96 protein-coding genes, 2 tRNA genes and 1 riboswitch (1 of these 99 running past the window's edge) are annotated in these 106,385 nt (G+C 73.9%); of the genes, 42 read left to right on the forward strand and 56 right to left on the reverse strand.

Annotated elements, in window-relative coordinates; genetic code table 11:
• Positions 1-1,997, forward strand: partial view of a DUF6541 family protein gene (locus ABEA53_RS14475; protein ID WP_345481986.1) — the 3' portion only. 97 nt of this gene lie to the left of the window's left edge; the window shows 1,997 of its 2,094 coding nt (coding positions 98-2,094); the start codon falls outside the window, past its left edge; its stop codon occupies positions 1,995-1,997.
• A gap of 190 nt (positions 1,998-2,187) precedes the next feature.
• On the opposite strand, the gene ABEA53_RS14480 is transcribed toward ABEA53_RS14475, so the two are convergent.
• From ABEA53_RS14480 to ABEA53_RS14495, 4 genes are all read right to left on the reverse strand, one after another.
• On the reverse strand, positions 2,188-3,327 hold the full coding sequence (locus ABEA53_RS14480; protein WP_345481987.1) for a hypothetical protein: 1,140 nt from the start codon (positions 3,325-3,327) through the stop codon (positions 2,188-2,190).
• A 53-nt stretch (positions 3,328-3,380) separates the two neighbouring features.
• Positions 3,381-4,754 (reverse strand): LCP family protein, encoded by a 1,374-nt coding sequence (locus tag ABEA53_RS14485; RefSeq protein WP_345481988.1) that lies wholly within the window; start codon positions 4,752-4,754, stop codon positions 3,381-3,383.
• Positions 4,755-4,837: 83 nt separating this feature from the next.
• Positions 4,838-5,356 (reverse strand): 5-(carboxyamino)imidazole ribonucleotide mutase, encoded by a 519-nt coding sequence (gene purE / locus ABEA53_RS14490; protein WP_345481989.1) that lies wholly within the window; start codon positions 5,354-5,356, stop codon positions 4,838-4,840.
• A 34-nt stretch (positions 5,357-5,390) separates the two neighbouring features.
• Entirely contained in the window at positions 5,391-6,458 is a 1,068-nt protein-coding gene (locus ABEA53_RS14495) for a 5-(carboxyamino)imidazole ribonucleotide synthase (RefSeq protein WP_425550636.1), read from the reverse strand.
• A 183-nt stretch (positions 6,459-6,641) separates the two neighbouring features.
• Between ABEA53_RS14495 and ABEA53_RS14500 the strand changes: the two genes are divergently transcribed.
• Positions 6,642-7,115 (forward strand): GtrA family protein, encoded by a 474-nt coding sequence (locus ABEA53_RS14500; protein ID WP_345481991.1) that lies wholly within the window; start codon positions 6,642-6,644, stop codon positions 7,113-7,115.
• An 89-nt stretch (positions 7,116-7,204) separates the two neighbouring features.
• Here ABEA53_RS14500 and ABEA53_RS14505 read toward each other — a convergent pair whose 3' ends face one another.
• Both ABEA53_RS14505 and ABEA53_RS14510 read right to left on the reverse strand, forming a co-directional pair.
• Complete coding sequence (locus ABEA53_RS14505; protein ID WP_345481992.1) at positions 7,205-7,708, reverse strand: PH domain-containing protein; 504 nt, start codon at positions 7,706-7,708, stop codon at positions 7,205-7,207.
• A 33-nt stretch (positions 7,709-7,741) separates the two neighbouring features.
• The gene (locus tag ABEA53_RS14510; RefSeq protein WP_345481994.1) at positions 7,742-8,512 is read right to left on the reverse strand and encodes a biotin--[acetyl-CoA-carboxylase] ligase; all 771 of its coding nucleotides are present in this window, start codon (positions 8,510-8,512) and stop codon (positions 7,742-7,744) included.
• 70 nt (positions 8,513-8,582) lie between these two features.
• Between ABEA53_RS14510 and ABEA53_RS14515 the strand changes: the two genes are divergently transcribed.
• Together ABEA53_RS14515 and ABEA53_RS14520 are read left to right on the forward strand one after the other, a co-directional pair.
• Positions 8,583-10,184 (forward strand): acyl-CoA carboxylase subunit beta, encoded by a 1,602-nt coding sequence (locus ABEA53_RS14515; protein ID WP_345481995.1) that lies wholly within the window; start codon positions 8,583-8,585, stop codon positions 10,182-10,184.
• Complete coding sequence (locus ABEA53_RS14520) at positions 10,181-10,387, forward strand: acyl-CoA carboxylase subunit epsilon (protein WP_345481996.1); 207 nt, start codon at positions 10,181-10,183, stop codon at positions 10,385-10,387. The genes ABEA53_RS14515 and ABEA53_RS14520 overlap by 4 nt, the downstream gene beginning before the upstream one ends.
• Before the next feature lie 479 nt (positions 10,388-10,866).
• Here ABEA53_RS14520 and ABEA53_RS14525 read toward each other — a convergent pair whose 3' ends face one another.
• The 7 genes from ABEA53_RS14525 to ABEA53_RS14555 form a co-directional block, all read right to left on the reverse strand.
• On the reverse strand, positions 10,867-11,901 hold the full coding sequence (locus ABEA53_RS14525) for a hypothetical protein (protein ID WP_345481997.1): 1,035 nt from the start codon (positions 11,899-11,901) through the stop codon (positions 10,867-10,869).
• On the reverse strand, positions 11,898-13,157 hold the full coding sequence (locus tag ABEA53_RS14530) for a sensor histidine kinase (protein ID WP_345481998.1): 1,260 nt from the start codon (positions 13,155-13,157) through the stop codon (positions 11,898-11,900). The genes ABEA53_RS14525 and ABEA53_RS14530 overlap by 4 nt, the downstream gene beginning before the upstream one ends.
• Positions 13,147-13,842: a response regulator transcription factor gene (locus ABEA53_RS14535; RefSeq protein WP_345482000.1), complete on the reverse strand. Its 696-nt coding sequence runs from the start codon at positions 13,840-13,842 to the stop codon at positions 13,147-13,149. The genes ABEA53_RS14530 and ABEA53_RS14535 overlap by 11 nt, the downstream gene beginning before the upstream one ends.
• Before the next feature lie 109 nt (positions 13,843-13,951).
• On the reverse strand, positions 13,952-14,977 hold the full coding sequence (locus ABEA53_RS14540) for a hypothetical protein (protein ID WP_345482001.1): 1,026 nt from the start codon (positions 14,975-14,977) through the stop codon (positions 13,952-13,954).
• A complete protein-coding gene (locus ABEA53_RS14545; RefSeq protein ID WP_345482003.1) occupies positions 14,974-16,203 on the reverse strand; it encodes a sensor histidine kinase in 1,230 nt (409 codons plus the stop codon). The genes ABEA53_RS14540 and ABEA53_RS14545 overlap by 4 nt, the downstream gene beginning before the upstream one ends.
• Positions 16,193-16,882, reverse strand: a complete 690-nt coding sequence (locus tag ABEA53_RS14550) for a response regulator (RefSeq protein ID WP_345482098.1) — start codon at positions 16,880-16,882, stop codon at positions 16,193-16,195. Before ABEA53_RS14550 ends, ABEA53_RS14545 begins: the two co-directional genes overlap by 11 nt.
• Positions 16,883-16,999: 117 nt before the next feature.
• Positions 17,000-18,199 carry a class I SAM-dependent RNA methyltransferase gene (locus ABEA53_RS14555; RefSeq protein ID WP_345482004.1) on the reverse strand — a complete coding sequence of 400 codons (1,200 nt, stop codon included), beginning with the start codon at positions 18,197-18,199 and terminating at the stop codon, positions 17,000-17,002.
• A gap of 53 nt (positions 18,200-18,252) precedes the next feature.
• Between ABEA53_RS14555 and ABEA53_RS14560 the strand changes: the two genes are divergently transcribed.
• The gene (locus tag ABEA53_RS14560) at positions 18,253-18,888 is read left to right on the forward strand and encodes a Maf family protein (RefSeq protein ID WP_345482005.1); all 636 of its coding nucleotides are present in this window, start codon (positions 18,253-18,255) and stop codon (positions 18,886-18,888) included.
• An 87-nt stretch (positions 18,889-18,975) separates the two neighbouring features.
• Positions 18,976-20,766: an acetyl/propionyl/methylcrotonyl-CoA carboxylase subunit alpha gene (locus ABEA53_RS14565; RefSeq protein WP_345482006.1), complete on the forward strand. Its 1,791-nt coding sequence runs from the start codon at positions 18,976-18,978 to the stop codon at positions 20,764-20,766.
• Between the two features lie 59 nt (positions 20,767-20,825).
• Here ABEA53_RS14565 and ABEA53_RS14570 read toward each other — a convergent pair whose 3' ends face one another.
• A complete protein-coding gene (locus ABEA53_RS14570; RefSeq protein WP_345482007.1) occupies positions 20,826-22,262 on the reverse strand; it encodes an NAD(P)H-quinone dehydrogenase in 1,437 nt (478 codons plus the stop codon).
• A 127-nt stretch (positions 22,263-22,389) separates the two neighbouring features.
• Here ABEA53_RS14570 and ABEA53_RS14575 point away from each other — a divergent pair, with 127 nt between their 5' ends.
• The gene (locus ABEA53_RS14575) at positions 22,390-23,235 is read left to right on the forward strand and encodes a purine-nucleoside phosphorylase (protein ID WP_345482008.1); all 846 of its coding nucleotides are present in this window, start codon (positions 22,390-22,392) and stop codon (positions 23,233-23,235) included.
• Complete coding sequence (locus ABEA53_RS14580) at positions 23,232-24,863, forward strand: phospho-sugar mutase (RefSeq protein WP_345482009.1); 1,632 nt, start codon at positions 23,232-23,234, stop codon at positions 24,861-24,863. The genes ABEA53_RS14575 and ABEA53_RS14580 overlap by 4 nt, the downstream gene beginning before the upstream one ends.
• A 90-nt stretch (positions 24,864-24,953) precedes the next feature.
• Here ABEA53_RS14580 and ABEA53_RS14585 read toward each other — a convergent pair whose 3' ends face one another.
• From ABEA53_RS14585 to ABEA53_RS14630, 10 genes are all read right to left on the reverse strand, one after another.
• A complete protein-coding gene (locus tag ABEA53_RS14585; RefSeq protein WP_345482010.1) occupies positions 24,954-25,232 on the reverse strand; it encodes a PTS sugar transporter subunit IIB in 279 nt (92 codons plus the stop codon).
• Positions 25,233-25,241: 9 nt separating this feature from the next.
• Positions 25,242-26,345: an adenosine deaminase gene (locus ABEA53_RS14590; protein WP_345482011.1), complete on the reverse strand. Its 1,104-nt coding sequence runs from the start codon at positions 26,343-26,345 to the stop codon at positions 25,242-25,244.
• A gap of 78 nt (positions 26,346-26,423) precedes the next feature.
• On the reverse strand, positions 26,424-27,713 hold the full coding sequence (locus tag ABEA53_RS14595; RefSeq protein WP_345482012.1) for a thymidine phosphorylase: 1,290 nt from the start codon (positions 27,711-27,713) through the stop codon (positions 26,424-26,426).
• 26 nt (positions 27,714-27,739) lie between these two features.
• Positions 27,740-28,411 (reverse strand): DUF4232 domain-containing protein, encoded by a 672-nt coding sequence (locus ABEA53_RS14600; RefSeq protein ID WP_345482013.1) that lies wholly within the window; start codon positions 28,409-28,411, stop codon positions 27,740-27,742.
• A 70-nt stretch (positions 28,412-28,481) separates the two neighbouring features.
• Complete coding sequence (locus ABEA53_RS14605; RefSeq protein ID WP_345482014.1) at positions 28,482-29,756, reverse strand: ABC transporter permease; 1,275 nt, start codon at positions 29,754-29,756, stop codon at positions 28,482-28,484.
• Positions 29,753-31,054: an ABC transporter permease gene (locus ABEA53_RS14610; protein ID WP_345482015.1), complete on the reverse strand. Its 1,302-nt coding sequence runs from the start codon at positions 31,052-31,054 to the stop codon at positions 29,753-29,755. Before ABEA53_RS14610 ends, ABEA53_RS14605 begins: the two co-directional genes overlap by 4 nt.
• Positions 31,051-32,565 carry an ABC transporter ATP-binding protein gene (locus ABEA53_RS14615; protein ID WP_345482016.1) on the reverse strand — a complete coding sequence of 505 codons (1,515 nt, stop codon included), beginning with the start codon at positions 32,563-32,565 and terminating at the stop codon, positions 31,051-31,053. Before ABEA53_RS14615 ends, ABEA53_RS14610 begins: the two co-directional genes overlap by 4 nt.
• A 103-nt stretch (positions 32,566-32,668) precedes the next feature.
• Positions 32,669-33,760 carry a BMP family lipoprotein gene (locus ABEA53_RS14620; RefSeq protein ID WP_345482017.1) on the reverse strand — a complete coding sequence of 364 codons (1,092 nt, stop codon included), beginning with the start codon at positions 33,758-33,760 and terminating at the stop codon, positions 32,669-32,671.
• Positions 33,761-33,916: 156 nt separating this feature from the next.
• Positions 33,917-34,333 (reverse strand): cytidine deaminase, encoded by a 417-nt coding sequence (locus ABEA53_RS14625; protein ID WP_345482019.1) that lies wholly within the window; start codon positions 34,331-34,333, stop codon positions 33,917-33,919.
• A gap of 55 nt (positions 34,334-34,388) precedes the next feature.
• On the reverse strand, positions 34,389-35,540 hold the full coding sequence (locus tag ABEA53_RS14630) for a mannose-1-phosphate guanylyltransferase (protein ID WP_345482020.1): 1,152 nt from the start codon (positions 35,538-35,540) through the stop codon (positions 34,389-34,391).
• A 158-nt stretch (positions 35,541-35,698) separates the two neighbouring features.
• On the opposite strand from ABEA53_RS14630, the gene sdhC reads away from it, so the two are divergent.
• The 5 genes from sdhC to ABEA53_RS14655 all read left to right on the forward strand — a co-directional run bounded on the left by sdhC (position 35,699) and on the right by ABEA53_RS14655 (position 41,428).
• A complete protein-coding gene (gene sdhC / locus ABEA53_RS14635; protein ID WP_345482099.1) occupies positions 35,699-36,127 on the forward strand; it encodes a succinate dehydrogenase, cytochrome b556 subunit in 429 nt (142 codons plus the stop codon).
• Positions 36,127-36,567 carry a succinate dehydrogenase hydrophobic membrane anchor subunit gene (locus ABEA53_RS14640; protein WP_345482022.1) on the forward strand — a complete coding sequence of 147 codons (441 nt, stop codon included), beginning with the start codon at positions 36,127-36,129 and terminating at the stop codon, positions 36,565-36,567. Before sdhC ends, ABEA53_RS14640 begins: the two co-directional genes overlap by 1 nt.
• 137 nt (positions 36,568-36,704) lie before the next feature.
• Entirely contained in the window at positions 36,705-38,525 is a 1,821-nt protein-coding gene (sdhA, locus tag ABEA53_RS14645; protein WP_345482100.1) for a succinate dehydrogenase flavoprotein subunit, read from the forward strand.
• Positions 38,526-38,571: 46 nt separating this feature from the next.
• A complete protein-coding gene (locus ABEA53_RS14650; protein WP_345482101.1) occupies positions 38,572-39,333 on the forward strand; it encodes a succinate dehydrogenase iron-sulfur subunit in 762 nt (253 codons plus the stop codon).
• A gap of 121 nt (positions 39,334-39,454) precedes the next feature.
• Positions 39,455-41,428 carry a hypothetical protein gene (locus ABEA53_RS14655; protein WP_345482023.1) on the forward strand — a complete coding sequence of 658 codons (1,974 nt, stop codon included), beginning with the start codon at positions 39,455-39,457 and terminating at the stop codon, positions 41,426-41,428.
• A 71-nt stretch (positions 41,429-41,499) separates the two neighbouring features.
• On the opposite strand, the gene ptsP is transcribed toward ABEA53_RS14655, so the two are convergent.
• A complete protein-coding gene (gene ptsP / locus ABEA53_RS14660; protein ID WP_345482024.1) occupies positions 41,500-43,143 on the reverse strand; it encodes a phosphoenolpyruvate--protein phosphotransferase in 1,644 nt (547 codons plus the stop codon).
• 163 nt (positions 43,144-43,306) lie between these two features.
• On the opposite strand from ptsP, the gene ABEA53_RS14665 reads away from it, so the two are divergent.
• The 9 genes from ABEA53_RS14665 to ribH all read left to right on the forward strand — a co-directional run bounded on the left by ABEA53_RS14665 (position 43,307) and on the right by ribH (position 52,307).
• Positions 43,307-44,560 carry a YihY/virulence factor BrkB family protein gene (locus tag ABEA53_RS14665; RefSeq protein ID WP_345482025.1) on the forward strand — a complete coding sequence of 418 codons (1,254 nt, stop codon included), beginning with the start codon at positions 43,307-43,309 and terminating at the stop codon, positions 44,558-44,560.
• A 22-nt stretch (positions 44,561-44,582) separates the two neighbouring features.
• On the forward strand, positions 44,583-45,425 hold the full coding sequence (locus ABEA53_RS14670) for an exodeoxyribonuclease III (protein WP_345482026.1): 843 nt from the start codon (positions 44,583-44,585) through the stop codon (positions 45,423-45,425).
• 47 nt (positions 45,426-45,472) lie between these two features.
• Complete coding sequence (gene trpS, locus ABEA53_RS14675; protein ID WP_345482027.1) at positions 45,473-46,480, forward strand: tryptophan--tRNA ligase; 1,008 nt, start codon at positions 45,473-45,475, stop codon at positions 46,478-46,480.
• Positions 46,481-46,561: 81 nt separating this feature from the next.
• On the forward strand, positions 46,562-47,665 hold the full coding sequence (locus ABEA53_RS14680; protein ID WP_345482028.1) for an NAD(P)/FAD-dependent oxidoreductase: 1,104 nt from the start codon (positions 46,562-46,564) through the stop codon (positions 47,663-47,665).
• Positions 47,666-47,706: 41 nt separating this feature from the next.
• Entirely contained in the window at positions 47,707-48,600 is an 894-nt protein-coding gene (locus ABEA53_RS14685) for an alpha/beta fold hydrolase (protein ID WP_345482029.1), read from the forward strand.
• Positions 48,601-48,680: 80 nt separating this feature from the next.
• Positions 48,681-48,815: riboswitch (FMN riboswitch) on the forward strand.
• Between the two features lie 123 nt (positions 48,816-48,938).
• Positions 48,939-49,934 (forward strand): bifunctional diaminohydroxyphosphoribosylaminopyrimidine deaminase/5-amino-6-(5-phosphoribosylamino)uracil reductase RibD, encoded by a 996-nt coding sequence (ribD, locus tag ABEA53_RS14690; protein ID WP_345482102.1) that lies wholly within the window; start codon positions 48,939-48,941, stop codon positions 49,932-49,934.
• The gene (locus tag ABEA53_RS14695; protein WP_345482030.1) at positions 49,934-50,560 is read left to right on the forward strand and encodes a riboflavin synthase; all 627 of its coding nucleotides are present in this window, start codon (positions 49,934-49,936) and stop codon (positions 50,558-50,560) included. The genes ribD and ABEA53_RS14695 overlap by 1 nt, the downstream gene beginning before the upstream one ends.
• Positions 50,560-51,834 carry a GTP cyclohydrolase II gene (gene ribA / locus ABEA53_RS14700; RefSeq protein WP_345482032.1) on the forward strand — a complete coding sequence of 425 codons (1,275 nt, stop codon included), beginning with the start codon at positions 50,560-50,562 and terminating at the stop codon, positions 51,832-51,834. Before ABEA53_RS14695 ends, ribA begins: the two co-directional genes overlap by 1 nt.
• Entirely contained in the window at positions 51,831-52,307 is a 477-nt protein-coding gene (gene ribH, locus ABEA53_RS14705; RefSeq protein ID WP_345482033.1) for a 6,7-dimethyl-8-ribityllumazine synthase, read from the forward strand. The genes ribA and ribH overlap by 4 nt, the downstream gene beginning before the upstream one ends.
• A gap of 117 nt (positions 52,308-52,424) precedes the next feature.
• On the opposite strand, the gene ABEA53_RS14710 is transcribed toward ribH, so the two are convergent.
• Complete coding sequence (locus ABEA53_RS14710; RefSeq protein ID WP_345482034.1) at positions 52,425-53,243, reverse strand: PfkB family carbohydrate kinase; 819 nt, start codon at positions 53,241-53,243, stop codon at positions 52,425-52,427.
• A gap of 95 nt (positions 53,244-53,338) precedes the next feature.
• Between ABEA53_RS14710 and ABEA53_RS14715 the strand changes: the two genes are divergently transcribed.
• The 10 genes from ABEA53_RS14715 to ABEA53_RS14760 all read left to right on the forward strand — a co-directional run bounded on the left by ABEA53_RS14715 (position 53,339) and on the right by ABEA53_RS14760 (position 65,597).
• Positions 53,339-54,895 (forward strand): Na+/H+ antiporter, encoded by a 1,557-nt coding sequence (locus ABEA53_RS14715; protein ID WP_345482035.1) that lies wholly within the window; start codon positions 53,339-53,341, stop codon positions 54,893-54,895.
• A gap of 60 nt (positions 54,896-54,955) precedes the next feature.
• Positions 54,956-56,194 carry an alpha-hydroxy acid oxidase gene (locus tag ABEA53_RS14720; RefSeq protein WP_345482036.1) on the forward strand — a complete coding sequence of 413 codons (1,239 nt, stop codon included), beginning with the start codon at positions 54,956-54,958 and terminating at the stop codon, positions 56,192-56,194.
• A gap of 104 nt (positions 56,195-56,298) precedes the next feature.
• Positions 56,299-58,035: an ABC1 kinase family protein gene (locus tag ABEA53_RS14725; RefSeq protein WP_345482037.1), complete on the forward strand. Its 1,737-nt coding sequence runs from the start codon at positions 56,299-56,301 to the stop codon at positions 58,033-58,035.
• Between the two features lie 71 nt (positions 58,036-58,106).
• Positions 58,107-58,964 (forward strand): HpcH/HpaI aldolase/citrate lyase family protein, encoded by an 858-nt coding sequence (locus ABEA53_RS14730; protein WP_345482038.1) that lies wholly within the window; start codon positions 58,107-58,109, stop codon positions 58,962-58,964.
• Between the two features lie 182 nt (positions 58,965-59,146).
• Positions 59,147-59,878 (forward strand): IclR family transcriptional regulator, encoded by a 732-nt coding sequence (locus ABEA53_RS14735; protein ID WP_345482039.1) that lies wholly within the window; start codon positions 59,147-59,149, stop codon positions 59,876-59,878.
• A gap of 56 nt (positions 59,879-59,934) precedes the next feature.
• The gene (locus ABEA53_RS14740; RefSeq protein ID WP_345482041.1) at positions 59,935-61,344 is read left to right on the forward strand and encodes an MFS transporter; all 1,410 of its coding nucleotides are present in this window, start codon (positions 59,935-59,937) and stop codon (positions 61,342-61,344) included.
• Between the two features lie 103 nt (positions 61,345-61,447).
• Positions 61,448-62,677 carry a MinD/ParA family ATP-binding protein gene (locus ABEA53_RS14745; RefSeq protein ID WP_345482042.1) on the forward strand — a complete coding sequence of 410 codons (1,230 nt, stop codon included), beginning with the start codon at positions 61,448-61,450 and terminating at the stop codon, positions 62,675-62,677.
• 67 nt (positions 62,678-62,744) lie between these two features.
• Positions 62,745-64,544, forward strand: coding sequence for an ABC transporter ATP-binding protein (locus ABEA53_RS14750; protein ID WP_345482044.1), 1,800 nt, complete (start codon positions 62,745-62,747; stop codon positions 64,542-64,544).
• Positions 64,545-64,698: 154 nt separating this feature from the next.
• Positions 64,699-64,839 carry a hypothetical protein gene (locus tag ABEA53_RS14755; protein ID WP_345482045.1) on the forward strand — a complete coding sequence of 47 codons (141 nt, stop codon included), beginning with the start codon at positions 64,699-64,701 and terminating at the stop codon, positions 64,837-64,839.
• Positions 64,836-65,597, forward strand: a complete 762-nt coding sequence (locus tag ABEA53_RS14760; protein ID WP_345482046.1) for an endonuclease domain-containing protein — start codon at positions 64,836-64,838, stop codon at positions 65,595-65,597. The genes ABEA53_RS14755 and ABEA53_RS14760 overlap by 4 nt, the downstream gene beginning before the upstream one ends.
• A gap of 68 nt (positions 65,598-65,665) precedes the next feature.
• Here the strand turns inward: ABEA53_RS14760 and ABEA53_RS14765 are convergent, their stop codons facing one another.
• Genes ABEA53_RS14765 through ABEA53_RS14780 form a run of 4 tightly spaced genes read right to left on the reverse strand, consistent with a single transcriptional unit; the run spans position 65,666 to position 70,229 of the window.
• Positions 65,666-67,132, reverse strand: coding sequence for an NAD-dependent succinate-semialdehyde dehydrogenase (locus tag ABEA53_RS14765; protein ID WP_345482048.1), 1,467 nt, complete (start codon positions 67,130-67,132; stop codon positions 65,666-65,668).
• A gap of 47 nt (positions 67,133-67,179) precedes the next feature.
• On the reverse strand, positions 67,180-67,752 hold the full coding sequence (locus tag ABEA53_RS14770; protein ID WP_345482049.1) for a nicotinamidase: 573 nt from the start codon (positions 67,750-67,752) through the stop codon (positions 67,180-67,182).
• A 34-nt stretch (positions 67,753-67,786) separates the two neighbouring features.
• Positions 67,787-69,196 (reverse strand): D-alanyl-D-alanine carboxypeptidase/D-alanyl-D-alanine-endopeptidase, encoded by a 1,410-nt coding sequence (locus ABEA53_RS14775; RefSeq protein WP_345482050.1) that lies wholly within the window; start codon positions 69,194-69,196, stop codon positions 67,787-67,789.
• Between the two features lie 37 nt (positions 69,197-69,233).
• Positions 69,234-70,229, reverse strand: coding sequence for a Gfo/Idh/MocA family protein (locus tag ABEA53_RS14780; protein ID WP_345482051.1), 996 nt, complete (start codon positions 70,227-70,229; stop codon positions 69,234-69,236).
• A 66-nt stretch (positions 70,230-70,295) separates the two neighbouring features.
• Between ABEA53_RS14780 and ABEA53_RS14785 the strand changes: the two genes are divergently transcribed.
• Positions 70,296-70,368, forward strand: a tRNA-Thr gene (locus ABEA53_RS14785).
• A gap of 61 nt (positions 70,369-70,429) precedes the next feature.
• On the opposite strand, the gene ABEA53_RS14790 is transcribed toward ABEA53_RS14785, so the two are convergent.
• The 8 genes from ABEA53_RS14790 to ABEA53_RS14825 all read right to left on the reverse strand — a co-directional run bounded on the left by ABEA53_RS14790 (position 70,430) and on the right by ABEA53_RS14825 (position 78,129).
• Positions 70,430-71,065 carry a TetR/AcrR family transcriptional regulator gene (locus tag ABEA53_RS14790; RefSeq protein ID WP_345482052.1) on the reverse strand — a complete coding sequence of 212 codons (636 nt, stop codon included), beginning with the start codon at positions 71,063-71,065 and terminating at the stop codon, positions 70,430-70,432.
• Positions 71,066-71,101: 36 nt separating this feature from the next.
• Positions 71,102-72,619, reverse strand: a complete 1,518-nt coding sequence (locus ABEA53_RS14795; RefSeq protein ID WP_345482054.1) for an alpha/beta fold hydrolase — start codon at positions 72,617-72,619, stop codon at positions 71,102-71,104.
• A complete protein-coding gene (locus ABEA53_RS14800) occupies positions 72,616-73,800 on the reverse strand; it encodes a DNA polymerase III subunit delta' (protein ID WP_345482055.1) in 1,185 nt (394 codons plus the stop codon). The genes ABEA53_RS14795 and ABEA53_RS14800 overlap by 4 nt, the downstream gene beginning before the upstream one ends.
• Positions 73,797-74,405, reverse strand: a complete 609-nt coding sequence (tmk, locus tag ABEA53_RS14805) for a dTMP kinase (RefSeq protein ID WP_345482056.1) — start codon at positions 74,403-74,405, stop codon at positions 73,797-73,799. The genes ABEA53_RS14800 and tmk overlap by 4 nt, the downstream gene beginning before the upstream one ends.
• Positions 74,406-77,147: a type I DNA topoisomerase gene (topA, locus tag ABEA53_RS14810; RefSeq protein ID WP_345482057.1), complete on the reverse strand. Its 2,742-nt coding sequence runs from the start codon at positions 77,145-77,147 to the stop codon at positions 74,406-74,408.
• A 136-nt stretch (positions 77,148-77,283) separates the two neighbouring features.
• Positions 77,284-77,622: a hypothetical protein gene (locus ABEA53_RS14815; protein ID WP_345482059.1), complete on the reverse strand. Its 339-nt coding sequence runs from the start codon at positions 77,620-77,622 to the stop codon at positions 77,284-77,286.
• On the reverse strand, positions 77,619-77,918 hold the full coding sequence (locus ABEA53_RS14820; RefSeq protein ID WP_345482060.1) for a TadE family type IV pilus minor pilin: 300 nt from the start codon (positions 77,916-77,918) through the stop codon (positions 77,619-77,621). The genes ABEA53_RS14815 and ABEA53_RS14820 overlap by 4 nt, the downstream gene beginning before the upstream one ends.
• Positions 77,919-77,940: 22 nt before the next feature.
• The gene (locus tag ABEA53_RS14825; RefSeq protein ID WP_345482062.1) at positions 77,941-78,129 is read right to left on the reverse strand and encodes a DUF4244 domain-containing protein; all 189 of its coding nucleotides are present in this window, start codon (positions 78,127-78,129) and stop codon (positions 77,941-77,943) included.
• Positions 78,130-78,342: 213 nt separating this feature from the next.
• On the opposite strand from ABEA53_RS14825, the gene ABEA53_RS14830 reads away from it, so the two are divergent.
• Positions 78,343-79,884, forward strand: a complete 1,542-nt coding sequence (locus ABEA53_RS14830; protein WP_345482063.1) for an MSCRAMM family protein — start codon at positions 78,343-78,345, stop codon at positions 79,882-79,884.
• A gap of 52 nt (positions 79,885-79,936) precedes the next feature.
• On the opposite strand, the gene ABEA53_RS14835 is transcribed toward ABEA53_RS14830, so the two are convergent.
• The 4 genes from ABEA53_RS14835 to sp36 form a co-directional block, all read right to left on the reverse strand.
• Positions 79,937-80,848 (reverse strand): type II secretion system F family protein, encoded by a 912-nt coding sequence (locus tag ABEA53_RS14835; RefSeq protein ID WP_345482065.1) that lies wholly within the window; start codon positions 80,846-80,848, stop codon positions 79,937-79,939.
• Complete coding sequence (locus ABEA53_RS14840) at positions 80,848-81,834, reverse strand: TadA family conjugal transfer-associated ATPase (RefSeq protein ID WP_345482066.1); 987 nt, start codon at positions 81,832-81,834, stop codon at positions 80,848-80,850. The genes ABEA53_RS14835 and ABEA53_RS14840 overlap by 1 nt, the downstream gene beginning before the upstream one ends.
• Before the next feature lie 393 nt (positions 81,835-82,227).
• Positions 82,228-82,686 carry a RidA family protein gene (locus ABEA53_RS14845; protein WP_345482067.1) on the reverse strand — a complete coding sequence of 153 codons (459 nt, stop codon included), beginning with the start codon at positions 82,684-82,686 and terminating at the stop codon, positions 82,228-82,230.
• Positions 82,686-82,844, reverse strand: coding sequence for a Sp36 family protein (gene sp36 / locus ABEA53_RS14850; protein WP_345482068.1), 159 nt, complete (start codon positions 82,842-82,844; stop codon positions 82,686-82,688). The genes ABEA53_RS14845 and sp36 overlap by 1 nt, the downstream gene beginning before the upstream one ends.
• A gap of 69 nt (positions 82,845-82,913) precedes the next feature.
• Between sp36 and ABEA53_RS14855 the strand changes: the two genes are divergently transcribed.
• The 4 genes from ABEA53_RS14855 to ABEA53_RS14870 all read left to right on the forward strand — a co-directional run bounded on the left by ABEA53_RS14855 (position 82,914) and on the right by ABEA53_RS14870 (position 87,220).
• Positions 82,914-85,469: a transglycosylase domain-containing protein gene (locus tag ABEA53_RS14855; RefSeq protein WP_345482069.1), complete on the forward strand. Its 2,556-nt coding sequence runs from the start codon at positions 82,914-82,916 to the stop codon at positions 85,467-85,469.
• Entirely contained in the window at positions 85,460-86,389 is a 930-nt protein-coding gene (locus tag ABEA53_RS14860; protein ID WP_425550635.1) for a metallophosphoesterase, read from the forward strand. The genes ABEA53_RS14855 and ABEA53_RS14860 overlap by 10 nt, the downstream gene beginning before the upstream one ends.
• Before the next feature lie 71 nt (positions 86,390-86,460).
• Positions 86,461-86,537 (forward strand) — tRNA-Pro (locus ABEA53_RS14865).
• Positions 86,538-86,617: 80 nt separating this feature from the next.
• Complete coding sequence (locus tag ABEA53_RS14870) at positions 86,618-87,220, forward strand: YdeI/OmpD-associated family protein (protein WP_345482071.1); 603 nt, start codon at positions 86,618-86,620, stop codon at positions 87,218-87,220.
• Here the strand turns inward: ABEA53_RS14870 and ABEA53_RS14875 are convergent.
• The 9 genes from ABEA53_RS14875 to ABEA53_RS14915 form a co-directional block, all read right to left on the reverse strand.
• Positions 87,213-87,872: a thymidine kinase gene (locus ABEA53_RS14875; RefSeq protein ID WP_345482073.1), complete on the reverse strand. Its 660-nt coding sequence runs from the start codon at positions 87,870-87,872 to the stop codon at positions 87,213-87,215. The two genes, ABEA53_RS14870 and ABEA53_RS14875, sit on opposite strands and share 8 nt — an antisense overlap.
• 3 nt (positions 87,873-87,875) lie before the next feature.
• Positions 87,876-88,613: a DNA-binding response regulator gene (locus tag ABEA53_RS14880; protein ID WP_345482074.1), complete on the reverse strand. Its 738-nt coding sequence runs from the start codon at positions 88,611-88,613 to the stop codon at positions 87,876-87,878.
• A 116-nt stretch (positions 88,614-88,729) separates the two neighbouring features.
• Positions 88,730-89,773, reverse strand: coding sequence for an Rv2578c family radical SAM protein (locus tag ABEA53_RS14885; protein WP_345482075.1), 1,044 nt, complete (start codon positions 89,771-89,773; stop codon positions 88,730-88,732).
• Positions 89,774-89,888: 115 nt separating this feature from the next.
• Positions 89,889-91,367: a malate:quinone oxidoreductase gene (locus tag ABEA53_RS14890; RefSeq protein ID WP_345482076.1), complete on the reverse strand. Its 1,479-nt coding sequence runs from the start codon at positions 91,365-91,367 to the stop codon at positions 89,889-89,891.
• Positions 91,368-91,416: 49 nt separating this feature from the next.
• Entirely contained in the window at positions 91,417-92,790 is a 1,374-nt protein-coding gene (locus ABEA53_RS14895; RefSeq protein ID WP_345482077.1) for a GntP family permease, read from the reverse strand.
• 69 nt (positions 92,791-92,859) lie between these two features.
• A complete protein-coding gene (locus tag ABEA53_RS14900; protein WP_345482078.1) occupies positions 92,860-93,114 on the reverse strand; it encodes a hypothetical protein in 255 nt (84 codons plus the stop codon).
• A 66-nt stretch (positions 93,115-93,180) separates the two neighbouring features.
• Positions 93,181-94,233: an aspartate-semialdehyde dehydrogenase gene (locus tag ABEA53_RS14905; RefSeq protein ID WP_345482079.1), complete on the reverse strand. Its 1,053-nt coding sequence runs from the start codon at positions 94,231-94,233 to the stop codon at positions 93,181-93,183.
• The gene (locus ABEA53_RS14910; RefSeq protein WP_345482080.1) at positions 94,230-95,513 is read right to left on the reverse strand and encodes an aspartate kinase; all 1,284 of its coding nucleotides are present in this window, start codon (positions 95,511-95,513) and stop codon (positions 94,230-94,232) included. Before ABEA53_RS14910 ends, ABEA53_RS14905 begins: the two co-directional genes overlap by 4 nt.
• A 70-nt stretch (positions 95,514-95,583) precedes the next feature.
• A complete protein-coding gene (locus ABEA53_RS14915; protein WP_345482081.1) occupies positions 95,584-96,954 on the reverse strand; it encodes a polysialyltransferase family glycosyltransferase in 1,371 nt (456 codons plus the stop codon).
• Between the two features lie 102 nt (positions 96,955-97,056).
• Here ABEA53_RS14915 and ABEA53_RS14920 point away from each other — a divergent pair, with 102 nt between their 5' ends.
• On the forward strand, positions 97,057-98,118 hold the full coding sequence (locus ABEA53_RS14920) for a glycosyltransferase family 2 protein (RefSeq protein ID WP_345482082.1): 1,062 nt from the start codon (positions 97,057-97,059) through the stop codon (positions 98,116-98,118).
• An 18-nt stretch (positions 98,119-98,136) separates the two neighbouring features.
• On the opposite strand, the gene ABEA53_RS14925 is transcribed toward ABEA53_RS14920, so the two are convergent.
• The 4 genes from ABEA53_RS14925 to ABEA53_RS14940 form a co-directional block, all read right to left on the reverse strand.
• Positions 98,137-98,967, reverse strand: a complete 831-nt coding sequence (locus tag ABEA53_RS14925; RefSeq protein ID WP_345482084.1) for an alpha/beta fold hydrolase — start codon at positions 98,965-98,967, stop codon at positions 98,137-98,139.
• Positions 98,968-99,201: 234 nt separating this feature from the next.
• Positions 99,202-99,801, reverse strand: coding sequence for a recombination mediator RecR (gene recR, locus ABEA53_RS14930; RefSeq protein WP_345482085.1), 600 nt, complete (start codon positions 99,799-99,801; stop codon positions 99,202-99,204).
• A gap of 1 nt (position 99,802) precedes the next feature.
• Complete coding sequence (locus tag ABEA53_RS14935; protein ID WP_345482086.1) at positions 99,803-101,944, reverse strand: DNA polymerase III subunit gamma and tau; 2,142 nt, start codon at positions 101,942-101,944, stop codon at positions 99,803-99,805.
• 79 nt (positions 101,945-102,023) lie between these two features.
• A complete protein-coding gene (locus tag ABEA53_RS14940; protein WP_345482087.1) occupies positions 102,024-102,467 on the reverse strand; it encodes a MarR family winged helix-turn-helix transcriptional regulator in 444 nt (147 codons plus the stop codon).
• 60 nt (positions 102,468-102,527) lie between these two features.
• On the opposite strand from ABEA53_RS14940, the gene ABEA53_RS14945 reads away from it, so the two are divergent.
• The 3 genes from ABEA53_RS14945 (at position 102,528) to ABEA53_RS14955 (ending at position 105,188) form a co-directional block, all read left to right on the forward strand.
• Positions 102,528-102,893: a VOC family protein gene (locus tag ABEA53_RS14945; RefSeq protein WP_345482089.1), complete on the forward strand. Its 366-nt coding sequence runs from the start codon at positions 102,528-102,530 to the stop codon at positions 102,891-102,893.
• 79 nt (positions 102,894-102,972) lie between these two features.
• The gene (locus tag ABEA53_RS14950) at positions 102,973-104,157 is read left to right on the forward strand and encodes a lycopene cyclase family protein (RefSeq protein WP_345482091.1); all 1,185 of its coding nucleotides are present in this window, start codon (positions 102,973-102,975) and stop codon (positions 104,155-104,157) included.
• A gap of 8 nt (positions 104,158-104,165) precedes the next feature.
• On the forward strand, positions 104,166-105,188 hold the full coding sequence (locus ABEA53_RS14955; protein WP_345482092.1) for a Brp/Blh family beta-carotene 15,15'-dioxygenase: 1,023 nt from the start codon (positions 104,166-104,168) through the stop codon (positions 105,186-105,188).
• Positions 105,189-105,259: 71 nt separating this feature from the next.
• Here the strand turns inward: ABEA53_RS14955 and aqpZ are convergent, their stop codons facing one another.
• The gene (gene aqpZ / locus ABEA53_RS14960) at positions 105,260-106,060 is read right to left on the reverse strand and encodes an aquaporin Z (protein WP_345482093.1); all 801 of its coding nucleotides are present in this window, start codon (positions 106,058-106,060) and stop codon (positions 105,260-105,262) included.
• Between the last annotated feature and the right edge of the window lie 325 nt (positions 106,061-106,385).

Genomic DNA, 106,385 nt, shown 5'->3' on the forward strand with positions numbered 1-106,385 from the left:
TCGTCGCCCTCGGGCTGGCCGGGCCGCTCGGCTACGCGATCATCGGCATCACCGGGGTGGCCGCGAACGCCGTCGGGGTGCCGTTCGGCTGGCCGCCCATCGCCGTCGTCACCCTCGTGCTCGTCGTGCTGGCGGTCGCCGTGCGCGCGGCGCTGCGTGCAGCCGGCGCCGCTCCTGAGGCGTGGGACTCGTGGCGTCCGGTCGGCTGGCTGCCGGTGCTCGTCGGCGCGGCCGTCGCGACCGCCGCCATCACCGTCGTGGCCTTCGCGCACGTCGCCGGCCCCGACCGGATCACGCAGACCTACGACACCGTCTTCCACCTGAACGCCGCGGCGTCCATCCTCGAGACGGGCGACGCCTCCAGCCTCCACCTGTACCGCCTGACGCATCCGGGCAAGCAGCTCGCGTTCTACCCGGCGGTCTGGCACAGCCTCACCGCGCTGGGCGCGCAGACGACGGGCGTCGACATCGCCGTCGCCGCGAACGCCACGTGGATCGGCACGGCCGGTCCCGTCTTCTCGCTCGGCAGCGCGTTCGCGGCCGCGGTGCTGTTCGGCAAGGCGGGGCTGAGGCGCGACGACGCCCGGCCGATGCAGCGCACGCTCGTCGCCGCGGTCGCGGCGGTGCTCGCCTCGGCGTTCGTGGCCTTCCCGTACCTGCTGCTCGACTTCGGCACGCTCTACCCCAACGGCCTCGCCTACACGATCCTGCCCGCGGGCCTCGGGCTGATCGCGGCCGCGCTACCCTTCCCCGCCACCGCGCACTGGCGACCGGAGGCGGCGCCCGCGCGCTGGCGCACCGGCCTGCTGCTGCTCGGATGGGCTGCCGCGGCCGCGTTCGCGCACCCGCGGTCCGCGGTCGCGCTGCTCGTGCTCGGCGCCCCGCTCGTCGTCGCGTGGTTCGCCGCGCGCATGGTCGCGCTCGCGGCGACGGGTGAGCGGGGACGACGCCGGGCGCGCAGGTCCTGGTTCGCCGTGGTCGCCGGCGCGGTGCTCGTCGTGCTGCTCGCCGTCGTCTTCGTGCTGCACTACTACGACGTGGGCGCCCGCCCGATCTCGGACCACCTCAACGGCGGTCCGGCGCTCGCCCGCGAGACGTTCCCGCAGGCGCTGCTGCAGGGCCTGCTCGCCACCTCGCTCGTCTCCCCCTCCCAGGCCCCGCTGCCGCCCTCCGTGCTGCTCGCCGTCGTCGCCTTCGTGGGCCTGCTCGCCGCGCTGCTGCGGCCCGGCCTGCGCTGGGTCGTCGTGACCTACCTCGGCCTCGTGCTGCTCTACGGCTTCGCGGCCGGCAGCGACAGCGACCTCGCGAAGATCGCGACGGGGCTCTGGGACAAGGACAAGTTCCGGATCGTCGCGATCCTGCCCACGATCGGCGTGCCCCTGGCGGCGTGGACCGTGTGCGCCGGCGTCGCGGAGCTGGCCGGCACGCTCCGCAACCGGGCCGCCCGCCGCAGCGAGCCGCGCCTGCGCACGGTCGTGCTGGCCACCGCGGTCGTCACCGCGATCGTCGCGGGCACCGCGTGGACCGGGCCCGCCCTCGGCGGCGTCAGCTCGGCGATGGGCGAGGTGTTCGCGCTGCCGGCGACGCAGAAGCACGGCGCGCTGCTCGACGCCGATGAGATGGCGCTGCTCGAGCACGTCGGCGACTTCGTGCCGAAGGGCGAGGTCATCGTCGGCAACCCGTGGAACGGCTCGGCCCTGGCCTGGGCGCTCGGCGGCCGTCGGGTGCTGTTCCCGCACCTCGGCGGGTACTGGGACTACGACGGCCGCGTGATCGAGCGCCACCTGGACGACTGGCGCACCGATCGCCGCGTCTGCCCGGCCGTCCGGCGGCAGCACGTGAAGTGGGTCATCACCGAGAAGGGCGTGCTCAAGGGGGACCGCAAGGCGGTCAGCCGCTTCTCCTCCATCGGGCGGGTGGTGACCACGCCGGGCGGCGCGCAGCTGGTGGCGTCGTCGGGCTCGACGAAGCTCTGGCGCCTCACCGCCTGCTGGTAGCCGACGCAGCAGGAGGCGGGAACCATCTGCTCAGGGCAGCGGCGCTGAGACCGGTGGTGCCGCACTCCTGGCCCGCAGCGCCGACGGGACCGCCCCCGCTCGCTCGCCCGCCCGTGCGCGACGCGTACCGCGGCTCGGTCCACGAGCCGCGGAGCGTCACAGCTGCGCCGCAGCGGCGGCGGCGCAGCCATCAATATCTGAAGGCGCTGACCAGCGTGAAGAGGAGCTGGGTGGTCCGGGCCAGGATCAGCCCGGTCAGGTAGAGCACGGCGCACAGCGCCCAGAACCGGTTGACCGTCAGCAGCCATTTCGCGCCGCGGTAGGCCATGGCGGTGATGAGCGGGGTGGCAGCGGCCAGGCCGGGCAGGTTCGGCATGACCAGCGTCGTGGAGCCGGAGAGCCCCCACCAGGCGGAGCAGAAGACGATGAGCAGCCCCGCCGCCCAGAGTTCGGCGGGGAACCGCTGCAGCACCCGCAGCAGCGCGGGGCCGTGCTCGCCCTCGCGGGGCACGACGAAGTAGCGGACGACGCCGGTGCCGGCGGCGAGGAAGAGGAAGGACGCGAGGGTCACGGTCAGCAGCGCGTCGAAGTGCCAGGCCGCGAAGAGGACCCGCATCTGCTCGAGCCACGGGAGGACCGGGTGCGGCTGGAACTCGGCGGTGAACTCGCTCGCGCGTTCGGCCCAGCCGGCGGGGCCGAGGCGCGCGGACCAGAGCAGCTGCATCAGCGCGGCGGGCGCGGCCCAGGCACCCGCGAAGGCGGCGAGCGCGCGAAGGCGCATGGCGGGCTCCCCCGCGGGCCGCGGCGTCAGGGCGAGGGCGATCAGGAAGCCGGGCAGCGCCAGGGCGGCGACCGCGAAGAACCCGCTCGCGAAGCCGGCGAGCACCGCGGCGAGCAGCGGTCTGCGGCTCAGCACGGCGAATCCGGCCGCGAGCAGGGCGGCGGCGATCCAGCCGCCCTCGGCGGTGGGCGGGCCGTAGACCGGGTCGAGCGGGTCGGCGCGCAGGTCGAGCGCGAGCACGGCGAGCATCGCGCCGAAGCCGGCCCAGCGGCCCGCCGCCCGTCGCCCGAGCACGAACAGCGAGGCGAGGAGCAGGCCGTGGAAGGGCAGCACCAGGATCCGCGCGACCTCGACCGGCAGCTGCACGAGGGCGAGGCTCCGCGCCTCCGAGGCCGTGACGGGGGCCAGGGTCAGCACGGCCAGGAAGATCGTGAGGTGCACCGCGAGCAGCACGGACACGGCGGCGATGAAGACCACGTCCATCGGGCCGGAGGGCCGCCGAGGCGCCGCCGGCAGGGCGACGGCACGTGCCCGGGTGACGAGACTCACGTCCGCAGGCTAGCCGCGGCCACCCCGTTCGGGGCGCAGCGCCCGCGGCGATGTCAGCGCAGCGCCTCCTGCACGACCCGGTGGATGCGGGTCCAGTCCGGCTGCGCCGGGTCGTAGTCCGGCTTCACGAACTCGATGTTGTCCGCCTTCTGCGTGCGCGCCTTCACCGCGGCGCCGCCGATCGTGCCGAGCAGGCCCTGCGGCAGGTCGGTGGCGACGGCGTTCGATCCCGCCTTGGCGATCCTGTCGAACCGGGTGAGCAGCGTCAGCGGGTTCATCTGGTGCAGCATCGCCTCCTCCAGCTGGCGCTGGCGGGCCATCCGGTCGTAGTCGCCGCCGGCGGTGCCGTACCGCGACCGGGCGAACCACAGGGCCTTGTTGCCGTCGAGGTGGCGGCGGCCCTTCTCGATCCAGACCTTCACCCCGGTCAGCTTCCCGTTCACGATGTGGCCGCCGACCGGGAGGCGGTCGGGCACCGTCACGGTGACGCCGCCCATCGCGTCGATCAGGTCGTCGAACGACTCCATGTCGATGAGCACGTAGTACTGGATCGGGATGCCGAGCGCGCCCTCGACCGCCTCCCGCGTCGCCTCGATGCCGGCGCTCGAGTGGTCCTTCACGGCGTCCGGGTAGAGCTTCTGCTCCTTCAGCTGCGCCTCGGTGTAGACCGAGTTGAGCTGGCAGACGTCGACGTTGCAGCGGCCGCCCGTGCCGTAGCCGTCCGGGTACAGCTTCTTCATCGGCGACCCGTCCGCGAACGGGATGCGGTTCGTGTCGCGGGGCAGGCCGAAGGTGACCATGTCGCCGGTCAGCGCGTTCAGGCTGACCACCGAGATGCTGTCGGGCCGCAGGCCGGAGCGGCCGGGACCCGCGTCACCCCCGAGCAGCATGATGTTGTAGCGGCCGTCCGCCGGGGCCGCGTACCGGCCGCTGGCGAACACGTGGCCGACGGTCGAGCGGGCGACCCCGGCCGCCCAGGCGCCCCAGCCGGCGCCGCCGACGCCCACGACGAGCGCGAGCGCGAGCGCCCCCGCGAGCACGCCGCGACCGGTGGGGGCGAGGCGGGCGAGCCGGAGCAGGCGGAGGGTGTCGAGCGTGAGCAGCAGCCAGCCGATCGCCCAGGCGGCGAGCAGCAGCTGCACGACCGTGAGCCCCAGCGCGTTGGTCGGCAGGGTCAGCAGCACCTGGGGCAGGAGGAACCAGAGCACCAGCGCGACGAGCAGCGCGGCCCAGCCGAGCAGCCAGAGGCCGAGGGCGAAGCGTCCGAGCCGGCGGCTGCCGGCGAGCGCCTGCGCGCTGCCGGGGATCAGGACGTGCAGTCCGGCGAGCCAGGCCGCCCGCTTCGTCATCAGGCGCCGGTCGGCGGGATCCGGGTCGCGGAGGGGCGCACCACCTTCGGACGGCCTCGACAGCTCCCGCACCCGCACCAGGGCAGGGTAAGCGCGCTCTTGCGTCTTTCCGGAGTTCTGGCGCGGTTCCGCCGCCCAGAACTCCGGAAAGATGCAGGACGTCAGCGGGTGATGCGCTCCTGCAGTGCGGCGTCCTTCACGGCGACCTGCCGCTCCAGGTCCGCGGCGTACTCCGCCAGCGCCGCCGCCAAGCGCGGGTCGCCCGTCGCGAGGATGCGGACCGCGAGCAGCGCGGCGTTGGCCGCGTTGCCGATCGCCACCGTGGCGACGGGCACGCCGGTCGGCATCTGCACGATGGAGAGCAGGGAGTCGAGCCCGTCGAGCGTCTTCAGCACCACGGGCACGCCGATGACCGGGAGGGTCGTCGCGGCGGCGAGCATCCCCGGCAGGTGCGCCGCGCCACCGGCGCCGGCGATCACGACCTGGATCCCGCGGCCGGCGGCCGCCTGCCCCCAGTCGAGCATCGCGCGAGGCGTCCGGTGCGCGGACAGGACCCGGGCCTCGTGGGCCACGTCGAACCGGTCCAGTATTTCCGCGGCGGCCTGCATGGTCGGCCAGTCGGAGTCGCTGCCCATCGCGATGCCGACGATCGGGTTGCCCGTGCTGCTCACGCGGCACATCGTATCGACGGGGCGCGCGAGCGCCGGGGCCGCCTCAGGCGAAGAAGGCGGCCGCCGCGCGCGCCTGGAACACGGCCTCGTCCAGGTCCGCGCCCGTGGCCGTGACGTGCCCGATCTTCCGCCCGGGCCGCGGCGCCTTGCCGTACAGGTGGACCTTCGCCGCCGGCTGGTCCGCCATCAGCAGGGGCATGGGGCGGTCGAGGTCGCCGTCGGCGGGGCCGCCGAGCACGTTCACCATCGCACTCCAGGGCGCGATCGCGTCGGTGCTGCCGAGCGGCAGGTCGAGCACCGCGCGCAGGTGCTGCTCGAACTGACTGGTCACCGCGCCGTCGATGGTCCAGTGCCCGGAGTTGTGGGGCCGCATCGCCAGCTCGTTCACGAGCACGCGGTCGTCGGCCGTCTCGAACAGCTCGACCGCGAGCACGCCGGTGACGCCGAGGGCCTGCGCCAGCGAGTGCGCGATCTCCCGCGACACGCGCTCGGTCCGGGCCGTCGCGCGCGGAGCCGGCGCGAACACCTCCCGGCACACGCCCCCGCCCTGCACGGTCTCGACGAGCGGCCACACGGCCACGTCGCCGGAGGGGCGGCGCGCGACGAGCTGCGCGAGCTCACGGCGGAACGCGACGAGCTCCTCCGCGAGCAGCGGGCCGTCGGCGAGCCAGTCGTCCGCCTCGCGGGCCGAGGAGACGACGCGGACGCCGTGCCCGTCGTACCCGCCGCGCGGCGTCTTCACGACCGCGCGGCCGCCGACGCGCTCGAGGAACGCGGCCAGCTCGTCCGCGTCGGCCACGCGGGCCCACTCGGGCTGCGGCACGCCGAGCTGCTGCAGCCGCTCGCGCAGCACGAGCTTGTCCTGCGCGTGCAGCAGCGCCTCCGGGCCGGGCCGCACCGCGACGCCCGCGTCGACGAGGGCGCGCAGCACCGGCTGCGGCACGTGCTCGTGGTCGAAGGTGATGACGTCGACGTCGCGCGCGAAGGCGAGCACGACCTCGGGGTCGCGGTGGTCGCCGATCGCGGTCACCGCGATGCGGGCGGACGAGTCCTGCGACTCCCCCAGCACGGCGATCTCGATCCCGAGCTCGATCGCAGCAGGCACCATCATGCGGGCGAGCTGCCCGCCCCCGATCACCCCGACGCGCACAGCACGCTCCCCTCCGTTGCGATTCGATGCAGGACCTCGTGCGGTCCGCCCAGCCGGGCGCGCCACCGGATCCTCGTGTCGTGACCTATTCTGCGGCGATGCCCGCTCGCCGGGCGACCGGTCGGGAGGAGTCGGAAGCCGCACATGCGCGCCCTCATGGACCACGCCCTCACCCGGCAGCTGACGAAGTTCGCGCTGGTGGGCGGCGTGGGATTCGTCGTCGACACCGCGTCCTTCACGCTGCTGCGGCTCACGCCCGCGTTCCACACGAGCCCCCTGAAGGCCGGCATCATCTCGACGATCGTGGCGATCGCCGCGAACTGGGTCGGCAACCGGTACTGGACCTTCGGCCCGCACCGCAGCACCCGCGGCGCCGCGGAGGCCGTCGAGTTCGCCGCGGTCAGCGTGCTCGGCATGCTCGTCGCCCTGGGCTGCCTGGCGTTCTCGCACTACGTGCTCGACCTGCGCACCCTGCTCGCCGACAACGTCTCGAAGAACGTGGTCGGGCTGGTGCTCGGCTCCGCGATCCGCTTCCTGCTCTACCGGCACTGGGTCTACCACCCCGCGCGTCGCAACCGCGTGGCGGCCCGGGTCCCCGAGACGGTCGACGCGGAGTAGCGCGCCCGGCTCGCCGGAAGGATGCGGCTCGGCCGCCTCGCGGTCGACCGGCTCCCGGCGCCGGGCGCCCGTCGGACCGGGCCGAGCCGTCAGGCGCCGGAGGGGTTCGCCCGGTCGATGAGGTCCGTGATCGCGCGGTGCACCAGGCGCGCCCGGGGCACGTCGCGCAGCACCATGGTGCCCTCGGCGCCCGCGTGGACGATGACGTCGCCGGAGCCGCTGAGCAGCTGCACGGGACGGCGGCGCAGCACCGCGTCGGAGGCGCGGCCGAGCAGGAACTCGGTGCGCTCGCGCACGAGGAAGCCCTGCGTGACGATGAGGCGCCGGTTCGTGATGATCGTCACGCGGTTCAGCCAGAAGATCAGCGGCAGCAGCGAGAGCAGCACGGTCAGGCCGGCGGCCACGATCGGCAGCGCGGTGTTGAGCCACGGCGCGGGGAACCGGTTCCACCAGAAGCCGACGCCGAAGCACAGCACGACGAAGAAGATCGCGGGCCAGACGAGGTGGCGACCCGAGCGGCGGAGCCGCACGATCACCTGCTCCGGCGCCTCCCTGGACGGCGGCAGCGACGTGGGCCGACGCTCCGTGCGCACGCGCGTAGCACCTCCGACCCCGACCGACACGGCCTATTCATACCGCAGGTGCTCGACATCGCCCGTGGCGCACGCCAGCAGGCCGCCGATCGGTCCGCGGTCGACCACGATCCGGCCCTCGACGTCGATGTCGATCGCCTCGCCCGTCACCGCCTCGTCGGCCCGCAGGACGCGCACGCGGCGGCCGATCGTGTCGCTCACGGCGCGCACCGCGTCGCGCAGCCCGCTGCGGTCCGGGTCGCCGCCGACGGTCGCGAGGTCGTTGACGCGGGCGAGGAGGCGTTCGAGGTAGGCGGCGACGAGCAGGTCGGGGTCGGTCGGCCCGCCCTCCGCCGCGAGGGAGGTCGCGGTCGGCACCGGCAGCGCCGCCCGGTCCGCCGCGTGGTTCAGACCCGCGCCGATCACGACCCCGGCGCCGTCCGGCAGCGCCTCGGCGAGCACGCCGCAGACCTTCCTGCCGTCGATCAGCACGTCGTTGGGCCACTTCGCCCGGGCTGCGACGCCCAGCCCGTTCAGCGCCTCCGTCATCGCCGCGCCCGCGGCGAGCGAGAGCCAGCCCAGCCGCTGCGTCGGCACGTCCGGCCGCAGCAGCACGGAGATCGCCAGCGAGTCCCCGGCGGCGGCGCTCCAGGAGCGGCCGAGCCGCCCGCGACCGGCGGTCTGGTGGTCCGTGAGGAGCACGGCGGGCGCCGGCCAGGCGGCCGGATCCGCGGTGACGCGACGCACGAGCTCGGTGTTCGTGGACCCGATCTCGTCGAGCACCTCGAGTCGGGCGACGAGGGCGGCGGCGCGCGGCAGTTCCACGACCGCAGGCTACGGGGCGCGACGGGGCCGCCTCCGAGGCCCGCTCGGCGCGCGGCTAGGCTCGCTCCCCGTGACCGATCCCTCCGGGCCTGCGGTGCCGCAGGTGACCACCGCCGAACGCCTCGCGGACCTCAAGGAGCGCTACCACGAGGCCGTGACCGCCAGCGGCCAGGCCGCGATCGAGAAGCAGCACGCGAAGGGCAAGAAGACCGCCCGCGAGCGCATCGAGCAGCTGCTCGACCACGGCACGTTCGTGGAGCTCGACGAGTTCGTGCGCCACCGCACCACCGCGTTCGGCATGGACGCCAAGCGCCCCTACGGCGACGCCGTCGTCACCGGCATCGGCGAGATCCACGGCCGGCAGGTCGCCGTGTACAGCCAGGACTTCACCATCTTCGGCGGCTCCCTCGGCGAGGTCGCCGGCGAGAAGATCCTGAAGGTGATGGCGCACGCGCTGAAGACGGGCGTGCCGATCATCGGCATCCTCGACTCCGGCGGCGCGCGCATCCAGGAGGGCGTCGTCGCGCTCGGCAAGTACGGCGAGATCTTCCGGCAGAACACCGCCGCCTCCGGCGTGATCCCGCAGATCTCGATCGTGATGGGCCCGGCCGCCGGTGGCGCCGTCTACTCCCCCGCGCTCACCGACTTCGTGATCATGGTCGACAAGACCAGCCAGATGTTCGTCACCGGCCCCGACGTGATCAAGACCGTCACCGGCGAGGACGTCGGCATGGAGGAGCTCGGCGGCGCGCTCACCCACAACACCCGGTCCGGCGTCGCGCACTACCTCGCCTCCGACGAGGACGACGCGCTCGATTACGCGCGCACGCTGATCGGGTACCTGCCGGACAACAACCTCGCCGACGCGCCCGTGTACGCCTCCACCGCGGCGCTCGAGATCACGGATGACGACCGGCGCCTGAACACGCTGATCCCGGACAGCCCGAACCAGCCGTACGACGTCCACGACGTCATTGAGACGATCGTCGACGACGCCGAGTTCCTCGAGACCCAGCCGCTGTTCTCGCCGAACATCGTGGTCGGCTTCGGGCGCATCGAGGGCCGCTCGGTCGGCATCGTCGCGAATCAGCCCTCGGCGATGGCCGGCACGCTGAACATCGACGCGGGCGAGAAGGCCTCCCGGTTCGTCCGGTTCTGCGACGCGTTCTCGATCCCGATCCTCACGCTCGTCGACGTGCCCGGCTACCTGCCCGGCACCGACCAGGAGTGGACCGGCGTGATCCGGCGCGGCGCCAAGCTGCTGTACGCCTACGCCGAGGCGACCGTGCCGCTCGTCACGATCATCACCCGCAAGGCCTACGGCGGCGCCTACATCGTCATGGGCTCGAAGCAGCTCGGCGCCGACCTCAACTACGCGTGGCCCACCGCGGAGATCGCCGTCATGGGCGGCCAGGGCGCGGTCAACATCCTGTACCGCGGCGAGATCCGGAAGGCGGAGGCGGCGGGCGAGGACGTCGACGCGGTCCGCACCCGACTCGCGAACGAGTACACCTACAACGTCGCCAGCCCGTTCCTCGCGGCGGAGCGCGGCGAGCTCGACGGGGTCATCGAGCCCGCCAGCACCCGCGTGACCGTCATCAAGGCGCTGCGCGCGCTGCGGGGCAAGCGGGCGTCGCTGCCGCCCAAGAAGCACGGGAACATCCCGCTGTGACCGACGACCCGATCCGCGTCGTCGCCGGCAGCCCGACGGACGAGGAGACGGCGGCGATCGCCGCCCTCTTCAGCGGCCTGCTGCTCGAGCGCGACGTGTCGATGCTGGCCCTGCCCGCGGACCCCGCGGGGTCGAACTGGGATCGCACCCGCCGCCCGCTGCGGCAGCCCTGGCCGACGAACCGGGGCTGGCGGGACCGCTGATCCGGGGCGGGTCCGTCCGCCACCCCCGTCCAGGGGCCGCGACGGCACCCCGTGGACCGGTCGTTCGGGATTTGTACCCCGAAAGTCCTCCTTTTCACCGACTGCGCCCAGGCGGCGCGTGATCGAGACTGGTATCACCAAGCGCCACCTACCCAGGTGGTGACTCCGGGCGCACGTCGAGTCGGGTAACTCGACCGTCCGGCAGGAGACGGGACGTTTCGGGTCGTCCCGTCGACTCGGGGGTGCACAGGGGCCGGTCTGGGGAGGCCGGCCCCTCTTCTCCGTTCACTGCACCGTCGCCTCCTGCGGCTCTGCGCGCTGTCGCCGGAAGCTCGGTGAACTGCTCATCCCGTGCGCGCATCGCGCACGAGTGCCTGCGCTGCCGCGGGCTCCACTCGTCCGCAGCCCGCACGCTCGCCGCTCCGCGGGCCCTCCGGTGGCCGCCCTCGGCCCGCAGATGCCTGCCCGTGTGGGCGCGATCAGACGGGGGTCGGGACGGGGGCGCCCTCGGGGCGCAGGAGCTCGAGCCAGAGGTCGACCTCCTCGCCCTCGTCCTCCAGGCCCAGCGCGGCCGCGGTGGCGTCGATCGTGATCGCGACCACCGTCACCGACTTGTCCGACCCCTTCGGCGCCGTGCGGATGATGATGCGGTCCGAGCGCAGGCGGCTGATCGCCTCGGCGACCCGGTTCAGCACCGGCTCCATGAGCGCCGGCTCGATGTCGTCGAGACCGCCGTCGTCAAGGACCTGCACGAACGCGCCGCGTCGCCGGTGGGCGATCACCTGGTCGCGCAGCGCCTCGTTCAGGAGGCGGCGGCCGCGGATCTCGTCGCGGATCGTCTGCTCGAGCACACGGCACTCGTGCCGGTCCTGCTCGTCGATGTCGCCGTCCACCTCGGCGATGTGCCGCAGCATCGGCAGCGCCACACGGCTGGTCTGCGTCAGGCGCACCTGGCGCTCGAAGTGGTGCGCGTCCTGGGCGGCCTGCCACTCCACCGCCTCCCGCTCGGAGCGGGCGAACTGGTGGATGTCGCGCATCGCGTGGGAGAGGGAGCGGACGCCGAAGTAGGCGGCCGCGACCCAGAGGGCGAAGGAGGCGGCGCCCATGTCGACGGCCCCGTCGAAGCCCGCCCAGACCAGGGTCTGCCCGACGACGAGCGCCGTGCCGAGCCACGCGTGCCCCGGACGGCGGCGGACCATGGTGAGCACGAGCAGGCATCCGGCCGCGCCGATGTACCAGTGGACGTCGCCGGCCGAGTCCGGCGCGGGCCCCGCGCCGGCGCAGAGCAGCGCCATCGCGAAGGAGACCCCCGCGTTCGAGCCCGACACGAGCATCGACATCGTCGGCCCGCGGTCGGTGATCGTCAGCAGGAACGACACGACGAACAGCGCGAGCGCGATCACCGTGCGGTCCGGGTGCGGTGCCGACGGCAGCGCGAGCACGCCGTTGGTGAACATGCAGGCGGCGACGCCGACGGCCAGCAGGACGAGCAGCGGGCGAGGGAGCGGGATCACGCGAGCACCGTCTCGTCGTCGTCCACGGCGGCGGGCGCCGCGGTGGTGGCGGACGCGGGCCAGGAGAGCACGAACGTCGTGCCCTGCCCGAGCTCGGTCCGCAGGTCGACGGCGCCGCTCACGCGGCTCATCCGCTCGATGATCGAGACGCGGAGGCCGAGCCGCTCCGAGGCGACCTTCGACGGGTCGAACCCGCGGCCGCGGTCCTCCACGTGCACGCAGACAGCGCCGTCGGCGGTGCCCTCCACGAGTACCGAGCGCGGCACCTCCGGACCACCGGCGTGCTTCACGCTGTTGGTCATCGCCTGCACGGCGGCGGAGGTGATGGCGTCCGCGACGTTCTCGGGCACGAAGTGGTCGCGCACGTCCTTCGTCGCGAACTCGAACCGGTCGGCGACGCCGCCCGCGTCCTCCCGGATGCGGTGCAGCAGCTCGGCGGTCGGGACCTTCGGGCCGACCTGCGACGCGACCGTCGCGCGCGACAGCACCTTCATGGTGTGCACGGCCATGCGCGCGGCGAGGGCCTGCGACTCCGGCGTCTGCGCGCTGGCGGCCGACAGGAAGGTGGTGAGCACGGAGTCGTGCACGAGGGCGTCGGTCCGGACCCGCTCCGACTCGGTCGCCTCGTCGATCTGGGCGTCGGCGTAGCGGGTCAGCGCGGCGCCCTGCGCCGAGTCGACGTCGCGGGCGGCACGCCGGACGGCGGTGACGACGAGCAGCAGCGCCAGGCCGACCTCGACGATGTAGGAGGCGTCGAGCACGGCGGCCGAGGTGGACGCCCCTCCCCCGGCGGGCTCGGTGCGCAGGGCGCCCACCGAGGCGGCGGTGACGACCACGTAGCCGACGGAGAGCTGCCAGCGGGCGGCGACGACGACGAGCGCGCAGGGCACGCCGGCGAGGGCGAACAGCCACGGCGAGACGTCCGCGGCGTAGCGGCCCGGCACCGCGAGCGGCCAGAAGGCCAGCGCGGCGAGGTAGACCAGGCCGACGCCGCTGAAGACGGGCCGGGTCCACTGGTGCAGCAGCGCCGCGAGCGCCGCGAGGGCGACCGCGCCGTAGACGGCGACCGCGAGCATCAGGGCGACCGCGGGGCGGAACCGGTCCCAGTGCTCGACGAGGGCCGGCAGCGTCGTGGCGGCGAACAGCAGGCCGAAGAGGCTCACCATCCCGGCGAGCAGCATCTCGATGCGACGGGAGCCGATGGGCGCCAGTCCCATGCGCGCCGCCATGTCGCGGCCCCGGCTGTCAGTCGTCATGGACGGGGGTGTCGGGATCGAGGCCGGGCAGGATCCCGTCCTCCACCGCGCGACGCAGCAGGTCGACCTTCGTCGGGGCCGGCCGGCCGACCTCGACGTACTTCACGCGGATCCGGTCCAGGTACTCGCGCACCGTCGACGGGGCAATGCCGAGCTGCTCCGCGACCATCCGCAGCGGCAGACCCGACGCGTACAGGTTCAGCACGTCGCGCTCGCGGCGGCCCAGCTGCGCCTTCGCGAACTCGACGTCCGCGTCGATCGCGGTCGCCCACTCCAGGTTGTTCAGGACCTGGCCGGAGGCGACGGTGCGGATCGCGGCCATCACGACCGCGGTCGCGCTGGACTTCGGGATCACGCCCGCGGCGCCCGCCGCCAGCGCCTCCCGGACGCCCGCTGCGCGATCCGCGATCGAGTGGATGAGCACGCCCGCGCCCGTCGCCTGGCACGCCTTCACGTTGTCGGTGATCAAGACGCCGTCGCCCAGCGACAGGTCGAGCACGATCACGTCGACCTCGCGTCCGCCGAGGCGCCCGATCAGCTCCGCGACGTTCGCGCCCTCGTCGACGAACTGGTAGCCCTCGCGCATGCACGCGGCGAGCAGCCCGAGCCGCACGGACTCGTGGTCGTCGACCACCGCCACGCGAACGACGTCGGTGGCGCTGTCGACAGCCTGCGTCATCGTCATGACGGGCTCCTTTCGGGACGGGGACGGCGCGAGTGTACGAGCGGGTGCGGGCGGGCCAGGAGTGCCCACTCCGGGACGGGCGGACCCCAGTTCCGGGGTGCGGCGCGCATCAGCGCACCCCGGCCGGCACGGGCCGGTCGAGCTCGAGCCAGAGGTCCACCTGGTCCTCGCCGTCGTCGAGGCCGAGCGCCGCGGCGACCGGGTCGATCGACATCGCGACCACGGAGAGGGCCTTCGGCGAGTCGCGGGGCGCGGTCCGGATGATGATGCGGTCGGATCGCAGGGAGCGCAGCGCCTCGGCGACCTGCGCGAGCAGCGGCTCCAGCTCGGCGGGGGCGAGGTCGTCCACGCCGCCGTCGTCGTTCACCTGGACCACCGCGCCGCGTCGGCGGTGGGCGATGACCTGGTCGCGGACGTCGTCGGTGAGCAGCCGGCGCCCGCGGATCTCGTCGCGGATCGTCTGCTCGAGCACGCGGCACTCGGCGCGGTCCGCGTCGGTGAGCCCGTCGGTCGCGGTGGCGATCCGCTGCAGCATCCCGGAGGCGAGGCGGGCGGTGGTCACCAGGCGCACCTCCCGCTCCGCGTGGTACGCGTCCTGGGCCGCCTGCCACTCGAGCGCCTCCCGCTCCGCGCCGGAGAACGCGCGGAGGTGCTGCTCCGTCCGCTCGGCGGCGAAGCCCCCGGCCGCCATGACGGCGATGAGCAGGGTCGCGGCGATCACGCCGAAGCCGTTCAGCGCCTCCAGGCCGCCCCACGCGTACGTGTGCAGCACGAGGCCGCCGAGCAGGATCCCCGAGCCGACCGGGCGCCGGCGCCAGAGCAGCACGACGACGAGGCACGCGATGCCGGTGACGTACCAGGCGCCGCTGCTGTAGCTGTCCGCGTCGGGGTCGAGGCCGGAGGAGCCGAGCACCGGCAGCAGGAGGCCCGAGGCGACGATCACGACCGTGGTCGGCAGGGAGGCCCGCCCGGTGCGGGCGATGCAGAGGGCGAACGCGAGCCCGAAGAAGCCGAGGGCGATCAGGCTGCTGAGCGGCGAGCGGCCGGTGGCGATGCCGATGATCGCGAAGACGGAGGTGTACGCGGCGATCGCGACGGCGATGCCGGCGGTGAACCAGCGCGGGACGGCGATCACGCGGACGCCTCCACGGGCTCGGGGCGGGGCGCGGTGCCGGTCACGACGACCGAACCCCAGCTGAGCGTGACGACGGTGCCGCTGCCGCGGCGGGTGGCGATGTCCGCGCGGCCGTCGACGACGCGCATGAGGTCGATCACGGTCCGGTGGAGCACGGCGCGCGGGTCGTCCGGGTCGCCGAGGTCGACGGGCGCGCCGTCGTCCGCGATCACGACGCGGATGCCGTCGGGGCCGAGCTCGCTCATGGTCAGCGAGCGACGCTCGGCGCCGGAGTGCTGCACGCTGCCGGTCATCGAGTGCAGCATCGCCGTGACGATCATCTGCGCCGCCTGCGCGGGCAGCACGAGGTCCGCCAGGTCCGCGACCTCCACGTCCCAGCCGGGCATGATCGGGTCGAAGCGGTCGACCTCGTCGATGAGCACCTTGCCGAAGGGCACTGCGGGTCCGGCGTCCTCGGAGCGGTTGACGTGCGCGAGCACGCGGAGGGCGTTGCTCGCCATTCGGCGGGCGAGCTCCTCCGACTCGGGGTCGCGGGCGGCGGCCGCAGCGAGGAAGGTGGTGAGCACCGAGTCGTGCACGAGGGCGTCGGTGCGCACCCGCTCCGACTCCGTCGCCTCGTCGAGCAGCGAGCGGCCGTAGCCGTCGAGCGCGGCCTGCTGCGCGCTGTCCGCCCGGGCGACGCCCCGGCGCACGGCGGCGATCAGCACGATCAGCACGACGGACACGGCGACGCCGAAGAGCCCGTTCTCGACCGATTCCGCGAGGCCGAGCCCGCCGCGGGCGATCAGCACGCCGGTCACGCCGGCGCTGATGAGCAGCGCACCGACGGTCGGGACGACCAGGCGCTGGAACGACACCGCGAGGTAGGCCGCCTGCACGGGCATGAGGCCGATGAACCACGGCATCGGCGTGGCGGGCACCGGGCCGGAGATCGAGAACGGCCAGACGGCGACGGCCCCGCAGAACAGGATCGCCGCGCCGAGGAACAGGCTGCGGGCGCGGGAGGGGGCGATGCCCGCCACCGAGCCGAGCAGGACCGAACCGGCGACGAGTGCGACGGCGGCGCCGCCGGCCGTGCCGGACATCGTGGGCCAGCCGGCGGCCAGCGCGTCGAGCGTCTGCAGCGCGTAGAGCAGCCCGAACGCGCCGACGATCAGGCCGAGGTACTTCTGGAAGCGGAGGGCGCCGACGCGGACGACGGGTGCCGGTACCGAGTCACTCGTCACTGCCCGCTCCGTCGAGGTCGAGCCCGGGCAGGATGCCGTCCTCCACGGCGCGGCGGAGCAGGTCGACCTTGGTCGGAGCGGGGCGCCCGACCTCGACGTACTTCACGCGGATCCGGTCCAGGTACTCGCGCACCGTCGACGGGGCAATGCCGAGCTGCTCCGCGACCATCCGCAGCGGCAGACCCGACGCGTACAGGTTCAGCACGTCGCGCTCGCGGCGGCCCAGCTGCGCCTTCGCGAAGTCGGTGTCGGCGTCGATCGCCGTGGCCCACTCGAGGTTGTTGAGCACCTGGCCGCTGGCGACGGTGCGGATCGCGGCCATCACGACGGCGGTCGCGCTCGACTTCGGGATCACGCCGGCCGCGCCCGCGGCGAGCGCCTCCCGGATCCCGGCCGCGCGGTCCGCGATGGAGTGGATGAGCACGCCCGCGCCGGTGGCCTGGCACGCCTTCACGTTGTCCGTGATGGAGACGCCGTCCCCGAGGGACAGGTCGAGCACGATCACGTCGACCTCGCGGCCGCCGAGGCGCCCGATCAGCTCCGCGACGTTCGCGCCCTCGTCGACGAACTGGTAGCCCTCGCGCATGCACGCGGCGAGCAGCCCGAGCCGCACGGACTCGTCGTCGTCCACCACCGCCACGCGCACCACGTCGGTGGCGGTGTCAACAGCCTGCGTCATCGCCACGCCGGGGCTCCTCGTCTGCAGCTCGATCGCTCGACAGTACGAGCGGCGCGACGTGCGCGTCCCGTCCCCGATCGGGGCGATGCGGGCCCCACTTCAGGGCGCGGGCACGCCTCAGCCGGCGGGGACGAGGCGGGCGACCGCCTCCAGGTGGTGCGTGTTCGGGAACAGGTCGAACGCCTCGAGCGTCGCGGGGCGCCAGCCGAGGCCCGCGAAGGTGCCGAGGTCGCGGGCGAGCGCGACCGGGTCGCAGGCGACGTACACGATCTGCGCGGGCCGGGAGGCCGAGATGGCGGTCACGACGTCCGCGCCGGCGCCGGAGCGGGGCGGGTCGAGCAGCACGGTCGCCCCCGGGCGCTCGCGGCGGTCGTCGGCGAGGAACGCGTCGACCCGCGCCCGCACGGCGCGGGCGCGGGGCAGGTCGCGGAGGTTCTCGGCCGCGTGCGCGCTCGCCGCCGCGTCCGACTCCACGGTCGTCACCCGCACGTCGCCGTCCCCGGCGAGCGCCGCGGCGAGCAGTCCCACACCGCCGTACAGGTCGAGGTTGTCCGCGTCGGGGTCGAGCAGCGCCGGGTCGGCCGCCGCGCGCACCGCACGGCTCAGCACCTCCGGCGCCGCGGGGTGCACCTGCCAGAAGCCCAGCGCCTCCAGGCGGAACGCCCGCTCCCCCACGTGCTCCACGACCGGCGGCCGTGCATCGCGAGGGCCCGCGGCGAAGGCGTCGCCGCCGGCGGCCACGAGGTCGAGCTCCCTGCCGCGGGCGCGCTCGGGCAGGAGGCGCTCCAGCGCCTCGACCGCGAGCGGCAGGTCCTCGACCGGCACGACCCGCTTCGACCGCGCGGCGTAGGGACCCACCCGGCCGCTGCGGTCGACGTGGAGCCGGACGCGCGTGCGCGAGCGGGTGCCGTCCTCCCGCCCCGGCACCGCGTGCACGTGCGGGTCGAGCGCGGCGATCGCATCCGGGGACAGCCCGCCGATGCGGCCGAGCGCGTCGCGGAGCACCTCCTCCTTCAGCGACCGCTGCCGCGCAGGCGCGATGTGCCCGAACTCGGCGCCGCCGGCACGGTGCTCGGGCGCCCGGTCGACGGCCGCGGCGGCCCAGACGTGCGGCACGCGGTCGGGCGAGGGCTCGAGCACCCGCACGGCGTCCGCGCGCCAGAACCGGTCGTGGCGGTCGTCCGTGATGCGGGCGAGCACCCGCTCCCCCGGCAGCGTGTCCGCGACGAACACGACGCGACCGTCCAGCTCCGCCACGGCGACCCCGCCGTGCGCGATGCGCAGCACCGCCAGCTCGACCTCGCGCGCATCCGCCATGCCTCCAACCCTCCCATCCCGGGCGCGGTCCGAGGCCCGTACGGTGGCTCGTCGTGCGCCTGGTGCTCGCCTCCACGTCCCCCGCCCGTCTCGCGCTGCTGCGCGCCGCGGGCATCGAGCCCGAGACGGTGCCGCCGGGTGTGGACGAGGAGGCGGCGGTCGCGGCCCTCGAGGCGGAGCGGGGCGCGGCGCTCGCGCCGGACGAGCTCGTGCAGCTGCTCGCGCGCCTCAAGGCGGAGGCGGTCGCCGCGATGCTCGGCACGACGGACGCGCTCGTGCTCGGCGGCGACTCGGCCTTCGCGTTCGGCGGCACGACCTACGGCAAGCCGCTCGAGCCGGCCGTCGCGCTCGTCCGCTGGCACGCTCAGCGGGGCGGCACGGGCGTGCTGCACTCCGGGCACCACCTGATCGACCTGCGCTCGGGCGACGGCTTCGGCGAGACCGCGCGCGCCTCCGTGCGGTTCGCCGCGGACCTCGACGACGCTGAGCTCGCGGCCTACGTGGCCTCGGGCGAACCGCTCGCGGTCGCCGGCGCCTTCACGATCGACGGCCTCGCAGGGCCGTTCATCGAGCACGTCGACGGCGACCCGTCGACCGTGGTCGGCCTCTCCCTCAGCACGCTGCGCCGCCTGGTGCGGCGGACCGGCACGGCGTGGACGGACCTCTGGAACCGGCCCGCAGGCGCCTGAGGTTGTGCCGAGCGCATCCCGGACCGGCCGGAGGTTTGTACAGGTCCACCAAAGCCCGGGGGTCGGCTCCGAATACAGTAAGGAATCATGTCTGCACCGGCGCCGCGTCGAATCACCAAGCTGCTGATCGCGAACCGGGGTGAGATCGCCGTCCGGATCATCCGCGCGGCGCGCGACGCCGGCATCGCCTCCGTCGCCGTCTACGCCGATCAGGACCGCGACGCGCGCCACGTGCGGCTCGCGGACGAGGCCTACGCCCTGACCGGCACGACCTCCGCCGAGACCTACCTCGTCATCGAGAAGCTGCTCTCGGTCGCCCGACGCAGCGGCGCGGACGCGGTGCACCCCGGCTACGGCTTCCTCGCCGAGAACAGCGCCTTCGCCCAGGCCGTCATCGACGCCGGGCTCATCTGGATCGGCCCGTCGCCCGACGCGATCGAGGCGCTCGGCGACAAGGTCACCGCCCGCCACGTCGCCGAGTCGGTCGGCGCCCCGCTCGCTCCCGGCACCCTGAACCCGGTGCAGGACGCCTCCGAGGTCCTGGCCTTCGCGGAGCAGGTCGGCCTGCCGATCGCCATCAAGGCCGCCTTCGGCGGCGGCGGCCGCGGCCTGAAGGTCGCGCGCACGATGGAGGAGATCCCCGAGCAGTTCGAGTCGGCGACCCGGGAGGCCGTCGCGGCCTTCGGCCGCGGCGAGTGCTTCGTCGAGAAGTACCTCGACCAGCCCCGGCACGTCGAGACGCAGTGCCTCGCGGACGCGTTCGGCACGGTCGTCGTGGTCTCCACCCGCGACTGCTCCCTGCAGCGCCGCCACCAGAAGCTGGTCGAGGAGGCGCCCGCGCCGTTCCTCACCGACGAGCAGCGCGAGCTGCTCTACCGCTCGTCGAAGGCGATCCTCCAGAAGGTCGGCTACGTCGGCGCCGGCACCTGCGAGTTCCTGATCGGGGCGGACGGCACCGTCTCCTTCCTCGAGGTGAACACGCGGCTCCAGGTCGAGCACCCGGTGTCGGAGGAGGTCACGGGCCTCGACCTCGTGCGCGAGCAGTTCCGCATCGCCGAGGGCGAGGCGATCGGCTTCGACGACCCCGAGCCGCGCGGCCACTCCTTCGAGTTCCGCATCAACGGCGAGGACCCGGGCCGGAACTTCCTCCCCTCGCCCGGACCGGTGCAGTCGTTCCGCGTGCCCGGCGGCCCCGGCGTGCGCGTCGACTCGGGCGTCACGACCGGCGACGTCGTGTCCGGCGCCTTCGACTCGCTGCTCGCGAAGCTGATCGTGACGGGCGCGAACCGCGAGGACGCCCTCGAGCGCTCGCGCCGCGCGCTCGCCGAGTTCGAGGTCGCGGGCCTGCCCACCGTCATCCCGTTCCACCGCGCGGTCGTGCGCGACCCAGCGTTCACGGCGGAGGACGGCCGGTTCGGCGTCTACACGCGCTGGATCGAGACCGAGTTCCAGAACGACATCGAGCCGTGGAGCGGCTCCCTCGGCGACCAGGACCCGACGGGTCCGGCGCCGGCCGACCGCCGGCGCGTCACCCTCGAGGTGAACGGCAAGCGCATCGAGGTGTCGCTGCCCGCGGCCCTCGCGAAGGGCGACGGCGCCGTCGCGGCGGCCGCTCCTCCGCGTCGTCGCTCGGCGGCCGGGCGCGCGAACGTCACCTCGGGCAACGCGGTGAAGGCGCCGATGCAGGCGACGGTCGTCAAGGTCGCGGTGACCGAGGGCCAGCACGTCGTCGCCGGCGACCTCGTCGCCGTGCTCGAGGCGATGAAGATGGAGCAGCCGCTGACGGCCCACCGCGACGGGGTGGTCGCGAACGTGACCGCGACCGCGGGCGCGACCGTCTCCTCCGGCACCGCCCTGCTCGAGATCGTCGACGCCTAGCGCCCTGTTCATCTTCACGGGGATCCGGCGCAGCCGGATCCCCGTGAAGATGCACACGGCTAGGCGACGATGTGCATCGCCCGCGCGGCGTCGGTGATCGCGCCCGACAGGCTCGGGTAGACGCTGAAGGCGCGCGCGAGCTGATCGACCGTCAGACGGTGCTCGACCGCGAGCGCGATCGGCAGGATCAGCTCGCTCGCGCGCGGCGAGGCGATGACGCCGCCGATGACCGTGCCCGACCCGGTGCGCGCGAACAGCTTCACGAAGCCGTCGTGCATGCTCTGGATCTTCGCGCGGGGGTTGGAGGCGAGCGGCAGCTTGTAGACCTCGCCCTGCGCGATGCCGTCCTCGATCTGCTTCTGCGTCCAGCCGACCGTCGCGATCTCCGGCGCCGTGAAGATGTTGCTCGTCACGTTCCGCACCTCGACCGGCACGACCGCGTCGCCCATCGCGTGGAACACGGCGGTGCGCCCCTGATGCGCGGCGACGGAGGCGAGCGGCAGGAACGTCGCGCAGTCGCCGGCCGCGTAGATCCCGGGCCGGGAGGTGCTCGCGACGCGGTTGACGCGGATCAGGCCGCTCGCCGTCAGCTGCACCCCCGCCTCCTCGAGCCCGATCCCGGCGGTGTTCGGCACGGCGCCGACCGCCATCAGGCAGTGGCTGCCGCGCACCTCGGAGCCGTCGGAGAGGGTCACGACGACCGAGTCGCCGTCGCGCTCGACCTTCTCGGCGCGGCTGCGGGACCGCAGGTGCATGCCGCCGCGGACGAAGACCTCCTCGAGCAGCTCCGCGGCGTCGGCGTCCTCGCCGGGCAGCACGCGGTCGCGGCTGGAGATGAGCGTGACCTCGCTGCCGAGCTGCATGTACGCGGAGGCGAACTCGGCGCCCGTGACGCCGGAGCCGACCACGATGATGTGCTCGGGCACCTCGTCGAGCTCGTAGAGCTGCTTCCAGGTGAGGATCCGCTCGCCGTCGGGCATGGCCGTCGGCAGCTTGCGCGGGCTCGCACCGACCGCGACGACCGTGGTGTCCGCCTCGATCTCGTCGAAGTCGTGCGCCGTCCGGCCGTGCCCGGTCGACACGATGACGCGCCCCGGCCCGTCGAGCCGGCCGGTGCCGTCGACGATGCGCACGCCCGACTGCTCGAGGTTCGCGCGCATGTCCACGGACTGCTGGTTCGCGAGCTCCTTCAGCCGCCGGTTCACGGTGCGCAGGTCGACGGCGATCTCGGGCGCGACCTGGCGGCCGTGCTCGTTCGGCACCGAGAAGCGCACGCCGAGGCGGGCGATCCGCTGGATGGCGCCCGTCGCGTTCGCGGTCGCGATCAGCGTCTTCGACGGCACGACGTCGGTGAGCACCGCGGACCCGCCGACGCCGGTGCGCTCGACGAGCGTCACCTCGGCGCCCTGCTGCACGCCCGCCAGCGCGGCCTCGTACCCGCCGGGGCCGCCGCCGAGCACGACGATGCGGTGGTTGCGGTCGAACTCGTAGCTCACGGAACCATTCTGATCGCTGCGGCCCGGCCGCAGCGGCGCTGCGGCGACCTCCGCCGACCCCAGCAGGGGTCGCCCGGTGCGTCCTCGCGCAGGGCACGTGTCCGGAGCCCCTCCATAGGGTGGGTCCGTGCCTGCGCCGACCCTCGATGACCCGTCCACCCCGCCCACCGCGGTCGCCCAGCTCGCGGCGGCGGAGATCGCCCGCCGCACCGGCGTCGAGCGGCACGAGATCGCGCTGACGCTCGGCAGCGGCTGGGGCCGCGCCGCGGAGCGCCTCGGCGAGGTCGTCGCCCGGATCCCCGCGGAGGAGGTGCCGGGCTTCTCCGCCTCCGGCATCCCGGGCCACTCCGGCACGCTCACCTCCATCCGCCTCGAGGGCGGCCTGCACGCGCTCGTCATCGGCGCGCGCACCCACTTCTACGAGGGCCGCGGCGTGCGCCGCGTCGTGCACAGCGTGCGGACGGCCGCGGAGGCGGGCGCGCAGGTCATGGTGCTGACGAACGGCGCGGGCGGCATCGACCCGTCGTGGGAGCCCGGCACGCCGGTCCTGATCTCCGACCACATCAACCTGACGGCGGCGTCGCCGCTCGAGGGCGCGACCTTCATCGACGTCACCGACCTGTACTCGCAGCGGCTGCGCGCCCTCGCCCGCGAGGTGGACCCCTCGCTCGCGGAGGGGGTCTACGTGCAGTTCCGCGGACCCCAGTTCGAGACGCCCGCCGAGGTGCGCATGGCGCGCACGATGGGCGGCCACATCGTCGGCATGTCGACCGCGCTCGAGGCGGTCGCGGCGCGCGAGGCCGGCGTGGAGGTGTTCGGCATCAGCCTGATCACGAACCTCGCGGCGGGGATCTCGGACAGCCCGCTCAGCCACCTCGAGGTGCTGGAGGCGGGCCGGAACGCGGAGGACCGCCTCGCGGACCTGCTGTCCCGCATCGTCGCCCGGATCGCCGGGGACCTCGCGGCGCGATGACGGACCTCGAGGCCGCCGCGCGCGCCTGGCTGGCCGCGGACCCCGACCCGGCGACGCGCGCGGAGACGCAGGCGCTGCTCGACGCGAACGACGAGGCGGGCCTCGCCGTGCGGTTCGGCGGCCGTCTCGTGTTCGGCACCGCCGGCCTCCGCGGGCCGCTCGGCGCGGGCCCCCTGCGGATGAACCGCGTCGTCGTGCAGCAGACGAGCGCCGGGCTGGCCCGCTTCCTGCTCGCCCGCGGCGGCGCGCCGTCCGCGGTCGTCGGCTACGACGGGCGCCACAACTCGAAGGTGTTCGCGGAGGACGCGGCCGCCGTGCTGGCCGGGGCCGGGCTGGCGGTGACGCTGCTCCCCCGCGCACTGCCGACGCCGGTGCTCGCGTTCGCGGTCCGGGACCTCGGCGTCTCCGCGGGCGTGATGATCACCGCCTCCCACAACCCCGCGCCGGACAACGGCTACAAGCTCTACCTCGGTGGGGCGGACGCCGGCTCGCAGCTCGTCGCGCCCGCGGACCAGGAGGTGCTGGCGGCGATCGAGGCCGTCGTCGCCGAGGGCGCCCTCCCGCCGGGCGGCACCGGTGTGACGATCGCCGGCGAGGACCTGCTCGAGCGGTACGTCCGGGCGACCGCGGCCGTCGCCTCCGGCACCGCGCCGGCGGACGTGACCTGGGTCTACACGGCGATGCACGGCGTCGGGCTCGAGACCGTGCAGCGGGTGCTGCCCGCCGCCGGCCTGCCCGCACCCGCCGTGGTGCCGGAGCAGGCGCACCCCGATCCCGACTTCCCGACGGCGCCGTTCCCGAACCCGGAGGAGCCGGGCACGCTCGACCTCGCGTTCGCGCTCGCGGCCGGGACCGGCGCGGAGCTCGTGCTGGCGAACGATCCGGACGCGGACCGGCTCGCGGTCGCGATCCCGGACGGGGACGGCTGGCGGCGGCTGACCGGCAACGAGACGGGCCTGCTGCTGGCGTGGCGCATCGCGTCCCGCTCGTCGGCGGCGGGCGGCGCCCTGGCCTGCTCCATCGTGTCGACCCCGGGACTCGCGCGCATCGCGGACCGCTTCGGGTTCGCGGCGACCGAGACGCTCACGGGCTTCAAGTGGATCTCGCGCGTCCCCGGCCTGCTCTTCGGGTTCGAGGAGGCGCTCGGCTACCTCGTGGACCCCGACGTCGTGCGCGACAAGGACGGCGTCTCGGCGCTCGTCGCCGTGCTGGCCGCCGCGGTCGAGCTGCGCGCCGAGGGCCGAGACCTCGCCGGCCTGCTGGCCGAGATCGAGGAGGCGATCGGGCGGTTCGACTCCGACCAGGTCTCGATCCGCGTCGACGACCTCGCGGAGCTCGGACGGATGGTCGACCGGTTGCGCGAGGCGCCACCGGCGCGGATCGGCGGGCTCGCGGTGGAGTCGGTGGACGACCTGACGGCGGGCGGCGACCTGCCGCCGACGGAGGGGCTGCGCTATCGCCTCGCGGGCGGGGCGCGCGTGATCGTGCGCCCCTCCGGCACCGAGCCCAAGCTCAAGGTGTACCTCGACGTCGTGTCCACCGCGCCGACGGCGGTCGAGCGGCGCGCTGAGACGAACGCGGCGCTCGACGCCCTCGGTGCCGCGGTCGGCCCCCTCCTCGGCGTCTGACGTCGCACGGATCAGGACCGGTTCGCGCCACGCCGCCCCAGCGCGGGCATGATCCGGCGTGTCGCGGATCCGTCCTGAACGGTGCGGCGGTCAGTCGAGCGCGTCTGCGAGCTTCGCCTCGACCTCCGCCTGATCGAGGATGTTCTCGATCACGATGACCTGGGCGTAGGTGCGGCCGATGTCGCCGAGGCGGTCGGAGGTCGCCAAGATGACCTGGGCGTCCTCGCCGAGGTCGTGCACGTGCTCCGCGTCCGTCGCCCGCACGTTCGCCTCGATGCCGAGGCGCTGCAGCGCCCGCTGCGCCGTCACCCGCAGGATCTCGCTGGTGCCGACGCCGGCACCGCACACGGTGAGGATCTCCACCGCCATCGGTGCCTCCTAGTCGATCGCTTCGAAGCCGCTGGTGATCCGGTCGACGAGCGCCTCCCGGTCCTCCAGCGGCAGGAACGCCGACTCGGCGGCGTTCAGCTGGAACGTGAGCAGGTCGTCGAGGTCGTAGTCGAACGCCTCGGTCAGCAGCGCGAGCTCCCGGCTCAGGGTGGTGCCGCTCATCAGCCGGTTGTCGGTGTTCACCGTCACCCGGAACCCGAGCTGGTACAGCAGGTCGAACGGGTGGTCCTCGAGCTCGTCCCCCCATGCCGCGATCGCGCCGGTCTGCAGGTTGGAGGAGGGGGCGAGCTCCAGCGGGATCTGCCGGTCCCGCACCCAGCGCGCGAGGCGCCCGACGGTGACGTACGAGCGGTCGTCGTCCGCCCGCTCCACCACGAGGTCCTCGGCGATGCGCACGCCGTGCCCGAGGCGCAGCGCCCGGCCGTCGAGCAGCGCCGAGCGGATGGAGTCGAGCCCGGCCGCCTCGCCCGCGTGCACGGTGGTGGGGAACTGGTGCTCGGCGAGGTACTCGAACGCGACGCGGTGCCGCGACGGAGGGAAGCCCGCCTCCGCGCCCGCGATGTCGAAGCCGACGACGCCCTGGTCGCGGTGGCGCACCGCCAGCTCGGCGATCTCGAGCCCGCGGTCGGCGTGCATCGCGGTCACGAGCTGGCCGACGCGGATGCTGCGCCCGCCGCGGCGCACCTGCTCGACGCCCTGGTCCAGCCCCCGCTGCACGGCGTCGACCGCGTCGTCGAGGCTCAGGCCGCGCGCGAGGTGCTGCTCCGGCGCCCAGCGCACCTCGCCGTGGAGCACGCCGTCGTCGGCCAGGTCGAGCACGAACTCGCGGGCGATGCGCTCCAGGTTCGGTGCCGTCTGCATCACGGCCGTCGTGACGTCGAACGTCGTCAGGTACTCCACGAGGGAGCCGGAGTCGGCCCGGTCGCGGAACCAGGCGCCGAGCGCCGCGGGATCGCTCGTCTCGAGGTCCACCCCCGCCGCCGGCGCGAGCTCCGCGATCGTCGCGGGCCGCAGCCCGCCGTCGAGGTGGTCGTGCAACGACACCTTGGGCAGGGTCGTCGCGTCGACGTCGCCCCACAGCAGCTCTGCCACGAGCCCAGGCTAACCAGGCTTCCTCGTCTTCACCGGGTCCTGGCGCAGCCAGTACGCCGTGAAGATGGACCCGACGGGTCAGGCGATGCGGGCGGCGATGAGCGGGCGCTCCGGCACCTGGCTGCCGGACGCGGCGATGCGGTGGGCGCCGGCGAGCGCCTCGACCGCTCGCGGGATGCGGTCCGCGTCGTCGGTCAGCAGCGTCGCGAGCGGCTGCCCGGCGCGCACCGGGTCGCCCGGCTTCGCGTGGAGGCGCACGCCCGCGCCGTGCTGCACGGGATCGCCCTGCCGGGCGCGGCCGGCACCGAGGCGCCACGCCGCGACGCCGACCGCGCGCGCGTCCTGCTCCACGAGCACCCCGTCGCGGTCCGCGAGCACCTGGTGCGACTCGCGGGCGACGGGCAGCGGCGCCTCGGGGTCGCCGCCCTGCGCACGGATCATGCGGCGCCAGCGGTCCATCGCGCGGCCGTCGTCCAGCGCCGCCTCGACGTCGGCGTCCGGCCGCCCGGCGAGCGTCAGCATCTCGCGGGCCAGCGCGACCGTCAGCTCGCGCACGTCCGCGGGGCCGCCGCCGGCGAGCACCTCGACGCTCTCCTCCACCTCGATCGCGTTGCCCGCGGTCAGCCCGAGCGGCACCGACATGTCGGTGAGCAGGGCGACCGTCGCGACGCCCGCGTCGCCGCCGAGCTCCACCATCGTGCGAGCCAGCTCCTCCGCCCGCCCTCGCTGCGGCAGGAAGGCGCCGGACCCGAACTTCACGTCGAGCACGAGGGCGGCGGTGCCCTCCGCGATCTTCTTCGACATGATGCTGGAGGCGATCAGCGGGATCGCCTCCACCGTGCCCGTGGTGTCGCGCAGCGCGTAGAGCCGCTTGTCGGCGGGGGCCAGGTCGGCGCCGGCGGCGCAGATCGCCGCGCCGACGTCGGCCAGCTGCGTCCGCAGCGCGTCGGGCGCGAGATCGGCGCGCCAGCCGGGAATCGACTCGAGCTTGTCGAGCGTGCCGCCGGTGTGGCCGAGCCCGCGGCCGGACAGCTGCGGCACGGCGACGTCGAACGCCGCGACGAGCGGCGCGAGCGGGAGCGTGATCTTGTCGCCGACCCCGCCGGTCGAGTGCTTGTCCACGGTCGGCTTCGGGAGGCCGGTGAAGGTCATCCGCTCGCCCGAGTCGATCATCGCGAGCGTCAGGTCGCGGATCTCCCGACGGTCCATGCCGTTCAGCAGGACGGCCATCGCCCAGGCGGACATCTGCTCGTCCGCCACCGCGCCGCGCGTGAAGGCGTCGACGAGCCATCGGATCCGGGCGGTGTCGAGCTCCCGGCCGTCGCGCTTGGCGGCGATCACGTCCACGGCGTCGAACGGTTCGGTCACCGCCCCACGCTACCGAGGGCGGCGGATCAGCCGGTGTACGGCACCACCGGGCCGACGTCCATGAAGGACGGGCCGCGCACGCAGGCGACGGCGGTGGCGTCGCGGACGAGCACGGCCTTCCTCGAGTGCGGCGCGTAGACGCGGTAGCCGTCGCCGCGCTGCACGGAGCAGCCCTCGAGGGGCCCGCCGTCCGTGCCGATGTTCACGACCTTCAACGGCGCGGCGACGCTCAGGCCGATGCCGAGGCGCACCGTCCTCACCCCGGCCTGGTCGCGGGCCGCCGGCTTCCCCAGCTGCGTCCCGTCGCCGTTCCCCACGACTGAGACGCCGGGCGTGCCGCGCAGCGCGCAGGTCGACCCGCCCGTGTTCGTGAAGACCACCTGGTAGTACTCGCTGCCGGCCCCGCCGCCGTCCGGGGCGCGGTCGATCCGGATGCCGAGCGCGTCGTCGGAGCACTGGCCGGCGGGCGCGCCGCCCCCGGTCTCCACGGGCGCGGCGGTCGGCTCCTCCGTCTCCGGCGCGTCGGGGGTCGCCGAGGCCGTCGCCGACGCCGACGCCGTGGGCGAGGCGGGCGGTGCCGACGTCGTCGGCGCGACGGTGACGCTCGGCGACGCCGTCTCCTCCGTCGCCTGCGACCCGCACCCGGTCAGCGCCAGCAGTGCCGCGGCGACGAGCGCCGCACCTGGAAGGACCCGCATGTGCGGCACCGTATCGCCCGCCGTCCGCGGTCCGGCGGGCGCCGCTCCGCGGACGTCGAGGGTGGCCGCGCTAGCCCTTCACGTAGGGCTTGCCGGCCGCAGCGGGACCTCGCGCCTGCCCGACCAGACCGGCCACGGCGAAGATCGTCACCACGTAGGGCAGCATCAGCAGGAAGTCGCTCGGCACGGGGCTGTCGAGGATGCCCAGCACGTTCTGCAGATTGCTCGCGAACCCGAACAGCAGCGCCGCGAGCGTGGCCCGCACCGGGTTCCACTGCCCGAAGATCACGGCGGCGAGCGCGATGAAGCCGGCGCCGCTCGTGACGTTGCGGCTGAACGAGGGCACGGCCGCGAGCGTGAAGTACGCCCCGCCGAGGCCCGCGATCGCCCCCGCGAGCGCGACGTTCCAGAACCGCGTGCCGGACACGTTGATGCCCACGGTGTCCGCGGCCTGCGGGTGCTCGCCGACGGCGCGGAGCCGCAGGCCCCAGCGGGTCTTGAACAGGCCGTAGGTGACCGCCGCCACCCCGATGTACATGAGGTACACGATCAGCGTCTGCTCGAACAGCACCGGTCCGAGGACGGGGATCGCGGACAGCAGCGGGATCGCGATCGGCTCGAACTGCGGCGGCGAGTTCAGCGCGCCGGAGGCGGGCACGAGCACCGCGGAGTACAGGAAGCTCGTGATGCCGAGCACGAGCACGTTGAGCACGACGCCGACGATGACCTGGTCGACGAGGTAGCGGATCGCGAAGGCGGCGAGCACGAACGAGACGAGCACGCCGGCCACGGCAGCGGCGGCGAGGCCCAGGTAGAGGTTCTTCGTGAGCGAGCCGACCACGGCGCCCGTGAAGGCACCGCCGAGCAGCTGGCCCTCGATGGCCACGTTGACGACGCCGACGCGCTCCGAGATGACGCCGCCCAGGGCCCCGAAGATCAGCGGCACGCTCAGGGCGAGCGACCCGGCGAGCAGCCCCGGGAGGGGCAGCGTGTTGCCGCTCGTCGCCCAGGCGAGCAGGCCGACGACGAGCACGAGCGCGAAGGCGATCGGCAGCCACAGCGGCTGCTTCCGGGTCGTGTACCGGAGGCTGAGCGCGGTCATGACCGCTGCGAGCACCACGGCGACGATGCCGGTGACGCGCGTCGGCAGCACGAGCGGCGGCAGCGCGATCACGTCGCCGCTGCTCGACAGGCCGAAGGTCGCGTTGCCGCTGCGGCCCAGGACGACGAACAGCACGAGCGCGACCAGGGTCAGCACCCCGTACGCGATCGGCGCCTTGAGGCTGCGCCGCAGCGCTTTCGCGCCGACGAGCTCGCCGGTGGTGGAGGTCTCGAGCGACGTCATGCGGAGCGCACCTCGTTCTTCGATCGACGTCGGCGGGGACGCCCGGGGGCGGGGAGGCGGAAGATCGTGCGGACCAGCGGCGGGGCGGCGATGAAGAGCACGATCAGCGACTGCACGACGGAGACGATGTTGATGTCGATGCCGTTGGCGGCCTGCATCGTGTAGCCGCCGTTCTGGAAGACGCCGAACAGGATGCCCGCCCAGAACACGCCCCAGGGCCGCGAGCGGCCGAGCAGCGCGACGGTGATCGCGTTGAAGCCGATCGACGCGTCGAAGTCGTTGCCGAACCCGCCGGTCGACTGGCCGAGCACCTGGTAGGCGCCGGCGAGGCCGACGAGCAGGCCGGAGACGACCATCGCGACGATGGTCATCCGGCGCACGTCGATGCCCGCGGTGCGCGCCGCAGCGGGGTTCTCACCGACCGCGCGCAGCTTGAAGCCGAGGCTCGACCGGCTCAGCAGCCAGGAGGACGCGAGCACCGCGACGATCGCGAGCAGGAAGCCGAGGTTGACGGGCAGGCCGAACAGCGACGGGAGCACGGCCGTGGGCAGCTCCGCGGGCGACTTCGGGTTGCTCGAGCCGGGCGCCTGCAGCACGGGCGTGTGCAGCAGGTAGTCGAGCAGGTAGAAGGCGACGTAGTTGAGCATGATCGTGACGATCACCTCGTGCGCGCCCGTGCGCGCCTTGAGCACGCCGACGATGCCGGCCCACAGGGCACCGCCGAGCAGCCCGCCGAGCACCGCGGCGATCAGGTGCAGGCCCGCGGGCAGCGGCAGCGCGAAGCCGATCCAGCCGGCGACCGCGCCGCCGATCAGGATCTGGCCCTGGCCGCCGATGTTGAACAGGCCGGTGCGGAAGCCGACGGCGATGCCGAGCCCCGCGGCGATGAGCGGGGTCGCGAAGCCGAGGCTGCCGAGCAGGGGCCGCAGGGCGGACAGCGGGTCGGAGGCGGTCAGGTCGAGCACCCCGCCCTGGAACAGCGAGCCGTAGGCGCCGCCCACCGCCGAGACGATCGCCGCGATCGTGTCGCCCGGCCGGGAGAAGAAGTAGCCGGAGGCGGCGAGCACCTGCGGGTTCGTCACCGCGATCAGCACCGCGCCGACGACGAGGGAGACGAGCACCGCCAGCACCGACAGCAGCAGGTTCCCGGTCAGCAGCTCCCGGAGGAAGCGCTGCACGCCGGGCTCCTGCGGCACCGCGGCCACCGCTGCGCCGGGGACCTGCCCGGGCTCGAGGCCCTGCCCCTCCGACCCCGTGTCCGCCACCGGGACGGGCGTCTGCTCGCCGGTGCCGCTCACGCCGCCACCGCCGCGGGGGCCTCGCCGGCCATCATCAGGCCGAGCACGTCGCGCGGGGTGTCCGCCGGCACGATGCCCACGATCCGGCCCCGGTACATGACCGCGATGCGGTCGGCGAGGGCGTACACCTCGTCCAGCTCGGTCGAGATCACGATCACGGGGATGCCCGCGTCGCGGGTGGCGAGCACCCGGTCGTAGACGAACTCGATGGCTCCGACGTCGAGCCCGCGGGTCGGCTGCGCGGCGACGAACAGCCGCAGCTCGCGCGACAGCTCGCGCGCGAGCACCACCTTCTGCTGGTTGCCGCCGGACAGGCGGCCCACCGCCGTGTGGATGCCCTGGGCCCGCACGTCGAACTCCTTCAGCTTCTCGGCCGCGAACGCGTGCAGGTCGTCGAGCCGCAGCGCGCCGAAGCGCACGAACGGGCCGCCGTCGGCCCGGTCGAGCATGAGGTTCTCGGCGATCGTGAACTCCGGCACCAGGCCGTCGTGCTGCCGGTCCTCCGGCACGAACCCGGCGCCGGCGTCGAGCACCTGGCGCACGGAACGCCCGGTGAGCGGCTTGCCGTCGAGCGCGATGCGGCCGCTGACGCCGGTCTGCAGGCCGAAGATCGCCTCGGTCAGCTCGGTCTGGCCGTTGCCCTGCACCCCGGCGATCGCCAGCACCTCGCCGGCCCTGACGGTGAACGAGACGCCGTCCACCAGCGTGATGCCGTTCGGGTCGACGACCCGCAGGTCCTCCACGACGAGCGCGTCGTCGCCCAGCCTCGGCGGCGCCTTCTCGACCGCGAGCTCGACCTCGCGGCCGACCATCAGGGAGGCGAGCTCGGCGTTCGTCGCGGTCGGCTCGGCCTCGCCGACGACCTTGCCGAGCCGGATGACGGTGATGCGGTCCGCGACCTCGCGGACCTCCCGCAGCTTGTGCGTGATGAAGACGATGGCGGTGCCGGTCTCCTTGAGCTGGCGCATGATCGCCATCAGCTCGTCGGTCTCCTGCGGCGTGAGCACCGCGGTGGGCTCGTCGAACACGAGCACCTGCGCGCTGCGGGACAGCGCCTTGATGATCTCGACGCGCTGCTGCACGCCGACCGGCAGGTCCTCGATGCGCGCGTCGGGGTCGACGTCGAACCCGAAGCGGTCGGAGATCTCGGTCACCCGCGCGCGGGCGGCGGCCAGGTCGAGGCGCCCGCCGAGGCGGGTGGACTCGTGGCCGAGCATGACGTTCTCGGCGACCGTGAACACGGGCACGAGCATGAAGTGCTGGTGCACCATGCCGATGCCGGCGCGCATGGCGTCGCCCGGGCCGGAGAAGCGCTGGACGGCGTCGTCCAGCAGGATCTCGCCCTCGTCGGCCTGGTACAGGCCGTAGAGCACGTTCATCAGGGTCGACTTGCCCGCACCGTTCTCGCCGAGCAGGCAGTGGATCTCACCGGGCTCCACGACGAGGTCGATCCGGTCGTTCGCGGTGAGCGCGCCGAAGCGCTTCGTGATCCCGCGCAGTTCCAGCTTCACGTGGCGATTCTCCCTGGTCGGGGCCCTCCCCCGCACCGCGAACGGCCCGGTCCCCCGCGGATCGCGGAGGGCCGGGCCGGAGCGGGCGCCGAGGGCGCCGGGACTACTTGAAGGACGCGGGCGAGTCGACCTTGATCGACCCGTCGCTGATGCCCTGCTTGATGGTGTCGAGCTCGGAGGTGAGGCTCGACGGGACCTTCGACGCGAAGTCGTGGAAGGAGGACAGGCCGACGCCGCCGTTCTTCAGGTCGCCGACGTACTGCGCGTTGTCGAACGAGCCGTCCGCGGCCTGCGTGATCGCGGTGTAGGTCACGTTCTGGATGTTCTTCAGGATCGAGACGAGCATCAGGTTCTTGTAGCCCGCGGTGTCCGTCTGGTACAGGTCGGAGTCCACGCCCTCGACGACGGCCGACTTGCCGGACGACTTGATGGCGGCGCCGGCGCCCTGGTAGAGCGGGCCGGCGACCGGGACGATGACGTCCGCGTTCGAGTTGAGGAAGTTCGTGGTGATCGTCTTGGCCTTGTTCTGGTCGAGGAAGCCGCCGACGAACACGCCCTTCTGCGTCGCCTCGTTCCAGCCCAGCACCTTGACGTTCTTCTTCTTCTGCTGGTTGTAGTACTTCACGCCGTCGGCGAAGCCGTCCATGTAGATGGTCACCGGCGGGATCGCGAGGCCGCCGAAGGTGGCGACGACGCCGGTCTTCGAGTACGCCGCAGCGGCGTAGCCGCCGAGGAACGCGGCCTCGGAGGTCTCGAAGACGATCGGCTTGCCGTTGTCGGCCTTGATCGAGTTGTCGTCGATCATCACGAAGTCGGTCTTCGCGTTCGAAGCGGCGGACTTCTTCACGGCGTCGACGAGGTTGAAGCCGGAGGCGACGATCGCGTTGCACTTCTGGGCGACCAGGTTGCTGATGTTCGACGCGTAGTCGTTCGCGGTCGCGGACTGGACCTGCTTGAAGGACGAGCCGATCTTGGTCGCGGCCTGCTTGACGCCGTTCAGACCCGACTCGTTGAACGAGTGGTCGTCGAAGCCGCCCTGGTCGGAGACGATGCAGGGCAGGTACTTGGAGGTCGCCGAGGTGGCCGCGCCGGAGCTGGAGGTGCTGCTCGGCGCCTGGCCGCAGCCGGTGAGCAGGGCGAGGGAGCCGAGCGCCGCCACGGCGCCGAGCCCGATCCGCTTGGTGAGCGATGTCAAAGAAGGACCCTTCGTCAGGTGCTGTGAGACCCGCGGTGCACGGTGGTGGGTCCGCGGGCCGTCGGTCAGGGTAGCCACGCCGCGTTCCGATCGAAGACACGGGTGCGCCGTCCGGGGCGGATGGTTATCGAGTCGAGACCCTCCCTCCGCGCGGGCTCAGCCCTCCGGGTGCTGCTCGGCGAAGGCGACGAGCTGCCGAGGGCCGAAGGCGTCGGGCAGCACCTGATCGATGGTCCGCAGGCCCGAGACCGTGTCGAGCACCATGCCCGGCGCGGCGTGCTCGACGAGCAGCTGGCGGCAGCGGCCGCAGGGCATCAGCACGTTCCCGTCGCCGTCGACGCATGCGAAGGCGGTGAGCAGCCCGCCCCCGGTCATCACGAGCTCGGACACCATCGAGCACTCGGCGCACAGCGTCACGCCGTAGGACGCGTTCTCCACGTTGCAGCCCGACACGACCCGGCCGTCTTCGACGAGGGCGGCGGCGCCGACGGGGAAGCGGGAGTACGGCACGTACGCCTTGCGCATCGCGGCCGTCGCGGCCTCCCGCAGGGCGTCCCAGTCCACATCGCTCATGCGTCTCATCTTTCCGGAGATCCGGCGCAGCCGGTTCTCCGGAAAGATGAGACCGCTACAGGACGTCGGTGCGGCCGGAGAGCTTGAGTGCGTCGACGACGCTCTTCACGCGCTGCGCGTGCTCGCTCGTGGTCACGAGCAGCGCGTCCTTGGTGTCGACGACGACGATGTTCTCGACGCCGATGAGCGTGATCAGCCGGTCGCTGTCCGTGACCACGATGCCGCTGGAGGAGTCGGCGAGCACGCGGGCGCGCTCCCCCAGGATCGCGAGGTCGCTGCCGCGTCCCCCCGACTGCAGCTTGGCGATCGACGCGAAGTCGCCGACGTCGTCCCAGGAGAAGTCGCCCTCGACGACCGCGAGCCGCCCGGCGGCGGCAGCGGGCTCGGCGACCGAGTAGTCGATCGCGATCTTCTCGAGGCCCGGCCAGATCTGGTCGACCAGCACCCCGCGATCGGGTCCGTCCCACCCGGCGGCGAGCTTCCGCAGCCCCTCGACGAGGGCGGGCTTCGTCTTCGCCATCTCCTCGAGCAGCACGGACGCCTTCGCGATGAACATGCCGGCGTTCCACATGTAGCGGCCGGACTCGACGTACTCCCGCGCGGTGTCGAGGTCGGGCTTCTCGACGAAGCGGGTCGCGACGTAGGCGGACGTCGTGCCGGGCAGGTCCAGCTTCTCGCCGCCCTCGATGTAGCCGAAGCCGATCGCGGGCTCGCTCGGGATGATGCCGATCGTGGCGATGTAGCCGGCGTCCGCGACCGCGGTGGCCTCGATCACGGCGCGGCGGAACCGGCGCACGTCGCCGATCACGTGGTCCGCGGCGAACGAGCCGATGATGACGCCGGGCTCCCGGTGCTCCAGGATCGCGGCGGCCAGGCCTATCGCGGCGGACGAGTCCTTGCCCTCGCTCTCGAGCACCACGTTGTGGTCCTGCAGGGTGGGCAGCTGGTCCTCGACGGCGGCCCGGTGCGCGCGGCCGCAGACCACCATGACGCGGTCCTCGCCGTTGATGGGAGCCAGCCGGTCCCAGGTCTCCTTGAGCAGCGTCTGCCCGGAGCCGGTCAGGTCGTGCAGGAACTTCGGTGCGTCCGCCCGGGACAGCGGCCAGAGCCGCGATCCGATGCCGCCGGCGGGGATCACGGCGTAGAACTTCCGCGTGGCCTCCGGCTCGGTGCCGCGTCCCGCCCAGCGCATGGTCCCGTCGCTCATGCCGCAACCATAACGATCGGGCCTTTTCCGCCGGAGACCCCAGTCCGCGCCCCCGTTGCCTCACCGTCCGGCGCGCCCCCTCCGCTGGGCAGGGGCGCCCCCGCGCTGAACGTAGGATCGAGGACGCACGGAACCGATGGGGAAGGGTGCTCACGACGATGGTGACGCTGAAGCCGGAGCGCGCGACGACGCGCATCCCGCTGCCGAAAGCACCTGCGGGGACGGTCTACCGCGGACACGAGGGCATGTGGTCGTGGGTGCTGCACCGCATCACCGGTGTCGCGATCTTCTTCTTCCTGCTCGTGCACGTGCTCGACACGGCGCTGGTGCGCATCTCGCCGCAGACGTACAACGGCGTCATCGCCACGTACAAGAACCCGATCATGGGACTCGGCGAGCTGTTCCTCGTCGCGGCGATCGTCTTCCACGCCTTCAACGGGCTGCGGATCATCCTGATCGACTTCTGGAGCGTCGGCACGAAGCACCAGCGGGCGATGTTCTGGATCGTCATCGCGCTGTGGATCATCACCATGGCGGGCTTCGCGCCCCGCCAGCTGATGGTGATCATCTCGGAGGTGTCGGGCTGATGGCCACCACCTTCGACGCCCCCCGCACCTCCGCCCGCCGCGGCAACGTGGAGAAGTGGGGCTGGATCTACATGCGCGCCTCCGGCGTCGTGCTGGTCGTGCTGATCTTCGGCCACCTCTTCATCAACCTCGTCGCGGGCGAGGGCGTGAAGCAGGTCGACTTCGCCTTCATCGCCGGCAAGTGGGCGAGCCCGTTCTGGCAGGTCTGGGACGGCGCGATGCTGTGGCTCGCGCTCATCCACGGCGGCAACGGCATGCGCACCATCACGAACGACTACGTCTCGAACCCGACGGCGAACCGCCTGCTCAAGGGCGCGATCCTCGTCGCCGTCGCCCTGCTCATCCTGCTCGGAACCCTGGTGATCACGACCTTCGACCCCTGCCCCCCCAACGCCGCTCCGGGCACGCTGCCCAGCTTCTGCTCGGCGCTCACCCGATGAACGCGAGGATCGAGAACCCGACCGGGCCCATCCGCCGCATCGTCGAGCGCGTCACGCACCGCGACCACCCCGAGCAGCCCGACGCCGCGGCGACCGCGACCCCGCGTCGCGCCCCGCGCAAGCGGCCGAGCGAGACGATGGGCTGGACGGACGAGGGCCCGGACGAGCGCGAGATCGACGGCGTCCTCTACCACCGCCACGACGTCGTCATCGTGGGCGCGGGCGGTGCGGGCATGCGCGCCGCCATCGAAGCGGGCCCGAAGGCGAAGACCGCCGTCATCACGAAGCTCTACCCCACCCGCTCCCACACGGGCGCGGCGCAGGGCGGCATGGCCGCCGCGCTCGCGAACGTGGAGGAGGACAGCTGGGAGTGGCACACCTTCGACACGGTGAAGGGCGGCGACTACCTGGTGGACCAGGACGCGGCCGAGATCCTGGCGAAGGAGGCCATCGACGCGGTCATCGACCTCGAGAACATGGGCCTGCCGTTCAACCGCACGCCCGAGGGCAAGATCGACCAGCGCCGCTTCGGCGGGCACACGGCCGAGCACGGCAAGGCGCCGGTGCGCCGCGCCTGCTACGCCGCGGACCGCACGGGCCACATGATCCTGCAGACGCTGTACCAGAACTGCGTCAAGGCGGGCATCGACTTCTACAACGAGTACTACGCCCTCGACCTCGTCATGACCGACGTGGACGAGGGCGGGAAGATCGTCTCCCGCCCCTCCGGCGTCGTCGCCTACGAGCTCGCCACGGGCAGGATCCACGTCTTCCAGGGGAAGTCGATCGTCTTCGCGACCGGCGGCTTCGGGAAGATCTACAAGACGACCTCGAACGCGCACACCCTGACCGGTGACGGCGTCGGCATCATCTGGCGCAAGGGCCTGCCGCTCGAGGACATGGAGTTCTTCCAGTTCCACCCGACGGGGCTCGCGAAGCTCGGCATCCTCCTGACCGAGGGCGCCCGCGGCGAGGGCGCGATCCTGCGCAACGCCTCCGGCGAGCGGTTCATGGAGCGCTACGCACCGACCATCAAGGACCTCGCACCGCGCGACATCGTGTCGCGCTGCATGGTGCAGGAGGTCGCGGAGGGTCGCGGCGCCGGGCCGCTGAAGGACTACGTGCTGCTCGACTGCACGCACCTGGGCGCCGAGGTGCTCGAGACGAAGCTGCCGGACATCACGGAGTTCGCCCGCACCTACCTCGGCGTCGACCCCGTCGTCGAGCCGGTGCCGGTCATGCCGACCGCGCACTACGCGATGGGCGGCATCCCCACGAACGTCAAGGCCGAGGTCCTGTCCGACAACGACACGGTCGTGCCCGGGCTCTACGCCGCCGGCGAGTGCGCGTGCGTCTCGGTGCACGGCTCGAACCGCCTCGGCACCAACTCGCTGCTCGACATCAACGTGTTCGGCAAGCGGGCGGGCAACAACGCCGTGGACTACGCCCGCGAGGCGTCCTTCGTGCCGCTGCCCAAGGACCCGGCGAAGGCGGTGCGCGAGCTCGTCGAGTCGCTGCGCACCTCCACCGGCACGGAGCGGATCGCCGACCTGCGCAAGGAGCTGCAGGACGAGATGGACGCGTCAGCGCAGGTGTTCCGCACGGACGAGTCGCTCGCGGCCGTCACGAAGACGATCCACGGACTGCGCGAGCGGTTCCGGAACGTCGGCATCCAGGACAAGGGCAAGCGGTTCAACACCGACCTGCTCGAGGCGATCGAGCTCGGCTTCCTGCTCGACCTCGCCGAGGTGGTCGTCTTCTCCGCGCGGAACCGCAAGGAGAGTCGCGGCGGCCACATGCGCGACGACTTCCCCAAGCGCGACGACGAGAACTACATGAAGCACACGATGGCGTACCTCACGGGCGACCCGCACTCGTCCGACGCCGCCGACCACATCGAGCTCGACTGGAAGCCCGTGGTGATCACGCGCTACCAGCCGATGGAGCGGAAGTACTGACATGACGATCACCGCGATCAACCCCGCGGGCGTGACCGACGCGGTCATGAACCCGGCGATCAAGCGCAAGCCGGCCGAGGGCTTCACGACGATCACGCTGATCGTCCGGCGCTTCGACCCGGAGGTGGACGAGGAGCCGCGCTGGGTCGACTACGACGTGGACACGCTGCCCACGGACCGCATCCTCGACGCGCTGCACAAGATCAAGTGGGAGCAGGACGGCTCGCTGACCTTCCGCCGCTCGTGCGCCCACGGCGTGTGCGGATCGGACGCGATGCGGATCAACGGCCGCAACCGCCTCGCCTGCAAGACCCTGATCAAGGACCTCGACCCGACGAAGCCGATCTACATCGAGGCGATCAAGGGCCTGCCGCTCGAGAAGGACCTCGTCGTGGACATGGAGCCGTTCTTCGCCTCCTTCCGCGCCGTGCAGCCCTTCCTGCAGTCGCAGTCGGCGCCGCCGGAGGGCCGCGAGAGACTGCAGTCGGCCGCGGACCGCGAGCGGTTCGACGACACCACGAAGTGCATCCTCTGCGCGGCCTGCACGTCCTCGTGCCCCGTGTTCTGGACCGACGGCCAGTACTTCGGGCCCGCCGCGATCGTGAACGCGCACCGCTTCATCTTCGACAGCCGCGACGAGGCCGCCGAGGTGCGCCTCGACATCCTCAACGACAAGGAGGGCGTGTGGCGCTGCCGCACGACCTTCAACTGCTCCGAGGCCTGCCCGCGCGGCATCCAGATCACCAAGGCGATCAGCGAGGTCAAGGCGGCCACCATCCGCCGGCCGGACAAGATCAAGATCGCGTAGGGACCGCCTCCGCACGACGAGCAGCAGCCGCCCGGGCATCGCCCGGGCGGCTGCTCCCCTTTCCGGCGGCGCCGTGTCGCTCGCTCCCCCGACCGGGGGCCGCCCGTAGCGTGGCGGCGCTGTGAGTGGATGGAAGCTGCGCGCCGGGTCGAGGCGGATCCGGGTCGCGATGGCGGCGGGAGCCGTGGCCGCCGCGACGATCGCCGGCGCGCTCGTCGCCGCCCCGCCCGTCGCGGCCGCGCCTGCGGCGACGCCGGGGCCGACCGCCTCCCCCACCGCGACCGCACCCGCGGCTCCCCGTCCCGCCGGCTCCGCCCTCGCGGTCGTCCTCGCGCCGGGAACCGTGCTCACGCTGCCCGCGAAGGACGGCCTGCGCGACACCACGACCGTCCGGATTCTCTCCGGTCGAGGCGGCCGGGTGGACCTCGACGCCGTCCGCGGGAAGAGGACCGTGCACCTGGGCTCGCGGCTCGCGCTGCGGAGCGCGAGGACCGGCTTCAGCCGGTCCGTCCGCGTCGACGTCGCGAAGCTCGCCGCCGGCACCTGGCGGCTGCGGGCGCAGCGGTCCGCCGACCACTCGGTGCGGGCCCGCTCGGCCGCGCTGCCCGTCGGGACCGGCGCGCCGGTGCACGTCGGCGTCCGGCCCGCGGCCCGGACGCTCTACCCGTACGCCGACGGCGTCCTCGACGCGGCGCTCGTCACGGTCACCGCGAAGGACGAGACGAACGCCGTCGTGCCCGTCACGGGCTCGGTCCGCATCGACGCCGGGAAGCAGCACGTCACGCGCACCATGCGCGGCACCGCACCGGTGCAGCTGCCCGTCACCGCCCTGCCGCTCGGGGCCGCGACGGTCACGGTGAAGGTCACCGGCGCGAGCGGCGGCAAGGCCGTGCGGCGCACCGCGCTGACCCTCGCGCCGACCGGCGTCGGCGCGCTGCGGATCGCCCGGTCCTCGACGACGGTGCTGCCGGTCCGCGACGGCCGCCTGGACACGGTGGCGCTCACGACGACCGGCGCCGCGTCCGGCGGCTCGCCCGCGAAGGTCTCCGGCACGCTGACCGTGTCGCGGGGCAGGACGATCGCCGCGGTCTTCCCGGTGCGGAGCGGCACGCAGCACGTCTTCACCTGGAACGGTCGGGTCGGCGGCACCGTGCAGGGCACCACCACCGTCGACGGCGCCGTCGTGCCGGGCACCTACACGGTCACGCTGGCGCTGAAAGGGCCGCAGGGACCCGTGCGGACCAAGACGGCCGCGCTGACGGTCACGAAGGAGCACCTGCCGTACGCCGTGCGCGACCTGTTCGCCGTGGGCGCGGGCAACCAGCAGGGCCTCGCGGTGCGCAACGGCATGTTCTACGTCGGGTACGACACCGGGAACGACACCTCCCGCATCGACCTGTACGACGGCGGCACCCTGATGTCGTCCCTCGGCCCGCTGCCGATCTCGCACGTCGCCGAGCTGGCGTACTCGACCACCACCGACCGGCTCTACGCCGCGACCGGCGGCGCGAAGACGCCGACGAAGATCTTCGTGCTCGACCCGACCGATCCGCAGTGGGGCATGGACGCGCCGACCGACCCGACCGCGGTGATCAAGGGCGTCTACGACTTCTCGGGCACCCTCGGCAACAACGCCATGGTGGCCGTCGACGACGCGAACAAGCGCCTCCTCGTGTTCTCCGGGGCGACCGGCGCCTACAGCGTGAGCTCGGTCACCCTGACCCCGTCGGCGGAGACGGACGAGAACGGGGTCCCGCTCGTCCCCGCCGGCACGATAACGGCGACCGCGCCGGTGTCCATCAGCGGCGTGCCGCAGGGCATGGACCTCGTCGGCCAGCAGCTCTGGATCTACACGAGCACGAAGAAGGTCAACCGGGTCGAGAAGTACGACCTGACGAACAGCGCGCTGTACACCGCGCAGGCGAGCACCTCCGCCGACCTCTACTGGGGCGGCGAGGGCGAGGGCATGGCGACCGTCGCCGCGTCGGACACGAACGACGGCCTGCCGGCCTGGATCTTCGTCGGCGCCCACAGCGCCGTGAAGGGCGGGCCCAACATGCTCGGCCGGCTCGTCCCCGTCACCGACGCCGACTGACCCCCGCATCGTCGCTCACGCGTCGTGCCGCACGGACGGTGTCCGTGCGGCACGAAGCGTGAGCGACGAGGTCAGGCGGTGGCGGCGGCGGCTCGGGCGGCCGCGGCGCTGCCCGCGGTGAGGGCAGCCGCGGCGCGGGCCTGCGCCTGCTCGAGCGTGACGGTGAGCAGCTCGGCGCGCACGTCCGCGAGGGCGGCCGGCGTCATCGAGAGGCTCTTCGCGCCAAGACCGACGAGCACCACGGCGAGCGCCGGGTCCGCCGCGGCCTCGCCGCAGATGCCGACGCTCTTGCCGGCCGCGGCGCCCGCCCTGCCGACCTCCGCGACGAGCTTCAGCACCGCGGGGTGCCACGGGTCCTGGAACGCCGCGACCGTGCCGAGCAGGCGGTCGGCGGCCAGCGTGTACTGCGTCAGGTCGTTCGTGCCGATCGAGACGAAGTCCGCCGACTTCAGGATCTGCGACGCCAGCAGCGCGGCGGAGGGCACCTCGACCATGACGCCGGGGACCTTGATGCCGAGCTCGCGGGCGAGGGCGGTGAAGTACTCCGACTCCTCCGGCTCCGACACCATCGGCGCCATCACCCAGAGTTCCGCCTCCGTCTCGGCGGCCGCCTCGGCGAGGGCGGTCAGCTGCTCGCGGAGGATGTCCTCGTGCGTGCGGAGCACCCGCAGGCCGCGCAGGCCGAGCGCCGGGTTCTCCTCCTCGCTGTCGTTGAGGAAGGACAAGGGCTTGTCCGCGCCGGCGTCGAGCGCGCGCACGACGACCTTCTTGCCGGGGAAGGCCTTCAGCACCGCGGCGTACTGCTCCTTCTGCTGCTGCACGGTCGGCGCCGACTTCGAGTCGAGGAACAGGAACTCGGTGCGGAACAGCCCGACGCCCTCGGCGCCGAGCTCGACGGCCTTCGCCGTGTCCTTCACGCCGCCGATGTTGGCGAGCAGCTGCACCTTCGTGCCGTCGGCGAGCGCACCCGGCGTGATCGGCGCGTTCGCGGCCGCCCGGCGCTCCTCGATCGTGCGCAGCGTCGCCGCCACGGTCTCCTCGTCCGGGTCCACCTCCACGGCGCCCGCGCCGGCGTCGACCACGACGGTCTGGCCGTCGCGGAGGGAGTCGGCGTCGGTCACGCCGACGATCGCGGGGATGGAGCGCGAGCGGGCGAGGATCGCGGTGTGCGAGGTCGGGCCGCCGTCGCGGGTGATGAGCGCGAGCACCTTGTCGAGGTCGAGCAGCGCCGTGTCGGCGGGCGCGAGGTCGCGGGCGACGAGCACGAAGGGCGTCTCCGACTCGGGCACGCCGGGGGCGGGCACGCCGGTGAGGCGGGCGATGACGCGCTGCGCCACGTCGCCGAGGTCGGTCGCGCGCTCGGCCATGTAGCCGCCGAGGCCGACGAGCATCACCTGGAACTCGAGGAACGCCTCGTGCACGGCGCGCTGGCCGGTGCGGCCCTGGCCGATGCGGGCGATGACGTCGTCGACGAGGGTCGGGTCCTCGGCCATCAGCGCCTGCGCGTCGAGCACGTCCTTGGCGGCGCCGCCGGCGCGGGCGCCGCGCTCCGTGAGCTCCGCGGCGACCTGCTGAAGCGCGCTGCGGGTGCGGGCGACCTCGGCGTCGGTGTCGGCGGGCGACTCCGCCTCCGACGGCTCCGGCAGCGGATCGGGCATCCGGCGCACCGGCCCGGTCGCGAGAGCCCTGCCGACGCCGATCCCTGACAGCCGCACGGGGCCTCCTCGTTCCTCTTCGAAGTCGCCGACGGCCGGCCGGCACTGCAGTGTATTGCCGGGGTCGCAGGGGACGACCAGGAGGGGTTCAGGCATCGGCCCGGACGCGGGCGCCCGGCGCGCTCCCATCCCCTGCGCGGGCGCCGCTCGGTACCTTCCCGGCATGGCGCTCCTCAGCCGCGACCAGGGCGTGCGCGACGACGAGGTCGTCGTGACCGCCTCCGGCGCGAAGCCCGACCCCGCGCAGCGGAAGACGGGGATCCCCGCGCTGATCGACCGGGTGCTCGCGCTGCGACCGGTGCGCGTCTTCTTCCACTACACCGGCGACAACGGCCCGCTCATCGCCTCCGGCATGACGTACCAGGCGATCTTCGCCCTGTTCGCCGGCCTGTGGTTCGCGTTCTCCGTCGCCGGGTTCGTCGTCAAGAACGACCCGGCCCTGCAGTCCTCCGTGTTCTCCGCGATCAACCAGCTGATCCCGCGGCTGATCGAGTACGGCGACACGGCGGGCGCGATCCCGGCCAAGACGCTGCTGAACACGTCGGCGCTGAGCTGGAGCGGGGCGATCGCGCTCGTCGGCGTGCTCTTCACGGCCGTCGGCTTCCTCGGCACGCTGCGCACCGCGATCCGGATCATGTTCGACCTGCCGAACCCGGTCGCGAACCCGATCGTGCTGAAACTCAAGGACCTGGGCCTGACCTTCGCGTTCGGCGCCGTCGTGCTGCTCACGGCCGTCATCAGCGTGGTGAGCAACACCGCGCTCGACCTCGTGTTCGGCCTGCTCGGGCTCGGGCACGCCACCGTCCTGCAGCAGCTCGCGACGCGCGCCGTCTCCATCGTCGTGCTCGTGCTGATCGACACGTCGATCCTGATGGGCGCCTTCCGCGTGCTGTCCGGCATCTCGATCCCGATCCGCCGCCTGCTCGTCGGCGCGCTGATCGGCGGCGTCGGCCTCGCGGTCCTGCAGACCGTCGGCACGTCGCTGCTCGGCGGCGCCTCCAGCAACCCGATCATCGGCGCCTTCGCGACCCTCGTCGGGGTGCTGCTCTACTTCAACTTCGTCTGCCAGGTGATCCTGATCTCCGCCTCCTGGGTCGACGTCGGCATGGAGGACGCGGGCATCGACCCGCGCTCGCTCTCCCCCGACGTCGAGGAGCAGGAGCAGGCCGAGCAGCTCGAGGACGCCCGGCGGCTGGTCGCGAAGGCGAACCAGGAGGCGCTCGAGCAGCGGATCCGCGAGTCGAGCGGGCTGCGGCGCTGGCGCCTGGTGCGCGAGCTCGATCGCGAGGTGCGGGCGGAGGCGCAGCGCCGCGAGGAGGTGCCGACCGTCGCCGAGTTCAAGCAGGCGCAGGAGCGGACGGACGACCCCGACCCGGACGCGCAGCAGGTGGAGCAGGCGGAGCGGAAGGCCGAGTAGGCGCGTCCTAGGCTTGACGACCATGGCGCAGCAGACGGTGAGGGTCGCGACCGTCAACGTGAACGGGGTCCGGGCGGCGTTCCGCAAGGGCATGCCCGCGTGGCTCGACGGCCGGGGCGTCGACATCCTGGCGCTGCAGGAGGTGCGCGCCTCCACCGACGACCTCGAGGGCCTGCTCGGCCCCGAGTGGAACGTGCTGCACGACGCCGCCACCGCCAAGGGCCGTGCCGGCGTCGCGATCGCGTCGCGCGGGAAGGCCTCGATCCACCGCGTGACGATCGGCGACGAGGACTTCGACACCGCCGGCCGGTGGCTGGAGGCGGACTACTCGGTCGGCGGCGAGATCCTGACCGTCGTCTCGGCCTACGTGCACTCGGGCGAGGTCGGCAGCCCGAAGCAGGACGAGAAGTTCCGGTTCCTCGACGCGATGGAGGCGCGGCTGCCCGAGCTGGTCCTGCACAACCCGCTCGCCGTCGTCGTCGGCGACCTCAACGTCGCGCACCGCAGCCTCGACATCAAGAACTGGAAGGGCAACCTCAAGAACTCGGGCTTCCTGCCCGAGGAGCGCGCCTACTGGGACCGCTTCGTCGGCGCCGAGGGCGAGCCCGACTACAACGCGGGCGGCGGTCTCGGCTGGGTCGACGTCGGCCGCCGCGCGGCCGGCGAGGTGCAGGGGCCGTACACCTGGTGGTCGTGGCGCGGGCAGACGTTCGCGAACGACGCCGGGTGGCGGATCGACTACCACCTGGCCTCCCCCGCCCTCGCGGAGCGCGTCGACGCGTGCGCTGTGGACCGGGCGGCGACCCGGGACGAGCGATGGTCGGACCACACCCCCGTGGTCGTCGACTACCGCATCGGCGCCTGAGCGCCGCTCCCCCCTTCTTCTTCTTCTCTCACGTCAGGAACTTCCGCATGAGCGCCAAGCCCCGCATCTTCTCCGGCATCCAGCCGTCCGCCGACTCCCTCCACATCGGCAACTACATCGGCGCGATCCAGCAGTGGAAGGGGATGCAGGACGACTTCGACGCGATCTTCTGCATCGTCGACCTGCACGCGATCACCGTGCCGCAGGACCCGAAGGGACTGCGCGAGGCGACCCGCACGCTCGCCGTGCAGTACATCGCCGCGGGCATCGACCCCGAGCGCTCGACGATGTTCGTGCAGTCGCAGGTGCCGGGCCACGCGCAGCTCGCCTGGGTGCTGAACTCCATCACCGGCTTCGGCGAGGCGAGCCGGATGACGCAGTTCAAGGACAAGTCCGCGCGGCAGGGCGCCGACGCGGCGAGCGTCGGCCTGTTCACCTACCCGATCCTGATGGCGGCGGACATCCTGCTGTACGACACGGAGCTGGTGCCGGTCGGCGACGACCAGAAGCAGCACGTGGAGCTCGCCCGCGACCTGGCGCAGCGGTTCAACAGCCGCTTCGGCGACACGTTCGTCGTGCCGAAGCCGCGCATCCAGCAGGAGACCGCCCGGATCTACGACCTGCAGACGCCGACCGGGAAGATGAGCAAGTCCGCGGCGACCGACGCCGGCATCGTGTGGATGCTCGACGAGCCCACCGCCGTGGCGAAGAAGATCCGCTCCGCCGTGACCGACACGGGCCGCGAGGTGCGGTTCGACCGGGGCGAGAAGCCCGGGGTCTCGAACCTGCTCGCGATCCTGTCGGCGATGCGCGGGACGACCATCGAGTCCCTGGAGGCGGAGTACGAGGGCCGCGGCTACGGCGACTTCAAGCGCGATGTCGCCGACGCGGTGGTGGCCGAGTTCGCGCCGATCCGCGAGCGCACGATCGAGCTGCAGGCGGACCCGGCGGAGGTGGACCGGATCCTCGCGCGCAGCGCCGAGCGGGCGAACGAGCTGGCGACGGCGAAGATCGCGACCGTCCACGAGCGGGTCGGCCTCTACCCCTCCCTGTGACTCCTCGTCGTCCAGGAGGAGCCGCTGCTCCTCCTGGACGACGAAACGAGCCGGTGACACGGGTCCGATAGACAGGACGGCATGAGCACGCAGACGGCCGACATCGCGATCATCGGCGGCGGCATCGCGGGGCTGTCCCTCGCCGCCGCGATCGCCGGCCGCGCCTCGGTCGTCGTGATCGAGGCCGAGCCCGAGCTGTTCCACCACACGTCGAGCCGCTCCGCGCAGCAGATGCAGCCGACCTACGGGCCGGCTCCGGTCCGTGCGCTCACCACGGCGTCGATCCCGATGGTGGAGGCGCGCGCCGCGCGCGCCGGCCTGTCGGTCTACGTGCCCCGCCCCCTGCTGTGGCTGCACTACGAGCGGACCCGCGACCGGTTCGACGAGCTGCTCGCGACGGTGCCGGGCCTCACCCCGATCGGCGCGGACGAGGCGGTCCGCATGCTGCCGGCGCTCGACCGCGACCAGCTGGCCGACGCGGCCGTCGACGCCTCCGCCGTCGAGGTCGACGTGCCGACCCTGCTCGAGTGGTACCGCGCCGACGCGGTGGCGAGCGGGACGCGGATCGTGCCGGGCGCCCGGGTCTCCGCCGCGGAGCGGGTGGGCGACGACTGGCGGCTGACGGCCGGCGCCGAGACCGTCGAGGCGCCCGTCGTCGTCGACGCCGCGGGCGCCTGGGTCGACCGCGTCGCCGCGCTCGCCGGTGCGCGCCCCCGGGGGCTCACGCCGAAGCGCCGCACGGTCGCCGTCGCGCCCGCCGCACGGCAGGTGGACCCGAGTTGGCCGATGGCGGCCGACGTCGCCGACCGCTTCTACTTCCGTCCCCGCGGCGAGGCGGTGCTCGCCTCCGCCCTCGAGGACGTCGCGAGCGAGCCGGAGGACGCTCGGCCGTACCCGGAGGTGGTGCGCACCGTGCTCGAGCGGGTGAACGCGGTCACCGACCTCGCGCTCGGCACGCCGATCACGACCTGGACGGGCCTCCGCACCCTCGCGCCGGACGCGAACCCGGTCGTCGGGTACGACGGCGAGGTCCCGGGCTTCTACTGGCTCGCGGGCCAGGGCGGCTACGGCATCCAGACCTCCGCCGCGCTCGCGCAGGTGGTCGCGGCCGACCTGCTCGGCGTCGACCACGATCTGGCGGGCCTCGACGGCGTGCTGGCGCAGCTGACGCCCGACCGGTTCTGACCGGAAGCGAGCGCGCGGCCGGCCCGCCACGAACCCCTGCCGTGCAGGACGCGTCGGAGGAGGAGCGCGCGCTCGGCCTGCGCCGCACGGTCGTCGAGACGCCCGTCGGCCCCGTCGTCGCCCGGGTCGGCCAGCCGCGCGACGGCCGGGTCGTGCTGCTCGTCCACGGGGCCGCGGGCTCGTGGCGGGGCTGGCTGCCGGTGCTGCGCGCCGCGGCGGCGGCAGGGCGCCCGTTGACGGATGCGATCGCGGTCGACCTGCCCGGCTGGGGCGAGAGCCCCGACCCGCTCCGGCCGATGGACGCGGCCGCCGCTGCGGAGGCGGTCGCCGCCGTCGCGGCGAGCGCCGGCGCCGAGCGCTGGACCGTCGTCGGTCACTCCCTGGGCGGCATGGTCGCCCTCGCGCTCGCGGCGCAGCGCCCGGAGGCCACCGAGGCCGTGGTGCTCGTGTCGCCCACGGGCCCCGCGGTCCTCGACACGATCCGGCACCCCCTCCGCGCCGGGCGCCGGCTGCCGTGGTTCGCCGGGATGCTGCTGGCGATGCGCGTGCTCGCCGCGCTGCCGGGCGGCGGCCGCCCGCTCCTCCGCCTCGTGGGGCGCATCGGGCTGCTCGGGCGCCTCGCCGCCCCGCTGCTCGCGGACCGCCGGGGCACCGACCCCGAGGTGCTGCAGGCGTTCGGCGAGGAGGTGCGCCCGGCGGCGTTCGTCCGCGCGACGCGGTCGACCCTGCGGCGCCCGCTGCCGCGCTGGGACGCGATCCGCTGCCCGGTGCGCTCGGTGCGCGGACGGCAGGACGTGTTCGTCGGCGGCCGCGACGCGGCGTGGTTCGCCGCGGTGCTGCCGGACTTCGCCGAGACGCGGGTGGAGGACGCCGGGCACTTCGCGCTCGCGGAGCGGCCGGACGTCGTGCTCGCGGTGCTCGACGCCGTGCCCTGACGGGGCGTGCCCGGCCGTGACCCGGCGTGACGCGGACCATGCAGGCGCATCGACCCGCGGCGCTACACTGCGGGTTGCAACACGTGCTCCGGGGTCGGTGGAAGTCCGAACCGGCGGTCAAAGTCCGCGAACCCGCATCGCCCTCACCGGCGACGCGGGCCGATCCGGTGGAACTCCGGAACCGACAGTCACAGTCTGGATGAGAGAAGCACGAGGGGCGTCCCGCGCGAGCGGTGCGCCCGGCGGCGCTGTTCCGCGACCCCCCGGAGTACCCGGACGAGGGAAGGACCGGCGTGGCCTCCGCAGCGCTCACCACCGACGCGCACGTCGTGCGCGCGATGCGGCGCGCCCTCGAGCTGGCGCGGCTCGGGCCCGCCGGCGGCGCGAACCCGCAGGTCGGCTGCGTGCTGCTCGGCCCCGGCGGCGAGCTGCTCGCCGAGGGCCGGCACCGCGGCGCGGGCAGCGCGCACGCGGAGGCGGACGCCCTGTCGAAGGTGCCGGAGGGCGCCGCGGCGGGTGCGACGGCGGTCGTGACCCTGGAGCCGTGCGACCACACCGGGCGCACCGGCCCGTGCTCCGAGGCGCTGATCGCTGCGGGCGTCGCACGCGTGGTGTTCGCGCAGTCCGACCCCAACCCGCTCGCTGCGGGCGGTGCCGCGCGGCTCCGCGACGCGGGGATCGAGGTGCACGCCGGCGTGCTCGCGGAGGAGGCGGCCGCGCTCAACGAGCGCTGGTCGGCGTCCGTGCGGCTGGGGCGGCCGTGGGTCACGGCGAAGTGGGCCTCGAGCCTCGACGGCCGGATCGCGGCGTCGGACGGCAGCAGCCGCTGGATCACCGGACCGGAGGCGCGGGCGGACGTCCACCGCCGGCGGGCCGAGCACGGCGCGATCGTCGTCGGCAGCGGCACGGTGCGCGCGGACGACCCGGCGCTGACCGCGCGGGACGGGACCGGCGCCCTCCTCCCCCACCAGCCCGTGCCGGTCGTCGTCGGGCACCACCAGCCCGCGGCGGGCGCCGCCGTGCACGCGCACCCCCGACCCCTGCTGTCCGTGCGCGCGCACGACCCGCACGCCACCCTCGTCGCGATCGCGGAGACCGGCGCCCGCAGCGCCTTCCTCGAGGGCGGGCCGACGCTGGTGTCGGCCTGGCTCGCGGCGGGCCTCGTCGACGAGCTGCTCGTCTACCTCGCCCCGACGCTCCTGGGCGGCGACCGGACGGCGACGCTCGACCTCGGCGTGGCGACGATCGCGGATCAGCGGCGCCTGCACGTGCGCGAGGTGCACCGACTCGGCGAGGACCTGCTGGTCGTCGCCCGACCCGCGGAGAGGGACTGATGTTCACCGGGATCATCGAGGAGCGGGGTCGGATCACCCGCTGGGAGCGGACCGCCGACGGCGGCGCGCGGCTGACGATCAACGCGCCCCGCGTCACGGAGGACGCCCGGCACGGCGACTCCATCGCCGTCAGCGGCGTCTGCCTGACCGTCGTCGAGTTCGGCGGCGGCCGCTTCACGGCGGACGTCATGGGCCAGACCCTCGCCGTGAGCGCCATCGGCGACCTGGGCGAGCAGGACGAGGTGAACCTGGAGCGCGCGGCGAAGGTCGGCGACCGCCTCGGCGGCCACATCGTGCAGGGCCACGTCGACGGCGTGAGCACGCTGCTGCAGGTGCGCGACGAGGGGTCGTGGCGCGTGCTGCGGTTCTCGCTGCCCGACGACCTGGCACCGCTGGTCGTCGACAAGGGCTCCATCGCCGTCGCCGGCACGTCGCTGACGGTCTCCACCGTCGGGCGCGACGACGCGGGCCACTGGTTCGAGGTCAGCCTGATCCCGGAGACGCTCACCGCGACGACCCTCGGCGGGCTCGCCGCGGGCGCCCGCGTGAACCTGGAGACGGACGTGCTCGCGCGCCACGTCGCCCGCATGCTGGCCCTCGCGCCGGCGAAGGAAGGGGTGGCGTGATGCCGCTGGCACCGGTGGAGGAGGTCGTCGAGGCGCTCCGAGCAGGGCGCGTCGTGATCGTCGCGGACGACGAGACGCGGGAGAACGAGGGCGACGCGATCGTGTCGGCCGAGCTCGCGACGCCCGAGTCGATCACGTGGATCGTGAACAACTCGTCGGGCTTCATCTGCGCGCCGATGACGAACGCCATCGCGGACCGGCTCGACCTGCCGCTGATGGTCCGCGACAACCAGGACCCGCGGGGCACCGCGTACACCGTGAGCGTCGACTCGGCGGACCGCCTGTCGACCGGCATCAGCGCCGCGGACCGCGCCCGCACGCTGAACGTGCTCGCCGATCCCGATGCGACGCCCGTGCTGCTGAACCGGCCGGGGCACGTGCTGCCGCTGCGCGCGGTGGACGGCGGGGTGCGGGAGCGGGGAGGCCACACCGAGGCCTCCGTCGACCTGATGAAGCTGGCCGGCCTGGTGCCCGTCGCAGCGATCGCGGAGATCGCCTCCCCCGACGGCACGATGACCCGCCTCCCGGGCCTGATCGCGCTCGGCGAGCGCGAGGGCGTGCCGGTCACGACGGTGGCCGCGATCCGCGCGCACCTCGACGCCCACCCGCTCGAGTGCGACGCCGCGGCGATCACCGTGCCGACGCCCGCGGCCCGGGTGCGCTTCGAGGTCGAGACGAACCTCCGCACCGCCCACGGCACGTTCCGGACCCGCGCGTACCGCGACCTGCTGACCGGCGACGAGCACGTCGCCCTCGTCGCGGACGGCGACGCGTCGCGCGCACCGCTCGTGCGCGTGCACTCCGAGTGCCTGACCGGCGAGGCGTTCGGCTCCGCGCAGTGCGAGTGCGGTCCGCAGCTCGACGCGGCGCTGGACCGCGTGCAGGCCGAGGGCGGCGCGGTCGTCTACCTCCGGGGCCAGGAGGGGCGCGGCATCGGCCTGATCGACAAGCTGCGCGCGTACCGGCTGCAGGAGGACGGGCTCGACACGCTCGACGCGAACCTGGCGCTCGGCCTGCCGGTCGACGCCCGCGAGTACGGGGCCGCGGCCGCGATCCTCGCGGACCTCGGCTTCGACGGGGTGCGGCTGCTCACCAACAACCCGGACAAGATCGCGCAGCTCGAGGCGCACGGCGTGCGCGTCGCCGAGCGCGAGCCGCTCGTGGTCGGGGTGGGCGCGGCGAACCAGCGCTACCTCGACACGAAGCGCGAGCGGATGGGCCACCTGATCGATCGACCGCGCGCGGTCGAGGACACGAAGCGGAGAGCCGGATGAGCGGCGAAGGACGACCCGACGAGCAGCGGCTGGACGGCACCGGGCTGACGATCGCCATCGTGCACGGCACGTGGCACACGCGGATCGCCGACGGCCTGCTGGCCGGTGCGCGCCGCACGATCGCCGAGGCCGGCGCCGACGCGGTCGAGTGGCCGGTGCCCGGCAGCTTCGAGCTGCCCGTCGTCGCGAAGGCGGCCCTGCAGGCGGGCGCGGACGCCGTGGTCGCTCTGGGCGTGATCATCCGCGGCGGCACCCCGCACTTCGAGTACGTCTCCAGCGCCGCCACGGACGGGCTGACCCGGGTCGCGCTCGACACCGGCAAGCCGGTCGGGTTCGGGCTGCTCACCCTCGACGACGAGCAGCAGGGCATCGACCGCGCGGGCCTCCCGGGCTCGAAGGAGGACAAGGGCGCGGAGGCGGCGAGCGCCGCCATCTCGACGGCCCTGACCCTCCGGACGATCCGCGCCGCCTGATCGGCGAGGCGCGCCCAGTTGCGCGCTCCGGTCCCAGTTGCGCGCGAGCGCTTGCGCGCAACTGGGACTCGGGCGCGCAACTGCGATGCGCGCGCCTGACGTGGGCGGCTGCGGGCGTCAGGAGGGGTCGGGCTGGGCCCCCATGCGCTCGACGGCGCGGGCCGCGGCCGCCGCGGCGGCGCGCATCGCGGGCTCGCGCTCCTCGCCCGCCGCCAGGGCCGCGGCGAGCGCGCCGCAGAACGTGTCACCCGCACCGGTCGTGTCGACGACCCGCTCGACCCGGTCGGCCGGCACCGCGAGGTCGCCCCACGTCGAGCCGTGCTCACCGCGGGTGATCAGCAGCTCGACCGGGCTCCCGCCCGCGGCGGCGAGCAGGGCCGCCTCCGTCTCGTTCGCGACGACCGGGGCGCCGAGGGCGAGCACGTCCGCCGGCAGGTCCGCGTACGGGGCCGTGTTCAGCACGACGCGCGCGCCCGCCGCCGTCGCCCGCTTGGCGGCCGCCGCCACGACGCCGAGGTCGACCTCCAGCTGCAGCAGCAGCACGTCGCCGGCCGCGAGCCCGTCGAGCGCGGCGAGGTCCTGCTCCCCGACCGCGGCGTTCGCGCCCGGCGACACGATGATCGTGTTCTCGCCGTCGTCCGCCACGGCGATGAAGGCCCGCCCGGTCGGCCCGGGCACCGAGCGGACCGCGCCCGTGTCGATGCCGAACGACTGCAGCCGCTCCCGGTAGTCGCGCCCCTCCGCGTCGTCGCCCACCGCGCCGACCATGCGGACCCGGGCGCCCGCGACCGCCGCCGCGACCGCCTGGTTCGCGCCCTTGCCGCCGAACGCGAGCTCCGGGTCGCCCCCGATCAGCGTCTCCCCCGGCGACGGGTGCCGCGCGACCCGCACGACCACGTCGACGTTCAACGACCCGAGCACCCACACGTCCGCCACGCCTCCATGGTGGCAGGACGGCGCAGGGAGGCGGACGCCCGCGGTGGCCGGGAACGCTGCGGACGGGCTTGACGGATGCGAGGAGAATGCTGTGCATGGAGGGACTCGAGACCGCCACCCTCATCGGCGTCGCGCTGTTCGTCGGCGGCGGCATCGCCTGGCGGACGCGGCTGCCCGCGCCGCTCGTGCTGCTCGCGCTCGGCGTGGTGCTCGGCTACGTGCCCGTGCTCGGCCGGGTCGTGCTACCGCCCGACCTCGTGCTGTTCCTCTTCCTGCCCGCGCTCCTGTACTGGGAGTCGATCAACACCTCGGTGCGGGAGCTGCGCCGCAACCTCCGGGTCGTGCTGATGTCGGCGATCCCGCTCGTCATCGTCACCGCGGCGGCGGTCGCCGGAGTCGGGAGCCTGGCGGCCCTGAGCTGGCCCGTCGCCATCGCGCTCGGGGCGATCGTCGCCCCGACCGACGCGACCGCCGTCGGCCCGGTGACGAGCCGGCTGCCCCGCCGCTTCCGCACGACCCTCCGCGCCGAGAGCCTGATCAACGACGGCACGGCGCTCACGATCTACGCGATCGCCGTCAGCGCTATCACGGATCATCGGGACGTCGACCTCGGCGTGGGATCGCTGCTGTTCCTCGGCGCCTACCTCGGCGGCATCGTCGTGGGGTTCGTCACCTCGCTGCTCGCCCGAGGCGCCCGGCGCCTCGTGCGCGGCCAGGCGCTGCTCGAGAACACCGTCAGTGTGCTCACGCCGCTCGTCGCCTACCTGCTGGCGGAGCAGGTGCACGGCTCAGGTGTCGTCGCGGTCGTCACCTGCGGGCTGATCCTCACCCACTACTCGCCCCGGACGATCTCGGCCCGCACGCGGGCCCAGGCGCGGGGCTTCTGGCAGCTCGCGAGCGGCCTCCTGAACGGCGCCCTGTTCCTGCTCGTCGGGCTGCAGGCGCACCGGATCCTCGACCGGCTCGGCGGCGACCCGTGGCCGGTGCTCGGCCTCGGGCTGCTGGTGTCGCTCGTGGTGATCGTCGTGCGCCTCGCGTGGGTCAACACCACGCCCTACCTGATCCGGGCGCTCGACCGGCGGCCGATCCAGCGGACCCTCCGGGTGCCCGCGCGGCAGCGGCTCGTCTCCGGCTGGGCCGGGTTCCGGGGCGCCGTGTCGCTGGCCGCCGCGCTGGCGCTGCCGCCGGTGCCCGGCTACCCGCGGGACGAGCTCATCGCGATCACGCTCGTGGTCATCGTCGTGACCCTCGTGGTGCAGGGCCTGACCCTGCCGGCCGTCGTCCGCTTCGCGCGCATGCCCGCGGACCCGACCGAGCTGGAGGAGGAGCGGCTCGCGGAGCAGGCGATGAGCGACGCCGGCGCCGGGCGCCTCGACGCCGTCGCCGAGCGCCTCGGCACCCCCGCCGACATCGTGGACCGGGTCCGCCGCCAGTACGAGGAGATGCACGCGCCGCGCCCCGACGGCAGCCCCCGCCCGCCGTGGGGCGACGGCTCGGAGGGCGAGCTGCGGCGCGCGCTCATCGCGAAGAAGCGGGAGGCGGTGATCCGGCTCCGCGACGAGGGCCGCATCGACGACACGATCCTGCGCCGCATGCAGGACCGGCTGGACATCGAGGAGCTGCGGCTCTCCCCGATCGCCGCCGACGACTGACCGCCCTGAGGCGGGAGGCGCGCCCAGCCTGTCGAGGGACTCCCACGAGAGGCTGACCGGATGGTCCAGCGCCAGTTCCCGAAGCCCGTCGACGTGCTCGAGCACCTGCAGTTCAAGAAGCCGCAGCTCGACCGGAAGAAGGCGCGCCTGGAGGCGGCCCTCACGATCGAGGACCTGCGGACGATCGCGAAGCGCCGCACCCCGAAAGCCGCGTTCGACTACACCGACGGATCCGCCGAGGGCGAGATCTCCATCGCCCGCGCCCGGCAGGCGTTCCAGGACGTCGAGTTCCACCCCGAGGTGCTGCGCGACGTCGCGCACGTGGACACCACCGCCACCGTGTTCGGCCAGCCCTCGAAGCTGCCCTTCGGCATCGCCCCGACCGGGTTCACCCGGCTCATGCAGACCGAGGGCGAGACCGCCGGCGCCGGCGCGGCCAACGCCGCCGGGATCCCGTTCACCCTCTCCACCCTCGGCACGACCTCGATCGAGCACGTCGAGGAGGCCAACCCCGGCGGCCGGTCCTGGTTCCAGCTCTACGTGATGCGCCAGCGGGAGATCTCCTACGGGCTCGTCGAGCGCGCCGCGAAGGCCGGCTACGAGACGCTCTTCTTCACCGTCGACACCCCGGTCGCCGGGGCGCGCCTGCGCGACAAGCGCAACGGCTTCTCCATCCCGCCGCAGCTGACGATCCGGACGCTGCTCGACGCCGCGCCCCGACCCTGGTGGTGGATCGACTTCCTCACCACCCCGAAGCTCGAGTTCGCCTCCCTCCAGTCCACCGGCGGCACGGTGGGCGACCTGCTCGACAAGGCGATGGACCCCACGATCTCGTTCGAGGACCTGCAGGTCATCCGCGACCTCTGGCCCGGCAAGCTCGCGATCAAGGGCGTGCAGTCGGTCGAGGACGCGAAGCGCTTCGCCGACTTCGGCGTGGACGGCATCGTGCTGTCCAACCACGGCGGCCGCCAGCTCGACCGCGCCCCGATCCCGTTCCACCTGCTGCCGGAGGTGGTCCGCGAGGTCGGGCGCGACACGGACGTGCTCGTCGACACCGGGATCATGAACGGCGCCGACGTCGTGGCCTCCATCGCCCTCGGCGCGAAGTTCACGCTGATCGGGCGCGCCTACCTCTACGGCCTCATGGCCGGCGGCCGCGCCGGCGTCGACCGCACGATCGCGATCCTCGCCGACCAGGTCGTGCGCACCATGAAGCTGCTCGGCGCCCACTCCCTCGAGGAGCTCGAGCCCCGCCACGTCACCCAGCTCGAGCGCCTCATCCCCCGACCGCGCGCCTGACCGCACCCGCCTCGGAAGGGGGCGGGGCAGGATGGACGGGTGACGGCGCACACGGACGAGCACCCGCTGGGGGCCGTCCCGGTCGCCCACGAGGGAGCAGCACGATGAGACTCGACGCGGACCTCGACCTGCTCGGCGTGCTCGTCGGCCGGCGGCGGCGCCTCTTCGAGGTCGCCGACGTGCTGCGGCGGTACGGCTTCGCCGCGATCGCCGCCCAGCTCGAGAACGCCGGACGGCCCGGCTACGGCATCGTGCAGACGATGGCGGAGCGCCTGATCGACCCGTCGCTCGCCAGCGCCTCGGCCGGGGAGCGCCTGCGCGGCGCGCTCACCGAGCTCGGCACGACGACCATCAAGCTCGGGCAGCTGCTGAGCCTGCGCCCCGACATCGTGGGGCCCGCCATCGCGACGGAGCTCGCGGCCCTCCGCGCCGGGGTGCCGGCCGACGCCCCCGGGCACGCCGAGGCGACGCTGCGGGAGGAGCTCGGCGCGGACGTCGACGAGCTGTTCGCCGCCTTCGACCCGGTCCCCCTCGCCTCCGGCTCGGTCGCCGAGGTGCACCGCGCCACCCTGCACGACGGCACCCCCGTCGTCGTGAAGGTGCTGCACCGCGACGTGCGGCGCCGCGTGCTCGACGACCTCGAGCTGCTCAGCGCCCTCGCGGTGTGGGCGGAGGCGGTCTCGCCGGCTGCGCACCGCCTCCGGTTCGCCGCGATCACCGCCGACTTCGACCGCAGCATGCGCGGCGCGGTCGACCTGCGCCGCGAGCTCGAGAACCTGCAGGTGTTCGGCGACATGTTCGCCGACGACCCGGCCGTGCGGATCCCGAAGGCCTACCCCGAGCGCTCCGCGGCGGGGGTGCTGACGATGGAGGAGATGACCGGCCACGTCCTCGACAGCGCGAACGGCGTGCGCGACGCGGGCTGGGCGCCGGACGAGCTGGCCACCCGCGCCGCGACGATCTACCTGACGATGGTCTTCCGGCACGGGATCTACCACACGGACCCGCACCCCGGGAACTTCCTGCTGAACCCCGGCGTCATCACGATCCTCGACTTCGGCGACGTCGCGCGGATCACGACGTCGAAGCGCGAGCAGCTCGAGGACCTCATCGCGGCGGTCGGCGGCGGCGACCCGCGCGCCACGACCGAGGCGCTGCTGACGATGACGGACGCGCCCGCCAGCCTCCGCAGCGAGGACGTGCAGGACGACGTCGAGTCGATGATCACGGACCACCTCGGCGGCGGGGTCGACGCGATCGACCTCACCGCGGTGTCGCGGGGCCTGGCGGCCGTCGTGAACCGCCACGGACTGTCGCTGCCGTCGGAGATCGCGCTCGTGCTGCGCGTCGTCACCCTGCTGCAGGGCCTCGCGGCGGACATCGGCGCGGACATCGACCTGCAGGCGATCACGCGACCGTTCGCCCTGGACCTCGCACGGCGGCGGCTCGACCCGAAGGAGACGCTGGCCCGCGCGGTCCGCACGGGCAGGGCGTGGGAGCGGCTGCTGGAGACGCTGCCCGCCGACGTCAGCGCCGTGCTGCAGCAGGTCCGCCGCGAGGGCGGCGCGGACCTGCGCATCCGGGACCCCGACGGGATCGCGGACAACGTGGTGGACGGCATCCTCACGGCGGCGCTCGTGCTCGCGGCGGGCGAGCTGGTGTCGCGTGCGGTGCCGCCGAAGCTCGGCTCGCTCTCCGTGCCGGGGCTCGCGGTCGCGGGCACCGCCTGGCTGCGCTACCGGTCCCTCCGCGCCCGCCGGGCGGGTGCGCCGAGCGCCACCGCCCGGCTGCGGCTCGCGGAGCGCGTGATCCGGTCGGCCCGCAGGCCGTCGCAGGGCTGAGGCGCCCGGCCGGCATCGGGTACCGTCGCACCCGCCGCCGGCGGCGGCACCGAGCGGAACGGAGCACGCCCGTGAGCACCACCGGCACCGATGCCAGGCGGCAGCGCCGCACGGTCGACCCCGAGATCGCCCGGTCGTGGCTGCTCGTGAACGGCACGCGGCCCGAGGTGTTCGACGCCGCCCGCGCCTCCCGTGCCGACCAGGTCATCCTCGACATCGAGGACGCGGTCGACCCGGCCAAGAAGGACGGCGCCCGCGCCGACGTCCTCGCCTGGCTGCAGGCCGGCAACCGGGCCTGGGTGCGGATCAACGACCGCTCGACCCCGTTCTGGAACGACGACGTGGCCGAGCTCGCCGGCGTGCCGGGCCTCGAGGGCGTGCTGCTCGCGAAGACGGAGGCGGCGGAGCACGTCACCGAGACCTTCGACCGGCTCGGCGGCGCAGTGCCGGTGCTGGCGCTCATCGAGTCCGCGGTCGGCATCGAGGCCGCCGTGGCGATCGCGGGCGCCCGCGGGGCGTTCCGCCTCGCGTTCGGCAGCGGCGACTACCGCCGCGACACGGGCACCAGCGCGGACGACCTGGCGATGGCGTACCCCCGCTCCCGGCTCGTCGTCGCCAGCCGCGTCGGCAACCTGCCCGGTCCGATCGACGGTCCGACCGTCGGCACGAGCCACGGCGTGCTGCGCGAGCAGTCGCAGACGACGGTCGCGCTCGGCATGACCGGCAAGCTCTGCCTCGACGTCGGGCAGCTGCCCGTGATCAACGAGGTCATCAGCCCGACCCCCTCCGACGTGGCCTGGGCGCGGGACTTCCTGGCCGACTTCGAGGCCCGCGGACGCGTGATCCGCGACGGCAGCGACCTGCCGCGGCTGGGTCGCGCGCAGAAGATCGAGAAGCTCGCGACGGCCTTCGGGGTGGACCCGCTCTGACCGCCGGACTTCCGGATGTGAGCCCGCCGTGTAACATCCGCATAACGGTCGACGGTCGCCCAGCGGACGCGGAGGCCTCGTGCGGGCCCCGTCCGGCGCGGAAACCCTCTTAGACTCCCGCAGTCGAGGACAGATCGGAGCAGGTTCTGGAGCAGCGGACGGATGACGAGCGCGACCGCTCGGTGCTCGGGCGCGCCGTCGGCGTGCTCGACGCCTTCGCGGGCGCCGAGGGTCCCGAGCTGTCGCTGACCGAGCTGGCGGACCGCGCCGAGCTGCCCCTCACGACGACCCACCGGCTCGCCGGGCAGCTGGTCAACGAGCGCCTGCTCGAACGCCTCCCCTCCGGCCGGTTCCGCATCGGGCCGCACGTGCAGGAGCTCGTCTCCCTCGCGCCCCGCGAGGTCGCGCCGCAGGACGTCTCGCACCCGTACCTGCAGGACCTCTCCGACGTCACCGGTCAGCCGGTGCAGCTCGTCGTGCTCGAGGGCACCGACACGGTCGTCGTCGACCGCATCGGCACGGCGGAGCCCGGTCGCGGCCCCGCCCGCCTGCCCGCCCACGCCTCCTGCAGCGGCCTCGTGCTGCTCGCCTCCGCGCCGAAGCCCGTCGCGGACGCCGTGCTCGAGGGGCCGCTCGAGCGGCGCTGGGACGGCACCCCCGGCGCCGTCGCGAAGGTGCGCGCCGCCGTCGAGGTCGCCCGCCGCCAGGGCCACCTGGAGCTGCGCAGCAACCAGGCCGGCACCGTCTCCGTCGCGGCGCCCGTCGTCGTCGGCGAGGAGGTCGTGGCGGCCGTCGCGATCAACAACGCGCCGGGCTCGCCCCGCTCGCTCGCGCCGGTCGTGCTCACGACCGCGCGCAGCATCGCCCGGGCCATGGGCGCACCGCCGACCGGGGCGATCCCGATCATCCGCTGACCGGCGCGCACCGCCGATAGGGTTCCACGGTCCGACCGCGACCGACGGAGTCCCGCATGTCCACGACCGCCGCTGATCCCACCGCTGTGAACACGCGCGGGCGGGTGATCATCGCGAGCCTCGTCGGCACCTCGATCGAGTTCTACGACTTCTACGTCTACGCGACGGCCGCGGTACTCGTGTTCCCGGCGCTGTTCTTCCCCAACGACAGCCCGGCGGCCGCGCAGCTGTCGTCGTTCGTCACCTTCGGACTGGCGTTCCTCGCCCGCCCGGTCGGGTCCGTGCTGTTCGGCCACTTCGGCGACCGCGTCGGCCGCAAGGCGACGCTCGTCGCCTCGCTGCTCGTGATGGGGATCGCCACGTTCCTGATCGGCGCGCTGCCGACCTTCGGCTCGATCGGCATCGCGGCGCCCGTGCTGCTCGCGGTGCTGCGCTTCACGCAGGGCATCGGCCTCGGCGGCGAGTGGAGCGGCGCCGCCCTGCTCGCGACCGAGAACGCGCCCCGCGGCCGCCGGGCGATCTACGGCACCTTCCCGCAGCTGGGTGCGCCGATCGGCTTCATCCTCGCGAACGCGCTGTTCCTGGTGCTCTCGCTGACCATCGACGACGCCGCGTTCTCCGCCTGGGGCTGGCGCGTGCCGTTCCTGCTGTCCGCGCTGCTCGTGATCGTCGGCCTCTACGTGCGGTTGCGCCTCGTGGAGACGCCGGCGTTCCGGAAGACGCTCGAGACGGGCACCCGCGCCCGCGTGCCGCTCGGCCGGGTGCTGCGCTCCAGCTGGCGCCAGCTGATCCTCGGCACCTTCATCATGGTCGCGACCTACGTGCTCTTCTACTTCATGACCACGTTCACCCTGACCTACGGCACCGCCAAGCGGACCGTCACCGAGGGAGCCGCCGCTGCGGCTGCGGCGGGCAAGCCGTTCGACCCGGAGGGGTTCCAGGTCGGGCTCGGCTACCTCCGGAACGACTTCCTCGTGATGCTCATCGTCGGCGTCGTGTTCTTCGGCCTGCTGACCCCGGTCGCCGGCCTGCTCGCGGACCGCTTCGGCCGCCGCCCCACGCTCCTGGTCGTCACCGGCCTGATCGCCGTCTTCGGGCTGACGTTCCAGGCCTGGTTCGGCGGCAGCGCCGGCAGCCCCGTCGTCACGACCGCGTTCCTGGCGGTCGGCCTCGCGCTCATGGGCCTGACGTTCGGCCCGATGGGCGCACTGCTGCCCGAGCTGTTCCCGACCAACGTGCGGTACACCGGCTCCGCGATCGCGTACAACGTGGCGAGCATCCTCGGCGCCTCGCTCGCCCCGATCGTGGCCGTGCTGCTCTGGCAGCGCGACGGCGACATCCTGCGCGTCGGCCTGTACCTGACCGGCGCCGCGGTGATCACGTTCATCGCGCTGCTGCTCACGCGCGAGACGCGCGACGTCGACCTGGTCGAGGCCTCGATCGCCGAGGCGGCCGCCGCGCCCTGACCCTCCCCGCATCCATCCGCGCGCCAGGCGCCGCCCCGCCCGCTGCGGCAGGGCGGGTCCCGACCAGGACGCGACCCAGCAGCCACCCCCGGAGAGCACCACGATGACCGATCCCGTCGACCGCATCGAGGCCCGCATCGCGGCGGACGGTCGCGGCACCGTGACGGTGGCCGGGCGCTCGGAGGAGCTCGCGGGCTGGGAGCCGGAGGTGACGAAGCGCGTCATCGTCGCGCGCCTGGTCGACCTCGCGCACGAGCGCGGACGCCCCGTCGAGCTCGCGCTCGACCAGGAGGCCGGCGGCGCGGAGGTGCTGCGGGTGCACCCGAGCGGCGTGGTCGAGCCGCTCACCGGGGCGGCGCCCCCGTCGCCCGCGGCGGGTCCGGCAGCACCGACGCCCGCCCGCCGCGCACCGACCGTGCAGGACCTGCTGACCGCCCGGCCGGCAGCGCCCGAGCCGCCCGCGGCGCAGGGCTGGCGGGGGCGGGTCGCCCGCGCCACCGGCCTGCGGCTGTCCCCGGGAGCCGCCGAGGTGCGGCACCGCGCGGCGATCCAGCAGGTGCGGCGCTCCTTCAGCGCTCCGCGCACCGTCGTGGTGATCAACCCGAAGGGCGGGGCGCAGAAGACGACCGCAACCCTGCTGCTCGCCGCGACCTTCGGCGTGCACCGCGGCGGCTACGTGCTCGCCTGGGACAACAACGAGACGCGCGGCACGCTCGGCTGGCGCGCCGGCAGCACCTCCCACAACCGGACCGCCGTCGACCTGCTGACGGACCTCAACCGGTTCGGCGACACCGGCCTGCAGCGGGTCGGGGACCTCGACCGGTACGTGCGCGACCAGGCCGACAGCCAGTTCGACGTGCTGGCCTCCGACGAGGACGCGGCCGCCTCCTCCACGATCGACGACCTGGCGTTCCGCCGGCTGCACGCGACGCTGGCGCGGTTCTACCGCGTGATCGTGGTCGACACCGGCAACAACATGCGCGCCTCGAACTGGACCGCCGCCGTCGACACCGCCGACCAGCTCGTGATCGTCTCGACCGAGCGCGAGGACACCGCCGCGTCCGCCGCCTGGCTGATCGACGGCCTGCGCGAGAAGGGGCACGAGCGCAAGGTGCAGAACGCGGTCACCGTGCTCGCCGCGCCCGCCCTGAACAGCGACCCGGCCCTCGCGAAGCGGCTGCACGCGCACTTCGACCAGCTGACGCGCAGCGTCCTGCACGTGCCGTACGACCCGGCGCTCGTGGGCGGCGGCCCGATCGAGTTCGGCGCGCTGGCGCCGGCGACGCGGGAGGCGTGGCTCCAGGTCGCCGCGTCCGTCGCCCAGGGGATGTGACGACCCGAGCCGCGCCGATCGCCCCCGGCGGCACGAACGGCCCGCGGAGCCGAGGATCATAGGAACGATGTCCACCAGCACCGCCGCCGCCGCGCCCCGCCGCGGGTTCCGCCGGGTCAAGGAGGAGGGCCCCCGCGCCCGGTTCCGCGACCTCCTCCCCTACCTGTCCGAGCACCGGGCGGCGATCGTCGTCGTGATCGTGCTCAGCGTGCTCGGCGCGGGCCTCTCGCTGGCGCAGCCGCTGCTCGTGCAGCAGGTGGTGACGCGCGTGCAGCGCTCCCAGCCGCTCGGCGGCGTCGTGGGGCTCATCGCCGCCCTGGTCGCGGTCGGCGCCGTCGTCTCCGGCGTGCAGCACTACCTGCTGCAGCGCACGGGCACCTCCGTCGTGCTGACCGCCCGCACGCGGCTCATCCGCCACCTGCTGCGCCTGCCGGTCGCGGACTTCGACCGGCGCCGCACGGGCGACCTCGTCGCGCGGGTCGGCACGGACACGACGCTGCTGTACGCCGTGCTGACGCAGGGCCTCGTGGACGCGGTCGGCGGCGTCTTCACCTTCGTCGGCGCGATCATCGGCATGGCGATCCTGGACCCGGTGCTGCTCGGCCTGACGGTGCTCATCGTCCTGTTCGCGATCGTGGTCGTCGGCGGGCTGGCGAGGCGCATCCGCGTCGCGAGCCGCAAGCAGCAGGACGCGGTCGGCGCGCTGACCGCCGACGTCGAGCGGTCCATCTCCGCCGTCCGCACGATCCGCGCCTCCGGGGCCACGGACCGCGAGACGGAGTCGGTGCTGCAGGGCGCTCGACGCGCGTGGGGCGCGGGCCTCGAGGTCGCGAAGGCGTCCGCGCCGGTGGTGCCCGTCGCCTCGCTGACGCTGAACCTGGCGTTCCTCGTCGTGATCGGCGTCGGCGGGTTCCGCGTCGCCTCCGGCGCGATCGGCATCGGCAGCCTGGTCGCCTTCCTCCTGTTCCTGTTCCTCATGGTGATGCCGCTCGGCAACGCGTTCGGCGCCGCGGCGTCGGTGGCGAGCGCGCTGGGCGCCCTCGGCCGCATCTCGGAGGTGCTGGCGCTGCCGTCCGAGACCGCGGAGGACCCCGCCGACCTGGCGATCGAGTCCGGCCGGCCCGACGCCCCCGCCGTCGAGTTCGACGCCGTGTCGTTCGGCTACCGCGGCCAGGACGGCGCGCGGGTCGACGTGCTGCACGACGTGACCTTCGCGGTGCCGCGCGGCACCCGCACCGCGCTCGTCGGCCCCTCCGGCGCCGGCAAGAGCACGATGCTGTCCCTGCTCGAGCGCTTCTACGACGTGGACGGCGGCGCCGTGCGACTGGGCGGGATCGACCTCCGCCGCCTCCCCCGCGAGGTGCTGCGCGCCCAGTTCGGCTACGTCGAGCAGGACGCCCCAGCGCTCGCGGGCACGATCCGCGACAACCTCGTGCTCGCGGCACCGCTCGCGACCGACGAGGACTGCCTGCGCGTGCTCGACGCCGTGAACCTGCGGGCGACCGTGCTGAAGCACGCGGACGGCCTGGCCGCGCAGGTCGGCGAGGAGGGGGTGCTGCTGTCCGGCGGCGAGCGCCAGCGCCTCGCGATCGCGCGGGCGCTGCTGGCCGACGCGCCGATCCTGCTGCTCGACGAGTCGACGTCGAACCTCGACGGGCGCAACGAGCAGCTGCTGCGCGACTCCCTCGCGGCGGCGGGCGAGGGTCGCACGACGATCGTCATCGCGCACCGCCTGTCCACGGTGGTCGACGCGGACCAGATCGTGGTCGTCGACGGCGGCCGCGTGGTCGCCGCGGGTCGCCACGAGACCCTGCTGGAGACGAGCCCCCTCTACCGCGAGCTCGCGGCCACCCAGCTCCTCGTCTAGCCCCTCCCGTCTTTCATCTTCACGGAGTTCTGGCCGGGCGGAGCCCACGCCAGAACTCCGTAACGATGAAGAACGAGGCGGGTATCCGTTCCTCCCCAGGGCGACGTCCGCTGCCGAGTTCTTGCAGCCGTAGGCGGCGGCTGAGGATTCCGTCATGGCGCACAGGGACTGGTCGGCAGCGGACGGCGTCGCGCAGCAGGTGCGGATCGATCACGGCGGCGTTGCCTGGATCGATTCGTTCCTCGCTGCAGGCCTGACACGGCATCAGGTCGCCGGATCTTCCGGCGCGGGGTGATCGAGCGCCCTCGCAACTCCTGGTTCGTCGACCCGAACCTGCCCTGGCAGGCCAAGCACGCGATCCGCGTGGGCGGTGTGCTCGGCTGCGTCTCCGCGGCCGACGCCTGGGGCCTTCCCGTGCCTCCCGGTGCCGGGCAGCGGCTCCACGTCGCCGTCGCACCCGGAGCGAGCCACCTGAGGCACGACCGCGATCGCACCTGGGAGGTGAAGGCGGGCGAGGACCCGGAGGTCGAGCTCCACTGGTCGGCGCTGCTGCGCCCTGCCGCCGGTTGGCGCACGGCACTCGTGGACACGCTGCTCCAGCTGCTCGACTGCGTCCCCGAGGAGTGGTTCGTCGCCGCACTCGACGCGGCACTGCGTCGACCGCGGGAGGGCGAGCCGATCCTGTCGCACGACGACTACGAGTCGTTCACCGGGCTGCTTCCGCGACGGAAGCAGCGTCTCCTCCGGCTGGTGGACCCGCTCGCGGGCAGCTGCCTCGAGACGTTGCTGCGACTCGGGCTGGAGCGCCGAGCGATCGGCCCCCTCGCACTGCAGTTCTCGCCTGATGGGCGACGGTTCGTCGATCTGCTCGTCGGTGAGCGCCTGATCGTCGAGGCGGACGGGGAGGCGTTCCACGACCCGGCTCAGGACGCGGTCCGCGACGCCTTCTTCCGCTCCCTCGGGTACGTCGTCCTGCGGTTCACCTACGACGAGATCGTGTTCCACCTCGACGAGGTCGTCGACCGCATCGCGGATGCCCTCTCCCGCGTGTGAGTTCCATCTTCACGGAGTTCTGGAACGGCGAAGCCGCGCCAGAACTCCGTGAAGGTGAAGAGCGGGGCTCAGGGGGCGGGGGTCATCGTGTACTTCGTCGAGAGGTACTCGTGGATCCCCTCCAAGCCGCCCTCGCGGCCGACGCCGGACTGCTTGACGCCGCCGAAGGGCGCGGAGGCGTTGGAGATCACGCCGACGTTCAGCCCCATCATCCCGGTCTGCAGGCGGTCGATCATCCGCTGGCCACGCGCGAGGTCCTTCGTGAAGACGTAGGAGACGAGGCCGTACTCCGTGTCGTTCGCGATCCGCACCGCGTCCGCCTCCTGCGAGAACCGGACGATCGAGACGACCGGCCCGAAGATCTCGGTGCGGAGGATGTCGCTGCCCGCGTCGACCCGGTCGAGCACGGTCGGGGCGTAGAAGGTGCCCGGCCCGTCGACGGGTCCGCCGCCGAGCCGCACCTCGGCGCCCCGCTCCACGGCGTCCCTCACGAGGTCGTCGGCCTTGGAGACGGCCGCGCCGTTGATCAGCGGGCCGACCTGCACGCCGTCCTCGGTGCCGCGCCCGACCTTCATCGCGACGACCTTCGCGGTGAGCTTCTCCGCGAACTCGTCGGCGACCGCCTCGTGCACGATGAAGCGGTTCGCCGCCGTGCAGGCCTCCCCCACGTTACGGAACTTCGCGAGCATCGCGCCCGTCACCGCGGCGTCGACGTCCGCGTCGTCGAACACGACGAACGGCGCGTTGCCGCCGAGCTCCATGGAGGTGCGCAGCACGTTCTCCGCCGCCTGCGCCAGCAGCCGCTTGCCGACCGGCGTCGAGCCGGTGAAGCTGAGCTTGCGGAGGCGGGAGTCGGCGAGGATCGGCTCGGTCAGCGCACCCGCGGACGTCGTCGGCACGACGTTCAGCACGCCGGCGGGCAGGCCCGCCTCCTCGAGGATCGACGCGGTCAGCAGCGTGGTCAGCGGCGTGAGCTCCGCGGGCTTCACGACGACGGTGCAGCCGGCGGCCAGCGCGGGGCCGATCTTGCGCGTCGCCATCGCCAGGGGGAAGTTCCAGGGGGTGATGAAGTAGCAGGGCCCCACGGCGTGCTGCGAGACGATCGTGCGCCCCGACCCCTCCGGGTTCACGCCGTACCGCCCGGTGATCCGCACGGCCTCCTCGGCGAACCAGCGGAAGAACTCCGACCCGTAGACGACCTCGCCCGCGGCCTCGGCGAGCGGCTTGCCCATCTCGAGCGTCATGAGCAGCGCGAGGTCGTCCTTGCGGTCCTGCATCAGCTGCCACGCGCCGCGGAGGATCTCCGAGCGCGTGCGCGGCGCCGTCGCCGCCCACTCGTCCTGGACCGCGACCGCGGCGTCGAGCGCGGCGATCCCGTCCTCGGGGCTCGCGTCGGCGACGGAGACGAGCGCGGAGCCGGTCGACGGGTCGAGCACGTCGAACCGCTTCCCGCCCGCGGCCTCGCGCCACTCGCCGTTGATCAGCAGCCCCGTCGGCAGTCCTGCCAGCAGGGCGGCCTCGTCGTGTCCGGACATGACACCTCCCGGCAGGCGATCCTACGGAGGCGGAGGAGGCGGGCCGCTCAGCGGACCTCGACGCCCGCGGTGCGGAACTCCTCGATCGCCGCGGCGCTCGTCGCGGGCGCGACGCCGGCGACGAGGTCGGTCAGCACGCGGACCCGCTCACCGCTCTCGAGCGCGTCGAGGGCGGAGGCGCGCACGCAGTAGTCGGTGGCGATACCGACGACGTCGAGATCGGTGACGCCGCGCTCGTGCAGCACCTCGGCGAGGCTCCGGCCGTCGTCGGTGGTGCCCTCGAACGCCGAGTACGCGGGGCGCCCCTGCCCCTTCTTCACGTGCACGTCGATCGCATCCGCGTCGATCGCGGGGTGGTAGTCGGCGCCCGGCGTGCCGGCGACGCAGTGCACCGGCCAGGTGACCGTGAAGTCCGGGGCCGCTGCCGTCGCGAAGTGCCCGCCGTTGTCGTTCCCGCCGTCGTGCCAGTCGCGGGAGGCGACGACCAGCGCGTAGTCGTCGCGGTGCGCACGGAGGTGCTCGGTGATCCCGGCCGCGATCGCGGCGCCGCCCTCGACGCCGAGCGCCCCGCCCTCGGTGAAGTCGTTCTGGACGTCGACGATCAGCAGCGCGCGGCTCATGACCCCATCCTCATGCCACCGGGGTGGGAGCGGGTCAGCGGTTCGAGAGCCGGTTCCCGCACGACCACACGTCGGCGGTCAGGGAGTCGAGCGCCTGCTTGGCGGAGGGGCTGACGTTCCCCAGCGCGTAGAACGCGAAGGTGAGCGGCGTGCCGTCCTTCGCCCGGATGATCCCGGAGAGCGTGTACCCGGTGTCGATCCAGCCGGTCTTCGCCCGCACCTTGCCGTCGGCGCGGGAGGCGGCACCGGCGAAGCGGTCGGCGTAGGCGAGGGAGCCGGTGCGGCCGGCGACCGGCAGACCGGCGAGCACGGGTCCGAGCCCCTTCGACTCGTGCAGCACCTTCACCATGAGCTTCGTCAGGTAGGCGGGCGGGATGCGGTTGTCGTCGCTGAGGCCGCTGCCGTCGACGACGCGCACGCCCTTGGGCTCGACGCCGTAGGTGCGCAGGGCGGGGATCACGGCGGCGTCGATCGACGAGAAGGTCTTCCCGGTGCCCGCCTCGATCGCCGTGACGCGCGCGAGCGCCTCCGCGATCGTGTTGTCGGACACGACGAGCTCCTGCTGGACGAGCGTGCTGACGGGCTGCGACCGGACCGTGCCGAGCACGCGGGCGCCCGAGGGGGCGACGCCGCGGGAGACCGAGGCGCCGCCGAAGTAGGAGGCGAACGCGGAACCGGCGCGGCCGATCGGGTCGGTGCCCCGCGGGGAGGTGTTGAGCGCAGGGTTCGCGCGGTCGCCGTCGACCATGAGCGCGGTGATCTTCGGCGTGGAGCCGAGCGGGCGCTCCTTCGTGTTCCACGTCGGCTGCCAGGTCGGGCCGCCGAAGTAGGAGCTGTCGAGCACGATGCGCGTGATCGGCCGCCCCGGGTGCGCGGCCGCCCAGGCCCGCTTGACCTGCTTCGCGAGGGTCGACAGGTGCGGGGCGCCGGCGTAGGCGGTGCGCGTGCCGGCGGGGGTGCGCGACAGGGTGACGTCGCCGCCGCCCACCAGCACGATCTCGCCGCGGCGCTTCCCCTCCACGACCCGCGTCGTGAGGCGGTGATCGGGGCCGAGCACCTGCAGGGCGGCGGCGGAGGTGAGCACCTTCATGACGCTCGCGGCGCGCGACGCCTTGGACCCCTTGCGGTCGAACAGCACCTCGCCGGTGCGCGCGTTCCGCACCTGTCCCTGGAAGTGGACGAGGCGGGCGTCGCGCGCCGCGCCGGAGACGGAGCAGGTGCGCGCGACGGCCTTCGGCTTCGCGGTGGCCTTCGGGGTGCTCGTGGGCGTCGGGGTGCTCGTGCGGGCGGCCTCGGTGCTCGCCGCGCTGACCGGTGCGGCGGCGCTGCTGGTCGCGGCGGCGGGCAGGGGCTCCCCCAGGGCGAGGCCCGACGCCCATCCGGCCGCGACGAGGCCGACGAGGACGACGCCGCCCGTGGCGGCGAGGGCGGACCGGCTGCGCATGACCGTCAGGGTAGGTGCCCCGGACGGGGGCGCCGGGTCACCCCGCCGACTCCTGCGGATAGACGAGGCCGATGGAGGAGCGGATCCGGTCGAGGGTGCGCATCACGGCGAGCGTGCCCTCGTGGGTCATCCGCTCGCTCTCGGTGCGCCCCTCCCGCAGCAGGCGCTCGAGCTCGAGCGCCTGGAACTGCATGCCGCGGCCGGCCACCTCCGGGTGCGACCGGCGCACGACCGGTCGCTGCCGGTCGAGCAGCGTGTAGGAGGTGGGCGCGTACCAGGTCGCGTCGATCTCGATGGACCCCTCGGTGCCGAGGACCGTCGCACGGTTGGGGCCGGCCAGGTCGAGCGCGGTGACGAGGGAGGCGTGCGCCCCGCTCTCGTGGACGAGCGTCGCCGACACCCGGCGGTCGACGCCGGTCTCGGTCATCACCGCGGCGCTGAGCACGTCCTCGGGCTCCCCGAACAGGTCGTGCGCGAACGACACGGGGTAGACGCCGAGATCGAGCAGCGCGCCGCCGCCGAGCTCCGGCGCGTTCATCCGGTGGTGCGGGTCCGTGGGCACCGACTGGGTGTGGTCCGCGATCAGCAGCTGCGGGTCGCCGATCGCTCCGGCGTCGAGCAGCTCGTGGATCTCGAGCATGTGCGGCAGCCACCGCGTCCACATCGCCTCGAGCACGACGAGGCCGTGGGACTCCGCGAAGTCGACGACCTCGCGCGCCTCCGCCTCGTTGAGCGTGAACGGCTTCTCGACGAGCACGTGCTTGCCGGCCTCGAGCGCGACGAGCGCGGGCTCCGCGTGGCTCGAGTGCGGCGTCGCGACGTAGACCACGTCGACCGCGGGGTCGTCGGCGAGGGCCTGCCACGAGCCGTGGGCGTGCGGCACGTCGTGCTCCGCCGCGAACGCCTCCGCCCGCTCCTCTGTGCGGCTGCCGACCGCGGCGACGCGCAGTCCGGCGACCCGCAGGTCGCGCGTGAAGTCTGCGGCGATGCCGCCGGTGGCGAGGATTCCCCAACCGGGGCGCGAGTCGGACACGACGGCACGCTACCGCCGCCGTACTGAGGCGCGGCCGATCGTCCACTACACTCGTCCGGGCAGCATGCCGCCTTAGCTCAGTCGGTAGAGCGATTCACTCGTAATGAATAGGTCCGGGGTTCGATTCCCCGAGGCGGCCCGGAGCACGGACGCCCGTCCCTCGCAGAGGGGCGGGCGTTCGTCGTCCAGGCGGGAACGGGTCAGCGGGTCGCGGCCGCGATCTCGCGGAACTCGTCGAGCGCGCCGAGCATGCACTCGCCGAGCGTCGCGGCGCCCTCGCCGGAGGCCCAGCTGCCCCAGCCGTGCCGGGCGACGGTCATGCACAGCAGCACCGTGAAGACCGCGCGGTCCTGCAGCGCGCTCTCGTCGGGCATGCGGCCCGCGTGGAGCTCGTCGGCGCGCAGCCGCTCGGCGACCAGCGCGATCATCTGCTCGCGGATCCGCTGCATCTGCGTCGCCTTGTCGCTGAACAGGCGCGACTCGCGCTGCATGAGCTCGCGGCGCAGGTGGTGCAGCTCGAAGTCCTCCTCGCCGGACGCGCGCTCGGCCATCAGCACGACGAGGTCGGTCAGCGGGTCGCCCGCGCCGTCGGCGTAGCGCGCGACCTCCTCCGCCGTCAGCTCGGCCGGGCCGTGCTGCGCGGCGAGCGCCTCCTCCTTCGAGGCGAAGTAGTTGAAGAAGGTGCGCACGGACACCTGCGCGCTCTGCGTCACCTCCTCGACCGTCACGTCGTCGAAGCCGCGCTCGAGCGCGAGCCGGAGGAGGGCGATCTGCAGCGCGCGCTTCGTGGCGAGGCGCTTCTGCTCGCGGAGCCCCGGAGCGGCGGTGTCGGTCACGGCATCAATTCTTGCACGCACTGCAAACTTCGCTGCTCAACCGCAGGTGATCGCCGACGGCACCGCGCCCGACACGAAGAAGCGGTCGACCCGCTCGTTGATGCAGGGCACGCGGTTCCGGTACGCGGTGTGCCCCTCGCCGCGCAGGGTGAGCAGCACGCCGCCGGGCAGCTGTCCGGCGAGGCTCCGCGCCCACGCGTAGGGCGTGGCCGGATCCCCGGTCGTGCCGAGCACGACGATCGGCGGTGCGCCCTTCGCGGTCACCCGCCGCACCTCGCCCTGCACGGGCACCGGCCAGTTCGCGCACACCGGGTCGCCGAGGGCGTCCGTGTTGTCGGCCGCGCGGAGGGGGTCGGCCGCGTCGAGCTGCTCCCCCTCCTCCCGCAGCGCCGCGGGATCCGTCGTCGCGGGCTTGTCGAGGCAGTTCACCGCGTAGATCGCCTCGAACAGGTTGTCCGTGTACCCCTTCGGGCCGCGGTCGACGTAGCTGTCGGCCAGCGACTGCACCGCGTCGGGGCGCCCGCGCAGCAGGTCGGTGAGCGCGGCGGTCAGCGCCGGCCACGCGCCCTCGTCGTACAGCGCGGCGTCGATCGCCGTGCGCAGCACCGCGCTGTTCACCTCACGGCCGTCGGAGGCGCGCAGCGGGGAGGTCCGCAGGGAGACGAGCAGCGTGGCGACGCGGTCGACGGCGCCGTCCACGTCGCTGCCGGCGAAGGGGCAGTCCGCCTGCCGCAGGCAGCTCGCGAGGTACGCCTTCAAGGCCGCGCCGAACGCCTTCGTGTTCGCGAGCGACTCCTGGAACGTGGAGAGGGAGGGGTCCACGGCGCCGTCGAGCACCATCCGGCCGACGCGGGGCCCGAAGCGGTCGGCGTAGAGCGCGCCGATGTACGTGCCGTAGGAGAAGCCGAAGTAGTCGAGCTTCGCCTCGCCGGACGCGGCCCGCAGCATGTCGAGGTCCTGGATCGTGTCCTCGGTGCCGACGTGCGCGAGCAGCGGTCCCGTCTTCGCGAGGCACGCCCTGCCGAACGCGATGCCGTCGTCGACGACGTCCTTCCGCAGCGCCGCGCTGCCCTCGGGCAGGTCGGGGTCGCTGAACAGGAACTCGTCGAGCTGCTTCGTGCCGTAGCAGTCGACGGGGTGCGAGGCGCCGACGCCGCGGGGGTCCCACGCGACGAGGTCGTAGTGGTCGAGCAGCGCCTGGTCGTAGAAGGCCTTCGCGCTGCCGCGCAGGAAGTCGACGCCGGAGGCGCCGGGGCCGCCCGGGTTGGTGAACAGCGTGCCGATGCGCTGCCCGGAGGCCGGGCGCATCGTGAGGGCGAGGGAGATGCGCGCGCCGCCCGGCTGCGACCAGTCGAGCGGGGCGCGCGCGGTCGCGCAGCGGAAGCCGCCGCCGCAGTCCTTCCAGACGATCCGCTGACCGTAGAACGGCCGCAGCGAGGACTCGACCCCGCGGACGTCGGGGGTGCTGGTCGTGTCCGGTGCCGGCACGAGGCCGCAGCCGGCGAGCAGCACCGCGGTGAGGCCGGCGACGACCGCCGCGAGGAGGCGCCTCACGCGGCTCTCGCGAGCGCGGCGCCGACCAGCATCGCCTCGAGGGCGAGCAGCGGCGGCACGTTGGCCGGCAGCCGTCGGCGGGCGTCGGCGATCGCCTCGAGCACCTGCAGGGTCGCAGCGGGGCGGGTCCGCTCGGCGAGCGCCGCCACCTCCGCCGACCACGCGGTGTTCACGGCCGGCAGCCCGGCGCCGAGCTGCACGAGCAGCACGTCGCGGTACACGGACAGCAGGTCGACCAGCACCCGGTCGACGCCGTCGCGCAGCCCGCGGGTGGCACGGCGCTTCTGGTCCTCCTCCAGCTGCTTCAGCACGCTGCGCAGCTGCGGCGGCACCGTGGCGCCGGGCTCGACGCCCATCGATGCGAGCGCCTTGCTCCGTTCCGCCTCCTCGCGGTCCTGCGTGAGGGCGGTGGAGTCGGCCTTCGCGATCTCGAGCAGGCGCGCGGCACCCCGCACCGCCCGCGGTACCGTGTCGGTCTCGAGCACGAGGCGGATGCTGTCCTCGCGACGCGAGCGCGCCTCCGGGTCCGTGGCCAGTCGGTGCGCCATGCCGATGTGGCTCTGCGCCTCCTGGGCCGCGCGCAGCGCGACGTCCGGATCGACGCCGTCGCGGGCCACGAGCAGCCCGGCGACCTCCGCGGGCTCAGGCACCCGCAGGCGGACGACGCGGACGCGGGAGCGGATCGTCGGCAGCAGGTCCGCCTCGCTCGGCGCGCAGAGGATCCACACGGTGCGCTCGGGCGGCTCCTCGAGCGCCTTGAGCAGCACGTTCGAGGTGCGCTCCGTCATCCGGTCCGCGTCCTCGACGACCATGACGCGGTAGTGCGCGACCGACGGCGAGTACTGCGAGGCGGTGACCAGCCGCCGCACCTCGTCGATGGTGATCGTGACGCGGTCGGAGGCGAGCACGGCCAGGTCGGGATGCGTGCGGGCCTCGACCTGCGCGCGCACCCGGTCCTCCGCCTCCGCGCCCCGGTCCTCGGACGGGTCGGTGAGCAGCGCGGTCGCGAACGCGTAGGCGAGGTTCGAGCGGCCGGAGCCCGGCGGCCCGGTGATCAGCCACGCGTGCGTCATGACGCCCGTGCCGCCGTCGGGGCGGTGGGCGTCGCGCGCCGCCGAGGCGACGGCCTCGACCGCCGCGGTCTGGCCCACCAGCTCCGCGTAGGCGTCGACCCCGCTCATGCGCCGAGCCGCGGCTCGACGGCCGCGCGGATCCGCGCGGCGACCTCCTGCTCGGGGAGGGCCGCGTCGACGACGACAAACCGGTCGGGCGACGCCGCGGCGAGCGCAAGGAAGGCGGTGCGGACGCGCTCGTGGAAATCGTCCTGCTCGCTCTCGAGCCGGTCCTCCGCCGCGCGGCCGCCCCGGCGCTGCCGCGCGACCGCCGGCTCGAGGTCGAGGAGCACGGTCAGGTCGGGCAGCAGCCCCTCGGTCGCCCAGGTCGACAGCCCGCGGACCTCCTCGGCGTCGAGCACGCGGCCAGCGCCCTGGTAGGCGACGGACGAGTCCAGGTACCGGTCCTGCACGACCACGTCGCCGCGCTCGAGCGCCGGGCGCACGACCGTCGCCACGTGGTGGGCGCGGTCGGCGGCGTAGAGCAGCGCCTCGGCGCGCGGCGCGACCTCGCCGCCGTGCAGCAGCAGCGCGCGGATCTCGGCGCCGAGCGCCGTGCCGCCCGGCTCCCGGGTGCGCACGACCGTGCGGCCCCGCTCGGTGAGCCAGCGCTCGAGGGCGACCGCCTGCGTGGTCTTGCCGGCGGCGTCGCCGCCCTCGAGCGTCAGGAACACCTAGGCCTTCTTCGCGGTGCGCGCCGAGGGCTTCCTCGTGGTGGTGGTGGTCTTCGTCGCGGTCTTGGCCTTCGCGGTCGACTTGGCGGCCGTCTTCTTCGGGGCGGGCCCCTTGGCGCGCTTGTCCGCGAGCATCTGCACGGCGCGCTCGAAGTCGACGCTCTCGACGTCCTCGCCGCGCGGGATCGTCGCGTTCGTCTCGCCGTCGGTGACATAGGCGCCGAAGCGGCCGTCCTTGATCCGGATCGGCTTGCCGCTGACCGGGTCCGCGTCGAACTCCTTCAGCGCGGAGGAGGCGCGGCGGGCGCCGTACTTCGGCTGCGCGAACAGCTCGAGCGCACCGGGCAGGTCGACCGTGAAGATCGCGTCCTCGTCGGGCAGCGTGCGGGTGTCGGTCCCCTTCTTCAGGTACGGCCCGTAGCGGCCGTTCTGCGCGGTGATCGGCTCGCCGCTCTCGGGGTCGTCGCCGACGGTGCGCGGCAGGTCGAGCAGCTTCACCGCGGTGTCGAGGTCGACCGTGTCGGGCGACATCGACTTGAAGAGCGACGAGGTGCGCGCCTTCGGCGCGTTCTTCGCCGCGGTCTTGGTCTTCGGCAGCTCGTCCTCGGGGACGATCTCCGTCACGTACGGTCCGAAGCGGCCGTCCTTCGCGACGATCGAGCGCCCGGTCTCGGGGTGCTGGCCGAGGACGCGGTCCTCCTGCGGCGGCGCGTCGACGAGCTCCTTCGCCTTCGCGGCGGTCAGCTCGTCGGGCGCGAGGTCCGGCGGCAGGTTGACCCGGCGCACGGCCGGCTCGCCCTCGACGACGGCGCCCGTCTCGGGGTCGACGACCGGCTCGGTGGGCTCGAGCACCTCGAGGTACGGCCCGTACCGCCCGATCCGGAGGGTGATGCCCTCGCCGACGGGGATCGAGTTGATGCTCTTCGCGTCGATCTCGCCGAGGTTGTCCACCACCGAGCGCAGGCCGGGGTGCCCGGTGTGCCCGAAGTAGAACTCGCGCAGCCAGTCGACCCGCTCGGCGTCGCCGTCCGCGATGCGGTCGAGGTCGTTCTCCATGCCGGCCGTGAAGTCGTACGCGACGAGCTCGGTGAAGAACTCCTCGAGCAGCTTGACCACCGAGAACGCGATCCAGTTCGGCACGAGCTGGGTGCCGCGCGGCACCACGTAGTTGCGGTCGACGATGGTGGAGAGGATCGAGGCGTAGGTGGAGGGGCGGCCGATGCCGAGCTCCTCCAGCTTCTTCACCAGGCTCGCCTCGGTGTAGCGCGGGGGCGGGGACGTCTCATGGCCGTTGGCGACGGGCTCGGAGGGGGTCAGCGCCTGACCCTTGTCCAGCTGCGGCAGGCGCTCGTCGTCCTCGTCGGCGGCGTCGCGACCCTCGTCGCGGCCCTCCTCGTAGGCGGCGAGGAAGCCGCGCACGGTGATGACCGTGCCGCTCGCGGAGAACTCCGCGTCCCGGCCGCCGGCGGCGACCCCGACCACGACGGTGGCGGTCGAACCGGTCGCGTCGATCATCTGCGAGGCGACGGTGCGCCGCCAGATGAGGTCGTAGAGCCGCTGCTCGGTCGAGGTGAGCGTGCCGCGGAGGGAGTCGGGCGTCGGGAAGACCTCGCCGGAGGGGCGGATCGCCTCGTGCGCCTCCTGGGCGTTCTTCGACTTGCCCGAGTACAGGCGCGGCGCGTCCGGCACGGTGTCCCGGCCGTACAGCGCGGCGGCCTGGCTGCGCGCGGCCTGCGTCGCCTGCGACGACAGCGAGGGCGAGTCGGTGCGCATGTAGGTGATGTGCCCGTTCTCGTACAGGCTCTGCGCGACCGACATCGTCTGCTTGGCGCTGAAGCGCAGCTTGCGGGCCGCCTCCTGCTGCAGGGTGCTGGTGGTGAACGGCGCGGCCGGACGGCGGCGGTAGGGCTTCGTGTCGAGCGACACGACCCGCGCCTCCGGCGACTCGGCCTCGATCGCGGCGACGAGCGCCCGGGCGCCGGCCTCGTCGAGGGCGACCGCGTCGGTCTTCAGCCGGCCGCGGTCGTCGAAGTCGCGGCTGCCCGTGGCGATCCGCTTGCCGTCGAGGCGCTGCAGGCGGGCCGCGAAGGCGTTGCCCTGCTGCGGCGCGAAGCGGGCGGACACATCCCAGTAGGAGGCGGACACGAACGCGAGTCGCTCCCGCTCGCGGTCGACGACGAGCCGGGTGGCGGCGGACTGCACGCGACCCGCGGACAGCCCGGGGCCGACCTTGCGCCAGAGCACCGGCGAGACCTCGTACCCGTACAGGCGGTCGAGGATGCGGCGGGTCTCCTGCGCGTCGACGAGCGCGGTGTCGAGCTCGCGGGTGTTGTCGCGCGCCTTCGTGATCGCGTCCTTGGTGATCTCGTGGAACACCATGCGCTTGACCGGGACCTTCGGCTTCAGCACCTCGAGCAGGTGCCAGGCGATCGCCTCGCCCTCGCGGTCCTCATCAGTCGCGAGGAAGAGCTCGTCGGCGTCCTTGAGCGCGCGCTTCAGGTCGGCGACCGTCTTTTTCTTCTGGTCGGAGACGACGTAGTAGGGCTCGAACCCGTTCTCGACGTCGACGGAGAACTTGCCCATCGACCCCTTCTTGAGCTCGGCCGGCAGGTTCTTGGGCTCGATCAGGTCGCGGATGTGCCCCACCGACGCCTGCACCTCGTACCCGTCCCCCAGGTACTTGGCGATGGTCTTCGCCTTCGCCGGCGACTCGACGATCACCAGCTTCTTGCTTCCGGGCATGGCCACCTCCTCGGCTCGTCCCGCGATGCCCCGCAGAGACCGGCCTGCATCGGGTTCGACCCGGGGCCGGTCCCGCACACCATACACACGGCTCCGAGGGGCGAGAGCCCGGCGTGCACCGGGTGCCGCCCCCGCATCAGCGGGCCGTCGGCGGCCCGGCGACCGCTTCGGCCCGCAGCGCGAGCCCCAGCACGGAGGTCGAGACCGCCACCCGCACCAGGTCCTCCCGCTGCGCGCACGCCTCGAGGCGGAGGTGCGCGGAGGCCGTCAGCGCGGCCGCGCGGTCGCAGGGCACGCCGGTCGCGTTGCCGAGCGCGGTGTCGGCACCCGCGAGCGCCGCCGCGTCCGCGACCGAGACCACCCGGCGCCTTGCGTCGAGCACGACGGCGACCCCGGCGAGCACGACGAAGAGCGCCACGACCGCGGCGACGACCCCGAGCGCGAGCGCGGTGCCCGCACCTCGCTCGTCCCTCACGGCACCACCCCCGCGAGTGCGCAGGCGGTCGCCCGCACCGGCAGCGGCACGCCCAGCAGGGCCGTGTCCCGGCGCACGGCGACGCAGACCGTCTCCCCGTCCCGGCGCGTCGCCTCCACGCTCGCGCCGATGGCGACGGCGGGCGGCTGCGGCGACTTCCCCGCCGACAGGAGGCGGGCGCCCTGCGCCGCGGCGTCGACGACGCGCAGCCGCTCGGCGCCGATGCGGAGGCCGCCGAGGCAGGCGGCGAGCACGAGCAGCACCGCGGGCACGGCGACCGCGAGCTCCGCGGTCACCGTGCCCCGGTCGCGCCCCTGTTCAGTCCGGCATCGCGAGCGCACGCGTCACCAGGTTCAGCAGCAGGCCCCGCACCTCGTCGCTGCGCAGCACGACCACGAGCAGCGCCGCGAAGCCCACGGCGGCGATCGTGGCGATGGCGTACTCCGCCGTGACCGCGCCCTCGTCGTCGAGCTCCGCGAGCCGACCGTCGAACGGTTGCCGATCCATCCCGTACCTCTTTCATAGGAGCAGCCACGCCCTGGGCGGACGCAGCCCGGCACGGGCAGGACCACTCTGCACACCTCAGGCCCCGGGAGGAGCGGCGGAGGCTGAGGAGGAGCGGAACCGCGGGACCCGTCGCTCGTCCCTTCCCGCCGTCGCGGGGAACGCCTATGGTGCGTCGCACGTCCCGACGTCGTCGCCGGAAGGCAGGAGGTGCCCGTGTCCGCCCGGCCGCATGCCGTCCTGCGCCGCCGCATCGCGCTGCCGCTCGCCGCGCTGCTGCTGGCGGCGGGCCTCGTCCGCGGCGTGATCGGTCGCCGCGCACCTGCCGGCGTCGCCGAGGCGCTCGCGCAGCGGGTCGTGCCCGCGCCGCCGACGGCGCTCGGCGGCGGCGGTGCGCTGCGGTTCCGGCTGCAGGAGGCTGGCCGCTTCGTGGTGCGCAGCGCACTCCTCGCCGACCAGGGCGACGTCACCGACCACGGGATCCTCCTCCTGCACGGGGACCGCCCGACCACGACCTACGACGCGGACTCGCACGGCACCGTCCGCTCCGGCTGGCTCGCCCCGGGGGCGTACGCCCTGCGGTGGGTGCCGAACTCCGGCTACCTCCGTGCGGACGGGGCGGTCGTGGTCCGCGCGGGGAGGACGGTGACCGCGGCTCCGCCGACCTTCAGCAGGGGCGGTTCGATCCGCCTGCAGGTGACGTCCGGCGGATCGCCCGTCGCCGCCGGCGTACCCGCCGTGCGGTCGTTCGACGGGAGCGGGACCCGGGGATCCTCGAGCACGGACGCGGCCGGTGCGATCGTCCTGCACGATCTGGCGCCCGGCACCCACGCGATCACCGTCGGGCAGCGCTCCGCCGACTGGGACGACGACTTCGAGGGCGACCCGACCTCGGACACCCTGCTGCCGAGGACCGTCGTGCTGCGCGTCACGGGCTCGTCGGAGGCCGCCGCGACGGAGGACCTCACCCCGGCGGGCCGCGTGACCGGGACCGTCTCCGGCGGTGCCGACCGCGTCTACGCCGAGGACGCCTCCGGTGCGGTGGTCCGCCGTGCGGACGTCGAGGGCACCGCCTTCACGCTCGGCGGACTGGCCGCAGGCACCTACCGGATCCTCGCGGCCGACCGGTCGTCGTCCACCTACGACGTCGAGTCCGTGGTGGTGCCGGAGCCGCTCTCCACCGCCTTCGCGCCGGTCGTCCTCCCGCGTCCGCTCGTACCGGAGCGGGCGATGCCGACGCTCGGCGGCCGCGTTCCGGGCGGAGCGAGCGGCACGATCGAGCTGTGGGACACGTACCCGCGCCTCCTGCAGCCCCTCGGCGCAGCGACGCTCGACAGGAGCGGGGACTTCCGCCTGCGGACCGTGCCGGGCCGGTTCGACGTGACGATCGCGGTCGACGGTCGGATCCGGCGGACGGTGCGGGACGTCGACGTCGTGCGCCCCACGACCGCGCGGTTCGCACCGGGCGCCCGACCCGGGAAGGTCGTCGCGCAGCTGACGGCGCACGGTCAGCCCGTGCGAGCGCAGCTGGACTTCGGCACCGCGCCCGCCGTCGAGCCCCTGGGGCTCGTGCCGGCGGGCCGCCCCGGACGGGTCCTGGCGGACTCCGTCGCTCCCGGCCGCTACTCGACCCGCTCCGTCCTCACCGCGCCCGCGGTCGACGGCCCCTGGACCTTCACAGCGGAGGAGCGCACCTTCCGGGTGCACGACGGTCGGACCACCCGCCTCGGCACCATCCGGGTGACGATCACTGGCTGACGCTCCGGCGCCGGCGCGACGGGTGCCGTGGTCGGTCCGCGCCGGCGGCGGCTCACAGGGGCAGGGCCGTGGAGGCGAGGACGGCGAGACCCACCGGCAGCGCGCCGAGCAGCAGGAAGGCCGGCAGCACGAGCAGCCCGAGCGGGAGCAGGAGGCGGACGGCCAGCGCCTCCGCGCGGACGGTCGCCGCGGCGAGCGCTGCGCGACGCAGCCGATCCGCCTCCGCGGTGAGCAGGGCGACGACGGGCAGACCGGCGTCCGTCGCGAACGCCAGGACCGCGTCGAGGTCGTCGGGCGGCGGCAGCTCGACCACGGCGTCCGCGGCCGCCTGGCGCGAGAGCTCCCGCGCCCGGGTGACCGGCAGGCCGGCCCGCACCGCGGTCGCGACCAGGTCGAGGTCGAGCCCGACGGTCCACGAGGTCCACCGCGCCGCCCGCACGAGTCGGCGGCTCCAGACCGCGGCGGCCGCGAGCAGCGCGCCGCCGGCCACGAGGATCAGCGCGCCCGGGCCCGACAGCAGCACGCCGGGCACGTCGAAGCCGAAGGCCCAGCCGAGCAGGGCGGTGGCGGGCGGCAGCAGGAGCACCAGCCGAGCGCTGGCCACCGGGCCGGCCATCGACGCGGCGACCACCCGCTGCAGCTCCGCGGTCCTGCGCGCTCCGTTCGCGGCGGCGCCCAGCGCGGCGACGAGGGGCGCACCCGTCTCGGCGGCGAGCGCGATCACCGACCCCGCGCTGCGCCATGCGTCGGGTGCCGCGGCGAAGGCGCCGCCGAGCGGGCGCCCCTCCCCTGCCGCTGCGGCGACCGCCGTCGCCACCGGCCGCATCGGCCCCGGCGCCGCGGCGGCGAGGTAGGACCAGGCACCGACCTGGGTGGCACCGGCCGACACCAGCGCGCCGATGCGGTCGAGGTCGGCGGCGACGGCGTCCGCCTCCGCGGCGGGGTCGGCGCGGCGGCGCCGCATCACGGATCGACGACCGCGAGCGAGCCGTCGGGTCGTGCGGCGAGCGCGCCGATCCGCTCCACGCGGCGCACCCCGTCCCGCCGGCCGAGCTGCACGACGACGTCGATCGCGGCGAGCGCCTGGGCGCGCAGCGCTGCGGGCGGCAGCCCGGCCAGCGCGCCGAGCGCCTCGAGCCGCGCGCCGAGCCCCTCCGGGTCCGCGCAGTGGATCGTGCCGGCGCCGCCGTCGTGGCCGGTGTTGAGGGCGCTGAGCAGCTCCGCGATCTCGGCGCCCCGGCACTCGCCGACGACGATGCGGTCGGGCCGCATCCGCAGCGTCTCGCGCACCAGCGCGGCGAGGCCGATGGCGCCGGCGCCGTCCGTGTTCGACTGCCGCGACTCCAGGCCGACGACGTGCGGGTGGTCGACGGCGATCTCGGCGACGTCCTCGACCGTGACGATGCGCTCGGTCGGCGGCACCTCGGCCATCAGGGCGGCGAGCAGCGACGTCTTGCCGCTGCCGGCGGGCCCGCAGATCAGGACGTTGCGGCGCGCCAGCACCGTCGCGCGCAGCTGCGCGACCTGGGCGTCATCGACCATCCCGCTCCGCCGCAGGTCCGGAAGACGCCACGGCGTCGGCCGCGCGATCCGCACGGAGACGAGCGGCCCGGCGGTGCTCACGGGCGGCAGCACGGCGTGCACCCGGGCGCCGCCGGGCAGCCGCACGTCGACGCAGGGCGTCGCGTCGTCGAGATGCCGCCCGCCCGCGGCGACGAGGGCGACGGCGAGCCGACGCGCGGCCGCGGCGTCCAGGGGCGCCTCGTCGAGCGGCTCGAGACCCCGGCCGGCGTCGCGCCAGAGCGCGCCGCTCCCGTCGAGCAGCAGGTCGGTCACCCGTGAGTCCGCCGCGAACCGGGCGAGTGCGCCCAGCGCAGGCAGGCGAGGAGGCGCAGGATCCGGCATGACATCGGCACCGGTCGGCGCGACCGGCACGAAGGGGGACGGCATGCCCGCACGCTAGGACGGCGGCGTCGCCGACGTCCGTCCGCCTCCTGGGGAGGAGCGGTCGGCGCCCCGCGCGCTCCATGCGGCGGCGGAAAAGAAGAAGCGGCACCTATTGGGGGGAACAGGTGCCGCCTCAGCAGCGCCCGACTGGGGGGAATCGACAGCGCCGCAAGCCAAGCTCTTCACTCGACGTCTGCGAGTGTACCCACTTCGAGGTCCCGCGCAAGCGATACCGCCGCGTGTCGGCCTCGGCGTGTCGCGCGGAATTCCGGGGATCGCCGTGAGACGTGCGGGCGCCCGTCGCACGCCTCCGCGGATCGGGATCTACGCCGCGACACGCCGCGCGCGAGCGGCTGCCGCGCGGCGCGTCGGGGGCGGATCCCCGATCCGCGGGCCTCAGTGGAACTGGGCGATGAGCTCGACCTCGACGGGCGAGCCGAGCGGCAGGGCCGCGACGCCGACGGCCGAGCGCGCGTGCCGACCGTGCTCGCCGAACACGTCGACGAGCAGGTTCGACGCGCCGTTGATGACGGCCGGCTGCTGCGTGAAGCCCGGGGCCGAGGCGACGAAGCCCGTCACCTTGACGATGCGGACGACGCGGTCGAGCCCGCCGAGCAGGTCGGCGACGGCGGCGAGGGCGTTGAGCGCGGCGGTCGCGGCGAGGTCGGCGGCCGCGTCCACCTCGACGTCGGCGCCGAGCAGGCCGGTCTGCGGCAGCTTCCCGTCGACGAACGGCAGCTGGCCGGCGGTGAACACGAGGTCGCCGCTCGCGACGGCGGACACGTAGGACCCGGCGGGAGCGGCGACGGACGGCAGCACGAGCCCCAGCTCGGCGAGGCGGTCGGCGACGGCCATCAGGCGTCCGCCTTCTCGCGCTTCAGGTAGGCGACGAGCCCACCCTCCGGTCCGACGACGATCTGGACGAGCTCCCACCCCTGCGCGCCCCAGGTGTTGAGGATCGCGGTGGTGTTGTGGATCAGGAGCGGTGTGGTCGCGTACTCCCAGACGGGCATGCGTCCTCCTTTTTGGGGGTTGCGGCGGGGCACCCGGCACCAGCGCGGGGCCGACCTAGCCTGAAGCCTATGTCTGCACGTCCACGCCGCACCGGCTCGGCCGTCCTCGGGGTCCTCGGGATCGCGGTGGTCGCCGGGCTCATGCTCACCGTCGGCGTCATGCCGGCCGTAGCGCTCACCGGCGCGCACGCGAAGGGCGGCAGCGGCCTCTTCGCGCCGCTGCCCGACGACCTGAAGATCACCAACCTGCAGCAGAAGACCGAGATCTACGCGAAGAGCGGCGGCAAGGACAAGCTGCTCGCCTCCTTCTACAACCAGAACCGCGAGGTCGTGCCGTGGGCCGACATCCCGGACACGGTGAAGCACGCGACGCTCGCGGCCGAGGACACCCGCTTCTACGAGCACGGCGGCGTCGACCCGATGGGCATCATCCGCGCGCTCGTGTCGAACGTGACGCACGGCGGCTCGCAGGGCGCGTCGACGATCTCGCAGCAGTACGTGAAGAACGTCTGCATCCAGGAGGCGGAGCTGCTGCCGACCCAGAAGCAGGTCGAGGCGGCGTACGGCGAGTGCACCGGCGGGGTGCAGCGCAAGCTGCGCGAGGCGCGCAACGCCATCGGCCTCGAGAAGGTCTACAAGAAGGACCAGATCCTCCTCGGCTACCTGAACATCGCCGGCTTCGGCGGCCGGATCTACGGCATCCAGTCGGCGGCGAACTACTACTTCGACACGGACGCGAAGGACCTCAGCGTCGCCCAGGCCGCGAGCCTCATGGCGATCGTGAACAACCCGGCCTACCTGCGCCCCGACGTGAAGACGAACGTGGCGGCGAACAAGGTCCGCCGCGACTACATCCTCGGCGTCGAGAAGAAGGAGGGGTGGATCACCGCGGACGAGTACGCGAAGGCCGTGGCCACCCCCGTGAAGACGAAGATCACGCCGACGACCACGGGCTGCGCCGGCGCGGGCTCCGCCGCGTACTTCTGCAGCTACGTGAGCGACATCATCCGGAACGACAGCGTCTTCGGCAGGACCGCCGCAGACCGCTACAACAAGCTGCAGAGCTCGGGCTGGAAGATCTACACGACGCTCGACATGGGGCTGCAAAAGAAGGCCAGCGCGGCCATGCGCGCCTACGTGCCGTCGCAGTCGCCGGCCGGCGCCGACCTCGGCGGCGCCGCGGTGTCGGTCGACGCCACCAACGGGCGCATCCTCTCCATGGTCCAGAGCAAGCGCTACGACGAGACGGGCGGCAAGGGCACGAGCGGCCCGAACTACACGGCGACGGCGGTCAACTGGAACACGGACTTCGCCTACGGCGGATCGGGCGGGTTCCAGCCCGGCTCGACCTACAAGGCCTTCACCCTCATCGACTGGCTGGAGCACGGCCACGGCCTCAACGAGATCGTGGACGGCACCGGCAAGACCTGGCCCGCGGGCTCCTTCCCCTGCGCGAGCCCCGACGGGCCCTTCGCCGCCGGCAACGACACCGCGAACGAGGGCGGCTACCAGTCCGTCCTGCGCGGCACCGCGCTCTCGGTGAACGGCGTGTTCGCCTCGATGGCGTCGAAGCTCAACCTCTGCGACATCCGCAAGCGCGCGGAGGACCTGCTGGTGCACCGCGCGAACGGCGCCGACCTGCAGGTCAACCCGTCGTCGATCCTCGGCACCAACGAGATCGCGCCGCTGACGATGGCGACCGCCTACGCGGGCATCGCCAACAAGGGCCGGGTCTGCTCCTCCATCGCGATCGACAAGATCGTCGCGACGGACGGGAAGCCCGTGAAGATCCCCGAGGCGAACTGCCACCAGGGCATCCCGAGCAGCGTGGCGGTCGCGACCGGGTACGCGCTGCACGGCGTGCTGACCGGCGGCACCGCGGCGGCCGATCGCGGCGCGACCGGCGGCGCGTGGGGCTTCGCGAAGACCGGCACGACGAACGACGCGAAGTCGACGTGGGTCGTCGGCGGGACGACGAAGGTCGTGAGCGCCGTCTGGGTCGGGAACGTCAACGCCCAGAAGACGAACCTGCGGTACGTGTACGGCTGGTCGGCGTGCGGCAAGGCGGCGGACGCCCGCCACTGCCTGTGGAGCGACATCATGCGGGCCAACGAGGCCAAATACCCGGGCGACGCCTCCTGGCCGCAGCCGGACGACCAGTACCTGTACGGCCAGCGCGTCACCGTCCCCGACGTCACCGGCAAGACGCCGACGGACGCCCGGCAGGCCCTCGAGGCCGCGGGCTTCCAGGTGAAGCGCGGCACCACGGCCTCCGACGTCGCGGCGGGCGCCGTGGCGGGGACGGATCCCGGGGCGGGCGCGTCCGTGCCGGGCGGCACGCTGGTGACGCTGTCGATCAGCTCGGGTCCGGCGCAGCCGACCCAGCCCACGCAGGCGCCGCCCGCGGCGGGGCAGGTGCCGAACGTGGTGGGCATGTCGCTCGCCGACGCGAAGAACGCGCTCGGCGCGGCCGGGTTCACGAACGTCAACGCGGCGCAGGTGCCCGGGCAGCAGGGCGCCCCCTGCACGGTCGTCGGGCAGCTGCCCGCGGCCGGGACGCAGGCGGACCCGGCGAGCACCCCGGTCGGCGTCGGCCTCACCAACGACCCGAGCCAGTGCCAGTGACCGGGGTGGTCCGCGGGCTCGCCACCGGCGTCGTCGCGGCGGGCGCCGCGGCGGCGGTGTGGGGCGTCGGCATCGAGCGCACCGCGTTCGTGCTGCGGCGCGCCACGCTGCCCGTGCTGCCGGCCGGCACCGGCGACCTGAAGGTGCTGCACCTCTCCGACCTGCACATGGCGCCCTGGCAGCGCGGCAAGCAGCGGTTCATCCGCGAGCTCGCCGACCTCGAGCCGGACCTCGTCGTCGACACCGGCGACAACCTGGGGCACCGCATCGGGCTGCTCGGCGTGAAGGCCGCGCTGGACCCGTTCAAGGGCGTCCCCGGGCTGTACGTGTGGGGCTCGAACGACTACTGGGCGCCGCAGCTGAAGAGCCCGTTCCGCTACTTCGCAGGTCCCTCGAAGCCGATGGCGGAGCCGGACCCGCTCGACATCGGCGCCCTGGGCGCCTACCTCGACTCGCTCGGCTGGACGAGCCTGAACAACCGCACCGCCCGCCTGCAGGTGCGCGGGACGGCGATCGACGCGTTCGGCACCGACGACCCGCACCGCGAGTACGACGACCTCGCCGCGCTCACGCCCGGGCTGCGGGGCCTGCGGTCGCGCAAGGTGAAGGCGGCGCTGACCCTCGGGGTGACGCACGCGCCCTACCGGCGCGTCCTCGACGCGTTCGTGGACCGCGGCGCGGACCTGCTGCTCGCCGGGCACACCCACGGCGGGCAGGTCTGCGTGCCCGGCTACGGCGCGCTGGTCACCAACTGCGACATCCCGCGCGAGCAGGTCAAGGGCGTCTCGCAGTGGAGCCACGACGGCCGCACCGCGGCCCTCGAGGTGTCGGCCGGGCTCGGCACCTCCATCACCGCCCCGGTGCGCTTCGCGTGCCGTCCGGAGGCGACGCTGCTGACCCTGACGAGCCGCTCCGCGTGATCCTCGCGAGGGCGGCGACGAGGCGCCGGGGCGTCCGCTATCCTTGACCAGCCCGCTTCACCGCGGGCGACCGGGATATAGCGCAGCTTGGTAGCGCGCCTCGTTCGGGACGAGGAGGTCGTGGGTTCGAATCCCGCTATCCCGACCAGCCGCCACCGGCCCTCCGGGCCGGTGGCGCTTCTGCGTCCAGCGGTCGACAGCGTGCCCGCGACGTGGCTGAATACGACCGTGGCCGAACCGTCCGAGGTGCTCGTCGTGGCCGACGCGGCCGCCTGGCGCGACGGGCTGCTCGAGCACGCCGCCGCATCGGACGGCGTCTGGCTCGCCCTCGCGAAGAAGGGCGTCGACTCCCCCACCTCCCTCCGCTACGACGAGGCGCTGGAGGAGGCGCTCTGCAGCGGCTGGATCGACGGCCCCAAGCGCAGCATCGACGACCGCGTGTTCGGGCAGCGCTTCACGCCGCGGCGGAAGGGCTCGCTGTGGTCGACGCGCAACGTCGGCCTCGTCGCGACCCTGGTCGCGGAGGGCCGCATGCGCGAGCAGGGACAGGCGGAGGTGGACCGCGCGAAGGCGGACGGGCGCTGGGACCGCGCGTACTCGGGGGCGTCGAGCGCGACGGTGCCCGAGGACCTGGAGGCCGCCCTGGCCGCGTCGCCGGCAGCGGCGGCGCGCTTCGCCGAGCTGAACCGGACGAACCGCTACGCGGTGATCCACCGCGTCTCCACGGCGCCGAGCGCGACGAGCCGGGCGAACCGGCTGGCGAAGCTCGTCGCGATGCTGGCGGCGGGCGGCTCGCCCTACCCGCAGCAGCCGGCGGGCGACGTCAGCTGAAGTCGGCGTCCGGCGCGAGCGGCGCGCCGACCAGCACGGTCTCGCCGTCGAGCACGCCGCCCGACTCGGCGAGGTAGCACGCGGCGCAGAGCGACTCGTAGGCGACGTCGTTCAGGGTGTCGATCGCCACCTGCTGGCCGTCGAACACGTAGCGGTCGCCGATCTTCCGCGCGTTGAACAGCGCCTTGCGGCCGCACCGGCAGATCGTCTTCAGCTCCTCGAGGCTGTGCGCGACCTCGAGCAGCCGCGCGCTGCCGGGGAACGCCTCGGTGCGGAAGTCCGTGCGGATGCCGTAGGCGAGCACCGGCACGTCCTGCACCACGGCGATGCGCAGCAGGTCGTTCACCTGGCCCGGCGTGAGGAACTGGGCCTCGTCGACGAGCAGGCAGGCCACGGGCGAGCCCGTCGCCTCCGTCAGCGCGCGCCGCTGCGCGAAGAACAGCTCGAGCACGTCCGCGCCCTCGCCGATCAGGAAGTGCACGGGCCGGGTGACGCCGAGGCGCGACACGATGTCCCGGTCGCCCTTCGCGTCCACGCCGGGCTTCGCGAGCAGCACCCGCTGCCCGCGCTCCTCGTAGTTGTAGGCGGCCTGCAGCAGCGCGGTGCTCTTGCCGCTGTTCATCGCGCCGTATCGGAAGTAGAGCTTCGCCACGGTCTACAGGTACCCGTCTTCCGTCGCCCGCTGGATCAGATCGACCTTACGACTCGCGGGCCGGTTCACCCGCGCGTACTTCTCCCGCACGCGCCGGAGGTAGGTCTTCGCGGTCTCGAACTGCACGTGCATCTCGACGGCGACCTCGTTGGTCGACCGTCCGGAGGCGTAGAGGCGCAGCGCGGCCTCCTCGCCGAGGCTCAGGCGGGGGCGCTGCACCTGCTCCGCCGCGCGCGGGAGGGGGCGCCAGTCGCGCTGCACGGCGCGTCCGCCCGTGAGGCCCATCACCTCGCGGGCGACGGCGAGCACCTCCGCCAGCGGCCGGGACTTGCCGAGGAACGCCGCGGCACCGGCGCGCAGCGCGCGCTCCCGCAGGTCCGGGGTGTCGAGGCCCGTCAGCACGATCACGGTCGCACCGGCGGCGCGGCAGGTGCGCACGCGCGCCTCGATCGACACGGGCTCCCGCAGCTGCACGTCGATCAGCACGAGGTCCGTCGGGAAGGCAGGGCTGTGCACGAGCTGCAGCCAGGACGTGGCGGTCAGCGCGACCTCGAAGTCGGGAGCGTTCGCCCGCAGCCAGGACGCCATGCTGTCGAGCAGCACCTCGTGGTCGTCGAGCAGGGCGACGCGCACCGCCCGCTTCGGCAGGCCCCGCGGCGGCGCCGCGGGGGTGGCGCGCCCCGCGCGGGCCGCACCGCCGATCACGGTCGGTGCGGGAGGCTGCTCGTGCTCGGCGGGCATGGCGCTCCTGGCGGGGTGTCGGACGGCGGGGGACGCCGCTCGCGCCCCTGTCCCCCGAGGATGCCGGAGGGGCGGTCCGAACGGTCGACGCCCGGCCGTCTCCGCCGGAACCGGGCTCAGAAGAGCATCGGCTGCGCCGCCGCCTCCGTCGCGCGCACGATGCCAGCGGAGCGCGACCGCGTGGTCCCGGTCGTGTCGTCCACCGCGCCGCGGCGCAGGCCGTGCCGCTCGAGCAGCGGCTCGATCCGCTCCGCCAGATGGCGCCGGTACGCCTTCGGCGCGTACGGCCCGGTGGCGTAGAGCCGCTGGTACGCGGCGTCGTGCTGCGGGAAGTGCTCGTGCAGCCATGCCAGGTACCACTGCCGCACGCCGGGCTTCAGGTGCAGCGCGGTCCAGACGACGTAGGAGGCGCCCGCGGCCGCGATCGCCGCCAGCGCGTCGTCGAGCTGCTCGACCGAGTCGGTCAGGTGCGGCAGCACCGGCATCAGGAACACCCCGCACTCGAGCCCCGCGTCCCGCGCCGCGCGCACGGTCGCGAGGCGCGCGGCGGCGGAGGGGGTGCCGGGCTCCACGAGCGCCTGCAGCTGCGGGTCGAAGATCGCGACCGACATCGCGAGGTCGACCGGACCGTGCTCCGCGATGCGGGCGAGCAGCGGCAGGTCCCGCCGCAGCAGGGTCCCCTTGGTCAGCAGCGACACCGGTGTCGCCGCCTCCGCGAGCGCCTCGAGGATCCCCGGCATCAGCCGGTACCGCCCCTCCGCCCGCTGGTACGGGTCGGTGTTGGTGCCGAGCGCGACCGGTGAGCCCTTCCAGGAGGCGCGGTGCAGCTCCGTCCGGAGTACCTCCGCGACGTTGACCTTCACCACGACCTCGGCGTCGAACGCGCCGGGGTCGTCGAACTCGAGGTAGCGGTGCGTCGGCCGGGCGAAGCAGTAGACGCAGGCGTGGGAGCAGCCCCGGTAGGGGTTGATGGTCCAGCCGTACGGCGTGCCCGGCACGCTGCCCGGCACCTTGTTCAGCGCCGACTTCGCCCGCACCTCGTAGAAGGTCATGCCGGCGAACTCGGGCGTCCGGCTCGTGCGCACCAGGTCGTGCACCTTCGCGAGCCCGGGCAGCGCGTCCGTCGGCTCGGCCCCGACCTGCTGTCCCGCCCATCGCATGCACCCATTCGAACACGCGTTCGAACAAGACGCAAGTCGTGGCAGGGAACGTCTGTTCACGGATACGGGGATCGGCGAGGCCGATCCCCGTATCCGTGAACGGACAGCGCGCGGTCTACGCGGTGAGGCCCAGGGTCTTCGCAGTCGACTCCTGGATGCGGCGGGCGTTGCGCGGATCGTCGGAGAGCAGCGCGCCGTAGGTCGGGATGAGGCGACGCAGCTCGGGCTCCCACGCGGCCAGCCGGTCCGGGAAGGAGCGGCGCAGCACGTCGAGCATGATCGCCGCCGCGGTGGAGGCGCCGGGCGAGGCGCCGAGCAGGCCGGCGATGGTGCCGTCGGCCCCGCTGACGACCTCCGTGCCGAACTGCAGCACGCCGCCCTTCTTCGGGTCCTTCTTGATCACCTGCGCGCGCTGGCCGGCGCCGAGCGAGTACCAGTCCTTCGGATCGGCGTCGGGGAAGAACTCCTGCAACGAGCCGAACTTGGCCTTCTTCGACTTCGTCAGCTCGCGGACGAGGTACCGCACCAGCGCGAAGTTGTCCTTGGCCACCGCGAGCAGCGGGATCAGGTTGTGCGGGCGCACGGACAGCGGCAGGTCGAGCAGGCCGCCGTGCTTCAGGAACCGCGGCGAGAGACCCGCGTACGGCCCGAACAGCAGGGAGGCCCTGCCGTCGACGATCCGGGTGTCCAGGTGCGGCACGCTCATCGGCGGGGCGCCGATGGAGGCCTTGCCGTAGACCTTCGCGCGGTGCTTCGCCACGAGGTCGGGGTCGTCCGCGCGCAGCCACTGGCCGCTGATCGGGAACAGGCCGTAGCCCCGCGCCTCCGGGATCCCGGCCTTCTGCAGCAGCTTGAGCGCCCAGCCGCCGGCGCCGACGAACACGAAGCGGGCGTTCACCTCGCGCTGGTCGCTGCCGACCAGGTGGCGCGACCGCACCCGCCAGGTGCCGTCCTTCTGCCGCTTCAGCTTCGTGACCTCGGTGTTCAGCAGGAGGTCGGCGCCGTCGTCGACGAGCCCGTCCATCAGCGCGCGGGTCAGCGCGCCGAAGTCGACGTCCGTGCCCGACTCGGCGCGGGTCGCGGCGACGGGCTGGGACTTGTCCCGGCCCACCATGAGCAGCGGCGCCCAGTCGTGGATCACCTTGGGGTCCTCGGAGAACTGCATCTCCGCGAACAGCGGGTGGTCGGTCAGCGCCTCCCACCGGCGGCGGAGGTAGTCCACGTGCTCCGCGCCGCGGACGAACGTCATGTGCGGCGTCGAGTTGATGAAGAAGGTGCCGGACGGCAGGCGGGTCTGCTCGGCGAGCGACGCCCAGAACTCGCGCGAGATCTGGAACTGCTCGTTGACCTTGACGGCGCTCGTGATGTCGATCGAGCCGTCGGGCCGCTCGGGCGTGTAGTTCAGCTCGCACAGCGCCGCGTGCCCGGTGCCGGCGTTGTTCCAGGGGTTGCTGCTCTCCTGCGCCACCCGGCCGAGCCGCTCGTAGATGCGGATCTTCCAGTCGGGCTGCAACGCGTGCAGCAGCGTCCCGAGGGTGGCGCTCATGATGCCGCCGCCGATCAGGACGACGTCGATCGTCTCGTCCTGCGCCACGCCAGCAGCCTATCCCGGCGGGGTCGGGGGACCCGGCGCCGGGCGCGGATCAGGCGCCCACGACGAGGGCCGCCACGAGCACCGAGGCGAGGCCCGCGACGGACACCACGCACTCCATCAGCGACCACGACTTCAGGGTCTGCGGGATCGACAGCTTGAAGAACTGGCTGACGAGCCAGAACCCGGCGTCGTTGACGTGGGAGAGGAAGACGGAGCCGGCGCCGATCGCGAGCACCATGAGGGAGATCATCGGCGCGCTCATCCCCTCCGTGAGCGGCTGGAGGATGCCGGCGGCCGTCACCGTGGCCACCGTCGCGGAGCCGGTGGCGACGCGGATCAGGGCGGCGACCGCCCACGCGACGAGCAGCGCGGTGATGCCCTGCCCCTGCGCGACCCGGGCGATGACGCTGCCGATGCCGGTGTCGATCAGCACCTGCTTGAAGCCGCCGCCCGCGCCCACGATCAGCAGGATCCCCGCGATGGGCGGCAGGGACTCCGTCAGCGTCGTCGAGATCCGCGACCGGTCCATCCGCGCGGGCAGGGCCAGCAGGAGGAAGCCGGCGACGAGCGCGATGGTGAGGGCGACGGTGGGCGTGCCGACGAAGGCCGCCACGGTCTTCCAGGCGGCGTCGGAGTCGGGCGCGACGATGTTCGCGATCGCGCCCACGAGCAGCAGCGCGACGGGCAGCAGCACGCTGATGAGCGCGAGCGCGAAGGGCGGGCGCGGTCCGCCGCCTTCGAGCCGATCGTCGTACTGGGAGTCGGGCGCGTCGACGGGCACGAGCCGGGCGACGAGGTAGCTGAGCACCGGTCCCGCGATCACGACCGTCGGGATCGCCACGATGATGCCGAGGATCAGGGTGTCGCCCAGGTTCGCCTTCAGGCCGGCGATGGCGACGAGCGGGCCGGGGTGCGGCGGCACGAAGCCGTGCATCGCGGACAGCCCGGCGAGGGTCGGGATCGCGACGGACATCAGCCGGACCTCCGCCCGCTTCGCGACGAGCAGGATGATCGGCACGAGCAGCACGAGGCCGATCTCGAAGAACATCGGCAGCCCGATCAGCGCGCCGATGAGCCCCATGATCCACGGCAGCGAGCGCGGGCCCGCCCGGGAGACCAGGGTGTCGACGATGCGGCCGGCGCCGCCGGAGTCGGCGAGGAGGCGCCCGTACATGCCGCCGAGCCCGATCAGGATGCCGACGGAGGCGGACGTGTCGCCGAAGCCCTTGGCGAAGCTGTCGATGACGGCGGGGCCGGCCTCGCCCGCGACGAGCCCCGTCGTCAGCCCGCCGAGCAGCAGCGCGAGGAACGGGTGGACCTTCAGCCAGGTGATCAGCGTCACGATGACCGCGATGCCGATCAGCGCCGCGATCACCAGCTGCGGTTCGCTCCCGGTCGGTCTCGCTGCCTGCAGGAGCTCCATGGGCGGCACCCGGTCCTCTCGGTTCCGCAGGAGTCTGCCGAGCGCCGCCGGTGAGCAGCCTTGGAGACCTCAGGACGCGGCGAACGCGGCGGCCAGCACGTCGCCGCCCGTGCGGCCGAACCACATCAGCGCCACGGCCACCGCGGTCGCGCCGGCGAGCGCGAGCAGCACGGAGGCGAGCAGCTGCGTCGGCCGGCGCACGGGCACGCGGTCCCGGCGCAGGGCGACGAGCACCGACGAGCCCGTCACCGCGGTGAGCACCCCGAGCCCGACGAGCAGCACGACCGCGTAGAACGCCGCGACCGCGAGCCAGAGGAGGACCACGGGCTCAGTCCAGCACGAACCGGCGGTGCGCGCCTCCCCCGGATCCCTGGGCAGGCGCCGGACCGGTCAGCGTCGGGCGAGGTCCGCTGCGACGAGCTCGGCGATCTGCACCGCGTTCAGGGCGGCGCCCTTGCGCAGGTTGTCGTTGCTGACGAAGAGCGCGAGGCCGCGCTCGGTCGGCGCGCCCTCGTCTCGGCGGATGCGCCCGACGAAGCTCGGGTCCTGGCCCGCGGCCTCGAGCGGCGTGGGCACGTCCGTCAGCACGACCCCGGGGGCGTCGGCGAGCAGCTCGCGAGCGCGCTCGGGCGTGAGCGGCCGGGCGAACTCGGCGTTGATCGACAGCGAGTGCCCCGTGAACACGGGCACGCGCACGCAGGTGCCGGAGACGAGCAGGTCGGGGATCCCGAGGATCTTGCGGCTCTCGTTGCGGAGCTTCTGCTCCTCGTCCGTCTCGTCGCGGCCGTCGTCGACGAGGTTCCCGGCGAACGGGATCACGTCGAAGGCGATGGGCCGCACGTACTTCTGCGGCTCGCCCAGGTCGACGGAGGAGCCGTCGTGCACGAGCGACGTGACGTCGCCGGCGGCCATCGCCCGCGCGACCTGGTCGGCCAGCTCGGCGACGCCGCCGAGCCCGCTGCCGGACACGGCCTGGTAGGTGCTCACCGTCAGCCGGACCAGGCCGGCCTCCTCGTGCAGCGGCCGCAGCACCGGCATCGCGGCCATGGTGGTGCAGTTCGGGTTCGCGACGATGCCGCGGCGCGCCTCCCGGATCGCCTCCGGGTTCACCTCGCTGACGACGAGCGGCACGTCGGGGTCCATGCGCCAGGCGCTGGAGTTGTCGATGACGAGGGCGCCGGCCTCCGCGAACCGCGGCGCCTGCGCGCGCGACGTGGTGGCACCGGCGCTGAACAGCGCGACGTCGATGCCGGAGAGGTCGGCGACGGCAGCGTCCTCGACGACGACCTGCTCGCCGCGCCAGGGCAGCGTGGTCCCCGCCGAACGGGCGGAGGCGAAGAAGCGGATCGACTCGATCTCGAGGCCGCGCTCGTCGAGCAGGCGGCGCATGACGCCGCCGACCTGCCCGGTCGCGCCGACGACCGCCACTCGGAGGCCGCTCATCGTCCCGTTCCCGCGTACACGACTGCATCCTCGTCGCCGTCGAGCCCGAAGGCGGAGTGCACCGCCAGCGTGGCGGCCTTGATCGAGTCCGCGCGCGTGACGACGGAGATGCGGATCTCGGAGGTGGAGATCATCTCGATGTTGATGCCCGCGTCGGACAGCGCCCGGAACAGCCGCGCGGAGACGCCGGCGTTGGTCCGCATGCCCGCGCCGACGAGCGCGAGCTTGGCGATCTGGTCGTCGTGCTGCAGCGAGGCGAAGCCGAGCGACTCCTGCTCCGCCGACAGCACGGCGATCACGGCCTCGGCGGACGCCTTCGGCAGGGTGAACGAGATGTCGGTGAGGCCCGTGGCGGCCGCCGACACGTTCTGCACGATCATGTCGATGTTCGCGCCGGTGCGGGCGACCGTCGTGAAGAGCTCCGCGGCCTTGCCGGGCTCGTCGCGGATGCCGACGACCGTGATCTTCGCCTCCGACAGGTCGGTGGCGACGCCGGCGATGACCGGTTCTTCCACTGGTGCTCCGTTCTCGTCGAGCCCCGGACCGGCCGGGTTGTAGACGATCGTCCCCTGCTTGTTGCTGAAGGACGAGCGCACGTGCAGGGTCACGCCGTGCCGCCTGGCGTACTCGACCGCGCGGATGTGCAGCACCTTCGCGCCGGACGCCGCGAGCTCGAGCATCTCCTCGCTGGTGATGCGCGGCACCTGATGGGCGCGCGGCACGATGCGCGGGTCGGCGGTGAAGATGCCGTCCACGTCCGTGTAGATCTCGCAGACGTCGGCCTGCAGCGCCGCGGCCAGTGCGACGGCGGTCGTGTCCGACCCGCCGCGGCCGAGCGTGGTGATGTCGCCGGTGCCGCGGTTGAATCCCTGGAAGCCGGCGACGATCGCGATCGCGCCCTCGTCGAGCGCGTCGCGGACGCGACCGGGCGTGACGTCGACGATCCGCGCGGCGCCGTGCTGGGCGTCGGTGATCATGCCCGCCTGGCTGCCCGTGAAGGACCGCGCCTCGTGCCCCATGCTCTTGATCGCCATCGCGAGCAGCGCCATGGAGATGCGCTCCCCCGCCGTGAGCAGCATGTCGAGCTCGCGCGGTGCGGGCAGCAGCGTCACGCGGTGCGCGAGGTCGACGAGGTCGTCGGTGGTGTCGCCCATCGCCGACACGGCGACGACGACCTCGTTGCCCGCCTTGCGGGTCTCGACGATCCGTTTCGCCACCCGCTTGATGCTCTCGGCGTCCGCGACGGAGGAGCCGCCGAACTTCTGCACGATGAGAGCCAAGGAGGAGCCTTCCGACACTTGCCGCGCGCCCCGGATCGGCGCCGAGCCATGGTAGCGGCGCGCCGACCCCTCAGCGGCCGGGGCCGGCGAGGGCCGTCCGGGCCCGTCGCGCCGCCCGCCACGCGCCGCGGAGCACGGGCACGCGCGCGGCCCGGCCGCGCATCCGTGCGGCGACGGACCGCCGCGGCGCGGGCAGGCCGGGGAACAGGCGCAGGAGCCGCTCCTGCGACACGTAGCGGCGCAGCAGCGCGTACCGGTCGGGCGGGAGCGCCAGCACGGCCGCGTCGTGGACCCCGAGCATCCCCTCCAGCGACCCCGGCTGCATGCTCAGCGCCGTGACCGCGGCGATCAGCTCGATCAGCGCGGGGTCGGTCGTCGGGCGCTGCGCCGGCCCGGCCTCGAGCGGGACCGAGAGGTGCAGCAGGTCGGCCAGCACGATCGCCATGCGGTTGCTGTTCTGGTAGGGCCGCAGCCGGCGCAGCACGGCCCGGGCGCCCACCGCGACGGTCGGGACGCCCATCGCCCTCGCGGTGAAGAGCGCCGTGGAGAAGCAGCTGACGACGAGCGCGACGTCGAGCTCCGCGAACAGCGTCTCGACCAGCCCCCGCGTCGGCAGCAGGCGGACGTCCCGCCCCTGCGACGTGAAGGACGCGACCACCGCCGCGGTCGCGTGCGCCGCGGCCTTCGGGTGGGCTCGGACGAGCACCGGCCGGTCGGGCGCCTGCTCGAGCGCGACGGCGATCATCCGCGACAGCAGCGCCGCGTCCTCCTCCTGGGTCAGCAGCCCGAGGTCCGCGAGGTACTGCCCGACGACCACCGAGACCGGGCCGTCGACGGGCGGTGCGTCGACCCCGCCGACCGACCGCAGCACGTCCAGGAACCCGTCGATCGGGAACGAGCGGTACTCGGGATGGAACTCGCGCAGCACGAAGGGCTGCAGCCCGGGCACGAGGTCGAGGTGCACGACCGCGTCGATGCGGTCGCCGACGAGGTCCGGCACGCCGATGCGGGTCGGCCCGTAGGTCATCAGGCCGTCGGCGTAGACGGCGATGCGCGCCCGCTCGAAGAGCCGGGTCAGGGAGGCGGACGCCGCGCCCTGGATCGACTCGACCCACAGCACGTGCTCCTCGTCCGGGTCGATGCCGCACGCGGCATGCAGCTGCGCGGTCGCGAGCCGGGCGTGGTGCGACCCCGGCACCGGCGACCAGCCGTGGGGGTGCTCGGGCGCGATCAGGTCGTTGAGGTGGACGACGCGGCCGAACAGGGCGAGCAGCGGCGCGTACTCCGGCAGCTCGTGCACCGGCGGGGCCGCCTCGAACGCCAGCACGGTGTTCGCGACCAGCAGCACGCGGTCCTCCACGGCGCCGAGGTCGAGGTGCTCGACGATCGCGGCGACGCCGCAGAGCCCGAACCCGGTGGAGACCTCGAAGACGTGACGCACGCCGCGGACCGTAACCCCCGTCGGTTACCAGCGGTCCACCGCTCGGCAACCAGCAGGTGTCACGGTGTCCACCCCGTCCCGACGAAGAAGGTGCTGCTCCGCGTGCTCCAGGCTCCACGGCTGTCCGTCGTCATCCCGCTGCGCGACGTGGCGCCGTACCTGCCGACCCTGCTCGCGACCCTGCGGAGCACGGAGCGCGCGGACGTCGAGCTGCTGTTCGTCGACGACCACTCGCGCGACGAGACCCCGGCGATCGCGGAGGCGGCGCTGCCGTCCTTCCCGCTCGCCCGCCTCCTGCACCTCGACGCCACGACCGGGCTCTCGGCGGGCCGCAACCGCGGGCTGGACGAGGCGGCCGCGCCGGTCGTCACCTTCCTCGACGGGGACGACTGGATCGCGCCCGGCTACCTCGACGAGGCGCTGGCGCGGTTCGAGGAGCGCGACGTCGACGTGATGCGCGTGGACCACACGCGCGTCACCGGCAACCGCCGCGCCGTGGTGCGCAACCCCATCGGCGTCCGAGGCACGCCCGTCGACGTGCGGGACCACCTGCTGCCGGTGCACCGGCCGACGATCGTCGACCACCCCACGGCCTGGGGCGGCTTCTACCGGCGGGACTTCCTCCAGAGCCGCGGCCTGCGCTTCGACGAGCGCCTGCTGACCGCGGAGGACCGCGACTGGTGGTGGCGCACGCTGCTCGCCGACGGCCGGGTGAGCTTCGAGGACCTGAACGGATACCGCTACCGCCGCGGCGTCACGACCTCGCTGACGCAGATCGGCGACGCGCGGCAGCTGCACTACTTCGACTCGCTCGACCGCTCGCTCGCCGCCGTCACGGCGGACCGGGAGGCGGAGCGGCTGCTGCCGAAGGTCTGGCGCGGCTACCTCGCGATCCTGCTGTCGCAGCACCGGCAGGCGGAGCGGCTGCACCCCTCCTCGCGGCACGAGCAGGCGCGCCGGAACCGGGAGGTGCTGCGGACGGTGCCGCAGGACCTGCTGCACCGCACGCTGATCCAGATGTCGCGCACGGACGTCGAGCTGCTGATGCGGCTGGGGCTCGCCGTGCCCGACATCACCCGCCTCCAGCTCGGCAGGCACCGGGCGCCGGCCGACCTGGTGCCCGACGTCGACCCGGACGCGCTCGCGGGCGGTGCCGCGCGCTGACCCGGCGGGGCGGCCCGGTCAGGCCGCGCGGAGGAAGGGGATCAGGGCGCCGTTCACCGCGTCCGGGGCCTCCTCCGCGGGGTAGTGCCCGGCGTGGCGCGCGACGACCGAGTGCACCCGGGAGACCGAGTGCGAGAGCGCCTCCGCCACCTGCCCGGCGCGCCCGAACCCGCCCGCGATCGCGAGACCGGGCATCGGCAGCCGTCGCCGGACCGCTCGGCGCACGGCCTGCGCGTCGTCGTGCGCGGCGCGGTGGAGCGCGAGGGTCGAGGCGAGGCGCGCGTCGGTGGAGTAGGCGCTCATGTAGCCGACGTGCGCGTCGAAGTCGAGACCGGCGGGGCCGGAGCTGCCGCCGAGGTAGGCGTCGACCGTGGCGTCCAGCCGACCGGCGAGCAGCCGCTCGGCGACCCCCTCCGGCGCGGTGAAGAGCGGCAGGTGCCAGGAGGGGTACGACTCCGCCTCCTCGGCGTCGACCTCGATGCCGGGCGGCACCTCCTCCTCGACCGCGATCGCGGCGACGCGGCCGGGCTGCTCGGCGGCCATCAGCAGGGCGATCGTGGCGCCGACGTCGTGGCCGATCACGGCGAAGCGCCGGACCCCGAGCGCGTCGAGCGCGGCCAGCACCTCGCGGGCGAGCGTCGCCTTCGCGTGGTCGCCGCGGCCGGCGGACAGGTCGCCGAGGCCGCGCGCCTCGACCTCGAGCGTGCGGTAGCCGGCTCGCAGCAGCACGGGCACCACGTGCCGCCAGTGCAGGGCGGTGACGGGCCAGCCGTGGAGCAGCACGACGGCGGGACCGGTGCCGGTGTCGGTCACCGAGATGGAGGTGCCTGCGCCGATGGGGACGAGCATGCGCGATCGTAACCCCGCCTCGTCAGCACACCGGCGAACGCCGCGACGTCGTCCGATCCGCCGAGCGCACCGTGATCAGCCCGGAGCGCCCGCCCGTCCACGAAACAGGGCCGAGACGCGTGACGCGGCCCGTTCAGGGCCGCGAAGCGTCCTCCCCGGCCGGGAACACCGGCCGTGGGCCCTGCTGCGCCGCAGCGGCGGCGGCGGCGGCGGCGGCGCAGCCATGAGCACAGCTCAGCTCTCCACGAGGCGGCGGCCCTCGAAGGCGCGGCCGAGGGTGACCTCGTCGGCGTACTCGAGGTCGCCGCCGACGGGCAGGCCGGAGGCGAGCCGGCTGACGGGCACCGCCATCGTCTTGAGGAGGCGGGAGAGGTAGGTGGCGGTCGCCTCGCCCGTCATGTTCGGGTCGGTGGCGATGATCACCTCCTGCACCTCGCCGTCGGCGAGCCGCTGGACGAGCTCGCGGATGCGCAGGTCGTCGGGGCCGATGCCGTCGATGGGGCTGAGGGCGCCGCCGAGCACGTGGTAGAGCCCGCGGTACTCGCGGGTGCGCTCGATCGCGGCGACGTCCTTGGGCTCCTCGACGACGCAGATGGTGGCGCGGTTGCGGCGCGCGTCGCGGCAGATGCCGCAGCGGTCCTGATCCGCGACGTTGCCGCAGAGCGAGCAGAACCGCACCTTCTCGTGCACCTCCTGCAGGATCTCGCCGAGGCGCGTGACGTCGAACCCGCGGGTCTGCACGATGTGGAACGCGATGCGCTGGGCGGACTTCGGCCCGACGCCGGGCAGGCGGCCGAGCTCGTCGATCAGCTCTTGGACGATGCCTTCGTACATGTCAGCGCACCTCGGTCGGGACGATCACGGTCTCCTCGAGGAAGCTCGCACCGAGCAGCTCCCGCACGACCGACTCGCCGTAGCGGGACGCCTCGTCGGGACGCACGGGCTGCGCCGGCGCCGCGGGGGCGGCGGCGGCGGGCCGAGGAGCGGGTTCGGGGTCCGGCTCGGGGGCCGGCGCCGGTGCGACGCTCCCCCAGCCGGCCGGTGGCAGCGGCTCGGAGACGACCGGCGCCGCGACGGCCGGTGCCGTGACGGCCGGCGCCACGACGGCGGGCGGCGCGACGACCGGCGCGGGAGCGGACGTCTTGGGGACGGCCACCGCAGGAGCGGATGCCGCGGGCGCCGCGACCACGGCTGCCGGACGGCGCACCGGCGAGGCGCCGCGCCCGGGGTCCGGTGGCGGCGGGACGTCGTCGGGGTCGTCGGGCGGCGTGTCGGGCACGGGCGGCGCCTCGGCCACGGGCGCGGATGCGGGCCGGGCGGCGCCGCCGTCCACCCGGGGCAGGAACTTCACCCGGAGGCCGAGCACCTCGAGGATCGCCGAGCGCAGCACGTCGCTGATGCCGCCGCCCGACTGGACGGGGCGCTTGAAGCCCTCCACGTCGGTGCGGCTGAGGAAGGCGAGGGTCAGCACGTCGTCCTGCAGCGCGAGCGGGTACGACGTGTACACGACCGCCCAGGCGCTGCGCTTCGCGCGCTGCACGGTCTCGAGGATCTCGGGCCACGCGTCGCGCACGTGCTGGATGGTGAGGGCGGCGCCCGGCACCGCGGGGCGCGGCGCCTCGACGGGTGCGGCGGCGGCCTGCGGCGCGGCGGCGGGTCGCCGGACGGGCGGCACGGGCGCGGAGGGAGGCGGCACGTCGAAGGAGGGCGGCGGCACGACGACCGCCGCCTGCGCGGCGGGAGCACGGACCGGTTGCGGGGCCGCCGCGGGGGGCGCTGCCGGCGCCGCTGCGGAGGCGGAGGCGGGTGCCACCGTCGCGGACTCGACGCCGACGCGGCGCTCGAGCCGCTCGATGCGGGTGGCGTCACCGGCGTCGGAGGCGGGCACGAGCATCCGCGCGACCATCAGCTCGAGGTGCAGGCGAGGCGAGGTCGCGCCGACCATCTCGTCGAGCGCGTCGCTGACGGTGTCCGCGATGCGCGACAGCTCGGCCGTGCCGAAGCGCTGCGCCTGGATCGCGAGCGCGGCGAGCTGGTCGGCGGGCACGCCGCGCAGCACGCTCGCCGCCGCGTCGCCCGTCGCGGCGACGACGATGAGGTCGCGCATCCGCTCGAGCAGGTCCTCGACGAAGCGGCGCGGGTCCTGCCCGGTCTGCACGATGCGGTCGATCGCCGCGAAGGCGCCTGCCGCGTCCCCCTCCGCGACCGCCGTGACGACCTCGTCGATCAGGGCGGCGCTCGTGTAGCCGAGCAGGGCGGTCGCCCGCTCGTACTCGACGTGCGAGCCCTCGGACCCGGCGATCAGCTGGTCGAGCAGCGAGAGCGTGTCGCGGGGCGAGCCGCCGCCGGCCTTCACGACGAGGGGCAGCACGCCGGCCTCGACCTGCACGCCCTCCTCGTCGCAGAGCTGCGCGACGTAGTCGAGCAGCTGCGCGGGGGCGACGAGGCGGAAGGGGTAGTGGTGCGTGCGGGACCGGATGGTGCCGATGACCTTCTCGGGCTCCGTCGTCGCGAAGATGAACTTCACGTGCTCGGGCGGCTCCTCGACGATCTTCAGCAGCGCGTTGAAGCCCTGCGGCGTCACCATGTGCGCCTCGTCGAGGATGAAGATCTTGAACCGGTCGCGCGAGGGGGCGAACACGGCCCGCTCCCGGAGGTCGCGGGCGTCGTCGACGCCGTTGTGGCTCGCCGCGTCGATCTCGACGACGTCCATCGAGCCGCTGCCGCCGCGGCCGAGCTCCACGCAGCTGGGGCAGACGCCGCAGGGCGTGTCCGTCGGGCCCTCGGCGCAGTTCAGACAGCGCGCCAGGATGCGGGCGGAGGTGGTCTTGCCGCAGCCGCGCGGGCCGCTGAACAGGTAGGCGTGGTTGACGCGGTCCGTCCGCAGCGCGGTGCGCAGCGGATCGGTGACGTGCGACTGCCCGATCAGCTCGGCGAAGGTCTCCGGCCGGTAGCGGCGATACAGGGCGGTGACCACTGCACGAGGGTAACCACGGCGACCGACACCGCTCGGCGTGTCCGCTGTCGGCGTGCTGGCCCCGCGCGCCGGCCGCGGCTCAGCCCTGCAGGCCCTCCACGCACCGGTCGAGCAGCGCCGCGAGCTGCACGGCCTCGGCCCGGTCGAGTCCGGCCCGCATCCGGTCCTCGACCGCCCGCACCGCGGCGCTCGCGGCGGCCAGCCGCTCCCTGCCGAGCGGTGTCAGCTCGGCGGGCAGCGCCCGCCCCACGGGGGCGACGGGCGGCCGGACCACCGACCCGTCGCGCTCGAGCGCCTGCAGCAGCACGTTCATGGACTGGCGGGTCACGAAGGCGCCCCGCGCCAGCTCCGCGTTCGACAGCCCGGGGCGCTGCGCCAGCAGCTCCAGGCACGAGTACTGCGTGATGTTCATGCCGAGCGGGCGCAGCACCGCCTCCATGGCGACGTGCAGCGCGCTCGACGCCTGCTTCAGGCGGTAGCCGACCGAGACCGCGAGATCGACCGACGGTCCGACTTGACTCATGTCAGCATCCTGACATACCGTTCCACATGTCAGGAACCTGACATTCACGAGAGGACGACCATGGCCGCCACCGGACCCGACTTCATCTCCCTGCAGGTGCGCGACATCGAGCGCTCCGCCCGCTTCTACGAGCAGCACCTCGGACTCACGCGGCGCCCCGGGCCCCCGCACGCCGTCGTGTTCGCGACCGAGCCGATCGCGCTCGCGGTGCGCGACGCGGTCGAGGGCTTCGACCTCGACGCGGTGCCGCAGCCGAGCGGCGGCGTCGCGCTGTGGCTGCTCGCGCCCGACGCGCAGGCGGTCCACGACGCGCTCGTGGAGGCCGGCGTCCCGATCGTGTCCTCGCCGATCGACGGCCCGTTCGGCCGCACCTTCACCTTCGCCGACCCGGACGGGTACCGGGTCACGCTGCACGACCGGGGCTGAGCCGCGCAGCCGCCCAGGCCGGGGCTGCGACCCTGGAGGGCACCCGGCGCGGGTGCGTCGCACGGCGGTGAGGAGCGGGATGTCGCTGCTCGAGGGGACCCCTGCGACGGGCACCCGGGTCGTGGAGCCCCTGCAGGGGACGGGCACGATCGTCGTCGGCGGCGGCTGCGCGGGTCTCGCTCTGGCCGTCGCGGCCGCGGAGGGCCGTCCCGACGCCGCGGTCACCGTGCTCGACGCGCGACGGGACGGCTCGGACCCGCGCACCTGGTGCTACTGGGACGTCGGGGCCGCGCTGCTGCCGGAGGCGGTGTCCGCCTCCTGGACCCGGTGGGAGATCCGCACGACGGCCGGGTCGGCCGTCGGCGAGGACCCCGATCACCCGTACCGGATGGTGCGGGCGCGCGACTACCGCGCGGCGGCCCGTCGTCGCCTCGCGAGGTCAGGGGGCGTGCGGCTGCAGGAGGGCGTCCGCGTCGAGCAGCCGCTCCGGGCCGGAGGCTCCGCCGCCCGCGTGATCGACGCCCGGGGCGCCGGCGCGGCCGAGCCCCTGCGCCCGGGCCGGGTCCGGCTGCAGCAGCGCTTCCTCGGGCAGTGGATCCGCACCGCGCGACCGGTCTTCGACCCGTCGACCGCGACGCTCATGGACTTCCCCGCGCAGGAACGCGGCAGCGGGGTCCGCTTCGTCTACGTGCTCCCCGTCTCCGCCACCTCCGCGCTCGTGGAGGCGACCGTCTTCGCCACGGGCGCGCACGACCGCCCGCCGTCGCGGGAGCAGATCCAGGAGTACGTCCGCGAGCGGTGGGGACTCGCCGACGACGAGTGGGCGGTCGAGGAGGAGGAGGCGGGCAGCATCCCCATGACCGATCAGCCCGTCGGCGCGTCGCATGCCGCGTTCGGCATGCGCGCGGGCATCGCCCGGCCCAGCACCGGCTACGCCTTCACGCGCATCCAGCTCGCCGCCCGCGACGCCGCGATCGCCCTCGTCGACGGCGGACCGCTGCCCGTCCTGCGGGACCCGTGGCGCCTGCGGGCGCTGGACGGCGTGTTCCTCCGGTTCCTGCGGGACCAGCCGCACCGGGCGCCGGAGGCGTTCCTCCGCATGTTCGCCGGCCTGCCGGGGCCGCTGACCGTGCGGTTCCTCACCGAGCGGTCGACGCCGATCGACGAGCTGCGCCTGATCCTGGCGCTGCCGAAGGCGCCGTTCCTGCGCGCCGCGGCCACCGCGATCGCCGAGCGGCTCGCAGCCCTGCTCCCCCGACGATGACCACGGCGATGCGGCACGCACCGGCGGGCGCGGTGCCCCGGATCCTCCGCCGGCGACTGTTCACCCCGACGACCGCCGCCCTCGGCCTGCTCGCCGCGGTCTTCGCCGTGCTCGACCTCGCCGGCGCGACCGTGCCGCTCGCCGTGCAGGTCGTGCCGTTCGCCGCGAGCGTGCTGCTGTTCGGGCTGCCGCACGGCGCGCTCGACCACCTGGTGCCGGCGCGGCTCGACCCGGGGATCTCGCGGCAGCGCTCGATCACGGCGGTCGTCCTGCTCTACGCGGTCGTCGGCGGCGCCACCAGCGCGATCTGGCTGACGGCTCCGGCGATCGGGTTCGGGCTGTTCATCCTGATCACCTGGTTCCACTGGGGGCAGGGCGACCTGTGGCTCGACCGAGCGCTCGACGAGGAGCCCGGCTCCCGCATCGACGCCGTGCTCACCCTGCTCGTGCGGGGCGCGCTGCCGATGCTCGTGCCGCTCATCGCGCATCCCGGGGACTACGCGACGGTGCTCGCGTCGATGGTCGGGGTCGTCGATCCCGGTGCGGCGACGGGGCTGGGCGTCCTGGCGACCGCCCCCGTGCGCGCCGCCGCTGCAGCGGCGCTCGTGCTGGTCGTCGCCGCGCACCTGCTGCTCCGCCGGCGGCAGGGGGCCCCGATCCGCCGGGCCGCCGGGGAGATCGCGGTGCTCGCCGCCTTCTTCACGACGGTGCCGTCCGTGCTCGCCGTCGGCCTGTACTTCACGTTCTGGCACGCGGTGCGGCACATCGTGCGGCTCGAGCTGCTCGAGCCCGGCGGTCGCGCTGCGCTGGCCGCGGGCCGGCTCGGGCGCGGCTTCCTCCGGTTCGCCCGCGACGCGTGGCCCGTCACCCTCTGCGCGGTGGTCCTGCTGGTCGGCGCGGCCCTGGCGTTCCGCTCCGCGGGACTCGGCACCTACCTCCTCCTGATCGCGGCCCTCACGACGCCGCACACCGTCGTCGTGACGTGGATGGACCGTCGCCAGCGCCGGGCCCGCGGCGCGGAGCGGGGCTGACGCCACCGCCGACGCACCACGACCGCGCCCCCGGCGCGAGCCGAGGACGCGGTCGTGGTGCCGGATGCGCGTCAGCGCCCGGCGCGGCTGAGCCCCTTCGCGCCCTGCGCGCCGAGGCCGAAGCGCCGGCCGTCGACCGCGCGGAAGATCGCCCCGGCGATCGCGCCGCCGACGACGGGGGCGAGCACGAAGACCCAGACCTGCCCGAGGGCCGCGGGGCCGGCGAAGAGCGCGACCGCCACCGAGCGCGCCGGATTCACGGAGGTGTTGTCGATCGGGATCGCGACGAGGTGGATCAGCGTGAGCGTCAGGCCGATCGCCACGGGCGCCAGCCCCCGGGGCACGGCGTCGCCGGTCGCGGCGATGATGACGGCGAGGAACACGGCGGTCAGCACGATCTCGATCAGCAGCACGGAGCCGAGGCCGTACCCGCCCGGGGAGCGCGAGCCGTAGCCGTTCGTCGCGAACCCGGAGGCGGTGGCGTCGAAGCCGGGCCTGCCCGAGGCGACGACGAACAGGACGAGGGCCGCGACGACGCCGCCGACGACCTGCGCGCCGATGTAGCCCGGCACGTCGCGCCACGACGTCCGCCGGGCGACCGCGAGCCCGACCGTCACCGCCGGGTTGAAGTGGCCGCCCGAGATGTCGCCCACGGCGACGGCCATCGCCATGACGGCGAGGCCGAAGGCGAGCGCGACGCCGAGGAAGCCGATGCCGAGCTGAGTGCCGCCGTCGGAGAAGTCCGCGGCGAAGACCGCGGCGCCGCAGCCGCCGAGCACCAGCACGAAGGTGCCGACGGCCTCTGCGGCGAGCTTCAGCAGCAGGCCGGCGGAGGCGGTGCTGGTCGCGGGGACGGACGGGGTGCGAGGCATGGAGGTCTCCGGGTTCGGTGCAGGGCGGAAGGCGGCCCGCCCGGGCAGGGGCGGACCGAGGAGGAAGCGGGCGCGACGGAAGCCGCCCGCGGCGGACGGCGCCGGGGCGAGGAGGACGGGTGCGACGCGGCACCGGCCGCGTGCCGACGGAGGACGCGGGGGCCGTACGCGGATGCAGATCCCCGTTTCCGGCGCGGACGATCGGATCGATCGCCCGCGCCGCAGGGACCGTCCGGCGGAGGAGGGCCGGACGGGGTCGGGGCCGGACGCGGAGCGTCCGGCCTCAGCTCATGAGGAGCTGCGGCGTCCGCGGAGGGCGCCGATG

The sequence above is a fragment of the Amnibacterium soli genome (assembly GCF_039544415.1).
In the GTDB taxonomy this organism is placed as follows: domain Bacteria; phylum Actinomycetota; class Actinomycetes; order Actinomycetales; family Microbacteriaceae; genus Amnibacterium; species Amnibacterium soli.

What these genes read in the sequence shown, in the direction of transcription:
- purE (WP_345481989.1), bottom strand. Translation starts at nt 5,356, where the DNA reads ATGTGCCGCGTGAGCAGCACGGGCAACCCGATCGTCGGCATCGCGATG.
- ABEA53_RS14495 (WP_425550636.1), bottom strand. Translation starts at nt 6,458, where the DNA reads ATGATGGTGCCTGCTGCGATCGAGCTCGGGATCGAGATCGCCGTGCTG.
- ABEA53_RS14500 (WP_345481991.1), top strand. Translation starts at nt 6,642, where the DNA reads ATGCGCGCCCTCATGGACCACGCCCTCACCCGGCAGCTGACGAAGTTC.
- ABEA53_RS14530 (WP_345481998.1), bottom strand. Translation starts at nt 13,157, where the DNA reads ATGACGACTGACAGCCGGGGCCGCGACATGGCGGCGCGCATGGGACTG.
- ABEA53_RS14535 (WP_345482000.1), bottom strand. Translation starts at nt 13,842, where the DNA reads ATGACGATGACGCAGGCTGTCGACAGCGCCACCGACGTCGTTCGCGTG.
- ABEA53_RS14550 (WP_345482098.1), bottom strand. Translation starts at nt 16,882, where the DNA reads ATGACGCAGGCTGTTGACACCGCCACCGACGTGGTGCGCGTGGCGGTG.
- ABEA53_RS14555 (WP_345482004.1), bottom strand. Translation starts at nt 18,199, where the DNA reads ATGGCGGATGCGCGCGAGGTCGAGCTGGCGGTGCTGCGCATCGCGCAC.
- ABEA53_RS14565 (WP_345482006.1), top strand. Translation starts at nt 18,976, where the DNA reads ATGTCTGCACCGGCGCCGCGTCGAATCACCAAGCTGCTGATCGCGAAC.
- ABEA53_RS14580 (WP_345482009.1), top strand. Translation starts at nt 23,232, where the DNA reads ATGACGGACCTCGAGGCCGCCGCGCGCGCCTGGCTGGCCGCGGACCCC.
- ABEA53_RS14585 (WP_345482010.1), bottom strand. Translation starts at nt 25,232, where the DNA reads ATGGCGGTGGAGATCCTCACCGTGTGCGGTGCCGGCGTCGGCACCAGC.
- ABEA53_RS14600 (WP_345482013.1), bottom strand. Translation starts at nt 28,411, where the DNA reads ATGCGGGTCCTTCCAGGTGCGGCGCTCGTCGCCGCGGCACTGCTGGCG.
- ABEA53_RS14605 (WP_345482014.1), bottom strand. Translation starts at nt 29,756, where the DNA reads ATGACGTCGCTCGAGACCTCCACCACCGGCGAGCTCGTCGGCGCGAAA.
- ABEA53_RS14625 (WP_345482019.1), bottom strand. Translation starts at nt 34,333, where the DNA reads ATGAGCGATGTGGACTGGGACGCCCTGCGGGAGGCCGCGACGGCCGCG.
- ABEA53_RS14630 (WP_345482020.1), bottom strand. Translation starts at nt 35,540, where the DNA reads ATGAGCGACGGGACCATGCGCTGGGCGGGACGCGGCACCGAGCCGGAG.
- sdhC (WP_345482099.1), top strand. Translation starts at nt 35,699, where the DNA reads ATGGTGACGCTGAAGCCGGAGCGCGCGACGACGCGCATCCCGCTGCCG.
- ABEA53_RS14640 (WP_345482022.1), top strand. Translation starts at nt 36,127, where the DNA reads ATGGCCACCACCTTCGACGCCCCCCGCACCTCCGCCCGCCGCGGCAAC.
- sdhA (WP_345482100.1), top strand. Translation starts at nt 36,705, where the DNA reads ATGGGCTGGACGGACGAGGGCCCGGACGAGCGCGAGATCGACGGCGTC.
- ABEA53_RS14650 (WP_345482101.1), top strand. Translation starts at nt 38,572, where the DNA reads ATGAACCCGGCGATCAAGCGCAAGCCGGCCGAGGGCTTCACGACGATC.
- ABEA53_RS14665 (WP_345482025.1), top strand. Translation starts at nt 43,307, where the DNA reads ATGGCGCTCCTCAGCCGCGACCAGGGCGTGCGCGACGACGAGGTCGTC.
- ABEA53_RS14670 (WP_345482026.1), top strand. Translation starts at nt 44,583, where the DNA reads ATGGCGCAGCAGACGGTGAGGGTCGCGACCGTCAACGTGAACGGGGTC.
- trpS (WP_345482027.1), top strand. Translation starts at nt 45,473, where the DNA reads ATGAGCGCCAAGCCCCGCATCTTCTCCGGCATCCAGCCGTCCGCCGAC.
- ABEA53_RS14680 (WP_345482028.1), top strand. Translation starts at nt 46,562, where the DNA reads ATGAGCACGCAGACGGCCGACATCGCGATCATCGGCGGCGGCATCGCG.
- ribD (WP_345482102.1), top strand. Translation starts at nt 48,939, where the DNA reads ATGCGGCGCGCCCTCGAGCTGGCGCGGCTCGGGCCCGCCGGCGGCGCG.
- ABEA53_RS14695 (WP_345482030.1), top strand. Translation starts at nt 49,934, where the DNA reads ATGTTCACCGGGATCATCGAGGAGCGGGGTCGGATCACCCGCTGGGAG.
- ribA (WP_345482032.1), top strand. Translation starts at nt 50,560, where the DNA reads ATGCCGCTGGCACCGGTGGAGGAGGTCGTCGAGGCGCTCCGAGCAGGG.
- ribH (WP_345482033.1), top strand. Translation starts at nt 51,831, where the DNA reads ATGAGCGGCGAAGGACGACCCGACGAGCAGCGGCTGGACGGCACCGGG.
- ABEA53_RS14715 (WP_345482035.1), top strand. Translation starts at nt 53,339, where the DNA reads ATGGAGGGACTCGAGACCGCCACCCTCATCGGCGTCGCGCTGTTCGTC.
- ABEA53_RS14720 (WP_345482036.1), top strand. Translation starts at nt 54,956, where the DNA reads ATGGTCCAGCGCCAGTTCCCGAAGCCCGTCGACGTGCTCGAGCACCTG.
- ABEA53_RS14725 (WP_345482037.1), top strand. Translation starts at nt 56,299, where the DNA reads ATGAGACTCGACGCGGACCTCGACCTGCTCGGCGTGCTCGTCGGCCGG.
- ABEA53_RS14740 (WP_345482041.1), top strand. Translation starts at nt 59,935, where the DNA reads ATGTCCACGACCGCCGCTGATCCCACCGCTGTGAACACGCGCGGGCGG.
- ABEA53_RS14745 (WP_345482042.1), top strand. Translation starts at nt 61,448, where the DNA reads ATGACCGATCCCGTCGACCGCATCGAGGCCCGCATCGCGGCGGACGGT.
- ABEA53_RS14750 (WP_345482044.1), top strand. Translation starts at nt 62,745, where the DNA reads ATGTCCACCAGCACCGCCGCCGCCGCGCCCCGCCGCGGGTTCCGCCGG.
- ABEA53_RS14755 (WP_345482045.1), top strand. Translation starts at nt 64,699, where the DNA reads ATGGCGCACAGGGACTGGTCGGCAGCGGACGGCGTCGCGCAGCAGGTG.
- ABEA53_RS14765 (WP_345482048.1), bottom strand. Translation starts at nt 67,132, where the DNA reads ATGTCCGGACACGACGAGGCCGCCCTGCTGGCAGGACTGCCGACGGGG.
- ABEA53_RS14770 (WP_345482049.1), bottom strand. Translation starts at nt 67,752, where the DNA reads ATGAGCCGCGCGCTGCTGATCGTCGACGTCCAGAACGACTTCACCGAG.
- ABEA53_RS14775 (WP_345482050.1), bottom strand. Translation starts at nt 69,196, where the DNA reads ATGCGCAGCCGGTCCGCCCTCGCCGCCACGGGCGGCGTCGTCCTCGTC.
- ABEA53_RS14800 (WP_345482055.1), bottom strand. Translation starts at nt 73,800, where the DNA reads ATGAGCGGGGTCGACGCCTACGCGGAGCTGGTGGGCCAGACCGCGGCG.
- topA (WP_345482057.1), bottom strand. Translation starts at nt 77,147, where the DNA reads ATGCCCGGAAGCAAGAAGCTGGTGATCGTCGAGTCGCCGGCGAAGGCG.
- ABEA53_RS14825 (WP_345482062.1), bottom strand. Translation starts at nt 78,129, where the DNA reads ATGGATCGGCAACCGTTCGACGGTCGGCTCGCGGAGCTCGACGACGAG.
- ABEA53_RS14835 (WP_345482065.1), bottom strand. Translation starts at nt 80,848, where the DNA reads ATGCGGCGCCGCCGCGCCGACCCCGCCGCGGAGGCGGACGCCGTCGCC.
- ABEA53_RS14840 (WP_345482066.1), bottom strand. Translation starts at nt 81,834, where the DNA reads ATGCCGTCCCCCTTCGTGCCGGTCGCGCCGACCGGTGCCGATGTCATG.
- ABEA53_RS14845 (WP_345482067.1), bottom strand. Translation starts at nt 82,686, where the DNA reads ATGGCCGTCGCCGACCGCCTCGCCGAGCTGGGGCTCGTGCTGCCGTCC.
- sp36 (WP_345482068.1), bottom strand. Translation starts at nt 82,844, where the DNA reads ATGCCCGTCTGGGAGTACGCGACCACACCGCTCCTGATCCACAACACC.
- ABEA53_RS14855 (WP_345482069.1), top strand. Translation starts at nt 82,914, where the DNA reads ATGTCTGCACGTCCACGCCGCACCGGCTCGGCCGTCCTCGGGGTCCTC.
- ABEA53_RS14880 (WP_345482074.1), bottom strand. Translation starts at nt 88,613, where the DNA reads ATGCCCGCCGAGCACGAGCAGCCTCCCGCACCGACCGTGATCGGCGGT.
- ABEA53_RS14885 (WP_345482075.1), bottom strand. Translation starts at nt 89,773, where the DNA reads ATGCGATGGGCGGGACAGCAGGTCGGGGCCGAGCCGACGGACGCGCTG.
- ABEA53_RS14895 (WP_345482077.1), bottom strand. Translation starts at nt 92,790, where the DNA reads ATGGAGCTCCTGCAGGCAGCGAGACCGACCGGGAGCGAACCGCAGCTG.
- ABEA53_RS14905 (WP_345482079.1), bottom strand. Translation starts at nt 94,233, where the DNA reads ATGAGCGGCCTCCGAGTGGCGGTCGTCGGCGCGACCGGGCAGGTCGGC.
- ABEA53_RS14925 (WP_345482084.1), bottom strand. Translation starts at nt 98,967, where the DNA reads ATGCTCGTCCCCATCGGCGCAGGCACCTCCATCTCGGTGACCGACACC.
- recR (WP_345482085.1), bottom strand. Translation starts at nt 99,801, where the DNA reads ATGTACGAAGGCATCGTCCAAGAGCTGATCGACGAGCTCGGCCGCCTG.
- ABEA53_RS14940 (WP_345482087.1), bottom strand. Translation starts at nt 102,467, where the DNA reads ATGAGTCAAGTCGGACCGTCGGTCGATCTCGCGGTCTCGGTCGGCTAC.
- ABEA53_RS14945 (WP_345482089.1), top strand. Translation starts at nt 102,528, where the DNA reads ATGGCCGCCACCGGACCCGACTTCATCTCCCTGCAGGTGCGCGACATC.
- ABEA53_RS14950 (WP_345482091.1), top strand. Translation starts at nt 102,973, where the DNA reads ATGTCGCTGCTCGAGGGGACCCCTGCGACGGGCACCCGGGTCGTGGAG.
- ABEA53_RS14955 (WP_345482092.1), top strand. Translation starts at nt 104,166, where the DNA reads ATGCGGCACGCACCGGCGGGCGCGGTGCCCCGGATCCTCCGCCGGCGA.
- aqpZ (WP_345482093.1), bottom strand. Translation starts at nt 106,060, where the DNA reads ATGCCTCGCACCCCGTCCGTCCCCGCGACCAGCACCGCCTCCGCCGGC.